Source organism: Bradyrhizobium sp. Kon56 (assembly GCF_055807635.1).
The window spans coordinates 1-93920 of sequence record NZ_JBVVOU010000026.1 but is presented as its reverse complement, the minus strand read 5'-3'; the positions used below and the strand labels follow the sequence as shown (position 1 = coordinate 93920).

Below are 93920 nucleotides of genomic sequence, written 5' to 3'. Positions count from 1 at the left end.
CGCTGCCGCGTCCACCGCAAGCCCGGCTCGCGAACATGACGACCACAAGATCGCCCCTCAAGGATGAGCCGGGATGCACGACACATACGTCATTTCCGAATTTCGGTAAAGCGGAATATTTTTGTGAGAGCGGATTGACACGGGGGCGACACAGGCGCGGTCCCGTAGCCCGGATGAAGCGAAGCGTGATCCGGGAAGGTGCCGGACGCAGCGCGAGCAGCCCCCGGATCACGCTTGCGCTCCATCCGGGCACCGGGGCTTCGCCGCCCTATATCATCTGCCTTGCGCAAAAAAACACCCGGCGGTTTCCCGCCGGGTGTTCGTTCATGTGTTTCGATAGATTTTACCAGTTGCGCTGAGCGCGGAGGATCATGGCGACCGAGTCCTGATCCTTCAGCTCGTAGGCCGCGGTCGGCTTGGCGGTCGCGACGCTCGGGGAGGCGCCAACCGTACCAGAATACTTCTGGTCGAGATGGGTCCAGGACACGTCCGCCGAGAAGGTCAGGTTCTTGACCGGGGTCCACCGGGTGACGACACCTAGCTGGCCGATCGCGAAGTCCGGGTTGCAACCCGTCACACCTGCCAGGGCTCCGAACACACCGGCGCCGCCGCCGGCGCCGCAGATGGTGGTCTTGGCCAGCGTGCCGAACTGGGCCTGAGCGTAAGCACCGTACAGCGAGGAGTTCCAGTTGGGATCCCAGTTGTGGGTGTAAGCGCCACGGAAGCCCCAGGTCTTGACGGTTTCCTGCGAGCTACCGGTCACGTACACCGTGTCGGGAGCATTGGCGAAGCCAACGCTCTGGTAGGCAACACCCGAGCTACCGAACAGCGAGTAGCTGCTGCCCGACAGGTTCTGGAAGTTGTAGCGGGTCGCGCCGTCGGTGTAGACGCCCTGGATGTTGATCGTGTCACCCGCGCCGGTCGGGATGTTCTTGATCGACAAAGCGAGCTGAACCGCCCAACCCCACTTGTCGTCGGGATGGCCGGTGGCTTCGGTCGCGCCGTAATAGGCGACATGGTTGTCATGCGCAGCCACTGACGCCTGGAAGAGACCCCAGGCCTGATCGACACGCACCTGACCGACGAGGTTCGGCGAACGCGAGCCGCCGAGGGCGTTGGTGCCGTATGAGCCGCCGATGATGCCACCTGCGGTCGCGCCGGTCATGTTGAGGTTGCCGGCCTGATAGTAGGCCGTCGCATCTTCAGCGGAGAACGATGCCGTGACGCCCTGGCCGAAGTCGGCGGTGTAGGTGAACTGGGTGACGCCGGTAACGGTGCCGCTGCCGCCGACGAGGTTGTCGGTGATGTTGCCGGGATAGTTGGTCCAGGGCGCGTCGAACTGCGACACGGCCTTACCCATCGTGAAGCCGGCGAACTGGATGAAGGCGTAGTATACGCCGAGCGCACCGGCCGAGGTATTGCCGTCGGTGCCGTTGACGTTGCCGCTACCCGAACCGACGAGGCCTGTGCCCGCAGCGTTGAGACCGAGCGTACCGCTGTACTGGGTGCCACCCGTTGCCGAACCGGTGCCCGAATAGTTGCCGGTCGTCCAGGTAAAGACGCCGTCGAAGAACGTGCGGACCACGCCGTATTCGGTCGCGGTGCGGGTGTCGATGTTGAGGTCTTCACGAGCGCGGAAGGTGTAGTAGTTCATCAGGCGGTTGCGTGCACCGGCAACACCGCTCTGGTTCGGGTTGAAGTCCGAATTGGTATTGAGGTTCGCATCGGCACGCAGGTAACCACCCAGCTTGATGCAGGTGTCGGTGCCGGGGATGTAGTAGAAACCGGCGCCGTACAGCGAGCAGATCTTCACGTATTCGACCGCCTTGGCCTTCACGGGAAGATCGGCAGCGAACGCCCCGGAGGCGGCCATCAGGCCGGCAGCCGAGCCGAGAAAGAGTGTCTTCGTCAACTTCATCAGTAAACCTCCAGGTCGGTTCAGGGGGCCCGGGTCCTCGGTGGACGCCGCTTTACCCTCTCAATTTCCGTTCAATTCAGGTCCGCACCGAAGGTTCGGACTGAAACGACAGCGAGGTGCCCCCTCCGTCGCGGCTTCACATATAGTTTATAAAAACAATGGTCTCAATTTATTGCTTTGATGAATCGACACTTCGGGTCGCGATGTGGCTTGAGGGCAACAGCGCGATATCACTCCGGAAGATCACCATAGAAAAACCAGAAAAAGCCCTCGGGGGGCATCCCGAGGGCTTCTTGGAGGTCTCGCATCGCCGTCCGTCGCGTGGGTCAAGAGCAGCGAAATAGAGTGCGATAGTCGATAATAAAATTAATTGTTCTTTGCAAGTAATAAGTGAGCCTACGATTTCTTCCGCGCGGTATCTACCCTTTGGTCGGCGCGCGATTTTCGAGACGCTTCCAAGATATCCCATTAAGGATAGGCAAGGGATAAACGGGGAGGGAGCCACATGATCGAGAAGAAACTCGACAGGGCGATTACGGACTTCATCTGGAACGTCGTCGAAATTCATTCCCAGCTGGAGGACATCCACACCAGCTGGGCCGGACTGCTGGGCATTACCGAGCCGCAGTGGCTGATCCTGATGGCCATCACCGAACTGGACCAGGGGCGAGGTGTCGCGGGAATCGACATCGCGAACAAGCTGCGCGTCCACCCCGCCTTCGTCACCAACCAGACCAAGAGTCTCGAAAAGGGCGGCTTCCTGTCGCGACGGCCGGCCGCAGACGACGCACGCTACGTCCTGATGTCGCTGACGGCGAAAGCAACGACGGAGATTGAAAAACTGTCGAAGAGAAAGCTCGCCTTGAACTCGACCATGTTCAACGAGCTCGACGAGAAGACCTTGGCCGACCTGAATGCCGCGCTCGCAACGATTGCCAAGAATGCCCGGCTGGCCGCACGGTTGCTGGCCATCGACGCTTCCTGACTCCTGACGTCAGGCGCGGAACGCGCGCCTCGATTCATCCCCAATCTCTCCTCGCCTTCCCAATCTTTTCTCGCCTTCCCAATCTCTTGGCGCCTTAGAGGTAGGTCACGGAATCCAGCTGGCGGGCAATTCCAAGTTTGCTGTCGAGCCATTCGAAAATGAAATCGTCCACCGCGATGAAATTCTCGACCTCGCCCAGAGGGTACGGAATGCAGTTCGGCACGACGGTCGCGCAATCGGCTCCGGCCTGCCGATAGCCGGCTTGCAGTTCGAGAGCATCCTCCTCCCAAACCATTGAGCGGCTGCCGACGACCATCAGAAGCGGGCAAGGTATCCGACACAACGGCAGCAACGAACCCGTCGAGGGCCCGTCACGGACCGCCTGCTCGACGCCGATCATCCAGCGCAGCGATGCCCGGCGCATGACCGGCGTCGCAATGCCGCCGTCGCACACGGCGGCAGCCATTCTGCGATCCACGAGGGCAAGACGGGATGCGTGACTGGCGGCCGCCCCCTCGCCGTAGACCGCGATCTGCTGCGAATCGACGTCCGGACGAGCTTCCAGGTAATCCAGCCAGCATTGAAGAATATGCGCCGGCTTGAAGGGGCTACGACCGGATGAATCGCCGGCATCAACGAGCAGGAGTGACACGTTCCGTCGCCCTGAAGCCGGCAACAGCCTGCTCATCATCGAGCCGAGGGTGATGTCCTCGTCGCTGACGCAGATAACCGCGGGTGCGAAAGACCGATCGGGGAACGCCGGCAGAAAGTAGCCCGCAAGCGAGCCTTGATCAAAGCAGTCGATCTCCACACGCTCGATCGCCGAACCGGCGTCCTCCTCGAAGCCCCTCAGGCAGAGTCTGACCTTGTCTACGAGGTCGGTACCCCCGGGATCTCCGGGCCAAGACAGGTTCCTCGCGACTTCAAGGGCCGTCAGCGAGCACAGCCACGCTTCCCGCGCGATCTGAGCTGAACTGGTTACGCGCGCCGATTCGGCGAATATCCGGTACTCGCCTGAGATCCTCAACCACTCCGAAATCCACCGATGCCTGTGCGCCTCGCGCACGAGTTCCGCGACGGACAAGCTTTCGAAAAAATGGGACGCGCGTTTTCGCAAGCACGCCAGGCTTCGACCGGCGCCGTCGCACGTGCCGTGAGGCCAATGATCATCTTCCATGCCCGTCCCCGAACGGCGCGTCGGCGGTTGCTTGGACTCGGCGCAGCGCTGTCAGCGCAACGCCCTGCATGTCTGCTCGATGCGATGTCACGCGTGCGTGATCGCGCTTGCGTCTGCCGTCCCGATGATCGTTCCGTTTTCCCTTCGCGGGCGGGGGCACTGGACCGGACGGACTACAGTCCGAACGAACCGGTCGCAAAACAAGTCGCACGCCGACTCCAACTCAATCGTCACGTCTCAGCTCCGTTGCTGATACACAGTTTAGGCCCGCACCACTCTGCCATTTTTTGCTGTCCCGCGTTTGCAGTTTTTTGTTGCGGTGGACGACTAAAATTGGAGCTCATTTAACGGGGGAGAAGGCATCGCCTGTGTCGGCTTCCATCATGATTCCTCATGACGCCGATCCGGCGCGCCACCAATCACGCCAGCGATAAAAATGCGGCGGGTTACCGCCTGATCGATGCCGACGGCCTTCGCCAAAGGACTTTCCGCTAGTCAATGTCGCAGGAAAACCGGCGCGACAAAATCCTCGAAGCCGCTCATCCGCACCCGGCGCGCGAGACGTGACGAGGTATGATCGCGTTCTGGGAGAGCCTGGGCGATTGAGATGTGCAACATTTCTTACTTCGGTAAGCCAGTTATTTGAGCAACTCAACGACCATGCACAACCGCCGCCGGTTTGGCGTCGTCTTGCTTCGGCGTAAAGCAACACGCCGGGCCGCCCGCTGATCCGCGCCTTGTATTCATTATCCCAGTTGCCATCCCCACGCACTTTGCCTTACATGCCCGCCAAACTCGCCCGCGGCTGACGGCCGGGGCCCAAAAATCACCAATTGTCAAAGGGACGAGACATGGCGCGTAACATCCTGATTCTCGGGGCTTCCTACGGCTCCCTGCTGGGCACGAAGCTGCTGATGGCGGGGCACAACGTGACCCTGGTCTGCCGCGCCAAGACCGCTGAGCTGATCAACCGCGAGGGGACCGAGGTGCGCATCAAGTTGCGTGACGAGGCCGTTCACCGCGCCATCTTCTCGCGCGACCTGCCCGGCAAGCTCGACGCCGTGACGCCGGCCAATGTGGACCTGTCCCGTTACGACATGGTCGGCCTTGCGATGCAGGAGCCGCAATACACCAACCATACGGTGCGCGTTCTCATGGTCAGGATCGCCGCGGCGAAGCTGCCGTGCCTCTCGATCATGAACATGCCGCCGCTGCCCTATCTGAAGCGGATCCCCTCGCTCGCAGACATGGATCTCGAGGAGGCCTACACCAATGCGCAGGTGTGGGAGCGCTTCGAGCCGGGGCTGGTGACCCTGTGCTCGCCCGACCCGCAGGCGTTCCGTCCGCCGGAAGAGGCTGCGAACGTGCTTCACGTCGGTCTGCCCACGAACTTCAAGGCATCCGTGTTCGCCGACGAGAAGCACAACAAGGTGCTGCGCGAGCTCGAAGCCGACATCGACGCGGTGACCCTCGACGGCCACGACGTGCCGGTGAAGCTGAAGGTGTTCGATTCCCTGTTCGTGCCGCTGGCGAAATGGTCGATGCTGCTGACCGGCAACTACCGCTGCATCACGCCGCACGAGCCGCAGTCGATCCGCGACGCCGTGCACAGTGATCTCGCGCGCTCGCAGACCATCTATGAGCATGTCGACGCCATCGCCCGGCGTCTCGGCGCCGATCCGCAGGACCAGGTGCCGTTCGCGAAATACGCCAAGGCTGCCGAGAGCCTGCTGAAGCCGTCGTCGGCCGCGCGCGCGGTGGCCGGCGGCGCACCCTTCATCGAGCGCGTCGACCTGCTGGTCAAGCTGATCTCGCATCAGCTCGGCGCGCCCAATGCAGAGATCGACCGCACCGTCGAGACTGTGGACCTGAAGCTCAACGAGAAGATCGTGCAGGGCGGATCGGGCGCGCTGTAACGGGCCACGATCCCCTTTGCCGGACTTCGCGCATCCATCATTGACTGGGCGCATGCCGAGCGCACGGCGCAATGCCGGTTTCGTACATCAGCGGGGAACTCGCGCAAGCGATAACCCCAGGACGACGATCCGCAAGCCCCCTATCGGCCCGCACTTCTACGGCAATCGAATCACGCCTGAACTCCGCCGTGGGCAACAACGCATGATTCTCGCCATGGCGCTCGACGCGCCGTGGCCGGATTGATAAGCCCCTGTCCGCGAATGATGGGACTTGAGTCGGGCATGACGGTTGCGATCGAGATGGGGCAGACCACGGCGGGCGCCGCGGCGGCCATGGACCTCGAGGAACTGCTGGCGACCCGCCTCCTGGTGCAGGGCAATTCGGGCTCCGGAAAATCACATCTGCTGCGGCGGCTGCTGGAGCAGAGCGCACCCTGGGTGCAGCAGGCGATCATCGATCCCGAAGGCGATTTCGTCTCCCTGGCGGAGCATTTCGGCCATCTCGTGATCGAGGCCGAGGATCACACCGAACGCGGCCTTCAGGTTGCCGGCGAGCGCGCGCGGCTGCATCGCGTCTCCACCGTGCTCAACCTCGAAGGGCTCGATGCCGAGAACCAGATGCGCCGCGCCGCAGCCTTCCTCGGCGGACTGTTCGACGTGGACCGCGACCACTGGTATCCGATGCTGGTGGTGGTCGACGAGGCGCAGCTGTTTGCGCCTGCGGTCGCGGGGGAAGTCTCGGACGAAGCGCGAAAGCTTTCGCTCGGCGCGATGACCAATCTGATGTGCCGCGGCCGCAAGCGCGGGCTTGCCGGGATCATCGCGACCCAGCGGCTGGCGAAGCTCGCCAAAAACGTCGCGGCGGAAGCGTCCAACTTCCTGATGGGCCGCACCTTCCTCGACATCGACATGGCGCGCGCCGCCGACCTGCTCGGCATGGAGCGGCGGCAGGCCGAATCGTTTCGCGATCTCGAACGCGGACAATTCATGGCGCTCGGCCCCGCGCTGTCGCGACGCCCGCTGCGTTTGAACATCGGCGCGACCGAAACCCAGCCGCGCAATTCCACGCCGCGGCTGATGCCGATGCCCGAAGCCGCACTCGAAAATATGCGCGCCGTGATCCTGGCCGCGCCGCCGCCCGATGCCAGCCGGCCGCAGCGCCGGCCCGCGCCCGATCTGCTCGAGCAGCTCCGCGCCGCGAAGGCTGCGGCACCGGAGATCGGCCCCGAAATGATCGAGGTCCCCGTCAGTGCCGAAGAGCTCGCCGAACGGCGCGAACGCGTGGATCGGACCCTTCGTGCCGTGCTCGCCGCGCCCGATGCCGGTTTCCGCGCGGTCGGCGTGCTGTACCAGGAGTTCGTGGTCCGCTGCCGCATCGAGGGCCTCGGCTCGGCGGTGCCCGACCTCACCGAATTCCGCCGCATGCTGACACGCGCACGCGCCGGGCTCGGCGCCGAGCATGCCGAGGACGACGCCTGGCAGGACGTGTCGCTGCGCGCCTCGATCCTGCCCGAGGACATGCAAGGCGTGTTCATGATGATCGCGCGCGCGGCGAAAGAAGGCTGGCCCTGCCCCGGCGACGCCGCGATCGCCCGCGCCTACGGCTCGCATTCGCTGCGCCGGGCGCAGCGCCTGCTCGGCTACATGGAAGAGCAGGGCCTGATCGTCTGCCAGCTCGACGGCGCCGGCCGCCGGTTCGTGACGCTGGTGGAATTGGCCTGGGCCACCGCGCCGGGCGATCCCAATGCCGACGATCTGCCGGCGGAGAGCGCAGCTTCGGCTTGAGCCCACGATTGACTCACGCTGTCTCGGTAGCATCGGCGCCCACCAGCACATCGGGCGTGCGCCGCCGCTCGAGCGCGAATAGCCTGCGATAGAGCACGACCGAAACCAGCCATGCAATCGCGAACAGCGCGACCACGGCGAAGCCGACGTTCGCGAGCGAATCGTTGAGGCCGTCGACCAGCGTCCACACACCGCCAGACAGGCCGAGCCGATCCCCGATCAGGCCAAGCGCCTCAATGCCGCCGATCAACAGCGCCACCGCGACCGAGGCACCGGTGATCGTGAGGTTGTACCAGAGCTTCCGTAAGGGATCGACGAAGGCCCAACGATAAGCGCTGACCATCAGCGCGGAATCGGCGGTATCGACCAGCGCCATGCCTGATGCGAACAGCGCGGGAAAGACCATGACGTCGGCCAGCGATGCACCAAGCGCGTATTCGCTGGCGGAGATGCTGAGCAGGCCGATCTCGGTGGCGGTGTCGAAGCCGAGGCCGAACAGGAAGCCGAGCGGGTACATATGCGCCGGCTTGGTCACCAGGCGGAACATCGGGCCGAGCAGCCGCGCCAGCAATCCGCGGCTGGCGAGCAGCGCATCAAGCTGCGCGGCGTCGTGGATGCCTTGCGCGCGCGCGATCCGGAACGTCCGCCACAGGCCGGCGAAGATGACCAGGTTGATGGCCGCGATCACCAGCAGGAACAGCGCCGACACCGACGTGCCGATGAAGCCGCCGACGTCCTTGAGCAGGCTGTCGCCGCCAAGGCTCACCAAGCCCAGCGCGAGCAGCATGGTCGCGACCACAACCACGGTGGAATGACCAAGCGCGAAATAGAGACCAACGCTGCGCGGCGCATCGCCGGCCTGCATCAGCTTGCGCACGACGTTGTCGATGGCCGCGATGTGGTCGGCATCGACGGCGTGGCGCAGGCCGAACACCCAGGCAAGCAGCGCGGTCGCCATCACCGTCGGCCGGTCACCGAACGCCGCGAACGCCCAAGCCCACGCCCCGATGTTGGCCGCGATCAACCCGCCGAACAGCAGCATCATTCCGGGATCGACCGCCCGCAAAGATAATTTCGTCACGCCAATCATTCCGTCCGCTGCACGACCCATCGCACGAGCGGTATGATCCTTTCATAAGGTGGTCATACTGACCAGTGCAATCCCGGAGGGGCGGCACGGTTCTGCAGCAGTGCTTGCGGCGTCCTTCGGGACGCCCGCTGCGCGGGCTCCTTTAGGATGAGGTCTTGCTTCGCCGCGAGATCGCCAGACCCTCACGGTGAGGCGCCCGCCGAGGGCGGGCGTCTCGAACCATGCAGGCCGAGATGGCGCTACGCCGCCTCGGAGCCGCCGAGATAGGCATCGCGGATGCGGGGATCGTCCTTCAGCGCGCGGGCGGAGCCGGAGAGAACGATCTTGCCGGTCTGGAGCACATAGGCCTCGTGCGCGATCTCGAGCGCGAGGCTGGCGTTCTGCTCGACCATGAAGACCGAGACGCCCTCCTGGTTGATGGTGCGGATCAGCTCCAGCACGCGGTCGACGTAAAGCGGCGACAGGCCCATGGTCGGCTCGTCCATCACGATCATCCGGGGACGGCTCATCAGCGCCCGTGCCATGGCGACCATCTGCTGCTCGCCGCCGGAGAGCGAGCCGGCGCGCTGCGACAGCCGTTGGCCGAGCTTCGGGAACAGCGTGAGCATCTTGTCGAGATCCTGCGCGATCGCCTCGCGGTCGTCGCGCACGAAGGCGCCCATCAAAATGTTCTCGCGGACGCTCATGTCGGCGAACAGCCGCCGTGCCTCCGGCACCGAGGCGATGCCGCGGCGGACGATCTGCGGCGTGGTCAGCCCGAGCAGCGAGGCGCCGTCGAAAGTGACCTCGCCCGAGCGCGGCTTCACCAGGCCCAAAATGATCTTCATCGTCGTCGATTTGCCGCTGGCATTGCCGCCGAGCAGGCAGACGATATGGCCGCGCGGAACTGATATCGACAGGTCGAAATGCACCTGGGCCTGACCATAGAAGGTATTGACGTCGGTGATCGCGAGCAGCGCATCGGGAGGCGGGTTGGTCATGCCGCGCTCTCCTGCTTCGTCGCCAGGCCGTGGCCGAGATAGGCCTCGATCACCTTGGGATCACCGCGCACCGCTTCGCCCGGGCCTTCCGCGATTTTCTTGCCCTCGTCCATGACGATGACGCGATCGGAGAGGCGCATCACCATTTCGAGCTTGTGCTCGATCAGCAAGATCGTCAGCCCTTCGGCTTTCAGCTCGGCGACGAGCCCCTGCATCTCCGTGGTCTCGGTCGGGTTCATGCCGGCGGTCGGCTCGTCCAGCAGCAGCAGGCGCGGCTTCAAGGCGAGCGCGCGCGCGATCTCGACGCGGCGGCGGTTGGCGTAAGAGAGGCTGTAGGCCGGCTGGTCGATGCGCGGCAGCAGCCGCTCGCCGAAGCGCGCGAGAATGACCTTCACCTCCTCGCGCAGCCGCTCTTCCTCCGCCTTGACGCTGGCGGGGCGCAGCAGCGCCAGACCCAATTCCAGCAGCGGGCCGATCACCGGCACTGCCGGTTTCACCGCGCGCAAGCGCGTATGCGCACCGATCAGGACGTTGTCCATCACGCTGAGATTGCCGAAGACGCGGCCGAGCTGGAACGTCCGCGCGATGCCTGCGGCCGCCAGGCGTTCCGGCGAGAAACCTGTGATGTCCTGACCTTCGAAGCGAACCGTCCCGGCGTCCGGAAGGTCAAGCCCGGTCACGAGATTGAACAGCGTTGTCTTGCCCGCCCCGTTCGGGCCGATGATGCTGATCAGCTCGCCTTTGGCGAGATCGAGATCGATGGCGTCGACGGCGGTGAGGCCGCCGAAGCGCCGCGTCAGCCCGCGCAGGGACAGCATCGCCGTGTGTGCGTCCATCATCACACCGTCCCCAAAAGGCCCTGCGGCCTGAACCGCACCAGCAGCAGCAGCACGATGCCGTAGATCAGGATGCGATACTCCGCCGCGATGCGGAACACTTCCGGCAGGCCGACCAGCGCGACCGCCCCGAGAATCGCCCCGACGACATTGCCGAGACCGCCGAGGATGACGACGGTCAGCGCCAGGATGGATTGCTGCGTGTTGAAGGTCTCGTGGTTGATATAGGAATAGAGATGCGCGGCGATGCCGCCGCTGACCCCCGCGGCAAAGCCGCCGAAGATGAAGGCCAGCGATTTGTAGCGATTCAGGCTGAGGCCATAGGCCCGCGCGGCGATGTCGTCGTCGCGGATGGCGCGAAAGCTGCGGCCGAGATGCGAGCCGAGCAGGCGTCCCTGCAGCAGCGCCAGCACGACCATCACGATGAAGCTGAACCAGTAGATCGAAATCGGGCTGACCAGCTCATAGCCAAACAGCGACAGCGGCGGGATGCCGGAGATGCCGATCGGCCCGCGCGTGACGCTCTCCCAATTCAGGATCACCAGCGAGACGATCTCGCCGATCGCGAGCGTCGCGATCGACACGTAGTGCCCGCGCAGCCGGAACGACGGCGAGATCAGCGCCGTGCCCAGCGCAGCACTCATCAGGCCGCCGCCGATGATGGCAAGGCCGACCGGGACAGCGAACGTGAGCGACAGCAGCGCGGAGGTGTAGGCGCCGATCGCGAGCAGCGCGGCGTGTCCCAGCGAGACCTGACCAATCGTGCCTGCAACCAGGGTGAGGCTCAGCGCGAGCATGCCGAGCAGCCAAGCGTTGATCAGGGTCTGGAGCACGTAGAACGACACGGGCAACAGCGGCAGGATCGCGAAGACGACGGCAGCGATCAGCAGAGCCCAGCGCGGAATCCAGACCGGGCGGCTCGGCGCGATGAAAGTGCCGGTGAGCGGCTCGGGCGGCGCCTGCCGCGCGCTGGCGAACAGACCGTTCGGGCGCAGCACGAGCACCACGACCAGCAGCAGGAACGCGAACAGGTTGCGGTAGCTGGTGCCGAACACGGCAACGCCGTAGCTCTCGACGAGTCCGAGCAGCAGGCTGCCGATCACCGCGCCCGGCACATTGCCGGCGCCGCCGACGACTTCGGCGACGACGCCCTTGAGCGTCGCCTGCAGGCTCATCGCGGTGTCGATCTGGTTATAGTACATGCCGACCAGCAGGCCGGAGACGCCGCCGAGCGCAGCCGCAATGCCGAACACGGCCTGATTGACGCGGTTGACGTCGACGCCCATCTGCATCGCGGCGTCGCGGTCCTGCGCGGTGGCACGCACGGCCCAGCCGAGCTTGCTGTAGCGCAGGAACACGAACAGCAGCAACGCGCTGGTGAGGCCGACACCGGCGATGAGCAGATCGAGCGGGCCGATCGTGCCGCCGCCGATCTGGAAGCGGACATCCGGCAACTGGCTCGGCAATGCGCGCGGATTGGGCGAAAAAGTCAGCATCACGAGCTGATCGAGCACGAAGCTGATGCCGATGGTCGCCAGCAGCGGTGCGATGCGCACCGAGTTCTGCAGCGGGCGCAGGCCGAACCGCTCGATGATCAAGCCGACCAGCGCCGCCGCCACCGCGACCAGGATGATGGTGAGCGGCAGTGGCGTATGCAGCTGCACCACCGCGACCCAGCCGATATAGGCGCCGACGAGGTAGATCGACCCTTGCGCAAAGTTGATCAGCCGGCTGACACCGAAGATCAGCGCGAGCCCGACTGCAACCAGGGCGTAGACGTTACCGACGATCAGCCCGTTGATCGTGTAGTCGAGCCAGGATGACACGCAGGAGATCCCCTCAGGTCGGCTTGCCGTCCCAGAGCGCGAACTGGCCCTTGCGCACGACGAGCTCGGCGTTCATGGCGCCCTTGACGCGGCGGCTCTCGACGTCGAACGTCGCCTTGCCGAAGATCACGCTCGATACGTCCTTCACTTTCGTGAAGGCGTCGCGGATCGCCCGCCGGTCGGTGCCGCCGATCTTCACCACGGCGGCCGCCATGTTCATCGCGTCATAGGCGTAAGCGTTGAACGCGTCGGGCTCCACGCCGTTGTACTTCTTCTTGAAGCCGGCGATGAACGTCTGCACCTCGGGGCGCGGGTCTTCCGGGAAGTAGCGCGTGCCGACATGGACGTCCTCGACGGCCTCGCCGCCGAGCTCCAGGAATTTCGGCGAGTAGACCGAGCTCGCGGCGCAGATCACCTGCTTCAGCCCGACCTGGCGCGCCTGGCGCGCGATCAGCGCACCATCGGAATAATAGGAAATCAGGATCAGCCCGTCCGGATTGGCGTCGCGGACGCGCACCAGCGTGGAGCGGAAGTCGCGCTCCTCCGCAATGTAGCCTTCGGTGACGGCGATTTCGGCGCCGTGCTCCTTCGCGGCCTTGACGAAATAGTCGCGGCTGGTACGGCCCCAGTCGGTGTTGAGGTGCAGCACGGCGAGCTTCTTCAGGCCGAGACGTTTGACGGCATAGGCCGCCAGCAGCGGCTGCTCGTCAGCCTGACTGACCGAGGTGCTCCACATGAAGTCGCCGCCCTTGGTGAAATCCGGATGCGAATTTGTGAATCCGAACTGCACCAGCCCGCCGCGCTGATAGATCGGCGAGGCCGCCATCGAGGCGGGGCTGGAGAAGTCGCCGAGCTCCATGACAATCCTGGGATCGGAGACGAACTTCTGGGCGATCGCCACCGACTGGCGCGGGTCGCTCTGGCTGTCCTCGAAACTATAGGCGAGCTTGCGACCGTTGATGCCGCCCGCGGCCTGGATCTCGTCGAGCGCGAGATCAAAGCCCTGCTTCCACTGCGTGCCATATTGTGCGTTCGGCCCGGTCAACGGACCACTGACGCCCAGCAAAATCGGTTCGGACGATTGCGCAAGCGCGGCGCGCGAGAAGGCTGCCCCCGCCATCATGGCGGCAAGCGAGCCCTTGACCAGGGTACGACGATCGATGTTGCTCATGGACGGCTCCATCCTGTCAGGCGTTGAAACAACTAGCAATTTTCATGCCGGTGAGATTGGCTATTTCGAGGGCTCGCCAAGCGACAGCATCAGCCGGTTCGCCCAGTTGAAGAACGACGCGCCGTTGATGACGTCGACGATCTCGGCATCGTCGAGACCGACGCGGCGCAGCTCATCGATATTGTCGGCGCTGAACGCGATCGGCGTCGCAGCCAACGCCACCGAGGCCTTGACGACCGCATTCCAGCGCTCGCCGAGATCGGCGCCGACGCCCTCGTCGAGCAGGCGCTGCACATCGTCGCGGCGCTTGGAATAAGTGCTGGCGAAACGCGCATGCACGGAGGCGCAGTAGATGCAGCCGTTGTAGCGCGAGGTCGCAGCCGCCGCGAGCTCGCGCTCGGCGCGCGGCAGGCCGTCGGCGACGTTGTAGAAGATGTCCTTGTCCGTCTTGGTGCGGGCTTCCAGCACCTCGGGGTCGCGCACCAGCAGGCGGAAATACTCGGACTGGGAACGGGAGCGATCGACGAGGCCCGCGAAATGCCGCTCGGTCAGCTCGGCTTCGAGCAGCGGGTCGATCCAGGACACCCAGCCCAGTTCGTCCTGGGTGAAGACGACGGGCGGATTGGCATTGTTTGCAGCGCTCATGATGCAGCCTCCTTACGCGCCGGCCGCGGCGTTCGTGGTGCGCCCGAGCGCGGCACCGAGCACGCGCAGTCCCGTGACGACGCGCACCTGGAACGATAGGAACGCAACGAGCTGGGAAAACGTGACGATGCCGGTGTTCGACCAGCCGGCGGCGAGCAGCGCCTTCATGTCGGCTGCAGCCGCATCGCGCGGGCGGAACACCAGCAGATGCGCATGCTCGAACGCTGCAGCGAGCCGGTCTCCGAGATCGGGCTTGCGCTCCGCGCCGACGCGATAGATCAGGCCGGCCTTGTTTTCGACAGACAGGGGGCCGGCTGGAAAGGCACCGTAGGGGCCCGAGGTCTCGCCCCGCGCGATTTCGACATCGACAGCTTCGACCAGGCGCGCGCCATCGGCGGTCGCAGCTAACTTCGCCCGATAGAAGCCGGCCATCATGGGCTCGCGGTGAAGGCCGATCACGAAGAGCGCGACCGCGGCGCGCTCCACCAGCGAGACATCGCCGGCGTCGATCGGCTCGAACAGCGAGAGATAGCTCTTCTGCGCATTGTCGCGCGCCTGGATGCGCTTGGCCCGAATGCCGTCCAGAGCCGAACCCGGTTCGATCCCGGCGAGCGTGTCGATGATATCTTTCGTAGCCATCATTCAGCCTCTTGCAGCCTCGTGCAACGCGATTCCGTTCATTCCGACTATCCCGCCAGCGCCACGTCGGGCGCCGTCCGCGCCCAGCCCAGCGCCGGCGCGACCTTCTCCGCGACCAGCTCGATCGAGCGCAGAATGTGGGGATGCGGGGCATCGACCGAATGCGCCTGGAAGACGAGATCGGTCACCCGCTCCAGCGTGGCGTCGGCGCGGAGCGAAGCGATGACGTCGTCGGCCGCGCCGACATGGGTGTCGAACGCCACGATCATCTCCTCGAGCGTTTCGCCTGGCTTGGCGTGGCCGCCCTTGAGGAATTGCGGGAGCGCGCGCCGCAGGCCGATATCGGCAAGACGCATCGCCTCAGTCCGGTCGTCGGCAACGAAGACGGTGCGCGAGGCCATGATGCGGGGCTCCCGTCCCGGCGGCAGCGCCTCGAGATAGGCATCGATCACCGGATTCTGAATCTCGGCGAGCGTTGCCTTCGGCGCCTCCTTGGTTCGAGGCTGGGTGCGCGACAGCAACAGGCCATCGCCTGCCTTGCCGGCACGCGCGCCGCCCGCGACAGAGAACGTCGCCTGCCAGATCCTGTCGTCCAATTGCGGCCGCTGCGGATAGAGCGTGTCACCACCTTCGAGCGGCTTGCCGACCAACGCGGTGCGGACGACGTCCAGATTGCGCGCAAAGATCTCGTTGCGCTGGGCGCTGTCGAGGCCGAAGGCGGCAAAGGCCGAGGGATTGCCGCCGGTGCCGACACCGAGCTCGAAGCGACCGTTGCAGAGCAGATCGAGCACCGCGGCATCCTCCGCCACCCGCACCGCGTTCTCCAGCGGCAAGGTGACGATGCCGGTGCCGAGCCTGATGCGCGAGGTCTGGGCTGCGACATAACCGAGGAAGGTGAAGGGGGACGGCAGGCCGCCCTCGCGCTCGTGGAAATGGTGCTGCGCGATCCACGCAGAATCGAGGCCCGCCGTCTCGGCGCGCACGATCTGCTCGGCCGCGAAGCGATATCGGTCGGCCGGCGGGGCCTCGTCGAGAAGCCGTGTGAAAAACCCCAGGCGTTTCAGGTTTGCTAAGCGTTTCATACGACCCCTGTCGGACGAGGATAGGTCCCGATGATGTCGGTTGCCGCAGCTCCAGACAAGCGGGCATTGCGCAGGGCTAGTACGCAAGCCCGCCCGCCGGGATCGCCCTGAGCTGAACTTTGGCTGGGCAGACTGCCTACCAGCTCGGCAGAACCGCGCCCTTGAACTTGGTCAGGATGAACTCCTTGACCTCCGCCGTGTGATAGCTGTCCACCAGGATCTTGACCCAGGGCTTGTCCTTGTCGACCGTGCGAACGGCGATGAGATTGACGTAGGGACCCTTCGGGTCCTCGCGCAGGATCGGATCCTTGACGGGATCGAGGCCAGCCTGGGTTGCATAATTGGTGTTGATCGCGGCGGCGTCGACGTCGTCGAGCGCGCGCGGCGCCTGCGCCGCGTCGACCTCGATGAACTTCAGCTTCTTGGGATTCTCGGTGATATCGAGCACCGTCGGCTTGAAACCCGTGCCGTCCTTCAGCTTGATCGCGGCCTGGTCGCGCAGCAGCAGCAACACGCGGCCGCCATTGGTCGGATCGTTCGGGATCGAGACCTTGCCGCCCTCGGGGATATCGGCGAAGGCCTTGTGCTTCTTGGAATAGACGCCGATCGGGAAATTCACGGTCAGGCCGACGGCTTCGATCTTGTAGCCACGGTCCGCCTTCTGATTGTCCAAATATGGTTGGTTCTGGAACGAATTGGCCTGGATCTCACCGGCATCGAGCGCTGCGTTCGGCACGACGTAGTCGGAGAATTCGATGAGCTGGATGTCGAGACCCTGCTTGGCGGCGATCGGCTTCACCGCCTCGAAGATCTGGGCGTGCGGCCCCGGCGTCACGCCGATCTTGATGGTCTCGCCTGAAGCGGCGGCCGACCAGACGGCGAGCACGGTCGCAAGGATCAGGGTGGAACAGAACGACATCTTGGTCTCCATGACTCGGCAATGATTGGAACCGTATTCGCTTCTCCGCGGCGCGAAATCAATGAAATGTAAATCCATATTGACCGATTGACGCGGACGACGCTTCTCCGTTCGACGGCATGCGGGGAACGAATGCATCTGCGCAAGCGTGAGACGCGTCACGACAAAACCCACGGATCGTTGCCCGTAGCCCGATGGAGCGATGCGCAATCCGGGGCGCCGCCAGCGCGGCTGGACTTATCCTGGTTGCGCTCGGCTCCATCCGGGCGTCAGACCTCTCCCCGCACATTCGTCATTTCGCCGCAGGGTTTTCTGACCTTGGTGGCATTGCCGCCTCGCCCATGATCAAACATGATGGGCCTTGGCCGGTGACGACTTGTCCTTGAAGTGGGGGATCATCCGATGAACGAGAACGAAATCCGCAAGTCCATCACTGAGGTGCAGCAGGGCACCCTGTCGCGACGCTCGTTCATGCAGACGATGGCTGCGATCGGGATCGCGGCGCCTGTCGCGAGCCAGATCCTGGTCTGGAACGACGTGGCGATGGCGGACGCCACCCTGCCCTACAAGCCGACCAAGGCCGGCGGCGGCGGCCCACTCAAGATCCTGCTCTGGCAGGCCCCTACACTGCTCAATCCGCATTTCGCGCTCGGGACCAAGGACCAGATCGCCTCGCGCGTCTTCTTCGAGCCGCTCGCCGGCTGGGACAAGGACGGCAACCTCGTCCCCTGCCTCGCGGCCGAGGCTCCGTCCAAGCAGAACGGCGGCCTTTCGCCGGACGGCCTGAGCGTGACCTGGAAACTGAAGCAGGGCGTGAGATGGCATGACGGCAAGCCCTTCACCGCCGACGACGTCGTGTTCACCTGGCAATACGCCTCGGATCTCGCCACGGCGGCGTACACTACGGGGTCTTACAAAGACATCACGGTCGAGAAGATCGACGACCACACCGTCAAGGTGCTGTTCAAGGCGCCGACGCCGTTCTGGGCCGATCCCTTCGTCGGCTCGGTCGGTCCGATCCTGCCGAAACATCATTTCGGCGACTATGTCGGCGCGAAGTCGCGCGAAGCGCCCGGCAATCTGAAGCCGGTCGGCACTGGTCCCTACAAATTCGTCGAGTTCAAGCCGGGTGACCTGATCCGGGCCGAACGCAATCCCGACTATCACGTCAAGAACCAGCCGCATTTCGACACGCTCGAGATCAAGGGCGGTGGCGATGCGGTGTCCGCGGCTCGCGCCGTGCTGCAGACCGGCGAATACGACTATGCCTGGAACATGCAGGTGGAGGAGGAGGTCCTCAAACGCATGGAGGCCAGCGGCAAGGGCAAGCTCGACGTCACGCCATCAGGCAACGTCGAATTCATCATCCTCAACACGACGGACCCCTGGACCGAGGTGGACGGCGAGCGCTCAAGCCCCAAGACCAAGCACCCGACGCTGTCCGATCCCGCCGTTCGCCGCGCGATCAATCTGCTGATCGACCGCGAGACGATTCAGAAATTCATTTACGGGCGCGGCGGCGTCGCCACCGCGAGCTTCGTCAACGCGCCCAAACAGTTCAAGTCGCCGAAGCTGAAATACGAGTTCGACGTCGACAAGGCGAACAAGATCCTCGACGAGGCCGGCTGGGCCAAGGCCGCGGACGGCATCCGCGAGAAAGACGGCAAGAAGCTCAAATTCGTCTTCCAGACCTCGACCAATGCGCCGCGTCAGAAGACGCAGGCCATCATCAAGCAGGCCTGCCAGAAGGCCGGGATCGAGATCGAAATCAAGGCGGTCACGGCATCGGTGTTCTTCTCGTCCGACGTCGGCAACCCCGACACCTACTCTAAGTTCTATGCCGACATGGAGATGTACAACACCACGCAGCCGCAGCCCGACCCGGAGCGCTTCCTGAACCAGTGCGTCTCCTGGGAGATCTCCAACAAGGAAAACAAATGGCTCGGCCGCAACGTCTCGCGCTGGTCCGATCCCGAGGCCGACAAGGCCTACAAGTCTGCGCAGAACGAGCTTGATCCGGTCAAGCGGGCCGCGCTGCTGATCAAGGTCGACGAAACCTTTTGCGAGGCCAACGTGTTCCTGCCGCTTCTATCCCGCAACATCGTCAACGCAGGGGTCAACAACCTCATGGTCGACATGTCGGGATGGGACGTCACGACCTGGAATCTGGCGAGTTGGTATCGCAGCTGACGCCGGAGAGGCTGAACGCGCAAACTCCGCCTCGGCAGACCATCAGCTCAATCCCTGCCGGCGAATTGACGGTCGAGGTTTGACGCCGCGTCGGCGCTTCTGAGCCGTTTCATCAGCTCATCCCGCTCCTTGCCGTCGGGCAACGCCTCGGCCTTTTCACGGATGGTCCTGGTGAACTCCGCAAGCCGTTCTTGCAGAGTGGTGGTTTGCTGAACGCGACGCCGCCTGAGCACGATCGGGTCTCCATGTCATGGCACCATGCGGTGCCTTTCCGGATTGCCGATGATAAGTGCGAGCGCAGCCATGTCTGTATCAAATGATATAGTTCACGCCATTTGGTGCCGACGCCCTCTGTTCACATGTGAACAGTCGGAGCTGCTTCAGCAGGGTCGTTCAGGAACGAAAATGACGGCTGTGTCATTGACGCTGCGAGACAGCACGGACGCGCCACGGGCAACATATTGATCAGCACCGCCGTCGTAGGCCTGGCGCTCATTATTGCCTTCGCGGTCTATGTCATCACTCTCTGAATTGCCAAGTAGAAGCGAATGATGGTGCGGCTCGGACATCAACCGCGCGCGCAGCAATCGACCAACAGGTCCCAGATCCGCTGCGCCTCGCGCGATGCGCTGCTTTCCGGCCCCTTCTCCGGGTTGGACTGCGAATAGTCCGCCACCGGACGTTCCTCGCGAGGCACGATCCATCGCTGGGAGATCGGGTCGTACCATTTTCCGATCATCATTTCAGTCACGCCGATCGACTCACCGATTTGATCCTGGGCGAGCTACGGCTCACGGGCTTCGTCAATCCCATTCACCGCGCCTCGCCCATTTTACAAATCGGCTTCTGACACAATCGTTCCTGCCGCGGCTCAGCCAGGCCGTGCCGGATGAAGCGTACGGGGATGCCGCTCGTGCAGCAGCCGCGCGAGCTCTTCCCGCTCCGCAGGACGCCCCTTCATGGCGGTCTCGAACAGCGCTTCCTGGATGTCGCGGGGCATGTCACCCCACACGTCCATCGCCGCTCGTCCGAGCAGGCCCGCAAGATGATCCGCACCATCGCTCATTCGGCTCTCCTGATCTGATCACGGGAATGGAACAGCTAGGGCTGTGCAGCGTTCCAGTTCCATCATTGTCAAAGGAGACGTCGTTTATGGGATTCTTCACCAAGGACATCAAATCGATGGAAGACCTGCTGCTGCACGGCCTGCAGGATATCTATTACGCGGAACAGCAGATCCTCAAGGCTCTGCCGAAGATGATCGAGAAGGCGACGAACAGGGACCTTGCCGCCGGCTTGAAAGCCCATCTGGAGGAGACCAACAAGCAGGTCGACAGGCTCGGCAAGGCATTCGCGAAGCTCGGCAAGGAGCCCAGCGGGACACACTGTCCCGCCATCGACGGCCTCATCAAGGAGGCCGATGAGACCGCGGGCGAAATCGAGGACAAGGCCGTGCTCGATGCCGCGATCGTGGCCAACGCACAGGCCGTCGAGCATTATGAGATGTGCCGCTACGGCACGCTGATCGCATGGGCGGAGGAACTCGGGCACGACGACATCGTGCGCTTCCTCACGACGAACCTGAACGAAGAGAAGGCCGCCAACACCAAGCTGAACACCGTGGCGCTTCGCAAGGGCGTCAATGCCAAGGCGTCCAGCGCGGCTTGATCGAGACGTACTGAACGTGGCGGTCCTGCTCGCGGGTCGCCACGTTCCCGTTGCACGATCGCTTAGATAAACGGCTTGCCGCCGGTGACCGCCAGGGTCGCTCCCGACGTGTAGCTCGAGAGTGGATCGGCGAGCATGACATAGGCGGTCGCAAGTTCGGCCGGTTGGCCGGCCCGTTGCATCGGCACTTGCTTGCCGAAGTTCTTGACTTTGTCCTCCGGCATCGTCGACGGAATCAGCGGCGTCCAGATCGGACCCGGAGCGACCGCATTGACCCGAATGCCCTTTGCCGCCAGCATCTGCGCAAGGCCGCCGGTAAAGTTCTGAATGGCGCCCTTGGTCGTGGCATAGGCCAGCAGGGTTGGATTCGGCATGTCGGAGTTCACCGACGCGGTGTTGATGATCGCCGCTCCCGGGCGCATGTGGGGGACCGCAGCCTTGGTGAGATAGAACATGGCGTGAATGTTGGTCTCGAACGTCCGCTGCCATTCCTCGTCGCTGATCTCAGCGATCTCCTTGAACGTGTCCTGATGCGCCGCGTTGTTGACGAGGATGTCTATTGCGCCGAACGCCTCGACGGTGCGCTGGATGATCGCGCGACAATGATCGGGATTGCGGATGTCGCCGGGGATCAGGACGACCTTGCGTCCCTCGCGCTCCACCAGCGTCTTGACCTCAGCGGCATCCTCGTCCTCGTTCAAATAGGCGATGACGATGTCGGCACCTTCCCGGGCATAGGCGATCGCGACCGCGCGGCCGATGCCACTGTCGCCACCGGTGATGATTGCCTTCTTTCCGGACAGTCGCCCGGAGCCCTTGTAACTCTCTTCGCCGTGATCCGGTCGTGGATTCATCGCGCGGGTCGAACCGGGCATCGATTGCTGCTGGGACGGATAAGGCGGCTTTGGATATTCGGTCATGGAGTGGCTCCAGGGATTTACTCCGCTAACGGAAAGCTTTCGGAAGCGTTCCTCGCGGTTCCATCACGCCTCGTGGCCAAGCCGCACGATGATGTCGCTCGGCAACAGCGCTGGCGCGTCGGCGGCGCCCAATCGCCATAGGCTCTCGCCCGCGACCAGCGCCGGCATGGGCAGTTCGTGGTCGGCGAAATTGGCAACAATCTGCAAGATGTCTCCCTTCTGCGTCCGCCAACGGGCATCCAGGCCGCCCTTACGCTGGTTCTCCCCCAGCAACCTGCAATGAGCCGAAACGAAACCCCGTTTGATCAGCGGAACGATCTTCTCGCGCCGTATCTTCAGCAATCGGGCTGTGAGGCCGCGAAACCTGGCGCTGGCGGGAGAGCGGTCGATGCCGGCCCAGTCGAGCTTCGATGCCCCGAAGGTTTTTTCATCGCACGGATCCGGAATCCTGGCGCGCATGCCGGGCGTCGAGAACGCCTTGAAGTGCGCGAACTCCGTGCGCCGCCCTTCCCGCGTCAGCTCGGCAGCTTCGCCGGACCAGTCTGCGAAAAACAGGAATGGCGTCTCGGCCGCGGCTTCCTCACCCATGAACAACAGGGGAATATGCGGGTTCAAGAGAACCAGTGCCATGGCCTGGTCCAGCTTCTCCGGACCGACCAGCGCGGAAAGCCGCTCCCCGAGCGCGCGGTTGCCGATCTGGTCGTGGTTCTGGGCGAAGAAGATGGTGGCATCAGGCGGCAGATGCGCGCTCGGCTCGCCGCGCGGTTCGTCATGCAGCGGAAAGATTTCGCCCTGGTAGGCAAAGCCCTCGGTGAGCGCTCGCGCGAGATGTTCAAGCGGCCTGTCTGCGAACGCGCGATAATAGCCTTCGTCCTCGCCCGTCAACAGGACGTGGAGCGCGTTGTGAAAATCATCGCCCCATTGCGCGTCATAGAGCCGGGTTCGCCCCTGAGCACGGTCGAGCAGGCGGGCCTGATTGGCCTCGTTCTCCAGCATCAGATGCACGCGCCGGTCCGGCAGCTGACTGCGAACCGTCTCGGCAAGCTCGATCAGGAAATGGCGGTCGGAATCGTCCTTCAGGGCGTGAACGGCGTCGAGCCGCAAGCCGTCGAACCCGTAGTCGCGCAGCCACATCAACGCGTTCTCGATCAGGAACTCGCGCACGAACGCGCCGTCGTGTCCCTCGAGGTTGACGGCAGGGCCCCAGCCGGTGCTGTGGCGCGCGGTAAAGAAACTTTCCGCATAGAGGTGCAGATAGTTCAGCTGCGGTCCGAAATGGTTATAGACAACATCGAGATAGACCATGATGTCGAGGGCATGCGCCGCGCGTAACAGCCGCTTGAGGTCTTCCGGCCTGCCGTAGCGCGCATTCGGCGCATTCAGCAGCACGCCGTCATAGCCCCAATTGTGCCGGCCGGGGACATCATTGAGCGGCATCAGCTCGATTGCGGTAATGCCGAGATCGCGCAGATAGGGCAACTTCTTCTCGACGCCGGCATAGGTGCCCTCCTCACTGAAGGTGCCGACGTGCAACTCGTAGATCACGGCCTCCGCCCAAGGGCGGCCGGGATAGAGCACCGAGTCTCGGAACGCCGCAGTGTCCACCAGCTCGCTCGGGGCCCCGACGTCGTCCGGCTGGAAGAACGAGGCGGGATCGGGAACGACCAGGTCTTCGTTGATCCTGAACTGATAGCGCGTGCCGACATGCGCGGTGGGACTCAACGCCTGGTACCAGCCATCGTGGTCGCGCATCATCCGGAGTGGCGGCCGGCCGGCTTCGAGCAATTCGACCGATTGCGCCGTCGGCGCCCACAGATTGAAGCAGACCCCGTGGTCGAGGCATCGAGGGCCGTGGTGTCGCGCTGGCCCAGCCATTCCCAAACTGTGACTCAAACCTGGCCGCCTTTGCGTGCATGGCTGGAAGTTACGGCACGCTTCGCGAGGCTCGATTTTACGATCGCTTGAGCATGCTCAACGGGAGAAGCCGAGATTTGGGCATTCGTTCCTCAGGCCGGCGCCACACCGATGCGCCATGTGCGTTGTGTGCACTTTTGGGCCGAGGTGCGGCGACGATGGGTTGGGGAAGATCACTGTTGCAAACAGGGAACGGAATCGCCGGGGCGACGGTTGCAACTCCACACGGGAGTTTTCGTCATGCGCCGCTCGAAGCCACAGCCGATCCGCAACAAGCTCGACCTCGCCGACCGTACTCAGGTGCGCCTCGTCAGAAAGCGTCTCGGACTATCCGACGCAGAGCTGACCAGCATCGTCGAGCGGATTGGCAACTCGATTGCGGCTATCAGCAAGGAGGCGGCGCTGCAAAGGGCAACCACGCTGCCGAAGCCGGACGATGTGCCTCCTGTCGCGGTGATTACTTCTGCGACCGTCGGCGAGCAGGCGACGCGGAAGTGACGGCAACCTCACCAAATTCTTCAGGGGCTATTCGGGGGCAGCGATGGATCAAACGGTACATTCAGACGACACCCTGACGCGGGCGGCCTCGAGCCTGCGCCGCTCCCGCATCAGCGAGGGCAAGCCGTTTCCGCTCGGCGCCACCTGGGACGGGCTCGGCGTCAATTTCGCGCTGTTTTCAGCCCATGCCACCAAGGTCGAACTCTGCCTGTTCGACGACAGCGGCGAAACCGAACTGGAGCGGATCGAACTCCCCGAATATACCGACGAAGTCTGGCACGGCTATTTGCCCTCGGCCCGCCCCGGCACCGTCTACGGCTACCGCGTCCATGGCCCCTACGAACCCGACGCTGGACACCGCTTCAATCCCAACAAGCTCGTGCTCGATCCCTACGCCAAGCAGCTGGTCGGCCGGTTGCGCTGGGGACCGGAGCTGTTCGGCTACCAGCTCGACCATGCCGACAAGGATCTCTCCTACGACGAACGCGACAGCGCGCCCTTGATGCAGAAATGCCGTGTCATCGACCCGGCCTTCACCTGGGGCGCCGCGCGCAAGCCGGAAGTGCCGTGGGAGCGGACGATCGTCTACGAGATGCACGTCAAGGGGTTTACCCAGTTGCATCCGCTGGTGCCCGACGCAGACCGCGGCACGTTCTCCGGTCTCGCGCACTCGGAAGTTCCGGCCTACCTGCGCTCGCTTGGCATTACCAGTGCAGAATTGTTGCCGATCCATGCCTTCGTTGACGACAGCTATCTGGTCGAGAAAGGCTTGCGCAATTACTGGGGCTACAACTCCCTTGCCTTCTTCGCGCCGGAGCCGCGTTACCTCAGGACGCCGTTCGCGAACGAATTCAAGGCCATGGTCAACCAGTTCCACGCCCATGGCGTCGAGGTCATCCTCGACGTCGTCTACAATCACACCGCTGAAGGAAACGAGCTCGGCCCAACCCTCTCGTTCAAGGGCATCGACAACGCCAGCTATTACCGCCTGCTGCCGGACCAGCAGCGCTACTACATCAACGACACCGGTACCGGGAACACGGTGAACCTGTCGCATCCACGCGTGCTGCAACTGGTCGCGGATTCCCTGCGCTACTGGGCGACCGAGATGCGGGTCGACGGTTTCCGCTTCGATCTCGCCACCATCCTGGCGCGCGAACCTTACGGGTTCGATGAAGGCGGCGGCTTCCTCGATGCCTGCCGGCAGGACCCCGTGCTTTCCAGCGTCAAGCTGATCGCCGAGCCCTGGGACATCGGTCCGGGCGGCTATCAGGTCGGTCAGTTTCCGCCGGGATGGGCGGAGTGGAACGACAAGTTCAGGGACACCGTGCGCGCCTTCTGGAAGGGCGATGAGGGATCGATCGCGGACTTCGCCAAGCGCGTGTCCGGATCCGGCGATCTCTTCAACAAGCGCGGCCGCCGGCCATGGGCCAGCGTCAACTTCGTCACAGCCCATGACGGCTTCAATCTCAATGACCTCGTCTCGTACAACGACAAGCACAACGAAGCCAATGGTGAGGATAATCGCGACGGCCACAGCGACAATCATTCCTGGAATTGCGGCGCCGAGGGACCGACGGACGATCCGGACATCACGGCGCTGCGCGAGCGCCAGAAGCGCAATCTGCTGGCGACCATGTTGTTGTCGCACGGCACGCCTATGCTGCTTGCCGGCGACGAATTCGGACACACCCAACACGGCAACAACAACGCGTACGCCCAGGACAACGAGACCACATGGCTCGACTGGCTCCGCATCACCGCAAATGGCCGCAGCCTGCGCGAATTCACGCGCAAGCTGATCGCCACGCGCAAGGCATTTCCGATTCTTTACCGCAGCCGCTTCCTGGTCGGCTCCCACAATGAAGAGCTGGACGTGAAGGACGTGACGTGGCTCGCGCCGTCCGGGGAGGAAATGACGACGGACCAGTGGCAGGACGGTAACGCCAAATGTTTCGGCCTGCTGCTCGACGGCCGCGCCCAGGAGACCGGGATCAAGCGCCGCGGCTCGGACGCAACCATGCTGCTGATCTACAACGCCCATTACGACGTCGTGAATTTCACCTTGCCCGCAGTCGCCGAGGGACGCAGCTGGATCGGGTTGATCGACACCAATCAACCGGAGGGGCAAATGCCCGCATTCGAGTTCGGGCACGTTTATGCGATGACGGGGCGATCCCTCGTGGTGTTCGGTCTCGCCACCGAAACCATCGCCACGCGCCGCCTGCGCCAGGGCCTCGGCGCGCTGCTGGACGTCGTGGAGGCGCCGCTGCCGGGGTAGTTGGTCGTGACACGGTGAGCCGACGCTTTCGAGTTGATGACGACAGGGAACGCACGCAGGTTATCGGCGTTCGAGTAGATGGGGCATCAGTCGGAGAACACCGAGATGAAGTTCACAGGTGCCGTTATCCTCGCCGCTCTCGCGCTGCCTGGAGCAGCCTGGGCGCAGGCCAGCAAGCCTGACGTTTCGTCCGCGCCGAGCGCGCAGAATTCGGGTGCCGGCATTGCCGGGCAGCCCGGCAACAAGAACGGGCCGGCCGCAAAGCCTGGTGAGACCGTTGGATCGAGTTCGACGAGCTCCACTGGCAACACCGCCGTGCAGTCGCAGGACCCGTCGAATATTCAGGGCGCGCCAGGCAACAAGAATGGGCCGCCCGCCAAGCGTCCGGACCAACGCTAAACGAATACGCCCACAATCCTGCCGATCGACTTCGAACGACCTGCGCCCGATATCATCGGCGCAGGTCGTTTCGCGAGGAACGAACGCTAAAGCCGCCCGTTCGGAAGACATCCTCTTTCCTGTCCTCCCAATACGAGAGTCCCCACCATGTATCACCACGTCAAGAAGCTGATGTTCACCGTTCGCGTCGACGAGCCGGATCCCCGCTTCGGCAACATGCTGCTGGAGCAGTTCGGCGGCGCCAATGGCGAGCTCGCCGCCGCGATGCAGTACTCGATCCAGGGGTTGAACTGCGAGGATCCCGATCGCAAGGACCTGCTGATGGACATCGGCACCGAAGAGCTCAGCCATCTGGAAGTGGTCGGCACGCTGGCGCGGATGCATCTCAAGCCGTCGAAGTTCGACCGCCAGGCGGCCGAAGCCGATCCCCTCCTCGCCATCGCCGGCGGCGGCGGCGTCAATCTCTTCAACTCCCAGGGCAATGCCTGGACCGCCGACTATCTGAAGATCACCGGCGAGCTTGACGTCGATCTGCGCAGCAACATCGCCGCGGAGGCGCGGGCCAAGATCGTCTACGAGCGGCTGATCAATTTCTGCGACGACGCCGGCAGCAAGGACGCGCTGCAGTTCCTGATGACCCGCGAGATCACGCACATGAAGGCGTTCGCGCTCGCGCTCGAGAGCATGGGCAAGCCAGCGTTCAGCATCGGCCGCATCGCGCCGACGCCCGGCCTCGTGGACCAGTTCTTCAACGATTCCACCGGCGCCGGCGACCATGGCGAGATCGACACGCGCGGCCCGTGGAACGAGGGCGGCGACTGGGTGTTCACGGAGTCGCCGGCGATCCAGGCGGGCGAACCGGGTCCGGCCTCGGCCATCGTCACCGAGAGCTCGCCGCCCGCGGACGAAGCGGGTCTCGGCGATCTGCTCATCAACGAGCTGCGCGATATCCTGCATGCCGAGAAGCAATTGACCAAGGCGCTTCCCAAGATGGCGGAGGCCGCCCGCTTCGATCAGTTGCGCGAGCTGTTCGAGCAGCACCTCGCCGAGACCGAAGCGCAGGTCGAGCGCATCAACGAATGCTTCGAAATGCTCGGTAAATCCGCCCGCGCCAAGCCCTGCAAGGGCATGATGGGCCTCGTCGAGGAAGGCCAGGAGATCATGGCCGAGGGCGAGGACAAGGAGGACGCGGCGGCCGACCTCGCCCTGATCGGCGCAGCGCAGCGCGTCGAGCATTACGAGATCGCGGGCTACACCACGGCGCGCAACCTCGCCCAGCAGCTTCGCCACAGTGCCATTGTCGCCCTGCTGTCGAAATCGCTCGCCGAGGAGGAGAACGCCGATCAGCTTCTCAACCAGGTGGCTCGCTCGCTGATGTCGGTGGCGAAAATGCCGGCGGCAGTCGAGCAGACCGAATGATCCCTAGCCGTCCAGCAGGTCGAGAAACTCCTCGACCCGGCTGAACGGATCCTGGTCGCGGCGGCCGGCGTGAACAACGCGGTCGCCGTCGCGCTGCAGCGCTCCCGTCTGCGACTTCGCCCTCGATTTCCGTAGTCGCCCCGGCAGGAACGTCGCGGCGACGGCCTCGGGCCCGACATCGAGCCTGACGATACCGCGCCGCTTGCAATCGATCCGCAGCCTGGCGGAGGCGAAGAAGTCGCGGGCCTCCGGCGGCAGCCTGCCGAAACGACGCGAGATCTCCTCTTCCAGATCTTCCAGATCGTCGTCGCTCCGGCACCTGGCAGCGCGCCCATAGATCTCGAGCCGGACCGCCTCGGATTGCACGTAGCCTTCAGGCAGCATGTCGGCGAGCGGCATATTGAGATCGGGCACCCACAGATCGGCCCCGGTATCGCTGCCTCGCTCGGACGCGCGCTTCAGCAGATGACTGTAGAGCACCGGTCCGAACACCTGGACATGCCCGGACTGCTGTTCCGAGAACAGATCGCCGGCGCCCCTGAGGTCGAGGTCGCGCTCGCTGATCGCAAAGCCGGCCCCGGGCTTGCTGAACTCCTCCAGTACCGCCAGGCGCTTCTCGGACTGCTCCGAGGTCGATTCCGTCAGCAGATGAGCAAAAGCGCGCGTGCCGCCGCGTCCCACCCGTCCCCTGAGCTGATGCAGCTGCGCAAGCCCGAACTTTTCGGGCCAGCACACCACGATGGTGTTCGCGCGCGGAATATCGAGACCGCTTTCCACGATATTGGTCGCCAGCAGCACATCCGCCTCGCCATCGACGAAACTCATCATGCGATCGTCGATCTCGTCCACGGGCAGTCTGCCGTGAAGACAGACGATGCGCAGCTCCGGAGCCACCGATTGCACCCGCGCCAGCATCGGCTCCAGATCCTGGATGCGTGGGCAGATCAGGAAGCTCTGACCGTGCCGCCTGCGCTCACGGAGCAGCGCTGCGGCAATGGCAGCATCGGACAGCGGCGCGATCCTGGTCACGATGGGAAGGCGATGAACCGGCGGCGAGGCGATCACGCTGAGGTCCCTGAAGCCGGCAAGACCCGCCGCGAGCGTGCGCGGGATCGGCGTGGCGCTCATCCACAGCGAATGGGCCCCCTTGGCGAGGCCTGAAAGCTTCGCCTTCTCGGCCGCCCCGAAATGCTGCTCTTCGTCGATGATGACGAGGCCGAGTTCGGCGAACTTCACGTCCTTTGCCGCAAGCGCCTGCGTGCCGACCACGACTTTCAGCGTGCCGCGCCGCAGCCCCTCCTTGGTCTCTCGCGTCTCCGGGCCTGAACTGGCCCGCGACAGGCTTCCCACCTCGATGCCGAGAGGGCCGAATCGCTTGCGGAAGGTTTCGACATGCTGCCGCGCCAGCACGGTCGTCGGCGCCGCGATCGCCACCTGCTTGCCGGACAGCGCCACTGCGGCCGCCGCCCGCAGCGCGACCTCGGTCTTGCCGAAGCCGACGTCACCGCAGATCACCCTGTCCATGGGATGGCCCGCCGCAAGATCGTCGAGGACGTCTTGAATCGCCTGGGCCTGGTCCACTGTCGTGAAATAGGGGAACCGCGCGACGAATTTTTCGTAAGCTGGCCCCGGCGGCACCAGTTTCGGTGCACGACGGCGGAGGCGCTGGCTGATGTGTTTGGCGAGCGCCTTGGCGGCGACCTGGATTTCCGCTTCCGCCTCGGTGCGCCGCGCCCACCAGCTGCTACCGTCCGCCTTGTCCAGCGTCAGCTTGCCGGGCTCGCCGGCATAAGGCCAGATCACGGCAAGATCGGAGGGCGGTACGAGCACGGCATTGTCGCCCGCGAATTTGAGCCTGATCATCTCGCGTCGCGATCCCTTGCCCATATCCAGGGTCTGCAAGCCATCGAGCACGGCGAGCCCGCGTTGCAGATGGACGATAGCGGCGCCCTTTTCCGGCACGTCGGGATGATCGAAAGCCGGATTCCAGGCGCGCGCCATCGGCTGCGGATGATGGGCTCGGCTGCCGAGCACGTCGGACGCGGTCACGACGACGAGCGGCTTGCGGCCGGCGCCAATGAACCCCGCGTCGAAATCGGCCAGCAGCGCGCCTTCGCGGCTCCGTGCCTTCGTCACCTCGCTCCAATCGGCCAGGCGCTCCGCCTTGATGCCGCTCATGCGCTCCATCGCGCGAAGGTCGTCCTCGACGGCCGCGACGAACAGCAGCCGCGATCCGCCGCGCTGCATGTCGGCGACGAAGGCGCGAAGCGCCTTGCGAGGCGAGGCCAGCTTCGAGAACTCCGGCGTCGAGATGAAGGCCGTCTTGCGCGGCAGCACGCTGATGCGCTTCTTCAGCTGCTTCCAGTCCGCCTGCCCCAGATATTCGCGTTCCGCATCCCTGCGGCCGGCAGCGTCCTCGATCGTGCCCAGCCAGCTCTCGGCGTGAGCCGATACCCCGGCATCCGCGATCCATCGCGCGCGGCTGCAATAATCAGGCAGTGTCGCCCGCTGTCCGCGCGTAGCTCCCAGAGCGATCCGCTCGGACATGGGATCTATGATCAATTCCGGGGTCTCGTAGACGACCTCGTGCTCGATAGGATCAACCGCGACGATCTTGCGGATCGTGTCGCCGGAATGCTCGATCCGGAAGGGAGCGAGTGCGCCGGCGGGAAACACTTCGAACGTCTTGCCATGGAACAGGACACCGCCCGGATACTCCGCCTCTTCGTCGAGATCGTAGCCGAGAGCTTCCAGCCGCGTCTCCAGCTCGGTCTCGGAATAGGGCGCGCCCACCTTCAGCGTGAGGCTCGACCGCGACCAGCTCGCCGGCAGCGGCAGCCGTTCCATGATGGCTTCCGCGGTGGACACCAGGAAGACGGGCTTCTTTGTCTTGGCGAGACGCCGCAGCACCGAGCTGCGCCGGCCCGCGATCTCGCGGGAGGGCTCGAGGCCGTCGAAGGGCAGCGTGTTCAGGCGCGGAAACACCAGCACGTCGACCGAGGGATCGAGGGCGTGGATCACGCCGCCCAGCCGCTCCGCCCTACTCTCGTCGTCGCAGAGGAAGACGAGGCCGTCGCGGCCGGACTTCTCCCACTGCTCGAGCAGATGCAGCGCCAGCATGCCGAGCGGCGATGAGGAGGCGACCGCGGAACGCGAGGCGCTCTTGTCCGGGCGCTTGCTTGTCGAGCTGGTACTTTTCGACCTCTTGCTTTTCGAACTCGTGCTCTTCGCGCTCTTGCTTATCGAGCCTACGCTTGTCGAGCTCTTGCTTTTTGTCTTTATCGCGCCGGTCGTGGCCCGGGCTTTGCTGGTGGGCGCCAATGTGTATCCAACTTTGTTTCGCAAATAGAGGCGAGCGACGACGAGCCCTCCCGTCGAGCTCCGTCGATAACGCGCCTCGGGCTTGAGCGCCCACTGACGTCATTACAATTTTGCAATTGCGTTGAAAAGCAGAGACAGGGGGCAAAGGCAAGCGGCCTGAACGGGCAGAAGGCTAACGGGCAGGCGGCTATTGCAGAACCTTCGGCAGCACCACGACCACGTCCACGCTCTGCGCGAGGATGTGCGTGGCGACCACAGCGAGCTGGTGCGAGAACTCGTCCTCGATCTCGGCCGCGCAGTCTTCGTCGCTGGCAATGGCAAACAGCAGATTGCCGTCGATTTCGTCGAACCGGATGCCGGCGAAGAGGCGATCGAAAATCTCGGCGCCCGCGATGTACGCGATTCGCGCTTGGATGGCCTGGTCCTCGACGAGCGACAACTTCCTCATGGAGGCAACATATGGCCGCACCACCCGAATGCAAGAGCAGGAGAGCGCTGGCGCGGCGTGCCTTGCGAACTATATTGGTGGCATCGTCCCGCCTGATCGCCGTTTGCCCTTGAGGAAATCCTTGATTCTGTTCCTGCTGCTGATCTTCCTGCCGATCGGCGTGTCGGCCGGCCGCTATTATTTGCGCGGCGACGGCCGCGGCAATTGGCAGACGGCGGATCGCTCCAGCGCCGGCCTGCTGCCGCCCGCATCGGCCAATCCGGATGCGCTGATCCGAGTGTTCGCCGCGCGCACCGTGCGCTGGCGCAGTATTTTTGCCGTCCACACCTGGATCGTCGTCAAGGAGAAGGGCGCCACAACCTATAGCCGATACGACTACACGGCCTGGGGCGACCCTGTTCGCAGCAACGGCTTCCCGCCCGACGGCCGCTGGTTCGGAGCCCTCCCGGAAACGGTGGTCGCCGTCGATGGCGCGCGGGCCGAAGCGCTGATTCCGAAGATCCGTGCCGTCATCGAGAATTACAAGTTCCGCGCCTATGGCGACTACAGCGCCTGGCCGGGACCGAATTCCAACACCTTCGTGCAGGCGGCGCTGGATGCTGTTCCCGAGCTGCGTGCCGTGCTGCCGCCGACCGCTATCGGCAAGGACTTTCCCTACAGCGGACGCTGGGCCGGCATCACGGCGTCCGGCACCGGGCTCTACGCCTCGCTGTCGGGCTATCTCGGCATGACCATCGGCTGGGTCGAAGGGGTCGAGATCAATTTCCTCGGCGCGGTGCTCGGCCTCGACATCCGCCGCCCCGCGCTGAAGCTTCCAGGCATAGGCCGCCTCGGTGTCGCGGCCGGCGCATAGGCCAATGACGGGCCGTCCCATCAAAGTCGGCGCCCTCCCAAGCTTCCCGACACATCGCCCCTTCCAATGTGTGCTTCAGGTCACAGCAGAATCGAGCGCCGTCGCGTAGATTGATCTTGCATGGCCGCAAACAAGGTAACGGCGGTACGCATGAGGCTGGAGAGGCGACCAACAGCTACGAAACTTTTGAAGCCGCCAGGGTGAAGAGCTCGGCGGCTTTTTCTCTGTCCAGGAACGCGCGGCCGAGCTTGTTCGCTGCCGATGTGGCTACCGGCAGCGCCAGCTACTATCGTTTCTCTGAATCCGAGGACCTCCGCTGATCGCGCTCTTCTTCGATCTGCCGTTCCGCTTCGACCCAGAACTCCACATCGCGATCGGCCGGGCGACCGGCCTGCTCCCAGAGCTCGTACGCGCGCGCTCGTACCTTGCCGCGCCGCATCATGCGAAGGAGCTTTTGCTTCAGCTCCTCGGCGAAACTCCTGAATCGCTGGACGGTGGTTTCGTCTTTAACGAGCGCAGCCGCTCGCGTTGCGAGTTCGATCTGGTGCTCTATCTTTTGCTGCTCATCCACCGCAAACCCCGCCGTAGCCACCGGCCTGCGTCGCAGCCCGTGCTGCTCACAACCTCAATTCCTGCTGGAAGGCTTCTGTTCCGCCTTCAAATGCCAGGTCGTGTCAGCTTCGACGATCACCACTCTTGTTTCGGGATCTTCCGTCGTGTTGCAGGTGCAGGGCATGCCCTCACCACAGCGGCAGCCGCCCAATTCCTCGCTCCAGGCGCGGAGCGGATGGTTTACGCAGACCCATCCCAGACCGTGGCAGAATGGCAGCCCTTGTTGGTCACAGCGTATCCGGCGTCCGCATCGGGTTCGACTTGTCCTCGTTGCGCAACTCCTGCTCGGCCGCGTGCCAGAACTCGTCCTCGCGGCCTTCCGGCTTGCCCGCCTGTTCCCACAAGCGGTGCGCGCGTTCTCTGATGTCGTGATCGGTCGGCTCCGGCATTGCATCTCCTGCGAAGAGACACGGCCCCACCCTGGGGGGTATGGGGGCTTGGAGGCGGGGCCGTGCAGGCCAGCAAATCGGCGGCGACGCTGGCCCGCTGAGTCAAGCCTCGATGGTGCGCAAGAGTTCCTAGCCCGGAGCGGCGAACACGCGAGCTCGAACGAAGCCCGCTCTCGCCGCCTTTTACAGGCCCCGGGATGGAGCGGTGCACTCCTGACGCGGAGCGTTCCTCAGGTATCGGGATGCCACGTCAGCCGGCAATCCAGACGAATCTGACGTCGGGCAGCAGGCGGCGCAAGCTCGAGCAAGTCACCGCGGCGAGCGAGAACGTTGTCATCAGCCGAAATCTGCGATACGGGCCTCGAGCGCAAACATGCTTTGATAAACTTCCGGCTCGCTCGCCCCGGCCATGACGTCGGGGGCAATTTCCGCGGCTTTCCGCAAGGCGCCCTGCAACGACGCGACGTCGAGCGCCTCGATCAGCAAAAGTCCGGCGAAAAAGCCCTCGTTCTTCCGCATGCCCTTCTCGGTCGTCCGCACCGATGTCCGCGCCTCGTCGGTCGCGCCGATCTGCACCGCGGCAACCCCGTCGCACGCAACGAGCGCCTGAGCCAGACCCTGGGGATCCTTCGGCAACGTCTCGATCCGCAGCGCCACGATCGATGCGCCCTCGCCCCGCCCTCCCCGCGCAATCATGACGCCGCCGCCCCGCATGAAATTGCCAAGCTTCGGCATGATGCGCCGGGACCACGGCGTCGGTGCGTTGAGGCGCGCCAGATAGGCCTCGCCGTCGAGGACCTCCGGCGTCCCCAGCTCGTACAGAATGAAGAAGCGGTTGATGTCGTCCCTTGCCGCGCGGAAGACACGCGATGCCAGGAAGCCCTTCGTCGTCACGCGCTCGGTCGTGTGCTCACGCGTCAGCCAGTGCCGGTAGTCGGTCAGGTCGTGAGCCTCGACGTCGCTCCAGATGGCGAGAAATCCCGTGCCGCGCATCCCGCCCTCCATGCCTACGCCTTGCCGCCGGCCGCAAGCCCGTGCAGAGCTGGCGCGATGGTCGCAGGCAATTGCCCTAGCCGTTGGACCGCCGCGAGCATCGCGGCGAGATAACCATAGGGACCCAGGCCGCAAATGACTGCCGTGGAGGCGCTCGACGTGATCGAGTGGCGGTGCAGCTCGTCCCGCGCGTGGATGTTCGAGATATGCACCTCGATCTTTACACCCTCGAAAATCTTCAGCGCATCGATCAGCGCGATCGAGGTGAATGAATAGGCCGCGGGGTTCATGATGATGGCGTCCGCGTTGCCATGGGCGGACTGGATCAGGCTGACGAGTTCGCCCTCCATGTTCGATTGATGGAACGACATCGAAACCCCGAGCTGGTCGGCCAGCGCCTTGCAGCTCGCCTCGATCTCCCCGAGCGTCGTCGAGCCGTAGATGTGGGGCTCGCGGATGCCGAGGAAATTGAGATTGGGTCCGTTGAGGATCATGATCCTTGCGGCCATTTTGGCTTGTCCTTCTTTTGTTGCCGACGCGTCTAGCCGCTGAACCACTTGGCCGGGATCGTCACCAGCCCCGGGAATAGCACCATCGCGAACAGGACGATCAGTTGCGCAATCAAGAAGGGCCAGACGCCCTTGATGATGTCCTCCATGCTGATCCTGGAGACGCCGCAAACCACGTTCAGCACGATACCGACCGGTGGCGTGATGAGGCCGATCGCATTATTGATGATGAAGAGGACACCAAAGTAGACGGGATCGATGCCCGCCGCCTTGACGATCGGCATCAGGATCGGCGTGAGGATGAGGATGGTCGGCGTCATGTCGAGAGCCGTCCCCACGATCACCACCACGACCATGATCGCCAGCATCAGGAGCGTGTTGTTGCCCATGAAAGGCTTGAGCAGGGTGACGATCTGTGCCGAAATCTCGGACACGGTGATGAGCCAGGACGACACCAGCGCGGCTGCCACGAGAAACATGACGATGCTCGTCGTCAAGGCCGAGGAGACGAACACCTCGTAAAGCTGCGACAGCTTCAATTCCCGATAGATGCAGGTCGCAACGAACAGCGAATAGACGGCGACGACCACTGCGGCTTCCGTCGGCGTGAAGATGCCGAAACGCAGGCCGACCACGATGATGACCGGCAGCATCAACGCCCAGAAGCCGTCGACCACCGCTTTCACCATTTCCGAGAGCGATGCTCTTGGCGGGGGCGTCAGGTTCTCCTGGCGGACCACCCACCACCAGGCCAGGCAGAGCCCCGCCCCGAGCAACAGCCCGGGGACGATCCCGGCCAGAAACAGTTTCGAGATCGACACGCCCGCGGCGACACCGAAAATGACGAATCCGATGCTGGGCGGAATCACGGGCGCGATGATGCCGCCGGCCGCGACCAGACCCGCCGCATAGGATTTCTTGTGGCCCGCCGCCACCATCATCGGCACCAGCAGGGCAGCCAGTGCCGCGGCATCGGCTGCCGCGGAGCCCGAGAGCGACGCAAGGATGCAGGACGCGAGGATCGTGACGTAACCAAGGCCGCCGCGAAAATGGCCGACCGCGACGAGCGCAACGTTGACGATTCGCTTGGCCAAACCACCCTTGTTCATGACCTCGCCGGCGAGCATGAAGAAGGGAATGGCCATGAGCGGAAAGCTGTCCGCGCCGTTGATGACGTTCTGCGCCACGATCTGCGCGTCGAACATGTCGATCGTGCTCATCAGGGCCACGCCGCAGACGATCAGCGCAAAGGCGATCGGCATGCCCAGCGCCATGGCGCCCAGCAGCGAGAAGGTGAAGACGGCGACCGTCATGACGCGATCCCGGTGGATTGCTGGACGTAAGCGCCGCCTGACATGGTTCGATGAGACATCAGTGCTCTTCCGATTCCTTGACGGCCACCATGTCGGATTCGCTGGCCTGTCCCGTGAGCACGCGGACGAGGTCGTAGAGAAGGATCACTGCGGCGGACACGCCGAAGACCACGCCCACTGCGTAGAAGATAGCCATCGACAGGCCGGTGGCCGGCGCGCGGTCCTCGATGTTGATGATGGTCTGGCGCCAGCTTCCCGAAAGCAGCAGCCAGTCGGCAAACAGCATCAGGCAATAGTTGATGACGAAGCAGATGCGCTTGCCCGAGGCCGGCAGCATCCGGACGAGAGTGTCGACGCCGAGATGGGCGTGCTCGCGAAGCGCGACGATTGCGCCGAGGAAGGTCAACCAGACCAGCAGCCAGCGCGACAGCTCCTCGGAAATCGCGATACCGGAATTGAAGCCGTAGCGCAGGACAACGTTGCCGAACACCAGCACCACCATCACCGCAAGACATGCGGCGATGATGCCCTTCAGCAGGGTGCAATAGAGGTCGAGAATCCGCGCCATGCGTGTCGTCCGGGCAAAGTCGGGTTCAGAGCCGGCCGACTGGCCGGCTCTGCCTCTTGCATGCTGACGAGGTCGACTATTTCACGTCCTTGCGGATGCGATCGAGCTCGTCGTTGAACAGCTTGACCGCCTCCGGCTTGAGATTGGCGGCAATCTTGTCGACCACCGGCTGCGCGGTCTTGCGCATGCGATCGAGCTCTTCCGGCGCGACGGTGTTGTACTGCATGCCCTTCGCCTGTAATTCAGAGAGGGCCTTTTCGGTCTGAAGGCGGGTCTGCTCCTTTTGATAGCCTCGGCTTTCCTCATACGCCTCGCGCATCAGGCGCTGCTCGGTCGGCGAGAGCTTGTCCCAAAACGCCTTGCTCACCAGGATAATGTTCAGGGTGAAGGTGTGATTGGTGGCGGAAACGTATTTTTGCACTTCGTAGAACTTGTTGGAGAGAATGACCGTGAAGGGGTTCTCCTCGCCATCGACGGTGCGCGTCTCCAACGCCGAATAGAGTTCGCCGAAGGCCATCGGAACGGGATTGGCCTTGAAGGATCCGAAGGTCTCGAGATAGACCGGGTTCGGAATGACGCGGAGCTTGAGGCCGTTGAAATCCTCGACCTTGGTGATCGGCCGCGTGCTGTTGGTGACGTTGCGGAAGCCGAGGCCCCAATAGCCCAGACCGATCAGCCCCTTCGACGGCAACGTATCGAGCATCGACGTGCCGAACTTGCCGGTCCCGAGAGCATCCGCCTGCTCGATGGTCTTCACGATGAATGGAAAGTCGATGAGGCCGAACTCCGGCACGACGGTTGCGAGCGACGTCGTCGAGGCCGACAGCATTTCCTGCGTGCCGCCGCGCAGCGCGGATTGCTGCTGCAGCTCGTTGCCGAGCTGCGAGGCCGCGAACTCACGAATCTTCATCTTGCCCCCGCTCTTCGCCAGCAGGATCTCCGCAAATTTCTGCACCCCCGCGCTGACGGGGTGATCGGTGTTGTTCAGGTGTCCCCACCTGATCGTGCGCTCCTGAATGTCCTCAGCGGATGCACCGACCGTCAGCGCCACGCAGATCGCCGTCGCAGACAGCGCCCGTACCAACAAGCTCATTTTGACCTCCCTGTTCGATCGGGGCACGACGGCGGCTTCAGCCATTCTTTTCTGCACCCTCAGGCCAATCAAAAAACATAACTACATTTCTTGGTCAAATGATAAATTGCAATTCATCTGATATTTTTGATTACGTCTGTTGTTAGGTGTCTGCTATATTGCTGGTAACATTGATGGTTCGGCCGCCCACCACGGGCGTTGCGCGCATATTGCGGGATCGGAGAGCATGACGTCACTCGAGGGGCGCCCCTTGTCGGCGGGCGACAGCGGTTATCAGCGGATTCGATCCGACATCATTTTCGGCGTGCTGACGCCGTCCGGACGTCTCAAGCTCGACGCCATGAAAGAGGACTACGGCGTCAGCATCTCCACGCTGCGCGAGATCCTCAATCGGCTGACTTCGGAGGGATTCGTGGTCGCGGAGGGCCAGCGCGGCTTCGAGGTGGCGCCGATATCCATCCAGAACCTGCGTGAACTCGCCGGCCTGCGCATCCTGCTGGAGCAGCATGCAATGGCCGAGTCGTTTCGTGCCGGCGACGTCGAGTGGGAGGGCCGCGTGGTGTCCGCGCATCACAAGCTGGCGGCCACCGAACGCACCGTCCTCAAGGAGGGGGACGATCCCGAGCTGCGCAAACGCTACGACGGCGAATTCCACCAGGCTCTCATCTCGAATTGCGGTTCGCGCGAGCTGATGCAGACCCACGCGATCGTGTTCGACAAATATTTCCGCTATGCGCTGCGCTACCGCGGCGCAGAGACGATCAACCAGCACAAGGCGCTGCTCGAATGCGCCCTCAAGCGCGACATCAAAAGCGCCAAAACCGTGCTCACCGATCACATCAACGGGTGCGTCGCGCACGCCCTCGCCTCCTGGAACGAGGATTGATCGTCCGCGGCCTGACGTCGTTCGGAGACAGCGCTCGTCGCTGCAATCGGATTTCGGGATGACTCCTGACATGATTCCCGCGCATCGGGTCGAGACCGCGGTCGCCACAGGCGACATCCTCGGCGAAACGCCATTGTGGTGCGACAGCTCCCGCAAGCTGTGGTGGGTCGACATCGACCGGCGGCTGCATCAATCCTTCGATCCGGCGACAGGCGCGCATCAGGTTATTCCGTACGCATGCAACTTCCTCGGCAGTCAGGCCTTGACGGCGGATGGCTCCCACCTGCTCGCGCAGGATCTGAGGCTTTATCGCCGCGCGTTCGATGACGATCCTCCAGGTCAGCTCTGCGAGGTCGAAAGCGGCCTCGACAATCGCCTGAACGACGGGCGCGTCGACGCGCGGGGCCGGCTGTGGATCGGCACCATGGACAACCAGCTGCATCGGCCGAACGGAGCGCTGTATCGGGTGGACGCGGACGGCCGGACAACGCGCATGTTCGGCGATGTCATCGTGACGAACGGCATCGCGTTCTCGCCCGACAATCGCACGCTCTACTTCACGGACACGAGGCGTTACCGCACCTGGCAGTTCGACTTCGATCTCGATGACGGCGCGATTAGCAACAGACGGCTGTTCGCGGATTACAGCGCCTCCGGCGAGAGGCCCGACGGCGCGTGCATCGACGCTGCGGGCGGACTGTGGACCGCATTCTTCTCCGGCGGCCGGGTGGTGCGCTATCGGCCGGACGGCCGGATCGATACCGTCATTCCGGTGCCGGCGACCAATCCGACCTGCGTATGCTTCGGCGGAGCCGATCTGAAGACCCTGTTCGTGACGACGGCGAGAAAGTTTCTTGATCGCGAGCAACTGGGCCGCGAACCCCAGGCGGGTCATGTTCTGGCCATTGATGGCATTGCACAGGGACTTCCAGAGCATCGCTTCGGCAATTCATCCTGAGCGCCTGCCACCGAGACGTCGCGGCACATGACGCGACCAGGCATTCAAACAGCGGACATGATTTCTCGTTCTCGCGGCGCGTTTCGCCCGAGCTTTGCTTCGTCACTCCGCCCTCATATCCAAGAGGGCGCAGGGAAGGCCGGGTGCCGGCTGGCACCCGCAAGTCCGCTGCGCGAAAAGCACACGCAGGAAAACCGCACAGCAGCATACAGGTGTAGCCAATCACTCGGCCTTCCCTGCGCGACGGTTGGACGGCTTATGCCGTGCTCTCCCGGGAGCCGAGTTCTCTTTGGCCTCCCTCGCCTCGCGAATTTGGATGATGCTGTCTGCCCGGTTGGGCTCGCACACACCTCCGCGAAAGCTTGACCGTAGCAACGACGGCCAGGACCACACGGTTTTGCCGTACGCACGGCCCGCCATTTCGCCGCAGTTTTTCCAGCCCTGTCGACGAAGCCGAAAACTTACAGGCGAGACGAAGCCTAGCAGCGCCGCTCGTCCGCACGCGGTTGCGGGCTCACAGGGTCTACCCGCCCTGCCCGCACCATCTCGTACCGACGCTGCCGCGTCCATCGCAAGCCCGGCTCGCAATCAAGACGACAACGAGATCGCCCCTCAAGGATGAGCCGGGATGAGCGACACATACGCCGTTTCCGAATTTCGGTAAAGTGGAATATTTTTGCGGAGAGGGATTGACGGGAGAAGGGTGTGTTGCCCGACGGGCTGGGTTGCCGCTTCCCTAGAGCAAGGGATTGGCCGTTTTCCACAGAGGTCTAATCACCGCGGAGTGCCAGGGATTGCGTCACCGATACACGTTCTTATTTTGTTCGTTGGGTTAAGACTGCCCGCCATCTATTCCGGGCGCTTGACCGGGATCTGGCATCAATTTGCGGTGGACACCTGCGGGCGGTGTCGGAACTGTGTCGCGCCGTTCGTCTTGAGTCCAAGTCCCCTTATGGAGTTTTGCGTACCATGGCCCCCCGCGCGAACTGGAAAGGCTTTTTGCGTCTCTCGTTGGTCACCTGTCCCGTGGCGCTCTACCCAGCTACGTCGGAGAGCGAGAAGATCTCCTTCAACCAGCTCAACCGTCAGACCGGTCATCGGATCAAGTACCTGAAAGTCGACGCCGACACCGGCGACGAGGTGCCCAACGAGGACATCGTTAAGGGCTACCAGCTCGAGAAGGACCAGTTCATCGAGGTGACCAAGGAGGAGCTTGAGGAGATCGCGCTGGAATCCACGCGGACCATCGAGATCGATGAGTTCGTAGACAAGGCCGAGATCGATCCGCGCTACCTAATTCGCCCCTACTACATCCGTCCGGACGGAAAAGTCGGCCACGACGCCTTCGCGGTCATCCGCGAGACCATCCGCGAGATGAACAAGGTTGCGATCGGGCGCGTGGTGCTCACCAACCGAGAGCACATCATTGCGCTCGAGCCGATGGACAAGGGTCTGGTCGGCACCTTGCTGCGGTATCCCTACGAGGTTCGTAGCGAGCAGGAATACTTCGACGAGATCCAGGACGTCAAAGTGACGAAGGACATGCTCGATCTGGCCAGGCACATCGTGAACCAGAAGGCGGGATCATTCGAGCCGGAGAAGTTCGAGGACCATTATGAAAGCGCGCTGATCGAGCTCATCAACCAGAAGCGCACCGGCAAGCCGATCGTGCCGAAGGATCGGCCGAAAGGCGAGAACGTCGTCGATCTGATGGACGCGCTACGCAAGAGCGTCGGCGGGGCGGCAGCAAAGACCGAGGCTCCGAAAAAGCCTGCCAAGAAGACGAAGAAGGCTGCCGCGGCTCAGAAGGAGATGCTGATGCCGATCGCCGGTAAGAAGCTGGCTAAGGAAGCGGCGGCGAAGAAGCCGACAGCAGGGACGCGGCGGAAGTCGGCGTGAGATTGTGAAACATCCGGTGATACCCGATGGCAGTTTCGGACTGACATGGAAGAGGCCGCGCATGTCAAGGCTGAGCTGCGGCTCGGCACAGCGGGATGGAATGTTCCGCGAGTCTGCAAGGAAAGAGTTGGCGGGGTAGGTAGCCAGCTTGAACGCTACGCGCGGGTGTTGAACGCCACCGAGATCAACTCATCATTTCATAAGCCGCACCGGCGTTCGACCTATGAGAAATGGGCGAACGCGACGCCAGATGATTTCCGCTTTTCGGTAAAGGTGCCGAAGTCTGTTACTCACTCGTCACAGCTTGCGCAGGGTGAACTCGATCGGTTCATCGAAGAGAGCGCCGGACTTGGTGCGAAGCTCGGGGTTTTGCTCGTTCAGTTTGCGCCTCGCAAAATGTTCGTTGAGTCCGATGCGGAGTTCCTGTTCCGCGCGCTGCAGGAAAAGACCTCAGCCGCTCTCGCGTGCGAGCCGCGTCACGTCAGCTGGTTTACGCCCGAGGTCGGCGCCTGGCTCGGGGAACGTCGGATTGCCCGTGTCGCCGCGGATCCGGCGCGGGGGCCCGATGCCGACCTGCCGGGCGGGTGGCCTAGTCTGCGCTATTTTCGATTGCATGGAGCGCCGCGCATTTACTACTCCGCGTACGACGGGGCGTTCCTGCGATCGCTGAAGCTGCGGCTCGGTGCTGCGTCGTCATCTAGTGAGACCTGGTGCATCTTCGACAACACCGCAGCCGGCGCAGCGATCGAGAACGCACTAGACTTGCTCGCTTGAAGGGCCTTTTGGCAACAGTCCGCTGATATCCCTTACGTCGTCCAAGTTTGCCAAAGGCGTTTGAGGCTCGCACGCCATTCGAGCGGCGCGACAGCGCAGGGGACTTAATCGGGACGTGGCGGGCACTCCGGGCACGTATCGCCGATCGAATGCAAAACCTCGCGCACTTGCCCGACGGCCTGATCCGGAGATAAGCCCTCGGGTGGCTCCTGCCTGGCTATATCCAATGCGTGCTCGCGTGCATGCGGGTCGGCCCGGTCCTTCGCCCAGCCGTGCTCCTCGCATTCGTGGATGGCGCCCGCCTCCTGCAGCACGCTGAGCGCCCAGCCGCGCAGCGTTCGGATCGCCGGCCGTCTTTCCTTCGTCATCAGCATCGAGCTTGCTCCTGCCCGGACGAATCCTTTGGCCCGTCTTCTCGTTCCGAGCGGTTAGCACGCAGCAGGGATTCGCAATCGGCAGAGCTGAGGTTTGTCCCCGTGTTCCGCGGCTCTGGCACAATCGCGTCGGCTGCAGCACGGCTCAGCCGTAGGGTTCTGCCCGCTGAGAAGCGGCCACGCTTCGACTCCGGGCGCTAAACCGCTAAATGTACCCCGCCGTCTTCCCCTCCGCAGCGCGTAGCTTCATGCTCGCCAGCTTGCGAATTGGTGGGACTAATGTGGTACCAAGAGAGTCCGAGGATCGCAGGTTAGCAGGAAGTGCCTGATTTTTTGGTAGCGGGAGAGGGACTCGAACCCCCGACCCCAGGATTATGATTCCCGTATTCGATAATCTGCCGCGAGTCGTCGTTAACCTTACACGGTTTTCCCTGAGGAAAACGCGCTCGAATCCTTGCGGACCCCTTTCCGCCGCCGAGAATCCAGCTAAGAGGCGGGTACAAAAGCGGGTACAGGTTCGTGGCGTTCCAGCGCGTAGAAATTACGGCGAAGGTCGTTCAGGAGGCCGCTCGGGCCGCAGCCGAGAGGCGCGCCGGCACCGGCATTTGGGCCGACACGCGCCTGCCGTACCTGCAGATCCGCCAGCGCGCCGGCGCTGCGAAGTGGATCGTCCGCTTCGGCGACACGCTGCGCTCGATCGGCGACATCCGCGAGCGACACCCGGAATTTCTGTCGGTCACGGACGCGCGGAAGGCGGCGACCGACACCTACACCGAATTGCGCTACGGCGACGACCAGGACCCCGTCTCCGCCGACGAGACGCAGGTCGCGGGCTGGACCCTCGGCCAGGTCTGTGTCGGCTATCAGCGGATGCTGTCGCAGCCGCGGTGGATCAACAACCGACTGAAGCCGGCGAGCGAGGGAACCAACGACGACGTCCGGCGGGCGTTCGGCCAGGTATCGTACCAGGTTCTCGGACCGATGACCGTGCTGACGCTGACGAGGCCCCTGCTAAACCAATGCCGTGACGGCGTGACGTCATATCGGCAGCGCCAGAAGTGTGTCGCCTACATCAAAGCCGCCCTCACCTGGGCGGCAGACACGCATCCGGACGAAAGCGGGCTGACCGAAGATGTCGATCGCTGGTGGGAACGCCTCAACGCTGGCGAGCCTGACGTCGACACGATGCACGCGATCGAGGGCCGCCGGAAGCGGCATCGCCAAAACAAGGCCGAGCTCACCGTCGACGCGATCGCGGCTACGTTGATTGCGCACGAAAAGTATTGCGTCGCGCGCGAGCGCGTGCCGGGCTTCGCGGCGGTCACCGCCGGGATCCGATGGGGCATCTGGTGGGTCGCGTTCACGGGCAACCGGCGTCTGTCGACCGTCGAACTGTTGCGCGGCAATCTGAAGGAGCAGGACGAATTCGGCGAGCCAGGATGGGGCCGCGCCGAGTGGACGGCTGAGCAGATGAAGGGTAAGGAGGATTTCTGGTTGCCGCTGCCGCCGGTCGTCTATGCCATCGCGGCGGCATCGATGTCGGATTGGCAGAAGGCCATCGACTACAACGGCCGCGCACACACGGCCTGCGCAAAGACGAAGTGGGTGTTCGCATCCCAACAGCGCTACGTGCGCGGCAGCCGCGGCACGGAGCTGAAGGACGTCAGGATCTATCCGAACTCGTTGAACAGGCATCTGCAGCGCATGCGCGCCGACGGCACCCTCGACGGCTTGGCGCTGTTCAATCCGCATCTGGTGCGATCCCCAGTCGGCGACTTTATCGATGAGCATGTCACGGGCGTCGCGTCGTCGCTCGTGCTGGCCCATAAAGTGAAGGGCGACGGCGAAGAAGCCGCGCCGACCACGAGGCAATACTACCTAACCTCGCAACGGATGAAGGAGAAGGCGGCTGGCATGAAGGCATGGAGCGACGCCCTGCTTGATGCATACCTCAAGGTCCCAGGCGCCAAGTTGCCTGAGCCCATCGATCAGCGGCGACGCTAGAAGATCAAACGGAAACCCCGGCGGTGATGCGCCGGGGCTGCTGGACTTGCCGTTTACCCGCGAAGGCGCGGAAGGTCTGTTGGAGGCGGCGAGCGCCAGAACAGGATGCGGTCTACCCGCCTGACGGCGGAATGTCTACTTCGTGGCTGCTTTCGCTGCGGCGAGCATTGCGAGCATGGCCTTCCCTTCGGGCGTCTCTCACCTGTTCATCCAGTCCACCGCGCTCGCGAGCTGCTCTTCGAAAGAGCGCTTGTCGATGCGACCGCAGTCGTCGACGCAGAACATCATCAGCGAGTCGCCGTCGCTCAGGATGACGACGAAATGCGTGCTCCCTTCGGACAACGCGGAAACATTGTACGTCACCGGCCCGAACTGCTCCCAGCGCCTGAAGCCGGCGCGTTTGATCGCCTCGGTGGCGTCAGCGAGCGACATGCTCTCGTCCTCGTCTTCGGCGGCGCGGAATTCGGGAATTGAATCACCGTTATTTTACTCCTCCAGTTCGCGCAGCATCTGCAGCGCCATCTTCTGCAACTTCAATCCGACCGCGCTCATGCAATCGGCCTCCTTCACGAGCGCGCCGGCGACGCGCTCGTAGACGTCGTCGCTCACCGGCTTGGCGCCCGTGACGATGAACGACATCACTTGCTTCGAGATGCCGGCGGCCTCCGCGAGCTTCGTCAGGCCGCGATCGCCGAAGGCCGCCGCGGCGGCGGCCTTGATCTTGGCGGCGCGGGGCGAGAGCTTGGCCATCAGGCCGCATCCTGCGAGCGGCAGTCTTTGACGATCTCCCGCCACCCATGGGCGTTGGGGTCCCACTGGTGCGTCTGCTTCCAGGCGTAGAAGCGTTCCTCATGCACCTTGATCTCGGCGCGGATGCCGGCGATCTCGCGATCGCGGCGGGCGAGGTCGTCGGCCTTCTCGATGGCGAAGTACAGAATGCCGTTGCGGCGGAAGTCGTCCGCGCGGGCGGCGCGCTCGACTTCGAAGGTCTCGCGCGTGACGGCGAGCGAGATCATGGGGCGGCCGCCCCGGTGATCCATCCCGGCGCTGCGGTCGGGGAAGCGTACCGTGACCGGCTTCGTCTCGACTGCGACGGCCTTGCGGTCGAGCACTGCGCTCGCCTCCCAGGACTTCAGATCGCCGATCATGATGCCGAGGAATTCTCGGGACACCTCGAACGGAGAGCGCTTGGCGCCGGCGCAGGACGCGGTTTGCCAGCCGCCGCCGGGGCGCTGGTAGCCGTGGTGCGCGATGGTGCCGATGTTGGCGAGGTAGCGCCTGCCGCAGCACTGGCACGTCATCGTCGCCGCCTCGCGCTCGAGCTGCAGCGCAGTCTTCGGCGCGCCGGGGCCGGTCTGGCGCTTGACGACGAAGGGTTTGGCGGCCTGCAGCAGCTCGTGCAGCGGCAGCAGCGCGGTCAGCACCGCGCGGCGGGCCGCGGTCCTGTCCTCTGACGTCTCGCGCTCGCCGCGCGACATGCCCGCCTGCTTGATGCCGTGCGGCACGTCGTATGCGCCCATGATCAGACGGCCGTCGTAGTCGCCGGTCTCGTCCTGATAGTGGTTGTAGGCCTCGTCGACGGCCCGGTTGATCGTGTCCTTGGCGTCCTTGAAGTCGACGTTCTTGACGGTCCCGGCGGCGATGCCGGCTTCGAGCTTGGCGACGGCGTCGGCGAGCTGCGCGACGCGGTGCTCACGGAGGCGGTGGGCGAAGTTTTCGAGGTTCACGGTTGTTATTCCGAGCAATGCTGGTGACGTCAAACGACGGTGGCCTCGAGATGCGCGCTCACAGCGGCCAGTTTGTCGAGCAGAGCCTGTTTGCGGTCGAGTTCACGCTTGGCGTCCTTGACGAGGTCGGCCTCGATGCTGCACTTCGCGAAGTCGACGTAGCTCTCGATGCGGCGGCCGAGGCCGTGCTGCGCGATCTGTTCGCGGTCCCGGAGCTCCTTGATGGCCTGCGCCTTGCGGCGCTCGATCTCGATCTGCAGCTCGCCCAGCAGGTTGTAGCCGCCGCCGTCCTTGATGGCGTCGAGTTCGGCGTCGAGTTGAGCATCGGTCGCCATGCGGATATCGTGGGTATACGAGCTGGTGATCTTAGCCATATGCTTGTCTCTCCTCTTGACGTCGCGACCATCGCGCCGTCTAAATCGGAGGAATGCAATAGATAATCTGTTGACAACGCTGCGGAATCAACCGCGCGAAAAATCCTTAGCTTCCCATCGATGGTTAATTGCCGGCTTTAGCCTGCAAAACTAGGCCAACGGCACAAGATGCAGGCTATACCCTGCAAACAGGCACAAGCCTCTCCGCAGAATCCACAGCCTGTTGATGATGCGTAAAGGCTTCAAAACGGGACGCCGGCGCAGGAATGCTGCGTAAAGGCTTCAACGCTTCGAGAATGCCCACGTCTTCGTCACTGGATCACGCGGAGGTGCCCGGCGCGCCCCTTCTCCTGACCAGGCAGAGCGATCGAGTAGGTCTTCGCCAGCTCGGTCTCGTTCATGATCAGCACCTTCGACAGGTCGGCGAGCGAATATCCCATGTCGTTGATGTGCAGCGAGACGAGGTCGCCGAGCGTGCGCGGCTGCTCGGCGGGGAAGTCGAGCTCCGGCGGCTCGCGCAGCTTGATCTTGTGGATGTTGAACTGCTTCCAGATGTACTGCGCCTGAGTCTCGTTGAGAGCGCCGACGCGCTTGGCGGCGAACACCAGCGACGCCATCGAGACCTTCCACTCCGGCTTCAGAGCGGCGAGCAGACGCAGGTCGACCTTGCGGCCGGCGAAGTACGGCTTGATGTCGTCGGTCGGGACCAGGAAGCAGGACGCGAACTTGTCCGCCTCCTCCTCCATGTTCGGCGTCGGGAAGCTGTGCATCACCACGTGTGCGAGCTCATGGCAGAGCGTGAAGCGCATTCGGTCGGCGGACTGCTGGCGGTTCAGCACGATCAGGTTCGGCATGCCGGGCACGGCGAAGCGGACACCGCTGACGGACGACCCGCCCAGGTCGGAGTGCGCGATCAGGATGCCGGCGTCTTCGACCAGAGCAGTCACGTCCTGGATGGGTCCGTCGGGGACCTGCCAGAACCGCCGCAGCAGGCCCGCAATCTTCTCCGGATCGTTGTCGTACTCGTCGGCATCGAACCGCGGCAGCTTGTTGATGGGCTCGAGGTCGGTGGCCTCGAGCAGGTTGCGCAGGTGCATGACGCGCACGTTCAGCTCGGCGACGATTCGGTGAAGCTCGGTCGCCGAGACGTTGGACTTCTTGCGCCACATCGGATGTACGCTGACGGGCGCGCCGTAGATGGTGTCGGTCTGCGAGAAGAAGTCGACGGGCACGGAGAACACGTCGCTCGCCTTCGCCAGCAGATCTTCACTCGGCTCCTTGAGTCCGGTCTCGATCCGCGACAGTTCGACGTTGGGTACGCCGAGGCATTCCGCAGCCTCGTTCTGCGGGAATCCTCTTAGCTGCCGCGCGAGGCGCAGCATGTTCCCAGCTTTCGACATCCCAGCAACTCTCCCAACGCCATTCGACGATTCTTATTTACGACCGGTTAACCGCCCGGAAGCGGTTCAGGACGCCTCGCCGCCGGAATTCTTCTTGTTCTTGGCCGTATCCTTGAGCTTCGCCACGCTGCGACGGCGGGGCTGCGGCGCCGCGATCTTCTGCGGAAACTCGATAATGCCCTGTTTGCCGCCCGGCATCTCATAGCTCCAAAGCTTGCCGTCGCCGTTGCGGGCCGTCACGTGAACCGAGTCGTAGCCGGTGCCGAGCTCGTTAACCTTCCAGCAGATCTCGACCTTCATCGCCTGCGGCGCATCGGCGAACGGGATCGCCGGATCCAGGAAGTTGTCGTTGGCGCCGGTCGGGATGTTCGACCCGCGGCCCTTGCGGCTCGCTTTCTTGAAGCGCACCAGCACCTTGCCGTCGAACAGGAAGCGCGCCGTCGAGCCGGTCGGCAAGACGACCACGCCCGGCGAGTTCGTGAACTCGCCAAGGGCAGCGCGAATGACGCCGTCGAACTGGTCGGCGGCGTCGGTGCGCTTGTACACGTTGCTGGCGCCCTTCTTGATGAAGTCCTTGAACGCCTTGTCCAGCACGCTGCGGATGCGCCCGTTGAACGGCCCAAGCGTTTTGCGGACTTCAGTCTCGACGGGCAACGACATGCACGGTGATCTCCAAGGCGAACCGGTGCCGGCACCCTATCAGAGAAGTGCCAAAATCGAAGAATTATTTTCAATTTCGTTACCGATACGCAGCAAGAAATTGATACTTCACGCATTTCTGCGTGGATAACTGGCAGCCAGATAGAGCTTACCAAGTGCCACGTCGACCAAACCGCGCAGAAAAAGGATTCGATTCGCCGGCGCCGAGTCCCTATATCCGGTCCAATGGCTGGCAGGCGTAAGCGTTCGAGTTCAAGTCCGGATTTGCGTACCGTGGCGGGCTCCGTCCAGGCGCCGGTGCCCGGATTCCTCGCCCCCCAGCTCGCCACCCCGAAAGCCCAAGCCGCCGTGGGGCGAGGCCTGAATCCATGAGATCAAGTTCGACGGGTACCGCGCTCAGGTGCACGTCGGCGACGCCGGCACCCGTATTTTTACCAGGTCGGGTCTCGACTGGATCAAGCGGTTCACGTCGATCGCGGCCGAATTCGCCGGCACCGGTCTCGGCCAAGCCACTGTCGATGGCGAGATCGTGGTCGTCGTCGGAAAGGACAGATTTCGGCGCCCTCCAGGCCGACCTGAGTGCCGGACGTCAGGACCGCATGCTGTTCTACGCCTCGACCTCCTTTACGCCGACGGCTACGACCTCCGGAAGGTGGCGCTCCTCGAGCGAAAGCGGCTGCTGGAGGAGCGGATCGAGCGGACCGGCCTGGCCGCCCCTGTCCTCTACAGCGAACACATGGACGACGGGGCCGCGATGTTCGCCGGCGCGCAATTGACTCGGGAGGGCATCGTCTCCAAGCGCGCCGACGCGCCGTATCGATCAGGCGACCGCAGCGATAGCTGGCAGAACTCAAAACCTCGAAGCGCGAGACCTTCCCGATGGTCGGCTACGTGCCGGCCGTAGGCGGCATCGCCGCGCTGTACGTCGCCCGTCGCGAAGGCAAGGAGCTGCGCTACGTCGGCAAGGTGGGGACTGGCTTCAGCATGAAGGTCTCGGCCGACCTGCGCCGGCTCCTGGATGCGATCGAGACGCCGAAGTCGCGACTGACGCTGGCGGTGCGCACGCCGAAGGCGAAGTGGGTCGAGGCGTCGTTGTTCGCCGACGTCGAGTACCGCGACGTCACCAGCGAAGGGATGCTTCGGCATCCGAGCTTCAAGGACTTGGCGAAGGACTAGACGGCGCCGGCTTCCAGCGCACCGGTGCCGGGAACCAACTGCATCGTCACTAGTGCGGCGATGAACATGGGCACCAGAATCATCATGCAGGCGGCGAGGAATTTCGACGCCGTCCTGAGGTCGATCGCGTCGCCGAACCTGGCCTCGTCAGTGCCGGCATTCACCGGACAGACCATCGGCAGCAAGCGGCCGCCTGCTGTTCGGCCTCAGGCGAGAAGCGAGAGCGCCACATCGTCCTCCGGCGCGAGCGGCACGACGCGCACCGGTTCGTCGAACAACGCCGTGGCGATCGGTCGCCAAGTGGCCTGCCTGGGCAGCGACAGGCCGACCTCCGTGAGGATCCTGTGCGCGCGAGCCCGCGCTGCCCAGGCCGAGCGCGCCCAGCGCCTGCGCGGCTCCTCTGCATCGCCGCTGCAGACCACCCACCGCGTATTGTCGGACCAGGCCGAGCCGCAGCACGGCCGCATACCGCTGCCCTTTAGTGTGGCAGCGACGTAGCCGTAGGCAGCCTCGGTCTCGACCCCGAGGGCCGCCCGATATTTGGCGATGTCTTCGCGCCTGCCGCGGCCGGCAGCTATTTCGGCGCAGATGTAAGCGCGCCAGACGATGTAGCCGGCCACGTCGCTGAGCGCGATGCGATGGCTATCGTCGGGCTCCGCCGGCCAGACCGCGATGATGGAGGCTGTTGCGGCGGCGCTGTTCTCACGCGACACGCGGCCCAAGCCCGCCAGCACCAGGCGATCGGTACCGTGCGCCGTCAGGCTTGCGACGAGCGCCGCCTTGATCTTTGCATCCACGGTGTAAATGATCATCGCTCTCAGCCTCTGACCACGAGTGCGATGCTATGGGTTTGGACGAGATTCGCGTCCCCGCGCCGCAGATCGAGCTGCAGGCGCGCGGGACGCTCGGCGTGAATGCCGCTCGAATAGGTCGGCGTATCGGACGCAGTAGGACCGGCGATCTTGATGTACATGGAAAGCTCCGTTCAGTTGGGATAGACCAAGGGGTGATCGAGCCGTCGTGAAAATTACGACGACGCCTGCCGCCCAGGCACAGCAATGCCCGGGTTCGGAGCCGCTAAAAAAACGCGGAAATTGGCAGACCCGCGAGAACGCGGAAAGACCACCGCCAACAGACGGAGCCACGCCGGAAACCGACCGACGAGGCGCAAATCTAGCCTCGCCCTTGGTTCCGAGCAAGTTCCCACGTGAATACGGTTAACGGAACGTTGCTTCTTCCCGGGGAGAACTGGCCGCCATTGCAGCCATCCCTAATTCAAGTCTGGCGCAGCGGTATCCGCGCGTACATTGCTGCACCTTCAGCGAAACCTTGAGGACGGCGCCGCCAATGGGAATCCCCGCAAGACTGACTGCGTAGCTGTGATTGATCTCGCCGGCGACGAGACCCCTGCCCACCACGAGCACCGTCGACAGCACCGTATTCAACCGCGAAAATGCGCGGCGACTGTAGGATGCATGTGCCGGTGGTCGCGACGCTCCAAAGCAGCCAATCGATGTTGCACGCGGCCTCGCAGACCTAGCCTGCGCCGCACCCTCTTGCCCCACATGAAGAGCGGCTCCCGTCGAGAACGGAAGGCCGGCGGCCGTGGCGAGAGAGCAATCGCCAGGTGGGGTAGATGTGCCCGTACCCGGGCGTATTCATTTGAAGCGGAAAGAGATCGATCCAGGCTGGCGGCGCTCTGGCGGATGCGTCTGTATCCGGGCGCATTCAATTTGAAGCGGAGCGAGGTGGATCCCGGCCGGCGGCGCTTCGGCAGATGCGTCCGCATCCGGACGCATTCATTTTGAAACGGAGCGAGGTGAATCCCGGCCGGCGGCGCTTCGGCAGATGCGTCCGCATCCGGACGCATTCATTTTGAAACGGAGCGAAGTGGGTCCCGGCCGGCGGCGCTTCGGCAGATGCGTCCGCATCCAGACGCGTTCAATTTGAAACGGAGCGAGGTGAATCCCGGCCGGCGGCGCTTCGGCAGATGCGTCCGCATCCGGACGCATTCATTTTGAAACGGAGCGAAGTGGGTCCCGGCCGGCGGCGCTTCGGCAGATGAGTCCGTACCCGAGAGCATTCATTTTGAAACGAAGCGAAGTGCAAGCCCGCCCGGCGGCGCTCCGGCAGATGCGTCCGACTCGGGGGAGTCGTTTCGAAACGGAGCAAGGATCAGATCCCTCAGCTCGATCTATGACCCGCGGCTGGCGAACACGGTGACGCTGCGTCGTCTTCGCTATTCGGCCGCAGGCGCGTCAATCCGAGGCGACAGGCGTGCCCACCCGACCAGGGCGCTGCAGTCAACCGGGCGGATGTGCTTGTCGTCGGCAGAGGCATACCTTCTAGAGGTGACAGTCTCCAATGTCTTAGGCCCGCGCCTGACGTTGCTGGTGGGGCGCTCCGGGAACGATTTTTATCGACCCGAGGGGCACGGACGTTGTTTCATCCTCGTCGAGACTCCATCACCACTTCACGGCACAAGCTTTGGGATGCCGGTGACGGAAGTTCTTCACAACCGGACTATGTCCGTGACGGCAGCATGACGCAAAGGCAACCAAGCGAGACCGTGCCCACGACGAGCACCGTCGAGCGCACCGTGGTCAACCGCGAAATGCCCCTGTCGACGACAGGCACATGCCTTCCAGACGCGGTCGCCTCCAATGTCCAAATTCGCCGGGCTTTTTTATGGAGACGTTTCTGCGGAGCGTTCTTCTCGACCGGAAACGTGTTGGCGCTGTCTCATCCGCGGTGAGACTTCAATCACCGCTTCGCTGAAGTAGTGGGGCGGCACCTGGGAAACACGAGTCCGAGCTTCCCTCAGATTTGGCCGACTTTCCCTCAACTGCTGCGATCCACTTTGAGGGAAACTCGCTATCTAAGGCAGAGCCGTGTATTCATATATTCATAAGATTCGTCGAGCGTCGCAAGCTCCTGAAAATGAGGATGATTCTCGAATATCATTTTCGACTTTCCCTCAGATTTGGCAAAGTTTCCCTCACGGACCGAGCCGGCGATGCCGACCGCACCGCCGAAGGGCAATACCGTTACCGGCTCAAAGCGTAGATGATGGCCGCTTTCGCCCGAGCCAGTCGCTCCTCATCTCGCCTGATCTGAGCAAGGCAAGCGGAGAGGACCTTCCGTTTCACTTCAAGCGTCAAGGCGCGGGAGCCGGCCCTGATAGCTCCCAGGTGGCCCTGCGTGTATCTTTGGCTCCTGGATAAGGGCCTCTGCCAACGCGGTCCGTACGACAGCTCCACCATGGCGAAGAAGCGCTCCTTGGGCGTCCGTGAATCGTCGCTATCAGCAAGGAAGGGCGCGGCATCGGCATAATCTGCCGAAGTGATCCCCGCGGCGATCTCAGCCTCCGACAAATCGGAGGTTTCATCATAGTAGTCGTCAAGCGGCTCGGAGAAGATGGTCGTGCCGTCCGGAGTACCGGTGTAGATGACGACCGCGTCATCATCGGCGACGTCGTCGTAATCAACGTCGAGAGGCTCCGAAAAAATCAAGTCGTTTGCCACGTGACCGCTCATGCTACCTCCGCCAGTTGTTCACCTTCTCGTCACATACTGGCCGCGCGATCGTCCATCAATCGCGTGACGGTCCACTCGATCAATAGTTGCAGTGGATAGCGGGGACAATTGGTGAAAACTGCTCGCCGTCAAAGACTACCGCTTGATCTCTGTCGAATGACCTAGCGTAGCCGCTGATCCAGCAACGAGCATTCATTGAGCGAGAGGCGTCCAAACGCTCCACTGACTTCTCTCGATCGTTCCCTCCACAGACGCATCCTCCAGAACTATCGATCGTGCGTGCCTTCCTCGCTCTGTGTCAAAACGAATGCGCTCGCATCCGGACTCATTTGCCTGAGCACCATCGAGCAGGCCTTCCTCGCTCCGTGTCAACGCAAATGCGCCCGCATGCGGACTCGTCTGCCAGAGCGCCATCGAGCGAACCCTACCCGCTCCGTGTCAAAACGAATGCGCTCGCATCCGGACTCATCTGCCTGAGCACCATCGAGCAGGCCTTCCTCGCTCCGTGTCAAAACAAATGCGCCCGCATCCGGACTCGTCTGCCAGAGCGCCATCGGGCGAACCCCACCCGCTCCGTGTCAAAACGAATGCGCTCGCATCCGGACTCATCTGCCTGAGCACCCAGCCGCGGATTCCTTCGCAGGAAGCCTTCCAGATCGGCGTATCGGCCGCGCAGAGGTCGGCGCTGCCGACCACACCGCGACCGGCTACACCGACCGTACTCTCGGCGTGCCTCTTCTGATCTTCGCCGGGTCCGGCGCTAACTCACTCGCGGTCGTCAGCGAGAACCTTTCCCACATGCAAACCCCGGAGAAGGACTTCCCGCCCGGCCTCAGCTACAAGATCATCTACAATCCGATCATGATGCTGGCGTTCACCGAGCTGCCGATGTCTTCGCACCATTCGACCGAGTCGGAGATGTCACGGACGCGAGAGATTGACCAGAACTTGCCTTGGGCCGAACAGCCGCGCGTGGCCCCACGCCGTCGAGGAAGCCGGTAGCAAAAACATTGTTCTTGATCCGAGATTGAGATTTGGCAGTATCAAGACGGATAACGCGTTCAAAAGCGCCTTGCGCCCGCGGCAGATCAGCGAGCGGCCTGCCGTTCCGCCCGTCGCGATTCATTGGCCGGAATCGCTCCTGATGCAGATCGAGGATCGAGCCTCAGACATTCCATTGGGGCGATAACTTCGGCTCGACCTCGATCACCCGCGACGGATCGAAATCCGGATTTTCGCGGCCGCCGCGCGCGGGATAGCCGCGAGGGTTGGCGACGATACGCGTCTCGCCGACCTGGTAATCACGATTGCGGTGGACATGTCCATGGACCCACAGCTCCGGCGCTGCGTCGCCGATCATCAGGCGCTCGAGATCGCTCGCGTAGCACCAGTCCAATTCGGTCGCCATCGGCCAGCGCGTCAGGCTGCGCGGCGACGGAGCCATGTGCGTGACCACAACGGCGGCCTGGCCGGCGGGACGCTCGGCCAACGCCTTCTCGATGAACGCAACCGATTTCTTGTGCGCGGCGATCGTCTGCGCCGGCCGCAACATGTCCTTTGACCGGCCGGCGCCCGTCTTGATCGCGCGGTAGTCGTTCATCTGCTTAGACGCCGTGCGCACAGCCTCCCCGAACGGGACGTACGGCGGCCGGATCATGAAATCCGTCCACAGCGTGGCGCCGACGAACAGCGTGCCATGGATCTCGATGCTGGAATCGTCGAGCAGGCTGATCCCGAGTTCGGCCGCGACCTCGGGCATACGCGCGCGCTGCTCGTCGTACGTCGTTTTGAGCTCCGGCCGGTGCTTATCGTGGAACGAGTAAAAGTCGTGATTGCCGGGCACGTACACCAGCGGCCGGTCGCGGTCGGGGTACAGCTCTCGGATGCGCCGCAATGCCAGCGTGCCCGGCGCGGCGGCGTCACCGCCGACAACGGTCACGTCGGCATCGACCGGCGGCATGCACTCGATCCGGTTGCCATCGATGTCGTCGTGCAGGTCGGCGATCGCATGGACGCGGATCACGGCTTCACCACCTCGTTCTCGAAATCGTCGACGCCCTCGGGGTCGGTGCGCGGCGGCAGTGTCGCCATGTACGCTTTGACCTGATTGAGGCGGACCGGAGCGATGCCCATGACGTCGACGCCGATGTCCGCGCTCTGTTGATTGCCCCGAATCCGCCCATGAGTGTGCCCGTAGAGCTGCAGAGCGCCCTTGCGGGATCCGGGCCAGGTCAACAATGGGTAGTGGCAGAGAACCACACGCGTGCTGTCGATGCTGACGTATGCGATGTCCCTGATCGTGGTCCACGGGAGCGCCAGCGTGTCCTTGCTGTCGTGATTGCCGACGACGAGGTGCTTCTTGCCCGGGAGGGAATCGAAGAGCTTCTTCGACTCGGCCGGATCCGCGCGGTGCGTGAAGTCGCCGACGACGATGATGTCGTCGTTCGGGCGCACGATGGTGCGCCACGCAGAGGCCATGGCGTGATTCATCTCGCCGACGTTCGCAAACGGCCGCGTCGCCGGACAGAACTTCAGCATGGATTCGTGGAAAAAGTGCGGGTCGGCGTAGAGCCAGGTCGTGCTCACTGCACCCTCCCAGCCGTCGGCGCGAACCAGCGCAGCCACGCGATCTGCACTTCGTCCGGGTGCACGGTCTGCCTCTCCTAGGATTCGAAAAAATCGGCCCGATCGCTAAAATTGCGAAAGTCGATTTAGGGATGCTATCACAGACGTCGTCATATAGTCGATCAACGTTCGACATACTGTGTATGAACAGCGACACAAACCGAAAGGTACCGAAATGTCAAGCGACTCCTCCCACACCGGTTTCAACAGCAGCGGATTCACCGCCGGCGCCGTCGGCGGCGCGATGACCGTCGCCGGCGCCCTGGTCGCTGGCATGCAGAACGCGGCCCAGCTCAACTCGCAAAGGTGGGCCGGATGGGAGCGCGGCGAACTCGTCCACGCCCTCAACATCGCTGAGTCCTTGAAAAATCGGTTTCGGGACGAGAACGCGGAGCTGCGCGCGGCCAACGAGCAGCTCCGCCGCGTCATCCGGTTGATGACTGTGCGTCCGGCATTTCCCAAGCGATAGCGGCGAAGCCCGGCGTCGGCTCGACGTACGCCGACGCCGGCGTCCACGTCGACAGCGCCTGCAGGCGCTGCACCGGCCGCACGCCGGCAATGGCACAGACGCCCGCGACATGCTCGCAAACAGCTTCTTTTCCAGCGCAAACTAGCTCCGCGCACTCCTCGCGGGTCAGTCCGGGAAGCCAGTCTGCGACTGCGCGCGTGACGCGCGGCGGCGTCGGCGCCGGCAGCGGCCGGCCGGCCATCATCGAGTCGGCGCACCAAGTCGCGATGATCGCGGCGATCCGGGACCAGTTCGCGCGACTGGCTTCAAGCTCGGCCTCGAGCTCGGCCTCGAGATCGCGGACGAGCGCGCTGCTGCCGGGCTCCGGCGGAGCGCCGACGCGACCGCCGAGGGCGGCGCCGAGCATGCGGCCGGGGATCGAAATAACGGCTCGGACGATCGAGAAGGCGGCTTTCAGCGCCGCCCGATCGCGGAAAAAATGGCCTTCAACATATGTCACCTCCATGGGTTGCCAAGACACCTACCCGACTGCTCGGCAAGCCGGAAGGCGCCGGGTGGCCTTGATTTTGTCGACTAACTGACACAAGATGTCAGCCATATTCGCTGTCGTAGCGGATGTTTCGAAGGATTCGATAGCCGTGAAAGCCCTGAAGAGAACGTCCGAGCTGAAGGCGGAGATGCCGCGAGAAATCGCGGATGTGATCCAAGACCGGCTGGCTGCCGAACTGCGCGCGCGGGCGGACGCTCTGAGCGCCAATGCCGACGAGGCCGCGGCCGTTGCCGAAGCATTCGAGCGCGGCTCCCGTGAGCGCCGCACCGCGCTCGAGCTGGTTGCGATCGGGAATTACGAGGACCTCCTCGACAAGCTCCTCGAAATCTCCATGCCAGGCAGGGGGCGACGTAAATGATTTTCAGATCGCTCCCGCCGCGCCGGTCGCCGAAGGCCGCAGCACCGGCGCCCGCAGGGCCACCTGCGCCGCAGTCCGAAGATGCAGAGGCAGAGTTCGACGACGAGGACCGGCTGCTCATAAAAGCTCCGCTGTCGCCAGGGGCGCGGCCGGCTCCGACGTACGCAAAGCCGGAGCCGGCGGCGGTAAAAAAGCCGCCGGTGAACCCGGACTCGCTCACGCGACCCAAGGTCCCGCTGCCCGTGCGCCCGTCGCCACGCTCCGACACGGCACCGAGCGCGCCGATGCCAGCCGTGCCGGCGAAGGTTCCGCCGCGGGCGCACAGGTATTTTGGTGCAGGTCCGCCGGGATACTATACCAACGCCGAGGGCAAGATTGTCCCGCTCTCGGCCGACGAGATCCCGTACTGATGCAGCAGGAAATGGACTTCGGAGTCTTCGACACCGGGAGCTGCAAGCATGCCCACCGCAAGAACACGCCCCCGCAGCCCGACGCCGATGGCCTGTTCGACGTCGACGGCGTCAGCTTGATCTGCGGTCGCCCCAGTGTCATTTCGAGGCCGTCAGCGATCTGCTCGGAGCGGTCCAGTTCAAGGAAACGAAAATCCAGCTGACCGGGATCGCGCCCGGCCGTTGGATCCGCTGGCGCTGGCGGCCTGCACCAAGGCGCACGGCAAGACGGCCTACGGACTCGACTACTCGACGGCGAAGCCGACGAACCATACGGCATCGACGAGCTCAGGATCGCGCGGGTCGTCAGGGCTGATGGAACGAGGCAGTATCTCTCCAGGCGGCCGCGCCGACACTATACAGACGCTGAAGATGCAGTGCGCAACACGTCCGCGGCAGGCGATGTGGGGATTTATGAACGTCATCTGTGCAGAACAGAAGAACGCCAGCAGATACCACGTCCACAAGGCACTGCGTGCACTCGAGGAGGTAGGTCTGGTGCGCATCGAGCTCGGCCCCAGGGGGGGCATGATGACGGCGATGTGCTTCTGGCTGTCACGCGCGTACCTGGCGCTGGCGCGCGTCGCAGCGGCGGAGGACGAAGCCTGGAGAGAGCTGGCATGAACGATCTCACCGAAGACGACAAAGCCGTCCTCGTCGCCCTCCACAACGGCAACGAAGTAGATTTCCAGCTCTCCACCGGCGCCTGTCCGTTCAGCATCCATTTCGCCGGCACCCAACATCCACCACGTCCTGAAGAAGACGTCCGGCGCGCTCGCGCGCATCCATCCGGACGCCCGCCCATACTCCAGCGATGTCGTGCGCATGCCGCGCGTCAGCGACTGGGTCGAATTCACGGTGAAGGAGACCGGAGACTATGCCTTCCGCTCGCCGGTGATGCTGAAGCCCGAGGCCGGCGCAGCCGTCGCCGAGATCGCCCGCGAGTTCACGGCGCGCCCGCTGACCAACCCCGAGAAGACCGCCCTCATGAACGCCGACTTCACAGGCATCTCCGTACTGGAGGGTAGAGGCTACTTCGGCGTCGAGTCGTACGCGGCCGGCGACAAGACCTTCCGCCGTGCGGTCGTCTACGGTCTCTTCCTGCGCGGCCTGCTGGCGATCGACGAGAAGGGCCGCATCGGCGCATCCGCTACCGGCCGCGCTTGGCTGGCCGCAAATGCCAGCTCCTGACACACCTCTGTTGTCGCCCGGGCCGCTGCACACGCTGGTCGCCATGGCCCGCGGCGCCGTGCTCAGGCGCGGCGCCATCTCATTTTTGATCGTGCCTCCCCGGGACGGCGAGGACATCGAATCCTACCGGGGCGCTCACGGGCGCGCCGTCAACGTGCTGATCGGCCTGGCGCTCATCGAGCCGATAGACAAGGACGACTGGCGTGTTTCCAGAGCAGGTCTGGCATGGCTGGCCGCAAATGGAATTGCGGCGAAATCGGACAAACAGTCGATTAACGTCTTACAGAAGGGGGTGCGTAACGGGGGGCGTCGCCAAAATTGATGTCACAAGTAACGGCGTCACCCGTGACGCTCGTGGATTATCGCACGGTGTCGCACGGTGCGATAGCTTGGCTAAAGCCGCGCGGATGCCGAACTTGCGTGCATGGAATGGGAGCTAAGGGTGAGTGCTCAGGGCCGGGGCGCCGCCTGCTTCGCCGGGATTTGGACCAACTGGACGTCCTTTCAGAAAGGTGAAGGAAGTGAGACTACCAACGATCTCTACGCGTTCCTTACGACGGAGCCGAACGCCGAGGTCGGCCCGGTCCATCCCAAGGCAATGCCGGTGATCCTGACTACGCCCGACGAGGTCGAGACCTGATGACGGCGCCGCCCGACGAGGCGTTGAAGCTGCAGCGGCTGTTGCGGGACGGGCGCTAGATCGTCGCCCCGTGCGTCAAGGAAGACCCCGCACCTGTGGCCAAGAGTTCTGCACTGCCCGCGGAACAGGTGCACAAACCGAAGCCTCCGTATTTCGGATCCCTGCCCCCAAACCGGCAGGAACAAACCGGCGGTCGCAAGGATTCGTCTAGGCAGGGAGCTACTCTCGGGCTGGTGACGAAGGAAAGACCAAAGGCGATCCGCATCTGCGCGGCCATGCACGTGCTGCAGCAACCGGGCGCTATCCACGAATGCGACGAAGGTCGCAGTTCCTCACCGGCGGTCTCTCACTTTGGAAAAACGCGTCTAGAGCTGCTTTCATTTTATGGTTGAAAGGCCGCTAGGGTCCGCCTGCGTGCGCTATGATCGCGCGTCCAATTGCTTCCGCCATCTTCGGCGGAACGGCGTTGCCGATCTGCCGCGCGCGGGACTCAAGGCTGCCGAAGAAACGATAACTTTTGGGGAACGTCTGAAGACACGCGGCCTCGCGTGCGGAGATCGCGCGGTGCTGTTCGGGATGGCCAAACCTACCGTTCGAAAGACTGATGCACCGGGTCGTGAGGCTGGCGGCGGGGCGATCCCAAGAGAGTCTGCCGTACACGTCGGAGTGTCCACGGTGACCGCGATGGCAATCCAACCGAAGTTTCTTGGGCCAGCTCTCCCGCCCGCGGCCGGCCGGCGTCGCCCGGATCCGCGCCAAGTTCGTTTCCGAAAGACAAGCCGCGTGGTGATCAGGGTCGTCTGGATCGACCTGTCCAGCACGCAGCCGCGGCAGGTCGGCGATGGCATCTCCGACGCTGACGAGCGGAAGAAGCCCGTCCCCGTGAGTCGGTGCTGGCAACGCCGGAACGCCCCGTTTGGACGCTATTAGGATCAGTCGCTCGCGCAATTGAGGAACCCCGAACCGAAGCGCAGGCAGGACGCCAACGACGTGGGAATATCCCGCCCGGGTGAGTGAGCGCTTAAAGCGTTGAAGCGGTCCGTTGGTCGCGCGAATGCGTTGAAGGCCGGGCACGTTTTCGATAACTACGTAGTCCGGCTCCCACCGATCAACGAAGCGCGTGAATTCGGCGAGGAGATTGCGTCTTGGATCGACCGCGCGTGAGGAGCGGTTCTGCTTCGAGAAAGGCTGGCATGGCGCGCAACCGCTGAAGACAATGGGCCCAGTCAGGCTATCGAAAAGCGGCTTGAGACATTCCACGGAGAGACCGCGGATGTCGTTCTCGATGAACATTGACGGCCGAATGTTACGCATGAACGTATTCGCGGAGTCCTTGTCGAAGTCGAGCCCGAACACGATCTCCATGCCCGCGTCGGCCAGCCCCTGCGATGTGCCGCCGCAACCGGAGAAAAAATCGAAGACCTTGAACGAGTCGGATGTCATCGGGCCGCGAACTCCTCGATCGCAGCGGCCAGCTCCTGCATCTCAGGCAAGTTCATGCCCAAGTCCGCGACGCGTCTCTGCTGTGTCTGCAAGATCTCAGCGGAAGAGACGGTCTCGGAGGCGGAGCGCCCGAGCTCGACGCGAGCGAGGAGATCGAAGCGTCTCTTGTAGTCCGGAATCGAACGAATGGAATCGGATTTCGCGTCGCCAACCATTCGTTTCCAAAGGAATTCTTCGGGATACTCGTTTGTCGGAAGGTAGTTCACGTTCTTCCTGGACCACTTCACGAAATTACGACGAGCCGCGTTCTCCTGAGCTAGGTTCGCCCCGGCGTCGCCCCCGTCGACGTTGAAGTTGATCCCCACTTCCGTGACGGATTGAAGTCTCTCGGCGAGCTCCTGTTCTTGGCCTGGACCGAACGTATCTGGATCAGGGAGAGGTGTCGCGGGACGCTCGTCGCCGTCGAAGAAGACGAGTATGTCCTTCCGTTGGTCGCTGGCGTACGTAGGCAACACGTGCGCCCACAACGTCTTGCTGCCGCCGGTTCCGTGCTTAACGTCGAACTGCTGCTGAAACGCCTCGTTTCCTTTTGAGCGGATTACCCGCAAGATGATGTCGCGGGCGAGGCCATCCTCGACCAGGATCGTCTTCTTACCGGGCAGAGGTTCTCCAATGTGGAAGAAAGCCTCGGCCGGAGAAGCGGACTGCGAAAGTATCTCGATCCGTCCGGTCGTTGGATTTTGGGACATGATCTTGATTGCATCGGACGGCAGCGGGCGTATCAGCGCCGGCGAATGAGTCGCCATCACGATCTGGTGCTTCTTGGCTTTAACCTGCTCGAATAGGAACTCCATTAGCTTTTCCTGGGCACCCGGATGAAGCGACACTTCCGGTTCGTCGAGCAGAATAAGAGATCGCTCGGGCGCTCCAAGAACGTCCACCACCATTCGCACGACGGCGAACTCCCCGCTTCCTGCGAACGCCTCCGAGTAGTTCAAGGCGTCTGTATGCAGAACACACGTGAAACCATCGACGCCAAAAAAGAAATGTCGGATCCAGTGAATGGAGGTGTACTTCCGACCTAAGATTCGCGAGATAGCGGTGAGCTCGGCCCCGCCAAGTTCGTCGTTGGTTTTTTCCTTGATGCGATCCACTCTTGCAAACGTGTAGGACTTCGCTTTTGTCATGATGGCGGCTAGAAGAGCCGCCGAGCGCGAGCGGATCAAGGCCTTGCGTTGGTTTAGTGAGGAACCTTGTCGCGGCTCGCTATGGTAGAACACTTTGTCGTAGGCGCTTAGGGATTGGCGGAAATCCAGATAGACCACCGACTTTCGGATGGGATCTTGCCTAGTCTTGCGCTTTTCTCCTTCCACCTGCTCGATCGGCGCCATGCCGAACCGACGGATCGGTCGGGAGGTCTCCCAGAGATCCGGATCTTCCGCGTCCGTAATCCTCGTTTTGATAACCTCAACGACGATGCCGTCGGTCTGCCTGTAACCGTAAATCAGCGAGTTCGGAACATCTCCAGTCTCCTCGATCGGGTCCATCTTGGTCGAGAACCAATATTGGCTCGGACTTCGGTCTCGCGGTGCTCCCTGCAGCGCAACCAAAATGGAGCTCTTGTTGGTGCCGTTCGGACCAACGAGAGCCGTGATGGGAAAGGTAAAGTCAATGCGGAAATCGGTCGCGAGATTCTTGTAGCGCGGGAAGCGGATGTGCCGGACGAACGGCTCCATCTTCCCCGCGGCAAGTATCGATAAAGCCTGCTCCACGACCTTCTGCGTCGGCATCCCACGATCCGCAATCGGAAATTGGCTAAACAAGGCGGGACGCAGTCCGATTCGGCAAGTAGTACCAAGGAAGATAAGAACTACCGTCCCTACGTCATCCACCGGTGATGCTGCTCACGGAGGCCCGGGCATGCACGCGACGCTCTCGATCCAGGCGAGGGCGGGCATGCCGGTCAAAGAGCGGTGCTCCTCCGCCGGTAGGCAGTCCGCCTGACAACCGATTATTCTCCTCTCGGGAGTTATGGGAGGCTAAGGAAAGTTCGATGTCCGTGGGAGGCTCACGCGAGGCGATCCAGAGTGACCCTGGAGCCGGTCCCGCATGACAGGACCAAACGCCGCTGAGAGCCCCGTTTCCGCCGACGAGAATGGGGTCGTCTGCTGTCGTGTCGACCCGTCTTTGAGAGCGCCTCGGGATATCGACCAACCGCACGCTAGGCAAAGCGGCCGAGTATTGGCCGACGGCAATCTGAGCCTGGATCCCGAGGTTGAAATCCTTCAATCACATGCATCCGCTCTCCACCGCGAACGAACCCGGTGATCTGGGACATGACCTCGGATAATTGCAATCGGCCTCGCCCCTTCAGAGAACATTCCCAGACCGTCAAAACCCGCCATCCTTGTTCGACAAGGGCTTTGACTGCGCGGATGTCTCTGCTCTTGTTTGCGCTTATCTTCTCTGCCCAAAACTGACGCCGTGTCGCGGGCAGCTTGAACAGCGGACAATCGTGACCGTGCCAGAAGCACCCATGAACGAACAACACTGCCCGAAAACGGGGAAACACAATGTCCGGGCATCCCGGCAGGTCGCGGACGTGCAAACGGAAGCGAAGTCCGGCGGCGTGAATACTGCGCCTGAGGAGCATTTCCGGCTTGGTATTCTTGCCGCGAATGCAGCTCATGTTACGCCGGCGTTGATCCGGGGTCAGCACATCCATCTCAGGACGATCCCGTTGCGTCGGTGACGATCTGCCGGAGCGCCGCCGCAATCTCTGCTGCAGTAACGCCGGGGCGCAGTGTCACCGCGCCGAACCTGAAGCCGGCCCGGTAATCTGGATGAAACAACCGCCCCGGCATAGGCGTCTGTCTGTATCCGGCCGCAAGCGCCGGCAGGTGCGGCGTCAGCAGATAGGCGGCGGTGACAATGCCTTCGACCGCTCCTGACTCAACTTCTCGCACGAGGGCATCACGATAGGTATGGATCGAGCTGAGAGCGTCATTCAGCCCGTCGTCGATACGGTACTTCGCATCAAGAATGATAAGCCGTCCGGCCTCACCGATTGCGGCGGCTTCATGCGCAACGACGACATCAGGTGCCATAATGCGGCTGTAGGAACCGCGCCGGTCGGGTTCGATCCAGAATTCCCGGTACTGTTTTTGAAAGCAGAGCTTCCAGCCCGAGCCTACAGGCACGGTGACGGCACCGGCGGCCAGTGTCACACCGCCGGCGGCATCGCCGATAAAGAGATCGCGGATATCCAGCCCGGCCGGCCCGTACACTTCCGCCGCCGCGCGCACTAAGCGCAGAAAACACCACAGCTCATAAAGCTCGAAGGTGCGCGCGAGCGGCAGGTTGAGGAAATCGCCGAACACGGCGGCAATGCCCAAATTCATGTCCTGCCAAAGCCGGTAGAAAGTGCGGTAAGCCGGGTCGTTGCGAAAAAGCGCCGAGAGTATCAGCCGCGGCCGGGCCTCACCGGCCTCAGCAAAGGGCGCTTCCTTCACCAGTTGACCCACACGGCGGGAAAGGCGCCGGCAACGTAAGGCCCATGCCGCACCACCCTGCCGACGTTCGGTGTCATTTTCGGGTCGGCTGCGCTCGAGCTGTTGCGCGGCAGCTTCCAGCCACGCCGACCAGCTTCTTAGGCACGCGCCCATCTGACGATGTTCGGGGAGATCAAGCGAGCTGAGGCGCCGGCGGACGCGAATACGCTCCGGCAAGACGCCCTTTAGAGCTACGGGCAGACGTGAGGGTTTGGCGGACTCATGGGCGATCCGCCCCGAGCGGAACGACCGCAGCACTTCGGGCCCGGTGGCGCGATTAGCACGGTGATACGCGAGTACCGTTTCATCCGCTGTCAGCGTCCGGCGAGGGTGGCGCGCAATAGCAGCGACCGCGGCTTCCAGTTTCTCGATCCGCGAGCGCAGGAACTCCAGCCGGGCGATAGCCGGCGGACGACCGCCACTACCGCGAGCGACGGCCCTGCGGAAACTACTGAGAGAGAACAAGGCAAAGGTATCGTCGAGAATTTCCCGCACCATCGCGTCGAAATCATCGCGCGTGAGCTTGCGCCGGTCCGGGTCGGTTATGACCTCGAAACGGCGCGGCGCATGGCCGGGCAGCCGCAGTTCCGCCTCGATCAAACCGGCATGAAAACCGGGTGACCAGCGCCAGCGCGCAGTGTCCGGCCCCCGTGCGCGAAGTGCTTCGAGAGGAATGTCGTCAATCAGCAGGTCGGCGGTTGCCGCGTCGGAGCTGTCGCGAAGCTCGAACAGATAACTGCCCGTTTCCTGCACCGAACCGGGCACAACCGTTTCGGGGTCCGGCCAAACCCGCCATGCCGCGCCGGTTCTCTCGCAGCGCATGAGCAGAGCCGGCATCAGCGATCCTCACCGGCTGGCTTGAAAGGAGCCGAACTCATCGAGATCGGCGGTGAGCTTCGCAATGAAAGTTTGCGAGCGAGGCAAGCCGTCCAGTGCTTTTCCAAGTCCGGTCAGCAGCGGGCGCTGCCGCTCCCCGCCGCGCAGCTTCACCAGCACCTTCTGCACCATCAAATCATCGGTGACGCCGGCCGCGCCGACCGCAAGATGCGCGGCGCTGAAGGCGTGATACCGCACGGCCTCTTCCGCCACCCGGTAGCCGAAGCCAAGCCCATGCGCGACCATGATCCCCTGTACCGCGACCAGGTGACTTTCGCAGGCGGCGCGCGCATCCTTCAATCCCGGTTCGCGCGCTTCGAGACTGGCAAGGAAACCGGGCAGATCAATCACCGACATATCGATGACGACGGCGCGGTCCAGAACCTTGTCGCTGACCGGATTGGTCGTCTCATCAATGTTGATGGTTCCGACAACGTACAGATTCGGCGGCAGCGGAAGGGCCGCAGGCACGCTCGTCCCGTTGGAGCCTTCCAGTGGGACGCCGTGGGCATGAAGTTGAAGCGCTTCCCCGGTCTCAATGCCGGACAGAACATCCGAGAAGTAATATTCGACCCGCGCCAGATTCATTTCATCCAGCACCACAAAGACCGGCGACCGCCGGTGTGCGGTTGCGAGCAGCACCGCTTCAAGAAAGGGCGGGACCATATAACGGTTCGACAGCACATCGTAGTAACCGGTCAGTCCTGTGGGATCGGTCCACTCCGGGCGGACCGGGCAGACGACAAGAAACGGGTCCTGCGTGTGAAGGTCCAGCCCGTGAACCGCGCGGGCATACTTTAGGGCGAGCTGCGTCTTTCCTGTCCCTGACAGGCCGGAGAGGATGACGAAATGCTTGTGCGGTAGGAAATTCAGCCCCGCATGAAAGCGCCGGACTTCGCCACCCGGATAGTGACCGCCGAGCCCGGCGACCGCCGCTTCGATCTCGGCAAGCGGGATTGTGGCCGGCATCCGCTGCATTTCTGGCCGGACGGCGCCGGCTTCATCCCAGACTCGCAGTTCATGGACCTTCTCGCGCCCGATCAGATTGCCGAGATAACCAACGAACTCGCGCGCAAGCAGGCTGCGCCGCGCCGAGGCGGCCGGCGGATAGAGTGCAACATTGATCCTGTCGACGGGAATGGACTCGCCGAACGGCGTCAGGTCGTCCGGCAATTCACCCACGCGGGAGTCAGCCCGTATGTTCGATGGCGCTGGCGCGGAAGATGGTCGACGGCGGCTGGCTCGAACAGCACGGCCAGCGCTACGAGCCGACGGCGCGAGGCCTGCGAGCGGTGGAATGATCGCTCCAAGGAACGAACCGGCGCACCCACGATTGAGCCTGCTCGCGCCGGGGCCGCCAAAACCGGCGCGAGGACCTTGGTAGCCCCGGCCTGTCGTCCCCCCGTAGGCCGGGGCTCCGCCTGTCCCGAGAGCCCATTGCTACAGCCGGAACCACAGGACTTAACCTGCGTTAAGTTGGAACAGTCCAATGTGGGTAGGCCATGGGCATCGAGCGAATGCGCTCTCCGAAGTACTGGCGTATGCGTGCCGAGGAGTTCCGCACCAAGGCGGACAACTGCCAGCATCCTGAAACGAGAGAGACGCTGCTCAAGGTTGCGGAAAACTACGAAGAGCTGGCCCGGACGGCCGAGCAAGTCGTAACGGTCGCTGAGCTGGACGAGCGCAACTTAAAAGCTCGGCGTACCCCCTTATAAGAACGCTTTTCCGCGATCATCGTCGTTAGCTATCCGTGGATGCTGACGAATTGTGAATGATGCGCCTTGGTTCAAAGTTACCCCCCAACCCAAGGCAGTTCGAGGACTGCCAGCACTGCGGCGGGCCATTGTTGCGGGTGGACAGCTTTCTCCACAGGCCCTCCGGCAAAACGATCCGTGTTTTCAAATGTACGGATTGCCAGAAGCTGACGTGGGACGATTAAGGCCGCCTCACTGAGCAGTGCACGCTCGACGTAGTCGGTCAGCAACTTCAACGAACAACGCCTGCCGCATCGTCTTTGCTGGGGACCACCCAATCGATTGCGAGCAGGCAAGCTTCGACGACAGCGAAGGCGACCAGTCCGCCGAGCCAACCGAAGAAGACGACGGAGAAGACTGCAAGCAAGAGCGCGCAGAAAATGTCGGCGAGCACCTTGCCGTTGCGCTCCCAGCGGGGTTGGTCTGCTGTGTAGTAAGGCATTTGGTGTCTCCTTGGGACGGCTCGACCTATCCCCTGTGGACTTCAAGGATGCGGTGGCTCTTCTGGCAGACTAGGTGGCGGCAGTCCGTATTCTATGGCACGCTTTGCCGCCAGCTTTCGATAAGCCGCCGCCTGGTTCAACAGCTGGGTTTTGAAGGTCGAATCCTGCTCGCCCGCCGCCAATTTCTCAAGGCTGACTGCGCGCTCCAAGTATTCGGTCAACAGCTTCATCGCCGCCCCGGCTTCTCTGCCACAAAAATCGCATGGCGGTGTCAAAGGTCAAGCGGGAAAGTCCGACAATGGCGTGCTCGGCTCAGCGCCCAGTCCAGCCGGCCGGCACAAGCTGCTCGGTCCGAACGACCGGGACTTCCTTGCCGCCGTCGTACTGGTCGCTGGCGATCTGTTCGATTGTCCACCGGTGCCTTTTGAACGTGCCGGCGATGTCATTCGGATCGGCCCCGTCGGCGACGGCACGTTCGCGCAATGCAGTCCATTCGACCCTGCAACCGATTCGGTCAGCACCACTGAACATCGCGAATAGAACAGCTTCCGGCGGTGCCTCAGCGAAATCACCGGATGGATCGGGAGTAAGGGGCATCTCGATCTCCGGCCAAGGGCGGCGCAGATGCCAACTGCCGACTTCGCTCATTGATCCAAACCTTGCTCGGGGAGCAGCTTGAAGCGCCCGAGTTCGCTTAGGGTCACAACGCCGATCACGCCAACCGATCGTCCCCTGCCCGGTAAGCCGACGCTGAGTGCACAAAGTCGCTCCTCCACTGCCGGTTGAGGTGGTTGAACGAAATCTTCTGCAATCCACCTGAAGGCGATGCCGTGATCCTCACGACGCCAGTCGAGGTCGAAACCTGGATCGCCGCGCCCGTCTAAGAGGCGCTGAAACTGCAGCGGCCGCTTCCGGACGGGGCGCTGCGGATCATTGCCCGCGGCGTCATGGAAGATAGCGCACCTTCCTAACACCCGCCCTCTAGGTGGCTGGCTTAGGGCGGCCGTAAGGGCGCAGCGCGCGAACGTGGAAGGGGTTCGACAGCCCCTCGAGCGCTTGACTCCGTGCATGTCATTTGAACAAAAATAGAACAAACGATTCCCGCCGCGAAGGTCCGCTTGACTAAACTGCCGCAACTGCCCGTCTACTATTATTTCGACCATTTCGCCGAAATGCTCGGGTTCGTGCAGCGAACGTACGAACCCGTTTTTGGCCCGGATCATCACGCTTTCATCGCGCGCTTCGAGGGCCTTTCGAGAGATGCCCGATGCCTGTTGATCCGCATGATCAACCGGCGTGGTTGTCAAACGCCATCCGGAACTGCCCCCTTTGCGTCATGAAGAACTGCCCCCCACCATCGGGATTATGATTTCGGTTGAAGGTTGTTTCCGCCGGTGACGGGCCGGAGGGAGGCGGAGCCGACCGGAGGGCCGTCACCGGCGGTCGGCGTCTTGATGAGGCCGCTCTTGCGCTTGGCTCGGAGCCGGTAGCTGTCGCCGCGGATCGTCAGCACGTGGCTGTGGTGCAAGAGCCGGTCGAGGATCGCGGTGGCGACCACGGGATCAGCGAACACGGTGCCCCATTCGGCAACACTGCGGTTCGAGGTGATCAGCATGGCGCCAGTTTCGTAGCGCCGGCTGACCAGTTGGAAGAACAGATGTGCCGCGTCAGGTTCCAGCGGCAGGTAGCCGAGCTCGTCGACGATCAGCAGCTTTGGCTTCGATAGCGCGAGCAGTTTCTCGTCCAGACGCCGTTCGCCATGGGCCTTGGCAAGGCCTGCGACCAGCGTCGTCGCCGTGGTGAACTGCACCGTGTACCCGGCCAGGATCGCCTCTCGCCCCAGCGAGATCGACAAGTGCGTCTTGCCGACTCCGGGTGGCCCGAGCAACAGCACGTTCTCTCCGTTGGCGATCCAACGTGACGCGGCAAGGTCACGGATCTGTTTGGGATCGATCGACGGCTGCGCCTCGAAGTCGAAGCCCGCCAGTTCCTTGACGGCTGGGAAGTGTGCGAGCTTCAGCGCCATCTCGATGCGGCGATGATCCTTGCGTGCGATCTCGCGCTCGCACAGCAGGATCAGCGTCTCACGCGCCGACAGGTTCGCGCGCGCCGCCTCGTCGAGCAGGCTGTCGAGCTGATCGCGGATGCAGGAGAGCTGCAATCGCGCCAGCATGGCATCGAGCGGATCGATCGTTTCTTCCATTATCTTCTTTCCCCACGCCATCAGAAGCCTCCTCCGACCACCGCTTCGTATTCGGCAAGAGAGCGTAACAACGACGGCGGTGGAGACGGATCCAGCACTGCCGCGATCTCCTGGCGGACCGCGCCATTGCGCCCAGCGACACCATCGAGATGGGCGGCGTCGACGATCCGCAGCCGGCGTCCCTCGGACTGCTTGTGCACTGCTACCTGGTGCAATCCATGGCGGATCCGGACTTCGCCGGCCGCGATCGTTACCGCCACGCGCTCGCCAATAAGGCGCCAGGGCACCGAGTAGCTGTTCGTGTCGATTTCGACGGCGCAATCATTGCCGACGACGCGGGTCAGTTCACGCAACGATCCGAACGACGGCTGCCCCCCGAGCGGCTTCAACCGATGTATCTCCTCACGCGCGAAGCGGATGATCGGCGCCTCGCCGGTCGTGCCGTGGATACGAACGTTCGCAACCTCACGCTCCCATCTGTCGAGATGCGCCTCGAATGCTTCCCAACTTGAGAAGGAATGACCGGCGATCGCATTCTTCTTCACGTAGCCGACGCCGTTCTCCGTCTTGCCCTTCGTGCGCGCCCGATATGGCGCGCAGGCGCGAGGACGGAAGCCCCAATGCTTTGCGAAGGCTATAAGCTTGTCGTTGAACTGAACCGACCGGCTCACCGCGTCGTGGCGCACGACAAGCGCGCGTGGATTGTCCATCAGCACTTCCTCCGGCACACCGCTGAAGGTCGTGAATGTGCTCTCGAGCCCGGCGAACCAATGCTCCTGCCTCTCGGCCCGGAACGCACGCACATGGAGCCGTCGCGAGTGCCCGAGCGTCGCCACGAACACGAATGCCTTGACTTTCGCCCCTCCGATCTCGACCAGGCGCTCCCCGAAGTCGATCTGCAGCTGCCGACCCGGTGGCGTCTCAAACCGCGTCGTCGCCAGCGCCTCCGCCTTCAGCGCCTGGCGATAGGGCTGCACGGCGCGTTGCAGCGTCCGCCGGCTGACTGCCACGCCTTTCTCGGCCAACAGGTCTTGGCGCACCACATCGGCATTGCCGCGATGCCGAATGAGCCTCTCGCACAGCCAGCCCTCAAGGCCGTCGAGCTGCTTCTTCCGCTCAGGCGACTTGAACGGCTTCACACCGCCCGCCGCAACGTAGTCTTTCACAGTGTGATGGCTGCAGCCCAGCTGCCGCGCAATCCGCTTCACACCCCATCCGCACGCCCTCAGGCGCATCATCTCCGCCACGTCATCCGGCGTCTTCATCACCTGCCCCCGTGGATCATTCCACGGCGAGCCTTCAGTGATTCGTTCCCGCTTCATTCACTCTCTCCTCAGCTATTCGAGGAGGGGCAATTCCTCGTGACGCAGAGGGGGCAGTTTTCCACGGCGCGCGACAGCGTGGTGCGATATTCAATCGGTCCCTGTTCGACTACCCCGAGATCGACGATATCGAGCAGGCGACGTCGGATCTGATGATGGTCGGTCATGCCCGGGCGATCGGTGAAATCGACTACGCAGGGCTCGTCGCTTGTCTTCCCAAAGATGTCCTCTTCACCGGTGCACAGGCGGCTGGACGTAAAGACGTCCGCAAGTCGTGGGCCAAAGCCAAGTTCATCGACTATTATCTCGAACAGATCCCGTTTTCGACGGCCGCGCAGCACTGCGGCGCCCGGAAATTCGTCGCTCTCGACGGCACGCGGCCGATCGAGTTCCTGCTCTATCTCTACTTCGGCAAGACCGAGGTGAACCTCAAGAATTTCGCGCTGCGGGACCTGGGTATCCTCCGCACCAATCGCGAGACCGCGTTCAGCGCACGCTTCACCGATGCCGAGGAGGCGCTTGCCTCGTTCCACTACAGCCAGATTCTTGACAGCCTTGAGAACGGATCGGAGCCTGTCCACAGGCGGGCCGCCATCGACGTGCTGTCCGGGCCTGCCTGCGGGACACAGTACGGCAAGGACCTCCGCAGCCGAGCGGCTCATCAAACCGGCCTTTTCTTCGAGAAGGCGGGAGAGAGCGATCTTGCGCGGCAGCTCTATCGCGCGGGGTGCTCGCCGGAGTGCAACGAGCGCCTGGTCCGGCTGCTTTACAATACCGGGGATCGCACCGGCGCCGAAGACCTGCTGCAGCGGATGATCGATGATCCCGCCAGCGACGGGGAGCATCTTTTCGCCACCGACTTCTACGCCCGCAAGTTCGGGGGACGGCGAACAGGCCTCTACACGGAACTGCTGCGGTCCGGCCGCATGATCACCGTCGACGACACCCATCGCGGCAATCCAGAAGCGGGCGTCGCTGGCGTTCTGCGCCGCGAAGGCACCAAGGTTTTCTTCACCGAGAATGTGCTGTGGCACACCTTGTTCGGCCTTCTCTTTTGGGACGAACTCTTCGAGAGCACCCGAATGCCCAGCGGGTTCGACTGGCTACCCCCTTGCCTGAAGGACCGAAGCTTCCGTCGGCTCTTCGCCGTGCCGATCGACGAGAAGCTGGCCGCCGTAGCGTCCGGAGATTCTCTTCCGTTGATCCTCCGCACCGTCGCAGCAAAATGGGGCCGCCCGAATGGGATCTTCAGCTGGGATCATGTGCAAGTGGAGGCGCTCCGCGCGCTGCTCGAAGGATTCGATCCGACCGCCATAGCCAGCATCGTCCGCAGCATGTGCGACGACTTTCGCGGCATGCGGGACGGTTTCCCCGACCTAATGCTGGTGCAGGACGGCAAAGCGTCCTTCATGGAGGTCAAAGCCGAGGGGGACGTGATCCGCCGCAACCAGCTGACCCGCCTCCGCCAGCTCGGCGCCGCTGGCATCATCGCCGAGATCGGTCGGGTGGATTATCGCTTCGACCCCGAGCAGGACTACGTGGTGGTCGATATCGAGACGACCGGTTCCTGGTCGAATGGCGACCGCATCACCGAGATCGGCGCGGTGAAGGTTCGCAATCATTGTGTCGTCGACGAGTGGCATTCTCTTGTCAATCCTCAGCGTTCCATTCCCGCAAAGATCGTTCAGCTGACCGGCATCACGAACGAAATGGTTCGGGACGCACCTTTGTTCGCGGAGGTAGCGGACCGATTCATGGAGTTCATGGGGGACGGCATTTTCGTCGCCCATAACGTCAGCTTCGACTACGGTTTCATGGTCTACGAATTCGATAGGATCGCGCGGCGCTTCAAATTCCCGAAGCTCTGTACGTGCGCCGGAATGCGGCGGCGGTATCCGGGACACAAGTCCTACGGACTTGGGAAGCTTTGCGAGATATATGGCATCTCGCTCGATAATCATCATCGAGCCTTATGCGATGCGCGGGCCTCGGCGCAGTTGTTGAATCTCATCAACAAGAAGCGGAGCGAAGAGGGGTACTGCGAAGCAGCGTAGCAACTCATGACCAAGCAGGTGCCTGGACTGCGGTCGCATCGGAGAATTCTAAAGCTTCCGGCCAAGTTCCACTGCGATCATGTTATTTCTGATAACACGAAATATCACTTGCGCCGTCGGGCAAAACAGTGGTTCATAAGGCGCTGGTCCTGCCAAGACGAAAGAGCCAGCCCGATGGCAAATGACGTCGAGACGTCCTCGGAATTGTCCAAGATTGCGAAATTGAATGGTGACTTCCGAAGGAACTACGGCACGCTCATCGGAGCGATTTTGTATCTCCGCACCGTGAGCGCCGCCCGCCGAAGCCCTTGGCTTTGGGCCGGCCTGATTTCGATCGCTTTTTCGACGGTGCTGAGCTGGTTGGGGCGGCACGGTTGGTTTTTGCCAGCGTTGTCTTGATGGCACCGAACAATGCCTCCTTTTCCTAATAAAGCGCGCCCCGATGAAGGGAATCAGATGAGAGCCAGACGTAGCGTCCTGACCTCAACGGGGCAGGCAACAGCACGTAATCCTCGATCTCCCGATTCGCCGCATCCAACCGCATCACGGCAAGTAGGCCCGATGAGATCTGCCTACGGTAGGCTTTCCATTGCGCCACGTGGTCCTTTCCACGATGCGCCAGTCGTCGCGCGACGAGAAACGAAACTACGCGTGAGCCTCCGACGTCAAGCCCTATGCCGTCCGGAACAACAGCAGCCTTGATGTCAAATTCCGTTCGCAGGTCCTCCGCGAGTTCGGTGGCATGCCTCGATTGTTCGGCGGCCCAAAAATCCCGGGTATCAATCCAGTCGCAGTCGCGCGGGGACACATATCCGATCAGCGCATAGGCCTTCCGCAGCGAACCGAAGTGCTTCACGTACGAGGAGACGTGATTGAGACCCAGCGTCGTATTGATGATGTGCGAGTTGAGTTTACCGCGCCGGCGGAGCGTGAGACGAAGGCGCAGCAGCATCTCTTCTTCCGGAATCTCCACGCGTCGATCGGCCAGCAGCGTCTGGGCGCGAGCGAAGATGCCTTGGTCCACGATAGGCTCGATCGCCGCAGCACCCCGAACCCAAGCGTTATCCGGATTCTTGACCAGCTTCTGGCCCAAGCGTCTTGAGGTGCGATTGTAGACGGTCTTGCCGATGTAGTTCTCGTTCCCGAGAATGGTGGGTATCATGCCGTCGGTCCAGGGCCGACCGTTGTGATTGGCGATGCCGGCGTCATTCAGTTGGCGACTGATCTCGCTGTAGGATTTTCGGCAGTTGACGAACTGATCGAAGATTTCCCGGATGACGGCGGCCTCTTCGGCCGAGCCGTGCTGCAGGCGAACGCGATCCGACTGCAGAGCCTTGAATTGCCCCTTTAACAGAAGAGCCTTCGGATGCTCGCCTTCGTCGACCATCAAGCGTCGGAGGCCGTAGCCGACGGGAGCGCCAACGCGGTACCCAAGACTCGCGACCCGGCAGTGTCCGGCGTGCACCTTGACGGAGAGCTCCCGGCTCCACTCGGCGGCCATCCCGCGCTTCAGGCTTTTTGCGATCCCGGAAACAAAGGTGCCGTCGTTCTTGAATATCTCCGCGCAGTATTCGACCTGAACGCCGCTCCGCTTGCACAGGAACTCGTAGTAGGCACTCTCGTCGACATCCTGGAACCGGCCCCAGCGACTGACGTCGTAAACGAGAATGTGGTCGAAGTCGGCTCGGCCGGACTGAACATCTTCGATCAGTTCGATGAGACCAGGACGCCCCTTTATCCGGAGCCCGCTGCGGCCTTCGTCGCGATAGGTGCGCACAATCGTGAGCGCGTTAGTCTCGGCATAGGCGGCAATGGCCGCCATCTGGTTCGCGATCGAGTAGCGCTGGAGCTCCCTCGACATTCGAACGTACTGCGCAGCACGGCGCGCCCGGGTCCGCCTCGCCAAGCTTGTCCCCTTGGGAACAACGAGCCAGTTACCCATGCAGCCCTCCTGCCATTCAGAGGTACCCGCGAGTGGAAATACACCTCGCCCGGTCGGGATAGCAATCTTCCAGAAGCACTGGGCGCGCCTCATGCCGGCGCCGGAAATTGGCGTTTGTGCACAGCGCCACGGAACACGGGGACAAACCTCAGCCCTGCCGATTGCGAATCCCTGCTGCGTGCTAACCGCCCGGAACGAGAAGGCGGGCGAAAGGATTCGTCCGTGCAGGAGCAAGCTCGATGCTGATGACCAAAGAAAGACGGCCGGCGACCCGAACGCTGCGCGGCTGGGCCATCTCCGTGCTGCAGGAGGCGGGCGCAATACACGAATGCGAGGAGCACGGCTGGGCGAAGGATTGCGCCGATCCGCACGCGCGGGAGCGCGCGTTGGACATCGCGAGGCAGGAGCCTCCGGACGGCTTGTCTCCGGACCAGGCTGTCGCCGAGGTCCGCGGAGTGCTGGATTCGATCGGCGATACCTGCCCTGAATGCCCGCCCGACTGAAGCGCACCAACAACCCACGGTCCGATGCCGCTGTCGATGATCAAGGGATCAGGGGCGCTGCCGTGGTGCCAAGATGCTCAGCAGCGGCACGCACCCGGCCAGCGTGCTTTCGCCGCTGCTCAGCGAACTCCGCTGCGTCCACCGACGAACGCACCTTGTAGCCAGCCGCCGTCAAGCGGGCGCACACCCGGGGAACTGCCGCAGCAGTGGTATCGTCAGATTTGGCCTCAAGGCCGATCAGTCCATTCAGATCGTCGATCAGGCGCAATCCTTCGCTTCGGAGCAGGATCGCCAGCGCTCGGCTCTCGCGGTCCTCGATCAGCAGTTCGAACATCAGTGCGAGGTCCATCATGGCTCCGAGCGTTGCAGGCCAGCCCGAGCCCACGCCGACCGATCGGAAGTAGATCAGCGATGGATGGGAAGCATGGCTCTGCAGGACGGTAGCGCACCAGTCCCGTCCCCTGTAAAGCACGCGCCTGATCTCCTCCGGAGAGTCGAGGTCGGCGTAACGCTCCAGCAGTCCGAGAGCCGAGGGCGGCTGACCCGCAGCCGTCGTAAGTTTGAGAATTCCAGCATCGCGGCGGGAAATGCCTTCTTGCACCTGGAGCAGGTATGTGACGGCCATCGTTAGGACCGAAAGGCCCGAAAGGCCGGCTAAGACCAGGGCCCAGCGGGCCGGACCGTGGGCCTCGATGCCGCTCAACCCCACCGTGCACAACGCGCTTCCGACGATGAACAGTGCCTCCAGGAAATCAGCTGGCGGCGCGAACCAATCGCCCAGCGCATGCGCGATCAGGCCGAAGCCCAGCCACAGAAGGACCATCCAGATCAGGAAGGAGCCCATGAGGATCGCCGGCGCAAAGCTGGTGGAAACCCCGCTCTTGCCGCGGCGGGCCCACTTCCAAACCGGAAGCATAATGGCGAGCAGCCGCCGGGCCACGCGTAGCGCGCCCCTACTCTCGCCCGGAACCACCACCGTGTCGAATACATCGCGTAGTGCGAAGACGACCAGGACCATTCCGGCAGCGATCTCGATGGTCTGCACGATCATAACGGAATGCCAGTGGCGCAGGGCGAACTCCGCCCGAACACGTCACGTCCCCGAACGCGTAGCGAAATGCACCGCGGCCATGACGACCAACACCGCGAGCAGGAAGGTTCCCGCGGAGATCGATCTCCGTCCATGTGACTGGCGGGCCAGATGCATCGGAGCACTCCGATTATCGGCGACCAACCCGGCTGAGTTGCGTTCGTTCCGAAGCGGCCGACGGCCCGTGTCGAGGCGACCCTAGCGCCGGCGCGCCACCCAACCCAATACTTTGTCGTAGGAGGAACCTGTCCGGCTCGCCCCGATTGGCTTGTCGCACCAGAACTCTGACGAACGGCGCGGCCATGGTCGAATTCGCACAGCTTCGCGACCGCATGGTCCAGGTTCAACTTGCACGCCGCGGCATCCGCGATCGGCGCGTTCTGGACGCGATGGCACATGTCCCTCGGGAGCGGTTCGTGGAATCCGGTTTCGAGGAATTCGCTTACGAGGACGGCGCGCTGCCGATCGCGAACGCGCAGACCATCTCGCAACCCTACATCGTCGCGCTGATGACGGAGGCGGCCGAGATGAAGCCCGCGGACAAGGTGCTCGAGGTCGGAACCGGTTCGGGCTATGCGGCGGCGGTCGCATCGCGGCTCGCCAGAACGGTTCACACCGTCGAACGACATCGCGCCTTAGCCAGGACCGCCGCCGAGCGGCTTGCGGCGCTGGGCTATGACAATTGCGTCGTCCATACAGGCGACGGCACCGGCGGATTGCCGGAAGAGGCGCCGTTCGATTCGATTCTCGTCGCGGCCGGCGGTCCGGAAGTACCGGACGCACTGAAGGGCCAATTGGCCATTGGGGGCCGTCTCGTCATCCCAGTCGGAGATTTGGAGCACGAACAATCGCTGCTGCGGATCACGCGCCGGAGCGACAGCCAATATGACGAAGAAGCCTTCGGGGCCGTTCGCTTCGTGCCCCTGATCGGAGAGCACGGATGGGCGGAGGACGGCACGCGCTCCGCCAGCAATCACGTCCCCGGGCGCACGCGTTTCCGCTCGCTCACGGACATGATCGGCGCCGCCCTCGAACCCTTGCCGGCTTTCGACGATCCCGCCTTCGGCGCCCTCTTCGATCGCTTTGCGCAGTCCCGGGTCGTGCTGCTGGGCGAAGCCAGCCACGGCACGTCCGAGTTCTACCGGGCGCGCGCTGCGATCACGCGGCGCCTGATCGAGAAGCACGGATTCACGACCGTCGCGGTGGAAGCCGATTGGCCCGACGCCGCGGCGGCCGACCGCTACGTTCGCCACCGGTCGTCAAGCGGTTCGGGCGAGAAGCCATTCGAGCGCTTCCCGACCTGGATGTGGCGAAACACCGACGTCGCCACTTTCGTCGACTGGATGCGCGAGCACAACGAAAGCAAGCTGGCAGGCGAGCGCGCCGGATTCTTCGGGCTCGACATCTACAACATGCGGAGCTCGATCGCCGCCGTTCTCGCCTATCTCCATGGCGTAGATCCTGAAGCCGCGGCCGTGGCGCGCGAGCGCTACGGATGCCTAACGCCTTGGCAGCGCGAACCTTCGACCTACGGCCGTGCCGTCCTGACCGAAGCCTATCGGAAATGCGAGGCGGAGGTGGTTCGCCAGTGCCAGGACATCCTGGGAAAGCAACTCGATTACGCCGCGAACGACCCGGACAGCTTCCTGGACGCTGCGCAGAACGCGCGGTTGATCGCCTCCGCCGAGCGCTACTACCGGATCATGTACTATGGCGGGGCCGAATCCTGGAACCTGCGCGACACGCACATGTTCGAAACCTTGGGCCATATCCTGGACGCCCAGGGGCCGCGATCCAAGGCGGTGGTCTGGGCGCATAATTCCCATGTCGGCGACGCACGCTTCACCGAGACGGGGGCGGTCCGCGGGGAGCTCAACATCGGTCAGCTTTGTCGAGAGAAGTTCGCCGAGGCGGCGTCCCTGGTCGGCTTCGGCACCCATACCGGCACCGTGGCCGCCGCGTCGGACTGGGACGGCGAGATGGAAGTGAAGCAGGTGCGGCCCTCTCGGCCGGACAGCTACGAGCGGCAGTTCCACGACGCCGGTGTGCCGCGGGGGCTGCTCGAATTTCGCCGGGACGAGAGCCTTCGGCGTCGCTTGATCGAGCCGCACCTCGAACGGTTCATCGGAGTCATCTACCGGCCGAACACCGAACTGCAAAGCCATTACGCCGAAGCGTCGCTGCCTCAGCAGTTTGATGCATTCATGTGGTTCGATGAGACGAAGGCAGTCAGGCCTTTGGGACAGGAACATCGCCGCGCCGGCGTCCCGGACACCTATCCGTTCGGCCTCTGACGGCGAGGGTCCCCGACCAGCCAGTGCTCGTCGGAACTCAGGAACCGAACAAGGTCAAGACCGCGACCAGCACGATGCCGGCGGACATCTCCCTCCTCGCACCCGGCCTTTCGGACCACCTGCATGTAGGCGAACCGTTTGCCACAGCCAACTGGCGGGCACTGCCGGCCAACGGGTCTAGCGCCGACGGGCGACCCAAACTCCGAGCAGGAACGCTACGCACAGCGACTGCAGCGGCGCCTTCAAAGTCACCTCGCGAAGTTGGTCGACCCAGTGCATCGCGGCATCCTGCGACGTCGGCCGCAGCGGGCGCCGGCTCGCTTCCGCCTCGGCGCGCAACCTCGCCGCGGACGCACGATCGACGCCGTCCAGCTCGTTAGCCAGTCCGGAGGCTTCCGTCATTGCCGAGGCTTCTTTCACATCCATACGGCTCTCCTATTTGTCAGGCGGACTTCCGCTGCGACCTGGCCGCCGGCTTCTTCGCCCCCGCCTGCTTCGCGGGCTTCTTGCCGGCGATCGGCATCAGCATCTCCTTCTGGCCTGCAGCAGCCTTCCGCGGCTTCTTGGCGGGCTTGACGGCCTTCGCCGGCGCGGCCTCCTGACCTACGCTCCGCTGAAGCGCCTCCATGAGGTTGACCACGTTGGTGGCCGCCGGCTTTTCCTTCGGCGTGATCGCCTTACCGGCGCGCTTCTGATTGATGAGCTCGATCAGCGCGCTTTCATAATGGTCCTGGAACTTCTCCGGCTCGAAGTTGCCTGCCTTCTGGTTCACGATGTGCCTGGCGAGATCGAGCATGTCCTTCGTGACCTTGACGTCCTGGATTTCGTCGAAATACTCCTGCTCCGAGCGGACTTCATAGGGGCAGCGCAGCAGCGTGCCGACGAGACCCTTGTCCATCGGCTCGAGCGCGATGATGTGCTCACGGTTGGTCAGCACCACCCGCCCGATCGCGACCTTGTCCATCTCGCGGATGGTCTCGCGGATCACGGCGAAGGCGTCGTGCCCGACCTTGCCGTCCGGGCGGATGTAGTAGGGACGGATCAGATAGCGCGGATCGATGTCGGCCTTGTCTACGAACTCGTCGATCTCGATGGTCCGGGTGGATTCCAGCGCGATCTCCTCGAGCTCTTGCTTGGAGACCTCGATATACTGGCCCTTCTCCAGCTCATACGCCTTCGTTGGGCACCTCGTCGCCGGTGTCGGCGTCGACTTTCAGGTACTTGATACGATGGCCGGTCTCCCGGTTGAGCTGGTTGAACGCGATCTTCTCGCTCTCCGACGTGGCCGGGTAGAGCGCCACTGGACAGGTGACGAGGGACAGACGCAGGAAGCCTTTCCAGTTCGCTCGCGGGGCCATGGTTACGCAACGCTCCAAGTACGGGACTTGGACTCAAGACGAACGCGCGGCGCGGTTCCGACACCGAGCCGACGGCCCGCTTCATTTCCCTACTTTCCGCTTTGGGCGGACTGGACTCTTACGTTCGTGATATGTTCTATCGGCCCATGGCCGACCGACCCGCGAGCTGGCGCATGCCGACACTCAAGCAGATGGAAAAGATGACAGCTGCAGTCGCCAGAAAGGCCCCGCCCGGACGCGGGTTGGCCCCGAACGAGGATCTGCCGCCGGAATATTGGCAGGCCGTGCTGGAGGACCCTCGCGCGGAAGCGGTCGGCTCAGGTCCTGGCGCTTCGACACGCCTGCTGCGGCTGAGGCAGATACCCCAGCATCTTCTCAGGGTGGGCTGCCGGCGCTGCGGCAGGACGGTCGAGATTCAGAAGGCGGACGCTACCAGGCTCTACGGTCCGGAGGCGGTCTGGAGGGATGTCGGTCAGCGGCTGCTCGATGACAACTGCGGCAACCGAACCGGGCGCCATGAGGAAGATGGCTGCTGGCCGACCTTCGACGTGGCCTAGGCGCCGCTCGATGGCGCCGAAGTATCACCTGACGCCCCTTTCCGGAGGCGACCGCAAGGCCCTGAAAAAGGAGCTCGGCAAGTCGCGGGCGATGGCCAACATCCTGGCTGCGCAGCCGACTGAGATGCGGGGCAAGACCGACTTCGCGATATCCAGACCAATTGTTGAAACTGACTGCATAGGTTGCTCCTCCGAATCGTGGGAGCCTTAAACGGCGCCCAGTCTTTGGCACTCTCGTGCCCGTGGAGGAGCCGTCCACAGCATCAACAGCGGAACTCGCTACAACTCAACTGCTTCACTTGATGGCTCTCTGTTCAGACAAAATCATGGCTTTGGAGGCGGGCGGTACGGCTCGATCTGGTGCAGCAGCGCAAAGCAGTCGGGCACTCCCCAGTGCTCCCACCAGCTTGTCCTTCTCAAATCGACTCTTGTTTTTCGTTGTGCAGCAACGTGAACAGGTTCACATTGGCGCGGGCCAACAGCGCCTAGAATTTTCATGCCAAGGAGATTTTCAGCAGACACTAGAGGAGAAATGGCAATGGCCGAAAACAGAGTCAGTACTCCAGTCATTAATCTTGCTCCAGGTTCACTCGCGTTTCCACTGTTACTTGCTGCGATGATGGCATGTGGCCTCTATGCAGCCTTCATCGCTGCTCCCGCCATGCGCGCGGAGGCACGACAACAACTTATGCGGACATTAACGGATGAGAATCGTTCGTTTTGCGGAAGGTTTGGGACGCAAGTCGGGAGCAGCGAATTTGTTGCGTGCAGCGAAGGCTTGGCGATTGTTCGGCAAAAACAAGCTGACCGCGACAGCGCGGCGGCGAACGGGTTTTAGCGTTCGCCTGCTGACTTCCAGTCTACCCTTCTGAACGGATTGTCGCAGCACCGCTTCAACGGCCGCGAAGGGCCACGAGCGGAATTTCCTGTAGCCCAAATGAGAGGCTGCGACGAAGGGTGGGAGGCACTAGACGAAAACGCCACCGAGCCGAATAGTGCTCAGTGGCGCTACGCCGGAACTGGAAACTGCAATCCTCCAGTGGAGACTAACGCACCGCCGACGTTAGGTTCAGGGCGGCCTTACTCTTGCTCCGGTTCCTATGGAGAGCCGCCTTCTTGGCGAGCGCTGCCTCAATCAATTCAGCTATGCGGTCGAGCGCGATTTGGTCGTTGATTCGTACGTATTTGTAGCGCGCGATGCGCAGGTCGATCTCGTCACACTTGTCACACATGGCTCACCGGGTCATTGAGGCGGGAGCGCGCAGAACTCTCAGTCAAAAGCCAAGGCCGGGCGGCGATGACGAGACCTTAAACAAGATAGTCAGTTCCAGATACAGGAACGAAATTAAGTCAGTTCTAGGTCAACTTAGGCCACTGGCGAGCGTCGGAAACAGGCTCGCCTAGGCAACCTTATTCCTGATCGTCAATACGGAATCATGGCCCGCTTCGGGTCATTCGCGTCGATTTGCTCGAGTCTTCCGAATGTCCGGTCTGGCCTCAACTGCCGACCTACCGGACGCGGTAGCGATCTTCGCCTTCGGGGCCATTAACGGAAATGGTCGGATTCATTCAATCACCCGGTCGGCGGCGACAAGCATCGTATTGGGCACGGTTATGCCAAGCATTTTCGCGGTCTTGAGGTTGATGACAAATTCAAATTTTGTAGGTTGCAAAACAGGTAAGTTAGCAGGATTTGCGCCACGAAGGATCTTGCCGACGTAAACACCTGCTTGCCGGTAGGCATCCACAAGGTCGATGCCATAGCTCATCAGGCCGCCAGCTTCGGCAAACTGGCGCCATTCGAAAATCGACGGGATCGCATAGCGCGTCACCAAGGCAACAAGCTGCTCTCGTCTGCTCAAAAAAAATGCATCGGAGTTGACAAGGAGTGCGATCGCTTTGCTCTGGGCAATCGCAGCAACTGCTTGATCAATTTCGCTGTCGTTGCCCGCTTTCAGGATAATGAGACGTTGTCCAAACTTGCGAGAGGCTGCCTCGATTTCTGCAAATTGCGTCTCGGCTTGAGCAGGACTATTGGGGTTGACAAGCAAAGCGATCACAGAAGCGCCGGGTACCAATTCGTGAATCAATTCGACGCGCTTGGCGTCCAGCAGGTAGGTGAACAGTGTCACGCCGGTGACGTTGCCATTCGGTCGATTGAGGCTGGAAACCACACCAGACTTTACCGGATCGCTTCCCAATGTGAAGACAATGGGAATTGTCTTGGTTGCCTGCTTAGCGGCGAGCGACGACGGCAAGCCACCCGTGGCCATGATCACGGACACGCCGCGAGAGACGAGATCGACGGCAAGCGCCGGCAATCGATCATACTGTCCCTCCGCCCAGCGGTAGACGATTGCAACATTTTCGGTGTCGACAAAGCCAGCCTCTCTCAGGCCCAGCCGAAATCCACCTACGAACGTAGCATAACTCTCGGGCGACGTTGCGCCGAGAAATCCGATTGTCGGCATCGCAGGCTGTTGCGCAAGCGCAGTAATCGGCCATGCGACCGTCGCACCACCTAGAACCGTAATGAACTCACGCCGCCGCATTTAGCCGTCCCAGAGCCTCAGGGTCACACCTTGTGCAATAGCTGAGACTAGCACTTTGCCACCGATCGACGAGTGGAAAACGGCACCCAACCGGTCTGAGACGCGAACAAGTTCGATGTCTCAGTTGGGTCAAAATGCGAACTCAACCTGAGCAAATCTAGTCCGCCATGCCTCAACAAGCGGACCACTTGGAGCGATGTTGTCACTTCGCCTTCGGGCCACAAGCGAAGTGAATGAAGGAGGCGGCCCTGATCACGCCCTGTGTTCCGGGGACCAGCTCTGATTGGTCATCCAAGAACAGAACGCCATCGAGACACCTCCAGCAGCGGCGATCAAAAGCAGATGGCTTTGGGAAGAGAAGCCCGCAAGAGACGATCCAACAACGCCGGACGCTGTAACGAGAGCGAGCTGCCAGCGCCGCCCTTCCAGAGAGTAATCGACAAGCGCCCTTGGAAAGGCAACCAAAACACTCAAGAACGGAAGCCCAACCAACCAACCAAGAGCACTCGTCGACCCAAACAGAAAGTCGAGCGCGCCGCCCATAAGCAGCGGCCCGACTATGAGAAACGTAAAAATGCGTTTCATTGGGTCAATGCCTCGCAAGAAAGGCGATCCGTTCGGAGCGTGGTGGCTCGTATAACCGGGTTGTGTTAACGCGGCACGAAGCCGAATCCGACAAACGTCTGCTACGGGTCATTCGCGTCGGTTTGGCCGGATCATGCTGACTTCTGGTCTAGCGCGGTGAAGGACATCCTCAGGATAGGTGGGCATGTCTCAAACGGGCCAAGGGACTAAACCGCTCGCGCGGTAGGCACGACGGCCGGCAGCGCGGCTGAGAGGATAGCGCAACGAGGCGTCCTGTCTTGAGATGAGGGGTTCGCAACCTTCACCCAAGACAGGAGCATCCCCATGACCGACGAGGCCACGAGCCCGTTGCGGCGGCGCATGATCGAAGACATGACGATCCGCAAGTTCGCGGGGCGAACGGGCCGACCGACTGTAGCTTGGAGTCGCTGCTGCTTTGCCGTGCCGATCAAATCCTGGTCGTCGTCCGGAGATAGCTCGAGTCTTCTATGGTCCGCTGAGCCGGGTCCAACAGTTCTTGGCTTTCGCGGCTGAAGGGCGGCGCAAGCTCAAGATACGAGGCTGCGACGCAGGCTCGATCGGCAACATGCCCTGTCTAGCTGCGTGCCGCTGCGCCTTCTGTCGCGCGGCTCGGATTAAGCTGTGCCATATAAGCACATCACTTCCGATATGGGCGACGAGGTCCCGGCGCTACGTTGGTCGTCGCAATATGAGCCTCTGCCCCCGGATTGGCGAACGGAGGCTGGTGCCGCACTCGCCTGACGTGAAGATTTGCGCGTGCGACGTCATGTCTGGAGGCGTGGGCCTTTTCGTCCTAGATCGATTGAAACCTGGGGCGTAGCAACTCCACAGGTGGAACTGTAGGACGTCGCGCCTGTTGAGGCAGAAGCCAAAATACTTCTTCGATCATCATTATGTCGCGGACATCGCCCTGGACGATAAAAGCCTCGACCTGTGTTGCAGCTGCGAAAAAATTCGCGCTAGAGGCTTTGGGTGAAGCAATCGACGGATGCGGCCTCTGCGGAGCCGAAGAGGGTAGCCATTGACGTGAGAAGATCGCCGGAGCTTTCCTCCCTCATCTCCAGAAAGGTACACATGCGAGCGCCTCAACTCTTGTTGAGCTTTCTATTAGTTTGCGGCAGCACCCTGCAGACCCCCGCATTTTCGCAGGATCGGGGAACTTGGGAAGAACAGAGAGCCTGCACGCCCGACGTATGGCGAATATGCAGCTCGCAGGTTCCCGATCGCAATAGAATAATAGCTTGCTTACGGCGAAATACTTCGCAGCTCAGCGATGAGTGCCGGGCGGTATTTGCAGTGCGAGACAATGGGCGCAAGCGTAGTGAGGAACGAGAGTACGGGCAAAGACGTCAGGGTCGAGGCTATCAGCAGAGGCGGAACGACTACGACGACGAATAGGTAGGCGAGGGCGAGATCAAGCTCCATCAGGCGCTGACGTGGTAACGAGCAAATCGGCAATGCTTAGATCACACTAGCCTAGAGATGCTCCGGATCTTCATATCAAGCGCTCTGTCCGCCGGGCCGCTAGGTGTGCCGCTTTTGCTTGGCTCTGCTGTTCACCCGCTGGCGCAGTATGCGCGCGGTTATGCGACGCTTGCTCTTCCTTGAGGTGAGTGTGTAAGCGCCACCACGAGAGCACTAGCACCACACCCCTCAGCAACTCTCGCGATTGTCTCCTACGCTTTTGGCAGCCTTGTTGATCTCTTCGTCAGCCTTGCGCCTCGTTGGTGATCGTCGGCTTTGCGATGCCGCCGGCGAGGTCGCTGCAGTGTTGGCGGCCCGGCACTCCTCTTATTTTAGCGATGAGCTAATCGAGCCGAACTTCAATCGCAGGGTCGATCCGAGATTGTTCACCACCGCGATGATCGCAAGCGCGATGCCGGCAGCAATCAGACCGTACTCGATAGCCGTGGCGCCGGTCTCGTCGGCAAGAAATTTGCGAATGAGTGTCATGCCATGAATGGTACGGCAGATCTCCTAAGCCTAAGTGAATGCCTCCGCGGAAAAAGGGGGCTATCTCTCCCGCTGCTACGCGCCGCAACGTCGAGAAGCGCCATCGCAAGGCAGACGGGAAGGCTGTGATCGGCGGTGCCCTTTGTCTGTGGCTTGAATTTCGCCGGATCGGCAACGCGCTGTCAGGGATAGTCTCAACCGTGATCGTCCGAAGATTCTTTGCACGATCCCTGATCTTCGCTGAGAGCGGTGCGCCGACCTCTGCCACAGCTTGGAGCTCCTCGCCAGCCGAAGTGGCGGCAAGTCCCATCGCTTCAAAGCGCAATCGCGTCCTGCAATGCAACAGATCGCAGATAGTGCGCTCACGGAGCTCTGCCCAGATTGGGCGCAGTAGCGCGCTCGGCGAGTCGTGCGATATGCGAAGCCGCCGGCGCTCGCGCTACCTTATAGAACATAGCGCACGTTGCGCGCGGAATTACCGTGCCTTCATGGGCTCAATGTCGGTTGCGACATCGACGCGCTTGGCTCCCCATGCTTTGGATTAGGTCTGGCCCTCGGCACGGGAGGCTTTCGTTCGCAACTGACCTACAGGCGAGTCGAGTTGGTGAGGGGGATAGTCGTTTGGTCAGGAAATGCCGATTCGATCTCACACGGGCCGACGGCCTTACCTGCCGACAAACGCTCGACGTTGCAGGCGACAATTTTTCTGTAATGATCGAGCACCTGGCCGCAGTCGCCGCCACGAATGAAGATCGTGCGAGCCTCCGCCGCGGCATCGAGCTTTTCCGTGACCATCAGAAACATCTCTTCGGTGGTGCCGGTGCCTGCCGCGATCTGGCGCAGCCGCATGTCAATGACCTGGAGGGCGTCGGCCATCAGGGCAAGCATCGAATACCAAACAAGCATGAGAGCTCCGGGATAGGCTGATAAACGTTTCGCAAGAGGAAACGTCGTGGGCGGCAGGTTAAGACTCAGCGACAGCGCCGGTTCCTACGCGGTTTACGCGTGGCACTAAGTGGCGAGGACTGCTCTGCCTAGTGAACGCCGCTTGCGTTTCGCGGGCCTCATCTTCGTGACACAGCTTCCGCGATAGGAGCGAAACCGCCTGAGGCCGCTTAGTTGCTAAAGGTATCGCGGCATGAAATCCTTCGTCTCACTCTCGCTATCGCGGTCGTCCTTCCCTGCGCTACTTTCGCTCAAGGCGGCCGTGGCCGGTAGCGGCGGTGGGTCGGCTGGTGGAAGCGCGGTGGCGCGTCCCAGCTGCGGGCGGCGCCGGCGCGGTCCCTTCACCTTCCAGCACGGGAAATGCTGCCCGAGCGGAGGAAATTCCGGCGTGGCAGCTTCAGGCGTGAGGCAACTCGACAGGCACGGCGGCGATTCCGGAGCAACTCCGTCAACTAAGCAGGGTACCGGAGAACCAGCGGGTCCGCCATCGGCGAACAGGCACCGGGCACTATTGCAGCCGGTGGCAGCCTCTTCCCGCGGCTCGGAACCGAAAGGCAGACAACAACCAAGACGCCTCGGCTTTTCCTGTGCGGACGTGCGTTCCCTGACTTTGCCATAGCAGCTGCGATCACCGCATTGTCTAAAGGTTTCCTTGCGAACCACCCATGAAAGCGATTGCTGCTCGCCCCATGCCTCCGGCCCTGCTTTCATGGATGGCCGCGAACGCGAAGATCAAAAACCTGGGACACACAAAAAATACTGGTTTGGCGCGGCCTCAAGGTTCAATGTTCTTGTTCCCTAAATGGAACATGACGCTTGCGCAAGGAAAGGGCAGATAGGTTCGATCGTGACCGTGGCTGACCTCAGCTCGGAGCGCAAGGATGTACGCTTCATAGAGCGGACCCGACCAAGATCATACTGCCTACCGAAGGTAGCCTTTGAGCGGACGTGCGCTGGAGGGGAGCAAGGATCACACCGTGTGAGCACCGAGCAGGGCTTGATAGTACGATTTGACAGTCCCGTAGCATTCGCAGACGGTTTCCTGCAGACCTTCAACATCGATGATCTGTATGTGGCCCCTCGAATACTTTATCATTCCAGCCTGTTGAAGCGTGCGCGCATGCAAAGTCACGCTGGTTCGCTTGACGCCCAACATCTCAGCAAGAAATTCCTGCGTGAATTGCAGATTGTCGGTGCCAGCTAAATCCCTTGCTCGAAGAAGCCATCGGCAAAGTCGCGCCTCCATCTGATGGGCGGCCATGCAACCAGCCGATTGGCTGGCCTGAGCGTAGACCGTCTGCTCATGACGGAACAGCGTCGTTAGCAATGATTGACTTTGAAGCACCGCGCTTCTGAGTTCACTCACTTTGCACATCAACGCGGGCCCTGCGAGTTGGACGATGGCTCGGTTGATGGGAATGTTCCCGCCAAGAGCAGCGAACGCACCGACCACCCCATCCTTTCCGACCATAGCAGCTTCAATGATCTCGCCAGAGGAAAGACCCACCACAAGGGAGACAATCGCACCAGTCGGAAAGTAAATGTCCGTGACCTTATCTCCGGCATCAAACAGAACTTTCTCATGGTCCAGATGAACGGATTTTAAGTGCGGCCGAAGGGCAGCGGCGTCACTCTCGCAAAGAGAGGCCAATAGCGAATTGCCGGAATTGCGCATGTCATGCTCCCGAGTACAGGCGGGAGCGCAGAGAACTCTCAGTCAGCGGCGCCTAGAAAGACTGCCGATAATGCAAAGACGCTAAGCCTTTAGGCGGGCGATAGCGAGCTTTTTTGTCGAATATGTCGGGTACCTAACCGACAGCCAGCGGAGCCAAGATTTTCAATGCGCGTCCGGAGGTGCTGCCATGGCCCATTATGATCCCGACACCCTGCTTCTCCTGCGAAAGGTCCTCGATGAAGCTTGGGCCATTCTGCCGGATGGCTCCAAATCTGACGCTATCAAATCCGAGATGGCTCAACACATCCTGAAGCAGGCGGCAGACGGTGTGCGAGACCCGGTCAGGCTTCGCGCATCAGCTCTCGCTAACGCCGCTGTTGAACCCACCGCATCTGACGCCAAGCCGAAGATCAAGAGGAGGCCGCGGATCGTTCACACCGCGACCTTCGACGAACGCATGGCGAGCGAAGCGCACCGTCTTGAGGAGACGGCCAAGAAGATGGCCCCAGGCAAGGATCGTGATACGCTTTTGCGCAAAGCAAGACAGACCAGGACGGCGGCCCACATCAACGAATGGCTGTCGTCGCCCGGCCTGTTGTCGCCAAAATAGCCGGGCGGTTGATCGAGAGTGCCAAATGCTCCCGCCTGATAGACGGTGGACCATTGCCAATGAAGGACTATCAGGCACACGCGGAAAGACTCCGCAAAGACGCAGCCGAGTGCGCCCTGATCCGCGACCTTGCAACAGGCCTCGCCAAGCGCGAACTGTTCGACCGACTCGCCACTCATCTTTTTGTTCTCGCGGATCAAGTCGAGATGGAAATGCTCAGCAGGAAAACTGCTTCAAAGTAAGACCGCCTGCTCCATGTGCATGGCCCATGTCGCCTGTTGGCCCGAAGCCGAAGCTCGCTTGAAGAAGTGGCATGTCGGCTCTCAACGGCAGACCGGATGTCGATCCAGCTTGGCGTCTACCGCCGCTTGTGACCCCAAACGGAGTGTAAGCGTCGTTCCGCTCCCACCTTCTCGCGGCACATGGGATAGGCGAGTTTCACGATCTCTTTGAAGGGATCGGCTTGTGTCTATGCTTGACCATACGCTTAAATCGGACGTGACGGCGCGCCGGCTGGAAGTGATCACGGAGACGGGACGCCGTCGTTGGTTCTCCAAGGACGACAAGGCCCGGATCGTCGAGGAGACGCTGGTCTCGGGCGCCGTCGTTTCCGAGATTGCCCGGCGACACGGGCTGACCCCACAACAAGTGTTCACCTGGCGCCGGCAAGCACGCCGGTTGCCGACGCCGATGGCTGACGATCCACCGTTTGTACCGGCGGTGGTAGACGCCTTGGTACCGGCCGTGGCTGTTGGCCATGAGCGCAAGACAGCGCGACGCAAGGCCAAGCCGGATATTGGGGGCATCGAGATCGAAGCCGAGGGCGTCACTATCCGGGTCGGCCGAGGCGCGGATGTGGCGATGATTGCGGCCATCGTCCATGCGCTGAAGGCAAGCCGGTGATCGGCCCGTCCGGAACTGTCCGGGTGATGGTGGCAACCAAGCCGGTCGACTTCCGCAAGGGAATGGAGGGGCTTGCCATATTGGTACGCGAGCACATGCAGGCTGACCCATTCTCGGGTGCTGTTTATGTTGTTCCGTGCCAAGCGCGCCGACCGGATCAAGCTGATCTTCTGGGATGGTACGGGTTTGTGCCTGTTCGCCAAGCGGCTCGAAGACGGCGTCTTCCGCTGGCCGAAGATCGAGGATGGCGTGATGCGTTTGTCGGCGGCGGAATTGTCGGCGCTGGTCGAAGGGCTCGATTGGCGGCGTGTCCACGCGGCACGGGAGACGGTCGTGCCGACGCAAGTCGGATAATTGTGAGCCGTGCTGCGGCGAAGTGAATCAGGGGCATCGATCCAAAAGATCCGCGCCCACGTAGAGCGGAACGAGCACGCTGTCGCACGGCATGGGCACGGCGCGAGCTTTGGTCATGCGATTGGGGACCGAATGCTGGGTAGGGTCGTAACGCAGTTGGCGTTGCGGACGATCTTGCCGCCGTAGTGCCTCCTTATATCCACGCGCTCTGCATCGCGCAACAATCCTGCGGCGCACATGTCTCAAGTGGGTCAACAGCGCCGGTTTCGGCAGTGGGCAGTCAGGACCGGTGTACCCTCAACTTCGGACATCACCGGGCACCGCAAGGGCGGTTGCGATGGGCCAACAGCAGACTCTGGCGTCTCAGGCTTCACATCCTCATTGGATCGCAGGTCTCGAATTCGCTATGGTTCGAACCACGCTCAAAAATTGCTTGAGCACCGGCGAAGGGTCGCTACGACGAAACGCAAGGCCGAGGAATGCCTTGGGCACCGGCCCTCGCAGCCGCCGATAGACTATTCCGGCGATCCGAACGCTCTGCATTGTCGATGGGATGACCGCGATGCCGAGGCCAGCGGCGACCAGGCTTAGCGTCGATGTTATCCTGGGTGCCGGCTGACCAAGCCGAGGCATGAACCCAGCGGCGCGACATGCGGCGACGGTCTCATCGTGCAGTCCCGTGCCCTGCGGGCCGATCAGGATAAAGGGCTCGTTCGCCAAGCTCGCCAGCGGTACCGATTGGTTCTTGCCCCGCTTCGCCATCGGGTGATTGCCGGGCAAGGCGACAATCATCGGCTCTTCTTGAAGCGGTATGACGACCACGCCCTGAGCTCGGACCTGGGGCGCGCGAACAAACGCGACATCCATTTGATCATTATCGAACTTGGTGATGACCTCGTTGCTCAACCCCTCTTCCAGCACGAGAGACACCATGGGAAATGCCTCACGGTACGCGCGGATAGCTTTCGGCACGAGCGGGGTGAAAGGTGCCGTGGGCGCGATGCCGACGCAAAGACGGCCTTGTTCGCCACGCGCCGCACGGCGGGTAACTTCAATTGCGCGATCGAAGCGCGCAAGCATGCTCTTTGCTTCCGGGAGCAATGCATGACCGGCGCCGGTCAATTCAACCCCGCGAGGCAACCGGCGAAACAGCTGAACTTTCAGCTCGCGCTCCATAAGGCTAATTTGCCGGCTGAGGGGCGGTTGCTGCATATCCAGCCGCTCGGCGGCACGGGTGATGTGCCCCTCTTCCGCAACCGCAACGAAATACCGGAGCCGTGTAAGATCGATTGCCATACCAATAAGGTATCGAGATTATCGCTTCCATACCATAGCTCATTCGGATGCAGGCCCTATGGTTAGACGGATTCAAAGCGGAAAGGGACCAGCCATGCTGGTGCATCGCCGAGCATTCGTCCAATTACTAGCTGCTGTTGCCGCCATGCCGACGCTTTCGTCGGTCGCGTCTTCTGACGAATATCCCCTCCGCCCAGTGCGGCTTGTCGTTGGATTTCCGGAAGGGGGTCCCGTCGATATCGCCGCGCGCGTCATCGCCAGCTGGCTATCCAGCTTAGGGCAATCCGTTGTTGTCGACAATCAGCCCGGCGAAAGCGGGAACATGGCAACCCGTTCGGTCGCGCGAGCCGAACCCGACGGATATACGCTGCTCGTTTGCGGGCCGGTGAACACGATCAACACGACCTTGTTCAAGAACTTGGATTTCGACTTCGGGCGCGATTTCGTGGCCGTGGCCGGTCTCTGGCAGGTCCCGCTCGTCATCGAGGTCAATCCCTCCGTTCCCATAACGACGCTGGCGGGCTTTCTCGCGCATGCCAAGGCAAACCCCGGCAAACTCAAGATCGGTTTTGCCGGGGTGGGAACGCCGCAGCACATCGCCATCGAAATGTTCAAGATGATGGCGGATGTCGATTTGACCTTGGTGCCGTTCCTCGGCTCGGCCCCGGCGCTCGCCGACCTCATGGCCGGCAAGATCGACTGCATGTTCGATCCGATGCCATCGTCCATCGCGCATATCAAAGCCGGGCGTCTGATCCCGCTTGCGGTGACGACGCTGGCAAAATCCGAGGCATTGCCGGATATCCCGTCAGCGTCCGAATACGTTGCAGGTTACCAGGCCGGATCGTGGTTCGGAATCGTCGCGCCTCGCGAGATACCCCTCTGTCCTGGTCGAGAAACTCAATGGGGCGATCAATGCCGGCTTTGCGGACCCGGGAATGAAGGCGCGCTTGGCTGGACTGGGCGCGTCGCCCCTCCCTGGATCACCGGCACATCTCAAGGCATTTATTGAAAGTGAAACCGCCAGATATGCAGAGGCGATCCGGTTGGCAAAAATTGCCACAAGGTGAGTGAGCATTTGGTCCGCTTAGGGGTCACAAGCCGCCGAAGGTCGAAGACTTCCGCCCTGCGTCGCTAAGCTGAATTTATGATGGGGTGGACGCCCCGCCGACGGCATCGATGTGCCAAAGTGGAGGTGTTTAGCACCACTTAAGGGAGGCGTCCGTGTC

At 62.6% G+C, this 93920-nt stretch carries 97 protein-coding genes and 5 pseudogenes; 40 read left to right on the top strand and 62 right to left on the bottom strand.

Annotated elements, in window-relative coordinates; translation table 11 throughout:
• Positions 1-343 precede the first annotated feature (343 nt).
• Positions 344-1918: a porin gene (locus tag AC0L3B_RS30625; protein WP_085357572.1), complete on the bottom strand. Its 1575-nt coding sequence runs from the start codon at positions 1916-1918 to the stop codon at positions 344-346.
• A 505-nt stretch (positions 1919-2423) separates the two neighbouring features.
• Here AC0L3B_RS30625 and AC0L3B_RS30620 point away from each other — a divergent pair.
• Complete coding sequence (locus AC0L3B_RS30620) at positions 2424-2903, top strand: MarR family winged helix-turn-helix transcriptional regulator (protein WP_018453949.1); 480 nt, start codon at positions 2424-2426, stop codon at positions 2901-2903.
• Between the two features lie 94 nt (positions 2904-2997).
• On the opposite strand, the gene AC0L3B_RS30615 is transcribed toward AC0L3B_RS30620, so the two are convergent.
• The gene (locus tag AC0L3B_RS30615) at positions 2998-4080 is read right to left on the bottom strand and encodes an alpha/beta hydrolase family protein (RefSeq protein WP_085348490.1); all 1083 of its coding nucleotides are present in this window, start codon (positions 4078-4080) and stop codon (positions 2998-3000) included.
• An 851-nt stretch (positions 4081-4931) separates the two neighbouring features.
• Here AC0L3B_RS30615 and AC0L3B_RS30610 point away from each other — a divergent pair.
• Positions 4932-5996, top strand: coding sequence for a ketopantoate reductase family protein (locus AC0L3B_RS30610; protein ID WP_377829434.1), 1065 nt, complete (start codon positions 4932-4934; stop codon positions 5994-5996).
• Positions 5997-6278: 282 nt separating this feature from the next.
• Positions 6279-7781, top strand: a complete 1503-nt coding sequence (locus tag AC0L3B_RS30605) for a helicase HerA domain-containing protein (protein ID WP_473381567.1) — start codon at positions 6279-6281, stop codon at positions 7779-7781.
• A 13-nt stretch (positions 7782-7794) separates the two neighbouring features.
• Here the strand turns inward: AC0L3B_RS30605 and AC0L3B_RS30600 are convergent, their stop codons facing one another.
• From AC0L3B_RS30600 to AC0L3B_RS30560, 9 genes are all read right to left on the bottom strand, one after another.
• Entirely contained in the window at positions 7795-8826 is a 1032-nt protein-coding gene (locus AC0L3B_RS30600; RefSeq protein ID WP_473381570.1) for a HoxN/HupN/NixA family nickel/cobalt transporter, read from the bottom strand.
• Between the two features lie 284 nt (positions 8827-9110).
• Entirely contained in the window at positions 9111-9851 is a 741-nt protein-coding gene (locus AC0L3B_RS30595) for an ABC transporter ATP-binding protein (protein WP_456653542.1), read from the bottom strand.
• Positions 9848-10690 carry an ABC transporter ATP-binding protein gene (locus AC0L3B_RS30590; protein ID WP_473381566.1) on the bottom strand — a complete coding sequence of 281 codons (843 nt, stop codon included), beginning with the start codon at positions 10688-10690 and terminating at the stop codon, positions 9848-9850. The genes AC0L3B_RS30595 and AC0L3B_RS30590 overlap by 4 nt, the downstream gene beginning before the upstream one ends.
• The gene (locus AC0L3B_RS30585) at positions 10690-12513 is read right to left on the bottom strand and encodes an ABC transporter permease (protein WP_204512172.1); all 1824 of its coding nucleotides are present in this window, start codon (positions 12511-12513) and stop codon (positions 10690-10692) included. The genes AC0L3B_RS30590 and AC0L3B_RS30585 overlap by 1 nt, the downstream gene beginning before the upstream one ends.
• 13 nt (positions 12514-12526) lie before the next feature.
• A complete protein-coding gene (locus AC0L3B_RS30580) occupies positions 12527-13684 on the bottom strand; it encodes an ABC transporter substrate-binding protein (RefSeq protein ID WP_007595945.1) in 1158 nt (385 codons plus the stop codon).
• Between the two features lie 60 nt (positions 13685-13744).
• Positions 13745-14329: an alkylhydroperoxidase domain protein gene (locus tag AC0L3B_RS30575; protein WP_473381565.1), complete on the bottom strand. Its 585-nt coding sequence runs from the start codon at positions 14327-14329 to the stop codon at positions 13745-13747.
• Between the two features lie 12 nt (positions 14330-14341).
• Entirely contained in the window at positions 14342-14968 is a 627-nt protein-coding gene (locus AC0L3B_RS30570) for a CMD domain protein (protein ID WP_473381569.1), read from the bottom strand.
• A gap of 47 nt (positions 14969-15015) precedes the next feature.
• Positions 15016-16050, bottom strand: coding sequence for a putative FMN-dependent luciferase-like monooxygenase (locus AC0L3B_RS30565; RefSeq protein ID WP_085383546.1), 1035 nt, complete (start codon positions 16048-16050; stop codon positions 15016-15018).
• Positions 16051-16186: 136 nt separating this feature from the next.
• Positions 16187-16981 (bottom strand): MetQ/NlpA family ABC transporter substrate-binding protein, encoded by a 795-nt coding sequence (locus AC0L3B_RS30560; RefSeq protein WP_473381564.1) that lies wholly within the window; start codon positions 16979-16981, stop codon positions 16187-16189.
• 390 nt (positions 16982-17371) lie between these two features.
• Between AC0L3B_RS30560 and AC0L3B_RS30555 the strand changes: the two genes are divergently transcribed.
• On the top strand, positions 17372-19159 hold the full coding sequence (locus AC0L3B_RS30555; RefSeq protein ID WP_377829431.1) for a peptide ABC transporter substrate-binding protein: 1788 nt from the start codon (positions 17372-17374) through the stop codon (positions 19157-19159).
• Between the two features lie 47 nt (positions 19160-19206).
• On the opposite strand, the gene AC0L3B_RS30550 is transcribed toward AC0L3B_RS30555, so the two are convergent.
• The 3 genes from AC0L3B_RS30550 to AC0L3B_RS30540 form a co-directional block, all read right to left on the bottom strand.
• Complete coding sequence (locus AC0L3B_RS30550; protein ID WP_018453934.1) at positions 19207-19392, bottom strand: hypothetical protein; 186 nt, start codon at positions 19390-19392, stop codon at positions 19207-19209.
• Between the two features lie 335 nt (positions 19393-19727).
• Positions 19728-19910 (bottom strand): hypothetical protein, encoded by a 183-nt coding sequence (locus tag AC0L3B_RS30545; protein WP_143273038.1) that lies wholly within the window; start codon positions 19908-19910, stop codon positions 19728-19730.
• A gap of 120 nt (positions 19911-20030) precedes the next feature.
• Positions 20031-20225: a hypothetical protein gene (locus AC0L3B_RS30540; protein ID WP_007614011.1), complete on the bottom strand. Its 195-nt coding sequence runs from the start codon at positions 20223-20225 to the stop codon at positions 20031-20033.
• A gap of 86 nt (positions 20226-20311) precedes the next feature.
• Here AC0L3B_RS30540 and AC0L3B_RS30535 point away from each other — a divergent pair, with 86 nt between their 5' ends.
• Positions 20312-20827 (top strand): YciE/YciF ferroxidase family protein, encoded by a 516-nt coding sequence (locus AC0L3B_RS30535; RefSeq protein ID WP_018453931.1) that lies wholly within the window; start codon positions 20312-20314, stop codon positions 20825-20827.
• 62 nt (positions 20828-20889) lie between these two features.
• On the opposite strand, the gene AC0L3B_RS30530 is transcribed toward AC0L3B_RS30535, so the two are convergent.
• Together AC0L3B_RS30530 and treZ are read right to left on the bottom strand one after the other, a co-directional pair.
• On the bottom strand, positions 20890-21747 hold the full coding sequence (locus AC0L3B_RS30530) for an SDR family oxidoreductase (RefSeq protein ID WP_018453930.1): 858 nt from the start codon (positions 21745-21747) through the stop codon (positions 20890-20892).
• A 63-nt stretch (positions 21748-21810) separates the two neighbouring features.
• A complete protein-coding gene (treZ, locus tag AC0L3B_RS30525; RefSeq protein WP_473381563.1) occupies positions 21811-23622 on the bottom strand; it encodes a malto-oligosyltrehalose trehalohydrolase in 1812 nt (603 codons plus the stop codon).
• A 279-nt stretch (positions 23623-23901) separates the two neighbouring features.
• On the opposite strand from treZ, the gene AC0L3B_RS30520 reads away from it, so the two are divergent.
• The 4 genes from AC0L3B_RS30520 to AC0L3B_RS30505 all read left to right on the top strand — a co-directional run bounded on the left by AC0L3B_RS30520 (position 23902) and on the right by AC0L3B_RS30505 (position 28258).
• Positions 23902-24159, top strand: a complete 258-nt coding sequence (locus tag AC0L3B_RS30520; RefSeq protein WP_018453928.1) for a DUF3606 domain-containing protein — start codon at positions 23902-23904, stop codon at positions 24157-24159.
• 43 nt (positions 24160-24202) lie between these two features.
• Positions 24203-26440, top strand: coding sequence for a glycogen debranching protein GlgX (glgX, locus tag AC0L3B_RS30515; RefSeq protein WP_018453927.1), 2238 nt, complete (start codon positions 24203-24205; stop codon positions 26438-26440).
• 105 nt (positions 26441-26545) lie between these two features.
• Complete coding sequence (locus AC0L3B_RS30510; protein WP_026232628.1) at positions 26546-26839, top strand: hypothetical protein; 294 nt, start codon at positions 26546-26548, stop codon at positions 26837-26839.
• A 147-nt stretch (positions 26840-26986) separates the two neighbouring features.
• On the top strand, positions 26987-28258 hold the full coding sequence (locus AC0L3B_RS30505; protein WP_473381562.1) for a DUF892 family protein: 1272 nt from the start codon (positions 26987-26989) through the stop codon (positions 28256-28258).
• Positions 28259-28261: 3 nt separating this feature from the next.
• On the opposite strand, the gene AC0L3B_RS30500 is transcribed toward AC0L3B_RS30505, so the two are convergent.
• Positions 28262-31378 carry a DEAD/DEAH box helicase gene (locus AC0L3B_RS30500; protein WP_204512179.1) on the bottom strand — a complete coding sequence of 1039 codons (3117 nt, stop codon included), beginning with the start codon at positions 31376-31378 and terminating at the stop codon, positions 28262-28264.
• Between AC0L3B_RS30500 and AC0L3B_RS30495 the strand changes: the two genes are divergently transcribed.
• Positions 31377-31607: a hypothetical protein gene (locus tag AC0L3B_RS30495; protein WP_018453923.1), complete on the top strand. Its 231-nt coding sequence runs from the start codon at positions 31377-31379 to the stop codon at positions 31605-31607. The genes AC0L3B_RS30500 and AC0L3B_RS30495 overlap by 2 nt on opposite strands.
• Positions 31608-31766: 159 nt before the next feature.
• Here the strand turns inward: AC0L3B_RS30495 and AC0L3B_RS30490 are convergent, their stop codons facing one another.
• Positions 31767-32027 carry a hypothetical protein gene (locus tag AC0L3B_RS30490; protein WP_007595982.1) on the bottom strand — a complete coding sequence of 87 codons (261 nt, stop codon included), beginning with the start codon at positions 32025-32027 and terminating at the stop codon, positions 31767-31769.
• Positions 32028-32148: 121 nt separating this feature from the next.
• On the opposite strand from AC0L3B_RS30490, the gene AC0L3B_RS30485 reads away from it, so the two are divergent.
• A complete protein-coding gene (locus AC0L3B_RS30485) occupies positions 32149-32880 on the top strand; it encodes a DUF3750 domain-containing protein (protein WP_018453922.1) in 732 nt (243 codons plus the stop codon).
• Positions 32881-33166: 286 nt separating this feature from the next.
• Here the strand turns inward: AC0L3B_RS30485 and AC0L3B_RS30480 are convergent, their stop codons facing one another.
• The 7 genes from AC0L3B_RS30480 to AC0L3B_RS30450 all read right to left on the bottom strand — a co-directional run bounded on the left by AC0L3B_RS30480 (position 33167) and on the right by AC0L3B_RS30450 (position 38357).
• Entirely contained in the window at positions 33167-33451 is a 285-nt protein-coding gene (locus AC0L3B_RS30480) for a DUF2934 domain-containing protein (RefSeq protein ID WP_039798852.1), read from the bottom strand.
• Between the two features lie 268 nt (positions 33452-33719).
• A complete protein-coding gene (locus tag AC0L3B_RS30475; protein ID WP_018453920.1) occupies positions 33720-33881 on the bottom strand; it encodes a DUF2934 domain-containing protein in 162 nt (53 codons plus the stop codon).
• 336 nt (positions 33882-34217) lie between these two features.
• A complete protein-coding gene (locus AC0L3B_RS30470; protein WP_026232627.1) occupies positions 34218-34874 on the bottom strand; it encodes a hypothetical protein in 657 nt (218 codons plus the stop codon).
• Positions 34875-34888: 14 nt separating this feature from the next.
• The gene (locus AC0L3B_RS30465; protein ID WP_026232626.1) at positions 34889-35383 is read right to left on the bottom strand and encodes a type II 3-dehydroquinate dehydratase; all 495 of its coding nucleotides are present in this window, start codon (positions 35381-35383) and stop codon (positions 34889-34891) included.
• A gap of 32 nt (positions 35384-35415) precedes the next feature.
• Entirely contained in the window at positions 35416-36696 is a 1281-nt protein-coding gene (locus AC0L3B_RS30460) for a TRAP transporter large permease subunit (RefSeq protein WP_018453917.1), read from the bottom strand.
• 58 nt (positions 36697-36754) lie between these two features.
• Positions 36755-37264, bottom strand: a complete 510-nt coding sequence (locus AC0L3B_RS30455; RefSeq protein ID WP_018453916.1) for a TRAP transporter small permease — start codon at positions 37262-37264, stop codon at positions 36755-36757.
• Between the two features lie 76 nt (positions 37265-37340).
• The gene (locus AC0L3B_RS30450) at positions 37341-38357 is read right to left on the bottom strand and encodes a TRAP transporter substrate-binding protein (protein WP_018453915.1); all 1017 of its coding nucleotides are present in this window, start codon (positions 38355-38357) and stop codon (positions 37341-37343) included.
• Between the two features lie 226 nt (positions 38358-38583).
• Between AC0L3B_RS30450 and AC0L3B_RS30445 the strand changes: the two genes are divergently transcribed.
• The 4 genes from AC0L3B_RS30445 (at position 38584) to AC0L3B_RS30430 (ending at position 42874) form a co-directional block, all read left to right on the top strand.
• On the top strand, positions 38584-39243 hold the full coding sequence (locus AC0L3B_RS30445; protein WP_085348502.1) for a GntR family transcriptional regulator: 660 nt from the start codon (positions 38584-38586) through the stop codon (positions 39241-39243).
• Positions 39244-39301: 58 nt separating this feature from the next.
• Positions 39302-40201, top strand: a complete 900-nt coding sequence (locus tag AC0L3B_RS30440) for an SMP-30/gluconolactonase/LRE family protein (protein ID WP_204512182.1) — start codon at positions 39302-39304, stop codon at positions 40199-40201.
• A 969-nt stretch (positions 40202-41170) separates the two neighbouring features.
• The gene (ku, locus tag AC0L3B_RS30435; RefSeq protein WP_018453912.1) at positions 41171-42100 is read left to right on the top strand and encodes a non-homologous end joining protein Ku; all 930 of its coding nucleotides are present in this window, start codon (positions 41171-41173) and stop codon (positions 42098-42100) included.
• A gap of 45 nt (positions 42101-42145) precedes the next feature.
• The gene (locus AC0L3B_RS30430) at positions 42146-42874 is read left to right on the top strand and encodes a DUF72 domain-containing protein (protein ID WP_085393961.1); all 729 of its coding nucleotides are present in this window, start codon (positions 42146-42148) and stop codon (positions 42872-42874) included.
• 104 nt (positions 42875-42978) lie between these two features.
• On the opposite strand, the gene AC0L3B_RS30425 is transcribed toward AC0L3B_RS30430, so the two are convergent.
• Positions 42979-43248 (bottom strand): hypothetical protein, encoded by a 270-nt coding sequence (locus tag AC0L3B_RS30425; protein WP_018453910.1) that lies wholly within the window; start codon positions 43246-43248, stop codon positions 42979-42981.
• 519 nt (positions 43249-43767) lie between these two features.
• Between AC0L3B_RS30425 and AC0L3B_RS30420 the strand changes: the two genes are divergently transcribed.
• Positions 43768-45252 carry a site-specific integrase gene (locus tag AC0L3B_RS30420; protein ID WP_473352140.1) on the top strand — a complete coding sequence of 495 codons (1485 nt, stop codon included), beginning with the start codon at positions 43768-43770 and terminating at the stop codon, positions 45250-45252.
• A 198-nt stretch (positions 45253-45450) separates the two neighbouring features.
• Here AC0L3B_RS30420 and AC0L3B_RS30415 read toward each other — a convergent pair whose 3' ends face one another.
• The 6 genes from AC0L3B_RS30415 to AC0L3B_RS30390 form a co-directional block, all read right to left on the bottom strand.
• Positions 45451-45684, bottom strand: coding sequence for a hypothetical protein (locus AC0L3B_RS30415; protein ID WP_473381561.1), 234 nt, complete (start codon positions 45682-45684; stop codon positions 45451-45453).
• Between the two features lie 54 nt (positions 45685-45738).
• Positions 45739-46002, bottom strand: coding sequence for a hypothetical protein (locus AC0L3B_RS30410; RefSeq protein ID WP_473381560.1), 264 nt, complete (start codon positions 46000-46002; stop codon positions 45739-45741).
• Positions 46002-46979 carry a hypothetical protein gene (locus tag AC0L3B_RS30405; RefSeq protein ID WP_473352144.1) on the bottom strand — a complete coding sequence of 326 codons (978 nt, stop codon included), beginning with the start codon at positions 46977-46979 and terminating at the stop codon, positions 46002-46004. Before AC0L3B_RS30405 ends, AC0L3B_RS30410 begins: the two co-directional genes overlap by 1 nt.
• Positions 46980-47008: 29 nt before the next feature.
• Positions 47009-47353 (bottom strand): hypothetical protein, encoded by a 345-nt coding sequence (locus AC0L3B_RS30400; protein WP_473381559.1) that lies wholly within the window; start codon positions 47351-47353, stop codon positions 47009-47011.
• Between the two features lie 311 nt (positions 47354-47664).
• On the bottom strand, positions 47665-48753 hold the full coding sequence (locus AC0L3B_RS30395; RefSeq protein WP_473381558.1) for an XRE family transcriptional regulator: 1089 nt from the start codon (positions 48751-48753) through the stop codon (positions 47665-47667).
• 66 nt (positions 48754-48819) lie between these two features.
• Positions 48820-49413: a hypothetical protein gene (locus tag AC0L3B_RS30390; protein ID WP_473352147.1), complete on the bottom strand. Its 594-nt coding sequence runs from the start codon at positions 49411-49413 to the stop codon at positions 48820-48822.
• 400 nt (positions 49414-49813) lie between these two features.
• Here AC0L3B_RS30390 and AC0L3B_RS30385 point away from each other — a divergent pair, with 400 nt between their 5' ends.
• Both AC0L3B_RS30385 and AC0L3B_RS30380 read left to right on the top strand, forming a co-directional pair.
• Positions 49814-50317 carry an ATP-dependent DNA ligase gene (locus AC0L3B_RS30385; RefSeq protein ID WP_473381557.1) on the top strand — a complete coding sequence of 168 codons (504 nt, stop codon included), beginning with the start codon at positions 49814-49816 and terminating at the stop codon, positions 50315-50317.
• Positions 50293-50589 (top strand): ATP dependent DNA ligase, encoded by a 297-nt coding sequence (locus tag AC0L3B_RS30380; protein WP_473381556.1) that lies wholly within the window; start codon positions 50293-50295, stop codon positions 50587-50589. Before AC0L3B_RS30385 ends, AC0L3B_RS30380 begins: the two co-directional genes overlap by 25 nt.
• Here AC0L3B_RS30380 and AC0L3B_RS30375 read toward each other — a convergent pair.
• The 5 genes from AC0L3B_RS30375 to AC0L3B_RS30355 form a co-directional block, all read right to left on the bottom strand.
• Positions 50586-50774: a hypothetical protein gene (locus tag AC0L3B_RS30375; RefSeq protein ID WP_473352150.1), complete on the bottom strand. Its 189-nt coding sequence runs from the start codon at positions 50772-50774 to the stop codon at positions 50586-50588. The two genes, AC0L3B_RS30380 and AC0L3B_RS30375, sit on opposite strands and share 4 nt — an antisense overlap.
• A 21-nt stretch (positions 50775-50795) precedes the next feature.
• Positions 50796-51401 carry a hypothetical protein gene (locus AC0L3B_RS30370; RefSeq protein WP_473381555.1) on the bottom strand — a complete coding sequence of 202 codons (606 nt, stop codon included), beginning with the start codon at positions 51399-51401 and terminating at the stop codon, positions 50796-50798.
• A gap of 5 nt (positions 51402-51406) precedes the next feature.
• Positions 51407-51562 carry a hypothetical protein gene (locus AC0L3B_RS30365; protein ID WP_473381554.1) on the bottom strand — a complete coding sequence of 52 codons (156 nt, stop codon included), beginning with the start codon at positions 51560-51562 and terminating at the stop codon, positions 51407-51409.
• 244 nt (positions 51563-51806) lie between these two features.
• Positions 51807-52034 (bottom strand): hypothetical protein, encoded by a 228-nt coding sequence (locus AC0L3B_RS30360; RefSeq protein WP_473381553.1) that lies wholly within the window; start codon positions 52032-52034, stop codon positions 51807-51809.
• Between the two features lie 1602 nt (positions 52035-53636).
• Entirely contained in the window at positions 53637-54125 is a 489-nt protein-coding gene (locus AC0L3B_RS30355) for a hypothetical protein (protein WP_473351937.1), read from the bottom strand.
• 798 nt (positions 54126-54923) lie between these two features.
• Here AC0L3B_RS30355 and AC0L3B_RS30350 point away from each other — a divergent pair.
• Positions 54924-55127, top strand: coding sequence for a hypothetical protein (locus tag AC0L3B_RS30350; protein WP_473381552.1), 204 nt, complete (start codon positions 54924-54926; stop codon positions 55125-55127).
• Positions 55128-55290: 163 nt separating this feature from the next.
• Here the strand turns inward: AC0L3B_RS30350 and AC0L3B_RS30345 are convergent, their stop codons facing one another.
• Both AC0L3B_RS30345 and AC0L3B_RS30340 read right to left on the bottom strand, forming a co-directional pair.
• On the bottom strand, positions 55291-56148 hold the full coding sequence (locus tag AC0L3B_RS30345) for a metallophosphoesterase (protein ID WP_473381551.1): 858 nt from the start codon (positions 56146-56148) through the stop codon (positions 55291-55293).
• Positions 56145-56750, bottom strand: coding sequence for a metallophosphoesterase (locus tag AC0L3B_RS30340; protein WP_473381550.1), 606 nt, complete (start codon positions 56748-56750; stop codon positions 56145-56147). The genes AC0L3B_RS30345 and AC0L3B_RS30340 overlap by 4 nt, the downstream gene beginning before the upstream one ends.
• A gap of 175 nt (positions 56751-56925) precedes the next feature.
• Between AC0L3B_RS30340 and AC0L3B_RS30335 the strand changes: the two genes are divergently transcribed.
• Positions 56926-57219 carry a hypothetical protein gene (locus tag AC0L3B_RS30335; RefSeq protein WP_473351941.1) on the top strand — a complete coding sequence of 98 codons (294 nt, stop codon included), beginning with the start codon at positions 56926-56928 and terminating at the stop codon, positions 57217-57219.
• On the opposite strand, the gene AC0L3B_RS30330 is transcribed toward AC0L3B_RS30335, so the two are convergent.
• On the bottom strand, positions 57176-57724 hold the full coding sequence (locus AC0L3B_RS30330) for a hypothetical protein (RefSeq protein ID WP_473381549.1): 549 nt from the start codon (positions 57722-57724) through the stop codon (positions 57176-57178). The genes AC0L3B_RS30335 and AC0L3B_RS30330 overlap by 44 nt on opposite strands.
• Before the next feature lie 133 nt (positions 57725-57857).
• Between AC0L3B_RS30330 and AC0L3B_RS30325 the strand changes: the two genes are divergently transcribed.
• Positions 57858-58127, top strand: a complete 270-nt coding sequence (locus AC0L3B_RS30325; RefSeq protein ID WP_473381548.1) for a hypothetical protein — start codon at positions 57858-57860, stop codon at positions 58125-58127.
• The gene (locus tag AC0L3B_RS30320; protein WP_473381547.1) at positions 58124-58537 is read left to right on the top strand and encodes a hypothetical protein; all 414 of its coding nucleotides are present in this window, start codon (positions 58124-58126) and stop codon (positions 58535-58537) included. The genes AC0L3B_RS30325 and AC0L3B_RS30320 overlap by 4 nt, the downstream gene beginning before the upstream one ends.
• A 284-nt stretch (positions 58538-58821) precedes the next feature.
• On the opposite strand, the gene AC0L3B_RS30315 is transcribed toward AC0L3B_RS30320, so the two are convergent.
• Positions 58822-59403: a hypothetical protein gene (locus AC0L3B_RS30315; RefSeq protein WP_473381546.1), complete on the bottom strand. Its 582-nt coding sequence runs from the start codon at positions 59401-59403 to the stop codon at positions 58822-58824.
• On the opposite strand from AC0L3B_RS30315, the gene AC0L3B_RS30310 reads away from it, so the two are divergent.
• The 3 genes and pseudogenes from AC0L3B_RS30310 to AC0L3B_RS30300 form a co-directional block, all read left to right on the top strand.
• Positions 59402-59767, top strand: coding sequence for a hypothetical protein (locus AC0L3B_RS30310; protein ID WP_473381545.1), 366 nt, complete (start codon positions 59402-59404; stop codon positions 59765-59767). The two genes, AC0L3B_RS30315 and AC0L3B_RS30310, sit on opposite strands and share 2 nt — an antisense overlap.
• Positions 59754-60089: a hypothetical protein gene (locus tag AC0L3B_RS30305; RefSeq protein WP_473381544.1), complete on the top strand. Its 336-nt coding sequence runs from the start codon at positions 59754-59756 to the stop codon at positions 60087-60089. The genes AC0L3B_RS30310 and AC0L3B_RS30305 overlap by 14 nt, the downstream gene beginning before the upstream one ends.
• 135 nt (positions 60090-60224) lie before the next feature.
• Positions 60225-60466 (top strand): annotated as a pseudogene (locus tag AC0L3B_RS30300) (SOS response-associated peptidase family protein); the annotation flags it as partial.
• A 340-nt stretch (positions 60467-60806) separates the two neighbouring features.
• On the opposite strand, the gene AC0L3B_RS30295 reads toward AC0L3B_RS30300, so the two are convergent.
• The 5 genes from AC0L3B_RS30295 to AC0L3B_RS30275 all read right to left on the bottom strand — a co-directional run bounded on the left by AC0L3B_RS30295 (position 60807) and on the right by AC0L3B_RS30275 (position 67459).
• Positions 60807-61850 carry a DNA cytosine methyltransferase gene (locus AC0L3B_RS30295; RefSeq protein ID WP_473381543.1) on the bottom strand — a complete coding sequence of 348 codons (1044 nt, stop codon included), beginning with the start codon at positions 61848-61850 and terminating at the stop codon, positions 60807-60809.
• Entirely contained in the window at positions 61847-63640 is a 1794-nt protein-coding gene (locus tag AC0L3B_RS30290; protein ID WP_473381542.1) for an ATP-dependent nuclease, read from the bottom strand. The genes AC0L3B_RS30295 and AC0L3B_RS30290 overlap by 4 nt, the downstream gene beginning before the upstream one ends.
• A gap of 431 nt (positions 63641-64071) precedes the next feature.
• Positions 64072-64575, bottom strand: a complete 504-nt coding sequence (locus tag AC0L3B_RS30285) for a very short patch repair endonuclease (RefSeq protein WP_473381541.1) — start codon at positions 64573-64575, stop codon at positions 64072-64074.
• 1 nt (position 64576) lies between these two features.
• Positions 64577-66238 (bottom strand): DUF2357 domain-containing protein, encoded by a 1662-nt coding sequence (locus AC0L3B_RS30280; RefSeq protein ID WP_473381540.1) that lies wholly within the window; start codon positions 66236-66238, stop codon positions 64577-64579.
• Between the two features lie 9 nt (positions 66239-66247).
• Complete coding sequence (locus AC0L3B_RS30275; protein WP_473381539.1) at positions 66248-67459, bottom strand: McrB family protein; 1212 nt, start codon at positions 67457-67459, stop codon at positions 66248-66250.
• A gap of 320 nt (positions 67460-67779) precedes the next feature.
• Between AC0L3B_RS30275 and AC0L3B_RS30270 the strand changes: the two genes are divergently transcribed.
• Positions 67780-67992 carry a hypothetical protein gene (locus AC0L3B_RS30270; RefSeq protein WP_473381538.1) on the top strand — a complete coding sequence of 71 codons (213 nt, stop codon included), beginning with the start codon at positions 67780-67782 and terminating at the stop codon, positions 67990-67992.
• A 77-nt stretch (positions 67993-68069) separates the two neighbouring features.
• Here the strand turns inward: AC0L3B_RS30270 and AC0L3B_RS30265 are convergent, their stop codons facing one another.
• The 4 genes from AC0L3B_RS30265 to AC0L3B_RS30250 form a co-directional block, all read right to left on the bottom strand.
• Positions 68070-68267 carry a hypothetical protein gene (locus AC0L3B_RS30265; RefSeq protein ID WP_473381537.1) on the bottom strand — a complete coding sequence of 66 codons (198 nt, stop codon included), beginning with the start codon at positions 68265-68267 and terminating at the stop codon, positions 68070-68072.
• Entirely contained in the window at positions 68264-68473 is a 210-nt protein-coding gene (locus AC0L3B_RS30260) for a hypothetical protein (protein WP_473381536.1), read from the bottom strand. Before AC0L3B_RS30260 ends, AC0L3B_RS30265 begins: the two co-directional genes overlap by 4 nt.
• A 42-nt stretch (positions 68474-68515) precedes the next feature.
• A complete protein-coding gene (locus AC0L3B_RS30255) occupies positions 68516-68704 on the bottom strand; it encodes a hypothetical protein (RefSeq protein WP_473381535.1) in 189 nt (62 codons plus the stop codon).
• Positions 68705-68786: 82 nt separating this feature from the next.
• Positions 68787-69122, bottom strand: a complete 336-nt coding sequence (locus AC0L3B_RS30250) for a DUF1488 family protein (RefSeq protein ID WP_473381534.1) — start codon at positions 69120-69122, stop codon at positions 68787-68789.
• Between the two features lie 159 nt (positions 69123-69281).
• Between AC0L3B_RS30250 and AC0L3B_RS30245 the strand changes: the two are divergent.
• Positions 69282-69445, top strand: a pseudogene (locus tag AC0L3B_RS30245) (SOS response-associated peptidase); the annotation flags it as partial.
• Between the two features lie 201 nt (positions 69446-69646).
• A complete protein-coding gene (locus tag AC0L3B_RS30240; RefSeq protein ID WP_473381568.1) occupies positions 69647-69814 on the top strand; it encodes a hypothetical protein in 168 nt (55 codons plus the stop codon).
• A 23-nt stretch (positions 69815-69837) separates the two neighbouring features.
• On the opposite strand, the gene istB is transcribed toward AC0L3B_RS30240, so the two are convergent.
• Positions 69838-70677 carry an IS21-like element helper ATPase IstB gene (gene istB / locus AC0L3B_RS30235; RefSeq protein ID WP_247337631.1) on the bottom strand — a complete coding sequence of 280 codons (840 nt, stop codon included), beginning with the start codon at positions 70675-70677 and terminating at the stop codon, positions 69838-69840.
• Between the two features lie 20 nt (positions 70678-70697).
• Positions 70698-71999: an IS21 family transposase gene (gene istA / locus AC0L3B_RS30230; RefSeq protein ID WP_473381533.1), complete on the bottom strand. Its 1302-nt coding sequence runs from the start codon at positions 71997-71999 to the stop codon at positions 70698-70700.
• Positions 72000-72151: 152 nt separating this feature from the next.
• Between istA and AC0L3B_RS30225 the strand changes: the two genes are divergently transcribed.
• Both AC0L3B_RS30225 and AC0L3B_RS30220 read left to right on the top strand, forming a co-directional pair.
• The gene (locus tag AC0L3B_RS30225) at positions 72152-74053 is read left to right on the top strand and encodes an exonuclease domain-containing protein (RefSeq protein ID WP_473381532.1); all 1902 of its coding nucleotides are present in this window, start codon (positions 72152-72154) and stop codon (positions 74051-74053) included.
• Between the two features lie 6 nt (positions 74054-74059).
• Positions 74060-74452: a hypothetical protein gene (locus tag AC0L3B_RS30220; protein ID WP_473381531.1), complete on the top strand. Its 393-nt coding sequence runs from the start codon at positions 74060-74062 to the stop codon at positions 74450-74452.
• A gap of 25 nt (positions 74453-74477) precedes the next feature.
• Here the strand turns inward: AC0L3B_RS30220 and AC0L3B_RS30215 are convergent, their stop codons facing one another.
• The gene (locus AC0L3B_RS30215) at positions 74478-75995 is read right to left on the bottom strand and encodes a recombinase family protein (RefSeq protein WP_473381530.1); all 1518 of its coding nucleotides are present in this window, start codon (positions 75993-75995) and stop codon (positions 74478-74480) included.
• A gap of 239 nt (positions 75996-76234) precedes the next feature.
• Between AC0L3B_RS30215 and AC0L3B_RS30210 the strand changes: the two genes are divergently transcribed.
• Positions 76235-76498, top strand: coding sequence for a hypothetical protein (locus AC0L3B_RS30210; protein WP_473381529.1), 264 nt, complete (start codon positions 76235-76237; stop codon positions 76496-76498).
• A 40-nt stretch (positions 76499-76538) separates the two neighbouring features.
• Here the strand turns inward: AC0L3B_RS30210 and AC0L3B_RS30205 are convergent, their stop codons facing one another.
• Entirely contained in the window at positions 76539-77549 is a 1011-nt protein-coding gene (locus AC0L3B_RS30205) for an ion channel (protein ID WP_473381528.1), read from the bottom strand.
• A gap of 341 nt (positions 77550-77890) precedes the next feature.
• Between AC0L3B_RS30205 and AC0L3B_RS30200 the strand changes: the two genes are divergently transcribed.
• Entirely contained in the window at positions 77891-79882 is a 1992-nt protein-coding gene (locus AC0L3B_RS30200; protein ID WP_473381527.1) for a protein-L-isoaspartate(D-aspartate) O-methyltransferase, read from the top strand.
• Between the two features lie 177 nt (positions 79883-80059).
• Here the strand turns inward: AC0L3B_RS30200 and AC0L3B_RS30195 are convergent, their stop codons facing one another.
• Both AC0L3B_RS30195 and ku (AC0L3B_RS30190) read right to left on the bottom strand, forming a co-directional pair.
• Complete coding sequence (locus tag AC0L3B_RS30195) at positions 80060-80308, bottom strand: hypothetical protein (RefSeq protein ID WP_473381526.1); 249 nt, start codon at positions 80306-80308, stop codon at positions 80060-80062.
• Between the two features lie 16 nt (positions 80309-80324).
• Positions 80325-81240 (bottom strand): annotated as a pseudogene (ku, locus tag AC0L3B_RS30190) (non-homologous end joining protein Ku).
• 173 nt (positions 81241-81413) lie between these two features.
• On the opposite strand from ku (AC0L3B_RS30190), the gene AC0L3B_RS30185 reads away from it, so the two are divergent.
• The 3 genes and pseudogenes from AC0L3B_RS30185 (at position 81414) to AC0L3B_RS30175 (ending at position 82635) form a co-directional block, all read left to right on the top strand.
• On the top strand, positions 81414-81797 hold the full coding sequence (locus AC0L3B_RS30185; RefSeq protein ID WP_473381525.1) for a hypothetical protein: 384 nt from the start codon (positions 81414-81416) through the stop codon (positions 81795-81797).
• Between the two features lie 10 nt (positions 81798-81807).
• Positions 81808-81999: pseudogene (locus AC0L3B_RS30180) on the top strand (hypothetical protein); the annotation flags it as partial.
• A gap of 336 nt (positions 82000-82335) precedes the next feature.
• The gene (locus tag AC0L3B_RS30175; protein WP_473381524.1) at positions 82336-82635 is read left to right on the top strand and encodes a hypothetical protein; all 300 of its coding nucleotides are present in this window, start codon (positions 82336-82338) and stop codon (positions 82633-82635) included.
• Positions 82636-83362: 727 nt separating this feature from the next.
• Here the strand turns inward: AC0L3B_RS30175 and AC0L3B_RS30170 are convergent.
• The 5 genes from AC0L3B_RS30170 to AC0L3B_RS30150 form a co-directional block, all read right to left on the bottom strand.
• Complete coding sequence (locus AC0L3B_RS30170) at positions 83363-84349, bottom strand: ABC transporter substrate-binding protein (protein WP_473381523.1); 987 nt, start codon at positions 84347-84349, stop codon at positions 83363-83365.
• Between the two features lie 252 nt (positions 84350-84601).
• Complete coding sequence (locus AC0L3B_RS30165) at positions 84602-84934, bottom strand: hypothetical protein (protein ID WP_473381522.1); 333 nt, start codon at positions 84932-84934, stop codon at positions 84602-84604.
• 1812 nt (positions 84935-86746) lie between these two features.
• Positions 86747-86908: a Flp family type IVb pilin gene (locus AC0L3B_RS30160; protein ID WP_473381521.1), complete on the bottom strand. Its 162-nt coding sequence runs from the start codon at positions 86906-86908 to the stop codon at positions 86747-86749.
• Between the two features lie 585 nt (positions 86909-87493).
• On the bottom strand, positions 87494-87814 hold the full coding sequence (locus AC0L3B_RS30155; protein WP_473381520.1) for a hypothetical protein: 321 nt from the start codon (positions 87812-87814) through the stop codon (positions 87494-87496).
• A gap of 1009 nt (positions 87815-88823) precedes the next feature.
• Positions 88824-89528: a Crp/Fnr family transcriptional regulator gene (locus tag AC0L3B_RS30150; protein WP_473381519.1), complete on the bottom strand. Its 705-nt coding sequence runs from the start codon at positions 89526-89528 to the stop codon at positions 88824-88826.
• Positions 89529-89715: 187 nt separating this feature from the next.
• Between AC0L3B_RS30150 and AC0L3B_RS30145 the strand changes: the two genes are divergently transcribed.
• From AC0L3B_RS30145 to tnpB, 4 genes and pseudogenes are all read left to right on the top strand, one after another.
• Complete coding sequence (locus AC0L3B_RS30145) at positions 89716-90138, top strand: hypothetical protein (RefSeq protein ID WP_473381518.1); 423 nt, start codon at positions 89716-89718, stop codon at positions 90136-90138.
• A 59-nt stretch (positions 90139-90197) separates the two neighbouring features.
• Entirely contained in the window at positions 90198-90380 is a 183-nt protein-coding gene (locus AC0L3B_RS30140) for a hypothetical protein (RefSeq protein ID WP_473381517.1), read from the top strand.
• Between the two features lie 229 nt (positions 90381-90609).
• Positions 90610-91041, top strand: a complete 432-nt coding sequence (gene tnpA, locus AC0L3B_RS30135; RefSeq protein WP_018458214.1) for an IS66-like element accessory protein TnpA — start codon at positions 90610-90612, stop codon at positions 91039-91041.
• A pseudogene (tnpB, locus tag AC0L3B_RS30130) lies at positions 91038-91395 on the top strand (IS66 family insertion sequence element accessory protein TnpB). Before tnpA ends, tnpB begins: the two are co-directional and overlap by 4 nt.
• Before the next feature lie 378 nt (positions 91396-91773).
• On the opposite strand, the gene AC0L3B_RS30125 reads toward tnpB, so the two are convergent.
• Positions 91774-92691, bottom strand: a complete 918-nt coding sequence (locus tag AC0L3B_RS30125; RefSeq protein ID WP_473381516.1) for a LysR family transcriptional regulator — start codon at positions 92689-92691, stop codon at positions 91774-91776.
• 94 nt (positions 92692-92785) lie between these two features.
• Here AC0L3B_RS30125 and AC0L3B_RS30120 point away from each other — a divergent pair, with 94 nt between their 5' ends.
• The gene (locus tag AC0L3B_RS30120) at positions 92786-93703 is read left to right on the top strand and encodes a Bug family tripartite tricarboxylate transporter substrate binding protein (protein WP_473381515.1); all 918 of its coding nucleotides are present in this window, start codon (positions 92786-92788) and stop codon (positions 93701-93703) included.
• Positions 93704-93920: the final 217 nt, after the last annotated feature.

Coding starts and splice junctions, on each gene's coding strand:
- AC0L3B_RS30625 (WP_085357572.1), bottom strand. CDS start 1,918: ATGAAGTTGACGAAGACACTCTTTCTCGGCTCGGCTGCCGGCCTGATG.
- AC0L3B_RS30620 (WP_018453949.1), top strand. CDS start 2,424: ATGATCGAGAAGAAACTCGACAGGGCGATTACGGACTTCATCTGGAAC.
- AC0L3B_RS30615 (WP_085348490.1), bottom strand. CDS start 4,080: ATGGAAGATGATCATTGGCCTCACGGCACGTGCGACGGCGCCGGTCGA.
- AC0L3B_RS30610 (WP_377829434.1), top strand. CDS start 4,932: ATGGCGCGTAACATCCTGATTCTCGGGGCTTCCTACGGCTCCCTGCTG.
- AC0L3B_RS30605 (WP_473381567.1), top strand. CDS start 6,279: ATGACGGTTGCGATCGAGATGGGGCAGACCACGGCGGGCGCCGCGGCG.
- AC0L3B_RS30600 (WP_473381570.1), bottom strand. CDS start 8,826: ATGATGCTGCTGTTCGGCGGGTTGATCGCGGCCAACATCGGGGCGTGG.
- AC0L3B_RS30595 (WP_456653542.1), bottom strand. CDS start 9,851: ATGACCAACCCGCCTCCCGATGCGCTGCTCGCGATCACCGACGTCAAT.
- AC0L3B_RS30590 (WP_473381566.1), bottom strand. CDS start 10,690: ATGATGGACGCACACACGGCGATGCTGTCCCTGCGCGGGCTGACGCGG.
- AC0L3B_RS30580 (WP_007595945.1), bottom strand. CDS start 13,684: ATGAGCAACATCGATCGTCGTACCCTGGTCAAGGGCTCGCTTGCCGCC.
- AC0L3B_RS30575 (WP_473381565.1), bottom strand. CDS start 14,329: ATGAGCGCTGCAAACAATGCCAATCCGCCCGTCGTCTTCACCCAGGAC.
- AC0L3B_RS30570 (WP_473381569.1), bottom strand. CDS start 14,968: ATGGCTACGAAAGATATCATCGACACGCTCGCCGGGATCGAACCGGGT.
- AC0L3B_RS30565 (WP_085383546.1), bottom strand. CDS start 16,050: ATGAAACGCTTAGCAAACCTGAAACGCCTGGGGTTTTTCACACGGCTT.
- AC0L3B_RS30560 (WP_473381564.1), bottom strand. CDS start 16,981: ATGGAGACCAAGATGTCGTTCTGTTCCACCCTGATCCTTGCGACCGTG.
- AC0L3B_RS30555 (WP_377829431.1), top strand. CDS start 17,372: ATGAACGAGAACGAAATCCGCAAGTCCATCACTGAGGTGCAGCAGGGC.
- AC0L3B_RS30540 (WP_007614011.1), bottom strand. CDS start 20,225: ATGAGCGATGGTGCGGATCATCTTGCGGGCCTGCTCGGACGAGCGGCG.
- AC0L3B_RS30535 (WP_018453931.1), top strand. CDS start 20,312: ATGGGATTCTTCACCAAGGACATCAAATCGATGGAAGACCTGCTGCTG.
- AC0L3B_RS30530 (WP_018453930.1), bottom strand. CDS start 21,747: ATGACCGAATATCCAAAGCCGCCTTATCCGTCCCAGCAGCAATCGATG.
- treZ (WP_473381563.1), bottom strand. CDS start 23,622: ATGGCTGGGCCAGCGCGACACCACGGCCCTCGATGCCTCGACCACGGG.
- AC0L3B_RS30520 (WP_018453928.1), top strand. CDS start 23,902: ATGCGCCGCTCGAAGCCACAGCCGATCCGCAACAAGCTCGACCTCGCC.
- glgX (WP_018453927.1), top strand. CDS start 24,203: ATGGATCAAACGGTACATTCAGACGACACCCTGACGCGGGCGGCCTCG.
- AC0L3B_RS30510 (WP_026232628.1), top strand. CDS start 26,546: ATGAAGTTCACAGGTGCCGTTATCCTCGCCGCTCTCGCGCTGCCTGGA.
- AC0L3B_RS30505 (WP_473381562.1), top strand. CDS start 26,987: ATGTATCACCACGTCAAGAAGCTGATGTTCACCGTTCGCGTCGACGAG.
- AC0L3B_RS30495 (WP_018453923.1), top strand. CDS start 31,377: ATGCCGAGCGGCGATGAGGAGGCGACCGCGGAACGCGAGGCGCTCTTG.
- AC0L3B_RS30500 (WP_204512179.1), bottom strand. CDS start 31,378: ATGCTGGCGCTGCATCTGCTCGAGCAGTGGGAGAAGTCCGGCCGCGAC.
- AC0L3B_RS30490 (WP_007595982.1), bottom strand. CDS start 32,027: ATGAGGAAGTTGTCGCTCGTCGAGGACCAGGCCATCCAAGCGCGAATC.
- AC0L3B_RS30475 (WP_018453920.1), bottom strand. CDS start 33,881: ATGCCGGAGCCGACCGATCACGACATCAGAGAACGCGCGCACCGCTTG.
- AC0L3B_RS30470 (WP_026232627.1), bottom strand. CDS start 34,874: ATGCGCGGCACGGGATTTCTCGCCATCTGGAGCGACGTCGAGGCTCAC.
- AC0L3B_RS30465 (WP_026232626.1), bottom strand. CDS start 35,383: ATGGCCGCAAGGATCATGATCCTCAACGGACCCAATCTCAATTTCCTC.
- AC0L3B_RS30460 (WP_018453917.1), bottom strand. CDS start 36,696: ATGACGGTCGCCGTCTTCACCTTCTCGCTGCTGGGCGCCATGGCGCTG.
- AC0L3B_RS30455 (WP_018453916.1), bottom strand. CDS start 37,264: ATGGCGCGGATTCTCGACCTCTATTGCACCCTGCTGAAGGGCATCATC.
- AC0L3B_RS30450 (WP_018453915.1), bottom strand. CDS start 38,357: ATGAGCTTGTTGGTACGGGCGCTGTCTGCGACGGCGATCTGCGTGGCG.
- AC0L3B_RS30445 (WP_085348502.1), top strand. CDS start 38,584: ATGACGTCACTCGAGGGGCGCCCCTTGTCGGCGGGCGACAGCGGTTAT.
- AC0L3B_RS30440 (WP_204512182.1), top strand. CDS start 39,302: ATGACTCCTGACATGATTCCCGCGCATCGGGTCGAGACCGCGGTCGCC.
- ku (WP_018453912.1), top strand. CDS start 41,171: ATGGCCCCCCGCGCGAACTGGAAAGGCTTTTTGCGTCTCTCGTTGGTC.
- AC0L3B_RS30430 (WP_085393961.1), top strand. CDS start 42,146: ATGGAAGAGGCCGCGCATGTCAAGGCTGAGCTGCGGCTCGGCACAGCG.
- AC0L3B_RS30425 (WP_018453910.1), bottom strand. CDS start 43,248: ATGCTGATGACGAAGGAAAGACGGCCGGCGATCCGAACGCTGCGCGGC.
- AC0L3B_RS30415 (WP_473381561.1), bottom strand. CDS start 45,684: ATGTCGCTCGCTGACGCCACCGAGGCGATCAAACGCGCCGGCTTCAGG.
- AC0L3B_RS30410 (WP_473381560.1), bottom strand. CDS start 46,002: ATGGCCAAGCTCTCGCCCCGCGCCGCCAAGATCAAGGCCGCCGCCGCG.
- AC0L3B_RS30400 (WP_473381559.1), bottom strand. CDS start 47,353: ATGGCTAAGATCACCAGCTCGTATACCCACGATATCCGCATGGCGACC.
- AC0L3B_RS30395 (WP_473381558.1), bottom strand. CDS start 48,753: ATGTCGAAAGCTGGGAACATGCTGCGCCTCGCGCGGCAGCTAAGAGGA.
- AC0L3B_RS30390 (WP_473352147.1), bottom strand. CDS start 49,413: ATGTCGTTGCCCGTCGAGACTGAAGTCCGCAAAACGCTTGGGCCGTTC.
- AC0L3B_RS30380 (WP_473381556.1), top strand. CDS start 50,293: ATGGTCGGCTACGTGCCGGCCGTAGGCGGCATCGCCGCGCTGTACGTC.
- AC0L3B_RS30370 (WP_473381555.1), bottom strand. CDS start 51,401: ATGATCATTTACACCGTGGATGCAAAGATCAAGGCGGCGCTCGTCGCA.
- AC0L3B_RS30365 (WP_473381554.1), bottom strand. CDS start 51,562: ATGTACATCAAGATCGCCGGTCCTACTGCGTCCGATACGCCGACCTAT.
- AC0L3B_RS30355 (WP_473351937.1), bottom strand. CDS start 54,125: ATGAGCGGTCACGTGGCAAACGACTTGATTTTTTCGGAGCCTCTCGAC.
- AC0L3B_RS30350 (WP_473381552.1), top strand. CDS start 54,924: ATGCAAACCCCGGAGAAGGACTTCCCGCCCGGCCTCAGCTACAAGATC.
- AC0L3B_RS30335 (WP_473351941.1), top strand. CDS start 56,926: ATGTCAAGCGACTCCTCCCACACCGGTTTCAACAGCAGCGGATTCACC.
- AC0L3B_RS30330 (WP_473381549.1), bottom strand. CDS start 57,724: ATGGAGGTGACATATGTTGAAGGCCATTTTTTCCGCGATCGGGCGGCG.
- AC0L3B_RS30320 (WP_473381547.1), top strand. CDS start 58,124: ATGATTTTCAGATCGCTCCCGCCGCGCCGGTCGCCGAAGGCCGCAGCA.
- AC0L3B_RS30310 (WP_473381545.1), top strand. CDS start 59,402: ATGCCGCGCGTCAGCGACTGGGTCGAATTCACGGTGAAGGAGACCGGA.
- AC0L3B_RS30315 (WP_473381546.1), bottom strand. CDS start 59,403: ATGCGCACGACATCGCTGGAGTATGGGCGGGCGTCCGGATGGATGCGC.
- AC0L3B_RS30305 (WP_473381544.1), top strand. CDS start 59,754: ATGCCAGCTCCTGACACACCTCTGTTGTCGCCCGGGCCGCTGCACACG.
- AC0L3B_RS30295 (WP_473381543.1), bottom strand. CDS start 61,850: ATGACATCCGACTCGTTCAAGGTCTTCGATTTTTTCTCCGGTTGCGGC.
- AC0L3B_RS30290 (WP_473381542.1), bottom strand. CDS start 63,640: ATGCCGACGCAGAAGGTCGTGGAGCAGGCTTTATCGATACTTGCCGCG.
- AC0L3B_RS30285 (WP_473381541.1), bottom strand. CDS start 64,575: ATGGATGTGCTGACCCCGGATCAACGCCGGCGTAACATGAGCTGCATT.
- AC0L3B_RS30280 (WP_473381540.1), bottom strand. CDS start 66,238: ATGCCGGCTCTGCTCATGCGCTGCGAGAGAACCGGCGCGGCATGGCGG.
- AC0L3B_RS30270 (WP_473381538.1), top strand. CDS start 67,780: ATGGGCATCGAGCGAATGCGCTCTCCGAAGTACTGGCGTATGCGTGCC.
- AC0L3B_RS30260 (WP_473381536.1), bottom strand. CDS start 68,473: ATGCCTTACTACACAGCAGACCAACCCCGCTGGGAGCGCAACGGCAAG.
- AC0L3B_RS30255 (WP_473381535.1), bottom strand. CDS start 68,704: ATGAAGCTGTTGACCGAATACTTGGAGCGCGCAGTCAGCCTTGAGAAA.
- AC0L3B_RS30250 (WP_473381534.1), bottom strand. CDS start 69,122: ATGAGCGAAGTCGGCAGTTGGCATCTGCGCCGCCCTTGGCCGGAGATC.
- AC0L3B_RS30240 (WP_473381568.1), top strand. CDS start 69,647: ATGCTCGGGTTCGTGCAGCGAACGTACGAACCCGTTTTTGGCCCGGAT.
- istB (WP_247337631.1), bottom strand. CDS start 70,677: ATGGAAGAAACGATCGATCCGCTCGATGCCATGCTGGCGCGATTGCAG.
- istA (WP_473381533.1), bottom strand. CDS start 71,999: ATGAAGCGGGAACGAATCACTGAAGGCTCGCCGTGGAATGATCCACGG.
- AC0L3B_RS30225 (WP_473381532.1), top strand. CDS start 72,152: ATGATGGTCGGTCATGCCCGGGCGATCGGTGAAATCGACTACGCAGGG.
- AC0L3B_RS30220 (WP_473381531.1), top strand. CDS start 74,060: ATGACCAAGCAGGTGCCTGGACTGCGGTCGCATCGGAGAATTCTAAAG.
- AC0L3B_RS30215 (WP_473381530.1), bottom strand. CDS start 75,995: ATGGGTAACTGGCTCGTTGTTCCCAAGGGGACAAGCTTGGCGAGGCGG.
- AC0L3B_RS30210 (WP_473381529.1), top strand. CDS start 76,235: ATGCTGATGACCAAAGAAAGACGGCCGGCGACCCGAACGCTGCGCGGC.
- AC0L3B_RS30205 (WP_473381528.1), bottom strand. CDS start 77,549: ATGATCGTGCAGACCATCGAGATCGCTGCCGGAATGGTCCTGGTCGTC.
- AC0L3B_RS30200 (WP_473381527.1), top strand. CDS start 77,891: ATGGTCGAATTCGCACAGCTTCGCGACCGCATGGTCCAGGTTCAACTT.
- AC0L3B_RS30195 (WP_473381526.1), bottom strand. CDS start 80,308: ATGGATGTGAAAGAAGCCTCGGCAATGACGGAAGCCTCCGGACTGGCT.
- AC0L3B_RS30185 (WP_473381525.1), top strand. CDS start 81,414: ATGCCGACACTCAAGCAGATGGAAAAGATGACAGCTGCAGTCGCCAGA.
- AC0L3B_RS30175 (WP_473381524.1), top strand. CDS start 82,336: ATGGCCGAAAACAGAGTCAGTACTCCAGTCATTAATCTTGCTCCAGGT.
- AC0L3B_RS30170 (WP_473381523.1), bottom strand. CDS start 84,349: ATGCGGCGGCGTGAGTTCATTACGGTTCTAGGTGGTGCGACGGTCGCA.
- AC0L3B_RS30165 (WP_473381522.1), bottom strand. CDS start 84,934: ATGAAACGCATTTTTACGTTTCTCATAGTCGGGCCGCTGCTTATGGGC.
- AC0L3B_RS30160 (WP_473381521.1), bottom strand. CDS start 86,908: ATGACACTCATTCGCAAATTTCTTGCCGACGAGACCGGCGCCACGGCT.
- AC0L3B_RS30155 (WP_473381520.1), bottom strand. CDS start 87,814: ATGCTTGTTTGGTATTCGATGCTTGCCCTGATGGCCGACGCCCTCCAG.
- AC0L3B_RS30150 (WP_473381519.1), bottom strand. CDS start 89,528: ATGCGCAATTCCGGCAATTCGCTATTGGCCTCTCTTTGCGAGAGTGAC.
- AC0L3B_RS30145 (WP_473381518.1), top strand. CDS start 89,716: ATGGCCCATTATGATCCCGACACCCTGCTTCTCCTGCGAAAGGTCCTC.
- AC0L3B_RS30140 (WP_473381517.1), top strand. CDS start 90,198: ATGAAGGACTATCAGGCACACGCGGAAAGACTCCGCAAAGACGCAGCC.
- tnpA (WP_018458214.1), top strand. CDS start 90,610: ATGCTTGACCATACGCTTAAATCGGACGTGACGGCGCGCCGGCTGGAA.
- AC0L3B_RS30125 (WP_473381516.1), bottom strand. CDS start 92,691: ATGGCAATCGATCTTACACGGCTCCGGTATTTCGTTGCGGTTGCGGAA.
- AC0L3B_RS30120 (WP_473381515.1), top strand. CDS start 92,786: ATGCTGGTGCATCGCCGAGCATTCGTCCAATTACTAGCTGCTGTTGCC.